Raw genomic sequence first — 111,823 nt, 5'->3', positions numbered from 1 at the left:
CCGGACGAGAAGACGATATGCGACGTTCGTGCCCTTAACGATGCCGATGTGAAGATGGTGACGACCTTCGACCTGCTCTCGGGCCTCCTCGCCATGGGTGCACGGGGCACGATGCAGGACCAGCAGACGGAATGGCTGAAGAAGCGGCAGGCTTGTGAGGCAGATGTCGCCTGCTTGAAGGCGTCCTATGAGGAGCGCCTGAAGGTGCTGAACGACACCTACAAGCAGATCAATCGGCCGCTGTAAGAGTTTGATTTGCTGTGATTTAGAGGCTTGCCCCAACAAGTCCCCTCCTGCGGGGAGAGGGGCAAGCGCAGCGACAGCCAAACTCCGCCGCTGCGATAAAGCTCGAAAAGCCCCTCATCCGTCCTCTCGCGGCCGAGCTATGCTCGACCGTTCGAGTCCACCTTCTCCCCGCTGTGCGGGGCGAAGGGGTCTAGTTACTTCCCACCCAGATCGCGAACCGCGCCACGATCCGCACTGGTCGCAAACGCAGCGTAAGCCTTGAGCGCCGTGGTGACATTACGCTTGCGCACTTCGGCCGGATGCCAACCCCTAGCATTCTGGGCGTCGCGGCGAGCGGCAAGTTCCTTGTCGTCGACGCGCAGGCTGATGATACGGTTCGGGATGTCGATATCGATCATGTCGCCTTCGCGCACGAGGCCGATCGTGCCGCCATTGGCTGCTTCCGGAGAAACGTGACCGATCGACAGGCCCGAGGTGCCGCCGGAGAAGCGGCCGTCGGTGATGAGCGCGCAGGCCTTGCCGAGACCCTTGGACTTCAGATAGCTCGTCGGATAGAGCATTTCCTGCATGCCGGGGCCGCCCTTCGGGCCTTCGTAGCGGATGACGACGACGTCGCCGGCCTTGATCTCATTGCTGAGAATGCCCTTGACGGCAGCATCCTGGCTTTCGAAGACCTTGGCCGGGCCGGAGAACTTCAGGATCGATTCATCGACGCCGGCCGTCTTCACGATGCAGCCATCGAGCGCCAGGTTGCCTTTCAAGACAGCCAGACCACCATCCTTGGAAAAGGGATGCTCGACGGAGCGGATGACGCCCTTCTCGCGGTCCGTGTCCAGCTCTTCCCAGCGGGCGTTCTGGCTGAAGGCAACCTGGGTCGGAATGCCGCCCGGAGCCGCGCGGAAGAATTCGCGCACCGTTTCGCTGTTGGTGCGGGTGATGTCCCAGCGATCGATGGCATCGCCGATGGTCTCGGAATGCACGGTCGGGCAATCGCGGTTGATGAGACCGCCCTTATCGAGCTCGCCGAGAATCGACATGATACCACCCGCGCGATGGACGTCTTCCATGTGAACGTCGCTCTTTGCCGGCGCAACCTTTGAGAGGCAGGGAACACGGCGCGACAGCGCATCGATGTCAGCCATGGTGAAATCGACTTCGCCCTCATGCGCGGCTGCCAAGATGTGCAGAACCGTGTTGGTCGAGCCACCCATGGCAATATCGAGCGCCATGGCATTCTCGAAGGCCTGCTTGGAGGCAACGGAACGCGGCAGGATCGATGCATCGTCCTGCTCGTAATAACGGCGGGCGAGATCGACGACCAGATGGCCGGCTTCGACAAAGAGGCGCTTACGGTCGGCGTGGGTGGCGAGCGTCGAGCCGTTGCCCGGCAGCGACAGGCCGAGCGCTTCGGTCAGGCAGTTCATCGAATTGGCCGTGAACATGCCCGAGCACGAGCCGCAGGTCGGACAGGCGGAGCGCTCGATGACCTGAACGTCTTCGTCGCTGATCTTGTCGTCAGCGGCGGCAACCATGGCGTCGACCAGATCGAGCGCATGCTTCTTGCCGTGCAGGACGACCTTGCCGGCCTCCATCGGGCCGCCGGACACGAAGACCGTCGGGATATTCAGGCGCAGCGAGGCCATCAGCATGCCGGGGGTGATCTTGTCGCAGTTGGAGATGCAGACCATGGCGTCGGCGCAATGCGCATTGACCATATATTCGACGCTGTCGGCGATCAGCTCGCGCGACGGCAGCGAATAGAGCATGCCGTCATGGCCCATGGCGATACCGTCGTCGACGGCGATGGTGTTGAATTCCTTGGCAACACCGCCGGCGGCCTCGATTTCGCGCGCGACCAGCTGGCCGAGATCCTTGAGGTGAACGTGGCCGGGCACGAACTGAGTGAAGGAGTTGACCACCGCAATAATGGGCTTGCCGAAATCGCTGTCCTTCATACCCGTCGCGCGCCAAAGGCCGCGCGCACCGGCCATGTTGCGGCCGTGGGTGGTTGTTCTGGAACGATAAGCTGGCATGGTGTCTTCCTCGTCATCCTGGAAATTGTGCGGCGTCGGGCATCGGCCAAGGGTTTCAGGCCAAAGAGCGCCGGCAACTCCGCTTTTTGGAATTGTCCTAATCCAATCGTGCAGTACTGTCACTATCAACTCAAGCGAATCCGGTACGCTGCCGGGCAAGGGCCACGTCCGGGCAAACAAGTCGCTCGACCAAAGTTGGGAACGAAACAGCCCGATCACAAGCGCACACAAAAAGTTGCTTTCACTTCCAAAGAAATGCCGGCCTAAGAGTGTAACAAAATCTGCATCCACTGCGTATCGCTCATATCGAAGCTGCTATCGCATAGAGGAATTGCTCCATGACCGCCTATCGCCCGCCGAAAATCGCATCCTCCGAGATCACACCCCGCTCGATCTATCTGAAGCGGCGCGAGTTCCTGACGGCGGCCGCGGCCGGTATCGGCGTGGCGGCTATCGGCGGCAAGACGGCGCTGGCCGAAGCCCTGACGGCGACCAAGAGCAATTACACGGTCGATGAGAAGCTGACGCCGCTCAAGGACGTCACCACCTACAACAATTTCTACGAATTCGGCCTCGACAAGTCCGATCCGGCCAGCCTCTCAGGCAAGTTCAAGCCGCGTCCCTGGACGGTCAAGGTCGATGGCATGGTCAACAAGCCCGGCACGTTCGATGTCGATGCGCTGCTCAAGGAGTTTCCGCCGGAAGAGCGGGTCTATCGCATGCGCTGCGTCGAAGCCTGGTCGATGGTGATCCCATGGGACGGCTTCCAGCTTTCCGCCCTGCTCGACAAGGTGGAGCCGCAGGGCAGCGCCAAATATGTGGCCTTCGAGACTGTCGTGCGGCCGGAAGAAATGCCGGGGCAATCGGGCCTCCTGCAATCTCTCAACTGGCCCTATGTCGAGGGGCTGCGCCTGGACGAGGCGCGCAATCCGCTGACGCTGCTTGCCGTCGGCCTCTATGGCGAGACCCTGCCGAACCAGAACGGCGCGCCGATCCGGCTCGTCGTGCCGTGGAAATATGGCTTCAAGGGCATCAAGTCGATCGTGCGCATCACGCTCACCGACAAGCAGCCGCTGAATACATGGCAGGCGACCAACAGCCAGGAATATGGCTTCTACGCCAACGTCAATCCGGCTGTCGATCATCCGCGCTGGAGCCAGGCGACGGAACGGCGCATCGGCGAAGGCGGCTTCTTCGGCTCCAATCGTCACCCCACCCTGCCCTTCAACGGCTATGCCGATCAGGTTGCCAGCCTCTATAGCGGCATGGATCTCAGGGTGAATTTCTGATGGCCCTCTCCTTCGCTCTCCCAAAACGCTGGCAACCCGCCTCCGTCTGGGCGCTCTACTTTGTCGGACTTTTACCGGCCGCCTGGGAGTTCTATCTCGGGGCGACGGATCAGCTCGGCGCCGACGCGGTGAAGACGTTCGAGCTCTTCCTGGGACTATGGGCGATCCGCTTTCTGCTGCTGACACTTGCTGTCACGCCGCTTCGCGATCTCTTCGGCTGGAACTATCTGCGCTATCGCCGCGCACTCGGTCTGCTCTGCTTCTACTACGCGCTGATGCACCTGACCGTCTATATGGTTCTCGATCAGGCGTTGGACGTGCAGGCCGTCATCGATGACGTATTGAAGCGGCCCTTCATCATGTTCGGCATGGCAGGGCTTGTCATGCTGCTGGCCTTGGCCGTGACGTCGAACAATTTCTCGATCAAGCGTCTCGGCAAGAAATGGATCTGGCTGCATCGCCTCGTCTATATCATCGCCGCCTGCGGTGCTCTGCACTTTGCGCTATCAACTAAGGTCCTCTCGGTGGAGCAGTTCATCTATATCGGCCTGCTGATCGCCATGATCCTATACAGATCCTACCGGCCGATCATGATGGAGAGGCGGCGGGCAGCACGTAGGCCAGCTGCGGCCTCTAGCTCCAGAGCGGCCTGAGGGAGGCCGCTCTCCCTTCAAGCGAAGTCATTCCGCAGCGCTGGCGATCTTGGCTTGGCCCTGTTCCTGCACTTCGACGGTCGCCGTGAGGCCGGCGATGAGCTTCGTGCCATCGGGTACCTTGTCGAGCGCGATGCGCACCGGCACACGCTGCGCCAGGCGTACCCAGCTGAAGGTTGGCGTGATATTGGCAAGCAGGCTGCCGGAGGTGCGCTCGCGGTCCTCGATGCCGTAAGCGATGCTCTCGACATGACCGGTCAGCTTCTCGGCCTGCCCCATCAAGTGGATATGAACTTCGTCGCCGATCTGGATGCGCGGCAGCTTGGTTTCTTCGAAATAGCCTTCGACGCGCAGGGAATCGCTGTCGATGAGCGCGACCTTTGCGGTCCCGGCGGAAACATAGTCGCCCGGACGCAGGCTGAGGTTCGAGATCGTGCCGTTGACGGTGGCGCGAACCTCGGAGCGGTCGAGATTGAGCTGGGCGAGTTCGCGATTGGCAGTCGCCTGACGAACGGCAGCCTCATCCTGCTGCACGGTGGTCAGCGCCTGCTCCTTCTGCTGCAGGGAGGCGGCATCACCAAGGCGAGCCTGCCGCGCGCTTTCGCGCTGAGCTTGCTCAAGAGCCGCCTTGCTGCTTGCAAGGGCTGCATCCGCCTGTTCAAGCGCGATGGCGAAACGATCGCGATCGACGCGGAAGAGGATATCGCCCTTCTTGACGGTCTGGTTGTCCTTGACGAGGACCTCGCTCACGAGACCGGAGACATCGGGGGCGATGCCGACGACATCGGCCCTGAGGCGTGCATCGCGCGTCCATGGTTCATCCATGTAATGGCCCCAGAGCTGGCGGCCGACATAGACGGCGGCAATAACGAAGATGAGAGTGACGGCCACACGGCCGATGAGTTTGAACGCGTTCATGTGAAATACCAACGGGAGACTGAGGAGACGGCGCCGAGCAGCAGGACGTAAAGCGCGAGATCGAAAAGACCGCGATGCCAGACCAGAGTGTAGACTCCGATCCATGCCAGCAGGCGTCGAACGACAATGACGACAAACAGCGTCAGGAGCATGAGAACGAGAAGGCGCGGGATATAAACGCCATAAAGATCGAATTCTGCGGGCATGATATTACTCGGCGGCAATGGGAAGAGGTTGAGTTGTATCGGATAGCGGTGGCCGCCAGCTCGCCGGCGGCTCGGCATGGGGGAAGAGCGCCCGGCGAAGGCCGACGAGCGCATCAAGGCTCGCCCGACCGGAATCTCGCTTTTCCTGTGCGACGGCTTCGAGGCTATGGTCGATCGACACACGCAGTTCCTCGGCCGGATCCACGGCCCGTTTTGCCTTCAGCCGCGAACGATAGAAATCCGATACGCCGATCAGGACTTCGCTGACCGATGCAGCGGCAGCCGGCTTCAGCTGGCCACGCTCTTTCTGAAGCATCAGCACGTTGAAGCCGAGACGGACATCGGCGTAACCGTCGACCTTTTTCAGTTCGCGGTCCTCGATGCCTGCAAGCCGGGGCACGAGTTGGCCCAGGCGGTCGAGGATGCGGCCGGAGAGGCGTTCATGATCGGCGCGGCGGATACCGGCGGCAGTTTCGGCCAGATCTCTCCAGCCGGCCCGCACCAGCCGCCACGCGGCAAGCTCCGAGCCGAATGGGCGGGTAAGCAAAGTCCAGACCAAGGCGAAGCCAACACCGGCCAGAGCGGCGATCGCACTGTTGGTGAAGCTGGCGAAATCGGCGGTGTAACGATCCTGCAGCGCGATGAAACTTGCGCCGTTCACCGCCAGCAGCATACCGAGCATGTTGGTCTGCGGGCGGGTAATCAGGATGCCTATCACCAGGAAGGGCGGCGCAAAGACCAGCACCAGCATCTCGAAGCCGGAAATCGACGGCAACACGCCGAAAATATAGACGCAGGCAATGACCAGGCTCACCGCAGTCCAGATGAACATGGTGGTGATGAAGGGCGCGGGACGATCGAGCGCGGCGAAAAACGAGCAGGCAACGGCCACCATGGCGATGAAGCCGGCGCCATCCGCCCAGCCGGAATAGATCCAGAAGAAGCAGGCGACGGCAATTCCGGCGATGACGCTACCGGCCGAGAAGGCAAGCAGGGCGTAATCATAATGCCTGCTGCGGCCGACGACATTGCGGTAGCGGAAGGCGGGGCGCCAGGTGCCGACCTGCTGCCCCGATACGATCTGGGCACGCAATGTCAGGCAATCCTGCCATAAATCGACAATTTCCTTGAGGCGGGCGAGAGCGCTCGACCGGACGAGGTCGTCCCAGCCGATATCGAGGTCGTTCTCCTGCAACTCCTCGATCTTCCGCGACAAGGTCTCAGCGGTCTCGTCGGCCTTGCCGCGACCACCCTGCCCCAGCCAGTCGGCCACCTCGTTCAAAACAACGACCAATTCCTGCGGCAGCGGCTTGCCACCGGCCTTCAAGGCGTGCAGGCGATCGGCAAGAGAGGAGAAGAGCGGCAGCAGCATCAGCAGACGGCCGCGCAGCTCGCGCGAATGCCTGACGATGTCGCGGCTGCCGGCATCATAGCGCAACTGGCTGATGACGAGATCTAGGCCGGAAACGTCGGCGGCAAGCTTCTGCCGCTTCAAGGGCGTTGCCGGCGAAGCGCCCTCGCCGCGCAGGATCTCGTCGGCCCAGGTGCCGGCGTCGTCCAGCCAGGAACCTATGCGCTGGCCGAGGACGGTGCCGACGCTGCTCGGAAAGACGACGGCGCTAACCACGCTCGCACAGACGATGCCGATGAGAATTTCCTCAGAGCGGGCAAGCGCGACATCGAAAATGGTTTCGGGCGAGCCGACGGTCGGCAGCGCGATCAGCGGCAACGTATAGCCGGCCAGCATGAAGACATAGCTGCGCGACGTGCGGTCGAGCATCGAGATGAACAGCAAGGTGCCGGTCCACAGCGCGACAACGATCGAAAGCAGTTCCGGCGCGTTGACGAAGAGCGGGATGAAGATCACCGATGCGGTGGCACCGATAAGCGTGCCGAGCGCGCGGTAAAGCCCCTTGGAGCTGGTCGCGCCGGCAAGAGGATTGGCGACCACATAGACGGCGGCCATCGCCCAATAGGGCCGCGGCAGATCGAGCGACAAGGCGATGAACAGCGCCATAATCGCAGCCATGAAGGCTTTGACGGAGAATAACCACTCGCGCCAGGATGGAATGCTCATGAGACCTTCTCCGGCTCCGGTTCGACGGCTTTGGATGCCTCAAACTCCTCGAAAGCCTTCAGGACGCGAACCGCGGCTTCGATATCCGCGGGGTCGACATTGGCGAGGATCTTGCCACGCAGCTCATCAAGTACGTCTTCCATGCGGGAGGCCAGCTTCTCCCCTTCCGGCGTCAGCCACAGGCCTTTCGCGCGACGATCCGTCGGATCATCCTTGCGGATGACAAGATCCATGCTTTCAAGCTGATCGATCAGCCGAACCAGAGACGGGCCTTCGATTCCGACATAAGTGGCGAGCACCACCTGCCGCACGCCGCCTCCCAGGCGACCGATCCAAAGCAGCGGCGCTGCCACCGCCTCAGATATGCCATGGGAGCTCAGCGCGAGATCGACCGCCCGCCGCCATTGGCGGCCGGTCGTCAGCAGGTTTGCAGTGAATACGCGTTGCAGGGCATTGGACGAGTTCATGAGAACCTATTAGCACTAAACTAATTAGGATTCAAATTATTATTATCGAAAGCGCTATTCCAAATGGGAAAGCAGCTATGCACTCAGCGATAACCAAGACAGTAAGGAGGCCGAGATTGCAGGCGTGGAGATAGGCCCAGCCACTCGACCCGTCTTTCATCGATCGGAGTTGCTCAGATAGGAACATATCATTCTGACGAGCTCCCGCTTCAGTTCCGGCGAGCCCAGCACATGCTTTCGAGCTGCGCTGTGGATCACTCCTTCCACCGCACCGGATAGCAGCTGCGCAAGAACATCGTCGGAGGGGCCGTTGCGGTCATTGCGATGCGTGGCAACGAAAGCTTTGTAGTGAGCGTGATATTCGGCCAGGAAGGCATCGTGCGCCACCCTCGAACCATCGTGGCCCGGCGCCTCATCCAGCAGCACCCTGTGAAGCTCCGGGTTTACATTGTGAGCATCGATCATGCCTTGCACGAGCGCCTCCGCGCGCTGCGGCAACGGCAGTGCGCCGGCCATCGCTTTGCGCATGACCATAAGGACCTCATCAAAATGACGACGCCTGACGGCTTCGACCAAGGAAAGCTTGTCAGGGAAATACTGATAAAGCGAGCCGATGCTGATACCGGCAACCGCCGCGACAGTATTGGTCGTGAAGCCGGCCCATCCGCGCTCCCCTAAAACGCGAGCACCCGATTCGACAATCGCATCGACCGTTGCCCGCGAACGCGCCTGGCTCGGCTCTTTTCGCATCGGCGAGCGCGGTTTCTTAATGCGAGTAGACATGCGGCACCCATTCCATGAAAATGTGAACAGATTACTCGCATTTCATCGAATGACGAAAGGTGTTTCATCATGAGCGAAATATCATTGCTGCAAACTCTGTTCCGCTATCAGGTCTGGGCGAACGAGGAATTGCTCGACGCTATCGGTCGCCTCGATCCCGATCGCCACGGCAGGGAACGTCATCTCTCCATACGCCTGATGAACCACTCGCTGGTCGTCGGCCGCATATTCGCGGCTCACCTCACCGGAAGGGAGCACGGCTACGCGGACGACAATACGCCGGAGACGCCATCCCTGCCCGATCTTCGCGCGGCGCTGACGGCTTCGGATCAATGGTATCTGACCTATCTCGAAACCGTCGACTCGGAGCTTCTGTCAGCTCCAGTGCCGTTCGTCTTCACGGATGGCGACAAGGGCTGCATGACGCGCTGGGAGATGCTCCTCCATGTCGTCACGCATGGAGGCTACCACAGGGGCGAAATCGGTCGGCTTCTGGCGCAGCTTTCCATTACACCGCCCTGGGACACCCTTGCCGTTCATCTTCATCGTAGCGAACCAACGCGCAGGCTGGCCACTGCGGCTGAATGAGCCCCACCCTGGCATTTTGCCTCTTCACAACAGTTTGGGCTTCGACAGCGCGTAATCGAGCGCCAACGCCAGCGCGATGCCAGCGGCATAGGCGACGATATTCCAGAGCGAGAATACCCTGCCCAGCAACAGGGCTCCGGCGGCAGTCAATCGAAAGGCGTCAAGATCAGGCGTGTGCCAAAGCCTGAAAAACTCTACGGCGATCGCGACGAGCAGCGCCGCCACGGCAATCCTGAAACGTCCCGAAGACACGAATATTGTCGCCAACAGCCAATAGACCATCGCTCCCCACAAGGTCGAGCCGCCATATTTGACGATCGCGAAAGGCAGATCGAGCGCGTAACCATAGCGCCGCAATGCAAGACCGGCGGCGATGGTCACCAAGAGCGCGAGGAACAGAAGCGGTCTCTCACGCGTCAATTTTCGCTGCATGTCCCACGACGCTCCCTGCTCTAACGCCACCTGAGCCGAATGCGACTCAGCAAGGCTGATTGCGATACTCCAAAGCAATCAGGGAGATTGAAAGGCCGCTCCCGTAGCGGAAACGGCAAAAGGCCGGATGATCGCTCATCCGGCCTTCAATTTCTGATCCGAAGCTTAGCCTTAAGCGGCTGCGGCTTCTTCTTCAGCGGCAACGCGAGCCTTGTCGGCTGCGCCCTTGGCATTGACGTCGCGATCGACGAACTCGACGACTGCGAGAGCGGCATTGTCGCCCTGGCGGAAGCCGGCCTTCATGATACGTAGGTAGCCGCCGTTGCGGGTGGCGTAGCGGGTTGCAATCGCGTCGAACAGCTTCGAAACGACGGCTGCGTCGCGGATCTGCGAGATGGCCTGACGACGAGCGTGCAGGTCGCCACGCTTGCCGAGCGTTACCAGCTTCTCGACGATCGGGCGAATTTCCTTCGCCTTTGGAAGCGTAGTGACGATCTGCTCATGGGTGATGAGCGAAGCCGCCATGTTGGCGAACATCGCCTTACGATGGCTAGCGGTTCTATTCAGCTTGCGGCCGGCTTTACCGTGGCGCATGGCTATTCTCCTTCACTTGCAGGCATCGTTCGCCCGCAGTTTGATTGGTTAGTATTGGTCTTCGTAGCGCTTGGCGAGATCTTCGATGTTCTCGGGCGGCCATGCCGGCACTTCCATGCCGAGGTGCAGGCCCATGGAAGCGAGAACTTCCTTGATTTCGTTCAGCGACTTGCGACCAAAATTCGGCGTGCGGAGCATTTCTGCTTCGGTCTTCTGAATGAGGTCGCCGATGTAGACGATGTTGTCGTTCTTCAGGCAATTTGCCGAGCGAACGGACAGTTCCAGCTCGTCCACCTTCTTGAGGAGCGCCGGGTTGAAAGCGAGTTCGGTGACTGCTTCTTCTTCGGCTTCCTTCTGCGGCTCGTCGAAGTTGACGAACACGCCAAGCTGATCCTGGAGGATGCGAGCCGCGAAAGCGACGGCATCTTCACCGCTGATCGAACCGTCGGTTTCGATCGACATGCTCAGCTTGTCGTAGTCGAGAACCTGTCCTTCGCGGGTATTTTCAACCTTGTAGGACACCTTCTTGACCGGCGAATAGAGGCTGTCGACCGGGATGAGGCCGATCGGAGCGTCTTCCGCACGATTGCGCTCGGCGGGCACGTAGCCCTTGCCGTTGTTGACGGTGAATTCCATGCGGATTTCGGCGCCCTCGTCGAGCGTGCAGATGACATGCTCGGGGTTGAGGATTTCGATATCGCCGACCGTCTGGATGTCGCCAGCCGTTACGACGCCTGGGCCCTGCTTGCGGACGACCATGCGCTTGCTGTCATCGCCGTCCATCTTGATGGCGATTTCCTTGATGTTCAGCACGATATCCGTCACGTCTTCCCGGACGCCCGGGATAGAGGAGAACTCATGCAATACGCCGTCGATCTGCACGGCCGTCACAGCGGCACCGCGCAGAGAGGACAGCAGAACGCGACGCAGCGCGTTGCCGAGGGTGAGACCAAAGCCACGTTCCAGCGGTTCCGCCACGAGCGTTGCCTTGGTGCGGCCGCTCGAGGTGAACTCGACCTTGTTGGGCTTGATCAGTTCCTGCCAGTTTTTCTGAATCATGTTTTTGCCTTCCGTTCGTTGCCACCATCCAATCGTGGCAACCGAGCTTGAGTAACACCAAGCCGGGCGCATCTACCCCGGCCGGTGTCGTGAGTGGCGATGATCAGACGCGACGCTTCTTGCGCGGGCGGCAACCATTGTGCGGGATCGGGGTCACGTCGCGGATGGACGTGATCATGAAACCAGCAGCCTGGAGCGCGCGCAGAGCGGATTCACGACCGGAGCCCGGACCGCAAACTTCAACTTCGAGCGACTTCATGCCGTGTTCCTGAGCCTTCTTGGCGCAATCTTCGGCAGCGATCTGGGCGGCGAACGGGGTCGACTTGCGCGAACCCTTGAAGCCCTTGGCACCAGCGGACGACCAGGCAATCGCGTTGCCCTGTGCGTCGGTGATGGTGATCATCGTGTTGTTGAAGGTCGAGTTGACGTGTGCGACGCCCGACGTGATATTCTTGCGCTCGCGACGACGAACGCGGACGGCTTCCTTGGCCATGTTAGTCCTTTCTTGGATCTCTGCACCGCCGTAATCCCAGCGGCTACACCGAAGCGACACCCATGGAGCACCGCTTCAAACTCAAAAGAGGCCGGCGGACCGCCAGCCTCCCAAATCCGGTTGCCCGGAAATTACTTCTTCTTACCGGCGATCGCCTTTGCCGGACCCTTGCGGGTGCGGGCATTGGTGTGCGTGCGCTGACCACGAACCGGCAGGCCGCGGCGATGACGCAGACCGCGGTAAGAACCCAAGTCCATAAGACGCTTGATGTTCATCGCGGTTTCGCGACGCAGATCACCTTCGACCTGATAGTCACGGTCGATGGTTTCGCGGATCTGCAGAACTTCAGCATCGGTCAACTGGTTGACGCGACGCTCGGCCGGAATACCGACCTTCTCGCAGATTTCCTGTGCAAACTTCGGTCCGATCCCGTGAATGTAACGAAGCGCAATAACTACGCGCTTTGCAGTCGGGATGTTGACGCCAGCGATACGAGCCACGCCTGTTCTCCTTGCATTCCTTTTGCCTTGGCAAAGGTCTTGTTATGCAGCCCGGGAGCTGCTTGTTCGATGTGTGTCCGCCACATGTCAAAACGACCGTGCTCGGACTTCCCGTTGGAAATCCGCGCCGATCGCATAGCATGTCGCGAGTTGGCGCGGTGTTTAGCGGAATCAGCGCAAAAAAGCAACCGCTCCGGCAAGTTTATTTTAGGCTATCTAAAGCTTAGCCAGGATAGCCTCTATGCTGTCGGTCACATGCTCGATATCGGCCATGCCGTCGATGCTCTGCAACTTGCCCTTGGCATAGTAGTAACCGATCAGCGGCGAGGTCTCCTTGTAGTAGACCTGAAGACGGGTCGCCATGGTTTCGGCGTTGTCATCTGGGCGGCGCTTGAAATGCGTCGAGCCGCATTTGTCGCAGACACCGGCATTTGCCGGAACTTTGTCAGTGTCGTGATAGACACTGCCGCAGTTCGAGCAGGAATAGCGGCCGGAGACGCGGCGAATCAGTTCGGCGTCGTCCACTTTGAGCTCAATCACGACGGAGAGCTCGAGGCCCTTCGCGCTAAGCATCTTCTCCGTGGCATCAGCCTGTACAAGAGTGCGCGGGAAACCATCGAGAATGAAACCCTTGGCACAATCCGGCTGATCGATGCGTTCGGAAACGATCGCGTTGACGATCTCATCCGAAACAAGCTTGCCGGCGTCCATGACAGCCTTGGCGCGCTTGCCAACTTCCGTGCCGGCCTGAACGGCCGCACGCAGCATATCGCCAGTGGAAAGCTGCGGAATGCCATGCTTTTCCACGATGCGCTGGGCCTGGGTCCCCTTACCTGCTCCCGGCGGCCCTAAAAGTATGAGTCTCATCGCCCCCTCTTTCCTCCACGCAACTTCGATTTCTTGATCAGGCCTTCATATTGCTGTGCGATCAGGTGACCCTGAATCTGCGCCACCGTATCCAGCGTTACGCTAACCACGATCAGAAGCGAAGTGCCACCCAGAGACAAGGGAATACCTGTCTGGGATACGAGAATTTCGGGCAGGATGCAGACGAAGACAAGATAGATCGCGCCGATGACCGTGATGCGGGTCAGCACGTAATCGATATATTCAGCGGTGCGCTCGCCCGGGCGGATACCCGGAATGAAGCCGCCATGCTTCTTCAGATTGTCGGCCGTGTCCTTCGGATTGAAGACGAGAGCCGTGTAGAAGAAGGCGAAGAAGGCGATCAGAGCGGCATAGAGCACCATATAGACGGGCTGTCCGTGGCCGAGCGCTGCAACGATGGACGTTACCCAGGCCGGAAGCGCGGTGTTGTTGCCGAGACCGGCGACGGTTGCCGGCAGCAGAAGCAGCGACGACGCGAAGATCGCCGGGATGACGCCCGAAGTGTTCAGCTTCAGCGGCAGGTGCGACGTATCGCCCTGGAACATCCGCGTGCCAACCTGGCGCTTCGGATACTGGATCAGAAGGCGACGCTGCGCGCGCTCGACGAAGACGATGAGCGCGATGACCAGAATAGCGACGACCAGAACGGCGAGAATAAGAGGCGTGGAAAGCGCGCCCGTGCGGCCAAGCTCAAGAGTGCCGGCGAGCGCAGTCGGAAGACCGGCAGCGATACCGGCGAAGATGATCAGCGAAATGCCGTTGCCGATACCGCGCGACGTCACCTGTTCGCCAAGCCACATCAGGAACATGGTGCCGCCAAGCAGCGTTATGACGGTGGAAATGCGGAAGAACCAGCCGGGATCGACAACGACGCCGTTGCCATGCTCCAGGCCGATCGCAATGCCATAGGCCTGCAATGCACCGAGCAGCACCGTGCCGTAGCGGGTGTACTGGTTGATGATCTTGCGGCCCTGCTCGCCTTCCTTCTTCAGGTTCTCGAGCGAGGGAACGACCGACGTCATCAGCTGAACGATGATCGAGGCAGAAATATAAGGCATGATGCCGAGCGCGAAGATCGCCATGCGCTGCACGGCGCCGCCCGAGAACATGTTGAAGAGACCGAGAATGCCGCCCGACTGATTCTGGAAAGCCTGGGCATAGGCGGCAGGATTGAGGCCAGGAAGCGGAATGTGGGTGCCGAGCCGGTAGACGAGGAGAGCGCCGAGGGTAAACCACAGGCGCTTCTTGAGATCCTCGGCTTTGGCAAAGGTCGAAAAATTGAGGTTGGACGCCAATTGTTCCGCTGCAGAAGCCATGCAAATCCCCGCATCACCAATTCCGGCATAGTCGGCCAAGTCCGGAATCGGTCTGTAAATTGTTCAAAAGCCGGGCTTCGGACGGATTGCGCTGCAATCGGGCGCCTCACCCTTGGTTCCCGTTATCGATCGGAAAGACACTTGCCGCATCGATCAGATTCGTGAGGCTCACATATGGGAGCAAAATCGCCCGAAGTGAAGTCACTTCGGGCGATTGTTGATAATATTATTCTGCGGCAGCAGCGAGCAGCTTGACGGAACCGCCAGCCTTTTCGATCTTCTCGACTGCGGACTTGGAAGCGCCTGCAACTTCAAGAGCAAGCTTCGCCTTCAGTTCGCCGTCCGAGAGAACCCGAACGCCGTCCTTGACGCGGCGAATAACGCCGGCAGCCTTGAGAGCTGCTGCATCAACAGTGCTCTTGGCATCGAGCTTGCCGGCATCGACGGCAGCCTGGATGCGTGCCAGCGATACGACAACGTAGTCGGATGCGAAGATGTTGTTGAAGCCGCGCTTCGGCAGACGACGGTAGATGGGCATCTGACCGCCTTCGAAGCCGTTGATCGCAACGCCCGAACGGGACTTCTGACCCTTCACACCACGGCCACCGGTCTTGCCGGAGCCGGAGCCGATGCCGCGGCCGAGGCGCTTGCGGCTGTGGGTCGAGCCTTCGTTATCCTTGATTTCATTCAGTTTCATAGCGAATTACCTCCGGCTCACTTCTCGTCGACAACGCGAACGAGATGCTGGACAGCACGGATCATGCCACGAACAGCCGGAGTATCTTCCAGCGTGCGGCGACGGTGCATTTTGTTCAGTCCGAGACCGATCAGCGTCTTCTGCTGAACATCCGGACGGCGGATCGGGCTGCCAATCTGCTCGACCGTAACGGTCGCCTTAGCTTCAGCCTTCTTGGTCGTCTTGGCCATAGGTCAAACTCCCTTATTCTTCGGAGGCGTTGCCCGAAGCGGCGCGGCGAGCCTGCAGGGTGGCATACTTGATGCCGCGCTGAGCTGCGATGTCCTTCGGGTGAACCTGGTGCTTCAGGGCGTCGAACGTGGCGCGAACCATGTTGTACGGGTTCGACGAACCGGTCGACTTGGCAACGACGTCATGAACGCCGAGCGTTTCGAAAACGGCGCGCATCGGGCCGCCGGCGATGATACCGGTACCGACCTTGGCCGAGCGCAGCAGAACCTTGCCGGCGCCATGACGGCCATGAACGTCGTGATGCAGCGTACGGCCGTCGCGCAGCGGTACGAAGATCATGTCGCGCTTGGCGCTTTCGGTTGCCTTGCGGATGGCTTCCGGCACTTCGCGTGCCTTGCCATGGCCGAAGCCTACGCGGCCCTTCTGGTCGCCAACGACGACGAGAGCGGCGAAGCCGAAGCGACGGCCACCCTTAACAACCTTGGCGACGCGGTTGATCGCGACCAGCTTGTCGACGAATTCGCTATCGCGCTCTTCACGGCTCTGACGGTCTTCCCGCGGAGCCCTCTTTTCCTGTGCCATTGTCCTCTTCCTTTTTCTTTTCCGGGTGCAACGGGCAAACAAAACGAAGACCGTATCAACCTCCCCACGGAGATTTGCGGTCCGGTGAATATCCGGCCGGCATCCTTGAGATCACCGGCCGGAAATCTGATTAGAAGGTCAGGCCGCCTTCGCGGGCTGCTTCAGCCAGGGCCTTGATGCGGCCGTGGTAGATGAAAGCGCCGCGATCGAACACGACTTCCTTCACGCCGGCCTTGGAGGCGCGCTCGGCAACGAGCTTGCCAACGAGGGCTGCGGCTGCGGTATCGGCACCGGTCTTCAGAGAACCGCGCAGATCCTTGTCGAGGGTAGAGGCAGCCGCGAGGGTCTTGCCAGCCACATCATCGATGATCTGAGCGTAGATGTTCTTCGACGAGCGATGAACCGACAGGCGCGGACGGCCATTGGCCACCGCCTTGATTTGACGGCGCACGCGGTTGGCGCGACGCGCAAGTGCTTCTTTCCTGCTAGCCATTTCGCGTGTTCCTTACTTCTTCTTGCCTTCTTTGCGGACGATCCGCTCTTCGGCATACTTAACGCCCTTGCCCTTGTAGGGCTCAGGACCGCGATATTCGCGGATTTCAGCGGCAACCTGACCAACCTGCTGCTTGTTGATGCCGGTGACGACGATTTCCGTCGGCTTCGGCACAGCAATGGTGATGCCCTGCGGCGGCTGATAAATCACGTCGTGGCTGAAGCCGAGCGCCAGCTGCAGGTTCTTGCCCTGCATGGAGGCACGGTAGCCGACGCCGTTGATTTCGAGCTTGCGCTCGTAGCCGTCCTTAACACCCTTGAAGATGTTCTCGATCATCGTGCGGGACATGCCCCACTTTGCGCGAGCATCCTTGGAGTCGTTGAGCGGCGTCACGACGATTGCATTGTTTTCCAGCTTGAGACCGATTTCGTCGTTAGCGACGAAAAACAGCTCGCCCTTGGGGCCCTTGGCAGTCACTTTCTGGCCATCAACCGTGGCCGTGATCCCTGCAGGTACCTGAACGGGCTTCTTACCGATACGAGACATTTTTCAAACCTGTCTGTTTCGAAGGAGATATCTCTGTCCGATCTTAGAAGACCGAGCAGAGAACCTCGCCACCAACATTCTGTTCGCGAGCCTGGTGATCGGCCATCACACCCTTCGGAGTCGAAAGGATGGTAATGCCGAGACCGTTCGCGACCTGCGGAATGGACTTGACCGAGACATAAACCCGGCGGCCCGGCTTGGACACACGGCCGATCTCGCGGATCACCGAAGCGCCTTCGTAGTACTTGAGTTCGATGTTGAGCTCAGACTTGCCGTTGCCGAAATCGACGACGGAATAGCCACGGATGTAGCCTTCAGCCTGGAGCACATCGAGAACGCGTGCACGGAGCTTGGACGCAGGCGTCGAAACCGACGACTTGCGGCGCGAAGCGCCATTGCGGATGCGGGTGAGCATATCGCCCAAAGGATCAGTCATAGACATCTAATCTGCTCCTTACCAGCTGGACTTGACGATGCCCGGCACCTTGCCGAGATTGCCGAGTTCACGCAGCGCGATACGCGACATGCGCAGTTTGCGGTAGTAGGCGCGCGGACGGCCAGACACTTCGCAACGGTTGCGAATACGGGTCTTCGATCCATCGCGCGGGAGCGATGCCAGCTTCAGAGTGGCCTTGAACCGGTCTTCGATCGAGAGAGACTGGTTCATGATGATTGCCTTGAGAGCAGCCCGCTTCGCGGCCTGGTTGGCAACCGTATTGCGGCGGCGCTTGTTCTTTTCAACTGCGCTTGTCTTCGCCATATCAGGGTTCCTTTTCTACGCTCGTCGTTACGGTTATTGACGGAACGGGAAGTTGAACTCTTTCAGAAGAGCCCGTGCTTCGTCGTCGGTCGTCGCCGTCGTGCAAACGATGATGTCCATGCCCCACATCTGATCAACCTTGTCGTAGTTGATCTCAGGGAACACAATGTGCTCCTTGATGCCCATGGCAAAATTGCCACGACCGTCAAAGCTCTTCGGGTTCAGGCCGCGGAAGTCGCGAACGCGCGGAAGCGCGATGTTGACCAGACGATCCAGGAACTCATACATGCGGGCGCCGCGCAGGGTAACCTTCGCGCCGATCGGCATATTTTCGCGGACCTTGAAGCCAGCGATGGAGTTGCGTGCGCGGGTGATGACCGGCTTCTGGCCAGCGATGGCCGCCAGGTCGGCAGCAGCAACGGTCGGCTTCTTCGAATCAGCCGTCGCTTCGCCAACACCCATGTTGATCACGATCTTGTCCAGCTTCGGGATCTGCATCTCGTTAGCGTAGGAGAACTGCTCCTGCATGGCTGCACGGATGCGAGCAACATATTCCTTCTTGAGCCGCGGCTCGTACTTTGCCTCAGCCATCGATCACTTCTCCCGAGGTCTTGGCCACACGGACCTTCTTGCCATCCACAACCTTGAAACCGACGCGGGTCGGCTTGCCGTCCTTGTCGACGATCGCAATGTTGGAGAGGTGAAGCGGGGCTTCCTTGCTGATGATGCCGGCTTCCTGGTTCTGCGTCTGGCGCTGATGGCGCTTGATGACGTTGACGCCACGAACGACCGCACGGTCTTCCTTCGGCAGCACTTGAATGACTTCGCCGGTACGGCCCTTGTCCTTACCGGTCAATACGACAACCTTGTCGCCTTTACGGATCTTCTGCATCGCTCCGCTCCTTACAGTACTTCTGGAGCCAGCGAGATGATCTTCATGTGGTTCTTGGCGCGAAGTTCGCGCGGAACCGGTCCGAAGATACGGGTGCCGATCGGCTCTTTCTTGTTGTCGATGAGGACTGCTGCGTTGGTATCGAAGCGGATGACGCTGCCATCCGGACGACGGATGTCCTTGGCGGTACGAACAACAACCGCCTTCATCACGTCACCCTTCTTCACACGGCCGCGCGGAATAGCTTCCTTGATCGAAACGACGATAACGTCGCCGATCGAGGCATACTTGCGCTTCGAGCCGCCCAGCACCTTGATGCACATGACACGACGTGCGCCGGAATTATCCGCCACGTCGAGGTTTGTTTGCATCTGAATCATGTCAGGTCGCCTTCTTGTTGTTACCGGAATGGTTGGGCCAATCGACCCCCTACCCCGGCTTATGGACTAGTGTCTTGTCTGATTATGCCTGGGCTTCGGAACCGCAACGGGTCGCCTCTGCCGGCCATCAATAAAGCAAAAGAACGCCCGTTCGCGAGCGTTCTGCTTCCAAGCTCGTGCTTCATACAGATATTTCGCCCAAGCGCAAGGGCCTGAGCGAAATTCTGTTACTTGGACTGGGCGGAAACGACCGTCCAGGTCTTATCCTTGGAGATCGGCGCGCATTCCTCGATGGAAACGACGTCGCCGGTCTTGTACTGATTGTTTTCGTCGTGAGCCTTGTACTTCTTGGAACGACGAACGGTCTTCTGGAGCAGCGGGTGAGCGAAACGACGCTCAACGCGGACAACTACCGTCTTCTCGTTCTTGTCGCTGACCACGACGCCCTGCAGAATGCGCTTCGGCATGTTATTCTTCCTTTAGGCCTTTGCTTCTGCCGCCTTCTGGCGGGCAATGGTTTTTACGCGAGCGATGTCCTTGCGGACTTCGTTGATGCGCGAGGACTTCTCGAGCTGGCCGGTCGCCTTCTGAAAGCGCAGGTTGAACTGCTCCTTCTTCAGCTTGGCAAGCTCGTCCTTGAGTTGGTCGGCGCTCAGGGCGCGAACATCTGCGGCTTTCATGAGCTTCTTCCTTACTCTGCAATGCGCTGAACGAAGCGCGTCTTGACCGAGAGCTTGGCAGCGCCGAGGCGCAGGGCCTCACGAGCGATTTCTTCGCTCACACCGTCGATCTCGAACATCATACGGCCGGGCTTGACCTTGCATGCCCAGTATTCGACAGAGCCCTTACCTTTACCCATACGGACTTCGGTCGGCTTTGCGGTTACCGGAACATCCGGGAACACGCGGATCCATACACGGCCGGCGCGCTTCATATAGCGCGTGATCGCGCGGCGGGCCGCTTCGATCTCGCGAGCGTTGACGCGGTTAGGCTCCTGCGACTTCAGGCCGAATTCGCCGAACGCCAGATCAGAACCACCCTTGGCAACGCCCTTGATGCGGCCCTTGAATTGCTTGCGGTACTTCGTACGCTTTGGCTGCAACATTTTCTTATTCTCCGAACTTATCTGCCACGTACGCTATCAAGCGTTGTCGCGGCGACGGTCTCTATCGCGATCGCGGCTAGCCGGACCCTGGGCGTCGCCTTCGAGCGCGCGGCGTTCGGAGGCCATCGGATCGTGCTCAAGGATTTCACCCTTGAAGATCCAGACCTTGATGCCGCAGATACCGAAAGCGGTTTCTGCTTCAGCCGTACCGTAGTCGATGTCGGCGCGCAGCGTATGCAGCGGCACGCGACCTTCGCGGTACCATTCCGTACGAGCGATTTCAGCACCGCCGAGACGGCCGGCGCAGGTGATCTTGATGCCTTCGGCGCCAAGACGCATCGCAGACTGAACGGCGCGCTTCATGGCGCGACGGAAAGCAACACGGCGTTCCAGCTGCTGAGCGATCGACTGGGCAACCAGCGTCGCGTCGATTTCCGGCTTGCGAACTTCAACGATGTTGAGGTGCGTTTCGGAATTCGTCATGTCCGACAGCTTCTTGCGGAGCTTGTCGATGTCAGCGCCCTTCTTGCCGATGATCAGGCCCGGACGAGCCGAGTGGATCGTGACGCGGCACTTCTTGTGCGGACGCTCGATGACCACCTTGGAGATACCAGCCTGCTTCAGTTCGTTCATGACGAACTTGCGCATCTTCAGGTCTTCGTGGAGGAGCTGGCCGTACTCGGCATTGTCCGCGAACCAGCGGCTATCCCAGGTACGGTTGATGCCAAGACGAAAGCCGATCGGATTGATTTTCTGACCCATTATGCGGCCTCCCCTTGAGCTTCCACTTCACGAACGACGATCGTCAGGTGCGCAAACGGACGCTCGATGCGAGATGCGCGGCCGCGGCCACGAGCGTGGAAACGCTTCATGACGATCGACTTGCCGACGTAAGCTTCTGCAACGACCAGCGAGTCAACGTCGAGATCGTGATTGTTTTCTGCATTGGCGATCGCAGATTCGAGCGTCTTCTTCACAGCGCCAGCGATACGCTTGCGCGAGAATTCCAGCTCTGCGAGCGCGCGGTCAACCTTCTTGCCACGGATCGAAGCCGCGACCAGGTTGAGCTTCTGCGGGCTGACGCGGAGCGTGCGCGCAACTGCCTGCGCCTCGTTGTCCTTCAGCCGGCGTTCGGTTTTTGCCTTGCCCATTGTTACTTCCTCTTCGCCTTCTTGTCCGCACCGTGACCATAATAGGTACGGGTCGGGGCGAACTCGCCGAACTTGTGTCCGACCATGTCTTCATTGACGCTGACCGGAATGTGCTTGCTGCCGTTGTAGACGCCGAAGGTGAGACCAACGAACTGCGGCATGATGGTGGAGCGACGGCTCCACATCTTGATTACTTCGTTACGTCCGCCTTCACGCACCTTCTCAGCCTTCTTGAGAAGATAGCCGTCAACAAACGGACCTTTCCATACTGAACGAGCCACTTGAGACTTCCTCTCTTACTTCTTGCGCTGATGGCGCGAGCGCATAATCATCTTGTCGGTCGACTTGTTCGACCGCGTACGCTTGCCCTTGGTCGGCTTGCCCCACGGGGTCACCGGATGGCGACCACCGGAGGTGCGGCCTTCACCACCGCCGTGCGGATGGTCGACCGGGTTCATGACAACGCCGCGGTTATGCGGCTTCTTGCCACGCCAACGCGAACGGCCGGCCTTACCGTCGTTGATGTTGCCGTGATCCGGGTTCGAAACCGCACCGATCGTGGCAAGGCAGGTGCCGTGCACGAGGCGCTGTTCACCCGAGTTCAGGCGAAGGATCGCCATGCCCTGGTCACGGCCGACGAGCTGAGCGTAGGAGCCGGCGGAGCGAGCGATCTGACCGCCCTTGCCAGGCTTCATTTCCACATTGTGGATGATAGAGCCGACCGGGATGAACTGAAGCGGCATGGTGTTGCCAGGCTTCACGTCCACTGCTTTTTCCGAAGCGATGACCTTGTCGCCCGAAGCGAGACGCTGCGGAGCGAGGATGTAGGCCAGTTCGCCGTCCGTGTACTTCACCAGAGCGATGTAAGCGGTACGGTTCGGATCGTATTCGATACGCTCGACGGTTGCTTCGACGTCGAACTTGCGACGCTTGAAGTCGACCAGACGATAGCTGCGCTTGTGACCACCGCCCTGGAAACGGACGGTGATACGACCGGTGTTGTTACGGCCACCCTTGGAGGTGAGGCCTTCGGTCAACGACTTGACCGGCTTGCCCTTATAGAGCGAGGAGCGATCGACAATGACCAGCTGACGCTGGCTCGGGGTCGTCGGATTGAATGTTTTCAATGCCATTTTCTTATTCCTCAGAGACCGGTGGAGACGTCGATCGACTGGCCTTCGGCGAGCGTCACAACAGCCTTCTTCACGTCCTTCTGCTTGCCGACGAGACCTTTGAACCGCTTGGTCTTGCCGAGGCGCAGCAGAGTGTTAACGGCCGTCACCTTGACGCCGAAGAGCGCTTCGACGGCAGCCTTGATTTCCGGCTTCGTCGCGGTCTTCGCAACGTTGAAAACAACCTGGTTATTGTCCGACAGCAGCGTGGACTTTTCGGTGATCGCCGGAGAAACGATCACATCATAATGGCGAAGATCCGTCACTTGAAACGCTCCTCTAGAGCTTCAACTGCAGCCTTGGACAGCACGAGCTTGCCGCGGCGCAGGATGTCGTAAACGTTGATGCCCTGAACCGGCAGAACATCGATGTTCGGGATGTTCTGGGCTGCGAGCTTGAAGTTGCTGTCGAGCTCAGCGCCGCCGATGAACAGAGCGTTCGTCAGGCCGAGCGTCTCGAAAGCGCCAGCGAGTGCCTTGGTCTTGGCTTCGGTAGCGACGAGATTGTCGATGACAATCACGTCTTCAGCCTTGAACTTGGCAGAGAGAGCGTGACGCAGGCCGAGGGCGCGAACCTTCTTCGGCAGATCATGCTCGTGGCTGCGAGCGACCGGGCCGTGAGCCTTACCACCGCCGCGGAACTGCGGAGCGCGAGCCGAATGGTGACGAGCGCGGCCCGTACCCTTCTGCTTGTACATCTTGGCACCGGTGCGCGCTACGTCTGCGCGGCCCTTGGCCTGATGCGTGCCCTGCTGCTTCTTGGCAAGCTGCCAGCGAACGACGCGAGCGAGAATGTCTTCACGCGGCTCGAGGCCGAAAATCGCATCAGAAAGGGAAACCTTCCCGGCGTCTTTGCCCTCAAGGGTCTTGACGTTGAATTCCATTGGTTTGGCTCCCTTACTTCGCTGCCGACTTGACGGCGTCGCGCACGATGATCCAGGCGCCCTTGGAGCCGGGAACCGCACCCTTGACCAGGATCAGACCGCGATCTTCATCGGTCGATACCACTTCAAGGTTCTGCGTCGTGACGCGGGTCTGGCCCATGTGACCAGCCATCTTCTTGTTCTTGAACACCTTGCCCGGGTCCTGGCGCGAACCGGTCGAACCGTGCGAGCGGTGCGAAACCGACACACCGTGCGTGGCGCGCAAACCGCCGAAGCCGTGGCGCTTGATGGCGCCGGCAAAGCCCTTACCGATCGTCGTGCCGGTCACGTCGACGAGCTGACCCGCCGTGAAGTGACCTGCGTTGAGCTCGGTGCCCACTGCGAGCAGATTGTCTTCCGTGACACGGAATTCTGCGAGCTTGGCCTTCGGCTCTACGCTTGCGACGGCGAAATGGCCGCGAAGAGCCTTCGTCGTGTTCTTAACTTTAGCCTGGCCGGCACCGAGCTGAACTGCGGTGTAGCCATTCTTTTCAACTGTGCGCTGGGCTACGACCTGGCAGCCTTCCATACGCAATACGGTAACCGGGACATGCTCGCCGGCGTCGTTGTAGACGCGGGTCATTCCCACCTTCTGTGCAATCACACCTGAACGCATCGGTTCAATCCTTCTCACTCAGCTCGAGGACCGGAGGCCTTAGAGCTTGATCTCAACATCGACACCGGCGGCGAGATCGAGCTTCATCAGCGCGTCTACCGTCTGCGGGGTCGGGTCAACGATGTCGAGGAGGCGCTTATGCGTGCGCATCTCGAACTGCTCGCGGCTCTTCTTGTCGATGTGCGGGGACCGGTTTACCGTAAACTTCTCGATACGAGTCGGAAGCGGAACGGGGCCCCGGACGCTTGCACCGGTGCGCTTCGCCGTCGACACGATCTCGCGCGTGGAAGCATCGAGAATCCGGTGATCGAACGCCTTCAGGCGAATGCGGATATTTTGGCCGTTCATTCGACGTTATCCTTGTGTTTGTTATCTCGCGTGCCTTTCGAAAAGGCACGGTTTGTTCTGTTTCCTAAGGCGGACCACCGGTTTCAAAGATCGAGAGGGACGCCGGCTACGGCATCCCCATCCACTCTTTAGGCCTTCCGGCCCACCTTATTGTTAATTTCATTGGCCGCTTCGTCATCCGAAGCAGCGCGCAAATCGCGCTCGCGCGCCATTTGCAACATTTCTATGTCATAAGCAAGCGGCTAGAGCCGCTTGCATCATAATATTGTCATCGAATCGGCCACTCGGATGGAGTGGCCGTCTTCGAATTACTCGACGATGGAGGCAACGATGCCTGCGCCGACGGTACGGCCGCCTTCGCGGATCGCGAAGCGCAGCTTTTCTTCCATCGCGATCGGAACGATCAGCTCGACGTCAACCGTGACGTTGTCGCCTGGCATAACCATTTCCGTGCCTTCCGGAAGCGTCACGATGCCCGTCACGTCAGTCGTACGGAAGTAGAACTGCGGACGGTAGTTCGTGAAGAACGGCGTATGACGGCCGCCTTCTTCCTTCGTCAGGATGTAGGCTTCGGCCTTGAACTTCTTGTGCGGCTTCACAGAACCCGGCTTGCACAGGATCTGACCACGCTCGACGCCGTCACGGTTCACACCGCGGATCAGCGCACCGATGTTGTCGCCAGCCTGGCCCTGGTCGAGCAGCTTGCGGAACATTTCAACGCCGGTAACCGTCGTCTTCGACGTCGGACGAATGCCGACGATCTCGACTTCTTCACCAACCTTGATCACGCCACGCTCGACGCGGCCCGTCACAACCGTACCACGGCCCGAGATCGAGAACACGTCTTCGATCGGCATCAGGAACGGCTGGTCGATCGGACGCTCAGGCGTCGGGATGTAGGCGTCAACCTGAGCCATCAGCTCGCGGATCGCGTCTTCGCCGATCTTCTTGTCCGAATCTTCAAGAGCAGCAAGCGCCGAACCCTTGACGACCGGGATGTCGTCGCCCGGGAAGTCGTAGGACGACAGAAGTTCGCGAACTTCAAGCTCGACGAGCTCGAGAAGCTCAGCGTCGTCAACCTGGTCGACCTTGTTCAGGAATACGACGATCGCCGGAACGCCAACCTGGCGGGCGAGCAGGATGTGCTCGCGCGTCTGCGGCATCGGGCCGTCGGCAGCAGAGCAAACCAGGATCGCGCCGTCCATCTGAGCGGCACCCGTGATCATGTTCTTCACGTAGTCGGCGTGGCCGGGGCAGTCAACGTGCGCATAGTGACGGTTCGGCGTCTCGTATTCAACGTGGGCCGTCGAGATCGTGATGCCACGAGCCTTCTCTTCCGGAGCCGCGTCGATTTGGTCATACGCCTTGAACTCGCCGAAGTACTTCGTGATCGCTGCCGTCAACGACGTCTTGCCGTGGTCAACGTGACCGATCGTCCCGATGTTAACGTGCGGCTTATTGCGCTCAAACTTACTCTTTGCCATTTTCGGCTCTCCGTTTTCCTGTCCCCTGAGGGATCAATTCTTGTTATCGGTCAATTGGTATTCCGGTCACTTCTGACCGGAATACTTTGCCTGGATTTCCTGTGCGACGTTCGACGGAACCGGCGCATAATGATCGAAGGTCATCGTGTACTGTGCACGGCCCTGAGACATCGAGCGCAGGTTATCGACGTACTTGAACATGTTCGCCAGCGGAACGTTCGCGCTGATGACGACGGCGATACCGCGGCTCTCCTGGCCCTGGATCTGACCACGGCGAGAGTTCAGGTCGCCGATAACGTCACCGACGTAGTCTTCCGGCGTTACGACTTCGACCTTCATCATCGGCTCGAGGAGCTGAGCACCGGCTTCGCGAGCTGCTTCACGGAAGCAAGCGCGAGCGGCAATTTCGAAGGCCAGAACCGACGAGTCGACATCGTGGAAGGCACCGTCGATGAGCGTCGCCTTAACGCCGAGCATCGGGAAGCCTGCCAACGGGCCCGAAGACAGAACGCTTTCGATACCCTTCTGAACGCCCGGGATGTATTCCTTCGGAACAGCACCGCCAACGATCTTGGATTCGAACTTGAAGTCTTCGCCTTCCGGGTTCGGCTCGAATACGAGCTTGACGCGTGCGAACTGACCGGTACCGCCGGTCTGCTTCTTGTGCGTGTAGTCCTTTTCCGTCAGGCGCGTGATGGTTTCGCGGTAGGCAACCTGCGGCGCGCCTACGTTTGCTTCAACCTTGAACTCACGACGCATGCGGTCGACGATGATGTCGAGGTGCAGTTCGCCCATGCCGGCGATGATCGTCTGACCGGATTCCTGGTCGGTCTTGACGCGGAAGGACGGGTCTTCTGCAGCCAGGCGGTTGAGCGCGAGGCCCATCTTTTCCTGGTCACCCTTGGACTTCGGCTCGATCGCGATCTGGATGACCGGCTCCGGGAATTCCATGCGCTCGAGGATAACCGGCTTCAGGGGATCGCAGAGCGTGTCACCCGTCGTGGTTTCCTTGAGGCCGGCGAGAGCAACGATGTCGCCAGCATAGGCTTCTTCGATGTCTTCACGCGAGTTGGAGTGCATCTGCAGCATGCGGCCGACGCGCTCGCGCTTGTCCTTGACCGTGTTCATGACCGAAACGCCCTTCTCCAGCTTGCCGGAGTAGATACGGGCAAAGGTGAGCGAGCCGACGAATGGGTCGTTCATGATCTTGAACGCGAGCATGGAAAGCGGCTCGTTGTCGTCAGCGTGACGCTCGATCTCGGCTTCCGTCTTGGCATCGATGCCCTTGATCGCCGGAATGTCGAGCGGCGACGGCAGGTAATCGACAACGGCGTCGAGGAGCGGCTGAACACCCTTGTTCTTGAATGCGGTGCCGCAGAACATCGGATGGAACTTGACGTCGATCGTGCCGCGACGAACGAGTTCGCGGATCTTGTCGTTGTCAGGCAGATTGCCTTCGAGGTAGGCTTCCATCGCGGCTTCGTCGATCTCGACAACGGTCTCGATCAGCTTTTCGCGATATTCTTCAGCCTTGGCCTTCATGTCTTCCGGGATTTCGACGACGTCCCACTGGGCGCCGAGCGACTCGTCGCGCCAGATCAGAGCGTTCATCTCGACCAGATCGATAACGCCCTTGAAGTCGCTTTCAGCGCCGATCGGCAGCTGCATGACAACTGCGGTCGCGCCGAGGCGCGTCTTGATCATCTCAACCGAGCGGTAGAAGTCGGCGCCGGTCTTGTCCATCTTGTTGCAGAAGATCATGCGCGGAACATGATACTTCTCAGCCTGACGCCAAACGGTTTCCGTCTGCGGCTCAACGCCGGCGTTGGCGTCGAGCAGCGCGATGGCACCATCGAGAACACGCAGCGAGCGCTCGACTTCGATGGTGAAGTCAACGTGGCCGGGGGTGTCGATGATGTTGAAGCGGCGGGTCTTGCCGTCACGGCCCTTCCAGAAGGTCGTGGTAGCAGCAGAAGTGATCGTGATGCCACGCTCCTGCTCCTGCTCCATCCAGTCCATCGTGGCAGCGCCATCGTGAACTTCGCCGATCTTGTGCGACTTACCGGTGTAGTAAAGAATACGCTCGGTCGTCGTGGTCTTGCCGGCGTCGATATGCGCCATGATACCGAAATTGCGGTAGTCTTCGATTTTATATGCGCGAGCCATTGTGGACTGCCTTTCCGAAACCGTTCGGGATTACCAGCGATAATGCGAGAACGCACGGTTGGCATCAGCCATCTTGTGCGTGTCTTCGCGCTTCTTGACGGCAGCGCCGCGGTTGTTGGAGGCATCGAGAAGTTCGCCGCACAGACGGTCGATCATCGTCGTCTCGTTACGCTTGCGAGCAGCGGTGATCAGCCAGCGGATGGCCAGAGCCTGGCGACGCTCAGGACGCACATCCACCGGAACCTGGTACGTAGCACCACCAACGCGGCGCGAGCGGACTTCAACGTGCGGAGCGATGTTATCCAAAGCCTGATGGAACACGCCGAGCGGTTCCTGCTTTGCCTTGCCCTGCACGGCGTCAAACGCGCCATATACGATGTTTTCTGCTACGGACTTCTTGCCGTCCAGCATGATGGCATTCATGAACTTGGTAACAACCAGATCGCCGAACTTCGGGTCCGGATTGATCTCGCGCTTTTCTGCTCTATGACGTCGGGACATGTAACTTCTCGTCTCTCAACTGTTGCGACGCTTAACCACGCGGAGAACCTCGCGCAGCGCCGGATTATCTAAAAATCCGAATTACTTCGGACGCTTTGCACCGTACTTCGAACGGCGCTGCTTGCGGTTCTTGACACCCTGGGTATCGAGAACGCCGCGGATGATGTGGTAGCGAACACCCGGAAGGTCCTTGACGCGGCCGCCACGGATCATGACGACAGAGTGTTCCTGAAGGTTGTGACCTTCACCGGGGATGTAACCAATGACTTCGAAGCCGTTGGTCAGGCGGATCTTTGCGACCTTACGCAGAGCCGAGTTCGGCTTCTTCGGCGTCGTGGTGTAGACGCGGGTGCAAACGCCGCGCTTCTGCGGGTTCTCCTGAAGAGCGGGAACCTTGTTACGCTTTACCTGCGCCTGGCGAGGCTTGCGGATCAGCTGGTTTACGGTAGGCATTCAACCATCCCTTGTAAATCTATCTCGACACCCTTGCGGGCATGACTTTCGCCGTCACCGGCACGACACACGTTCGTCTCAATGCGCAAAACGTGGCCCGATCCGCTCTCGCAGATGGACCACAGAAAAGCAGAGGACACCGAAGGTGGCGTCGTGCGAGCAGCATTCGTGTCTTCAACGTGCGTTTAGAACCTTGTTTGAGGTGAACTCCAGGGCGCGTCGCCCCGAATAGCCATGCCTCACATGGGTTCCGATGGCGGCGGTACTACTGGTTTCCCACCGGTTCGTCAAGGCCGGTTAAGAAATTATCTTTGTCATAAAGCCCGGAAACCCCGGCCAAACCAGCCATTTGGCGCATTGGATAGGGAAATGCCGCCCCTTCGGCAAGATGGACTTTGGTATTTCGGCAAAATCCCTATAAGGAATCACGGAAGAACATTTCCATCTGACGGACCCGCGCGGCAAAAAGGAATCGCCGGGTCGATTCGATACTCCCGAAGGAAGATCCATGATTACTGCGCCAGACAATGACAACAATTCCGACGGCCCCATGGTCTTCATCATCATCGGCAAGGGTTATGAGACCGATGGCGGCGAAGGCATCGACCTGCACGTCATGCTGAAAGCGCCCGACGATGATACCGCCGTGCGCGAGGCACTGAACGCTCTTGCCGAAGAGGGCTTCATCGAGGCCGACCTCGACCAGATCGGACTCCTGACGGATATTCCGGACGAGGAGCCGCATGCCTCCGCCTATCAAGGCGCACTCGAAGGCGAAGTCGCAATCATCCGCTTCCGCTGATCGGACAACCGTCTGAGGGAGACGGCGCCCCCTCGCCTCGCCGATTTCATTATGCACAAAAAGAAACCGCCCGGATCGCTCCGGGCGGTTTTGATTTTTGTCAATTCAGACCAGCTTATTCAGCCGGGCTGTTTTCGCTGGCGAGATCCTGCAGCATCGGTGTTGCAACGCCGGCACCCGTGCCTTTGCGGCGCTCTTCAAGGATGAGCTCGTCGCGAGCCGTAGCGATACGGCGGATCTGCGTCATGGTACCGCCGGTACCGGCCGGGATCAGGCGACCGACGATGACGTTTTCCTTCAGGCCCTGCAGACCGTCGGTCTTGCCGGCGATTGCAGCTTCGGTGAGCACCTTCGTCGTTTCCTGGAAGGATGCAGCCGAGATGAAGGACGGCGTCTGCAGCGATGCCTTGGTGATGCCGAGCAGAACCGGATCGCCATAAGCAGGCTTCTTGCCTTCTTCGATCAGGCGGTCGTTGGCGTCTTCCAGCTCGATACGGTCGACGTTGTCGCCGACGATGTACTGGCTGTCGCCCGCGTCGGTGATCTCCACCTTCTGCAGCATCTGACGGACAATCACTTCGATGTGCTTGTCGTTGATGACAACGCCCTGCAAGCGGTAGACTTCCTGGATTTCGTTGACCAGGTAAGAAGCCAGAGCCTCCACGCCCTTGATCGCCAGAATGTCGTGCGGAGCCGGGTTACCGTCGAGGATGTAATCACCCTTTTCGATATAGTCGCCTTCCTGAAGGTGGAAGGGCTTGCCCTTCGGGATCAGGTATTCGACCGGCTCGACACCGTCTTCCGCCGGCTCGATGATGACGCGACGCTTGTTCTTGTAATCGCGGCCGAGGCGGATCGTACCATCGATCTCTGCGATGATGGCGTGGTCCTTCGGACGACGAGCTTCGAACAGTTCGGCAACACGCGGCAGACCACCGGTGATGTCCTTGGTCTTGGCGCTTTCCAGCGGCGAACGGGCGAGAACGTCACCCTGAGACACCTTCTGCCCCGGCTCGACCGACAGGATCGCGTCGACCGAAAGCAGGAAGCGTGCTTCACCACCGCGCGAGAGCTTAGCGACATTGCCGCTGGCGTCCTTGATGACGATCGCCGGCTTCAGATCCGAGCCGCGCGGCGTCGAGCGCCAGTCGATAACCTGACGCTTGGTGATGCCGGTGGATTCGTCCGTCGCTTCGAGGACCGAGAGACCGTCGACGACATCTTCGAAGTGAACCGTACCGGCCACTTCCGTCATCATCGGACGGGTATAGGGGTCCCACTCTGCGAGACGCTGACCGCGCTTTACCTTGTCGCCATCGTCGACATAAAGCTTCGAGCCGTAGGCAACGCGCTGCGAGGAGCGTTCAACGCCACGTTCGTCCAGGATCTGCACCGTCATGTTGCGGCCCATGGCAACGAGGTTGCCTTCGGAGTTGCGCAGCATATTCCGGTTCTTGATCTGAACCGTGCCCTCGTAAGAGGCTTCCAGGAACGACTGGTCGACCACGGTCGCCGTGCCGCCCAGGTGGAAGGTACGCATGGTCAGCTGCGTGCCCGGCTCACCGATCGACTGTGCGGCGATGACGCCGACAGCTTCACCGATGTTGACAGGTGTACCGCGAGCAAGGTCGCGACCGTAGCAGACCGAGCATACGCCCGTCTGGATTTCGCAGGTCAGAGCCGAACGGATGCGGATGGACTGGATACCAGCCTTCTCGATCTCGATGACATCGGGCTCGAGGATCATCTTGCCGGCATCGACGATGCGCTCACCCGTGACCGGATGATCGATGTCGTCCAGGGCCGTACGGCCTAGGATGCGGGCGCCGAGCGAGGCAACGACCTGACCGGCATCGACGATGGCGGTCATGGTGAGGCCGTTTTCGGTGCCGCAATCGATCTGCGTGACGATGCAATCCTGCGCGACGTCGACCAGACGGCGGGTCAGGTAGCCCGAGTTCGCGGTCTTCAAGGCGGTGTCGGCCAGACCCTTACGGGCACCGTGCGTCGAGTTGAAGTACTCGTTAACGGTGAGGCCTTCCTTGAAGTTCGAAATGATCGGCGTCTCGATGATTTCGCCCGACGGCTTGGCCATGAGGCCGCGCATGCCGCCCAGCTGGCGCATCTGGTTCGGAGAACCACGAGCACCCGAGTGGCTCATCATGTAGATCGAGTTCATCGGCTTCTGACGACCGGTCTTTTCGTCGAATTCGACGGCCTTAATGCGGGCCATCATTTCTTCGGCGACCTTTTCGGTGGCCTTACCCCAAGCGTCGACAACCTTGTTGTACTTTTCGCCCTGGGTGATCAGACCGTCGTTATACTGCTGCTCGTATTCCTTCACGAGCGCTTCGGTATCGCCGACGATCTTGGCCTTGGTGTTCGGGATGACCATGTCGTCCTTGCCGAACGAAATGCCGGCGCGGCAGGCATGGGCAAAGCCGAGCTGCATGATGCGGTCGCAGAAAATGACCGTGTCCTTCTGGCCGCAATGACGGTAGACCGTGTCGATCATCTTGGAGATGTTCTTCTTGGTCATTTCCTGGTTGCAGATGTCGAAGGTGACCTTTGCATGCTTCGGCAGAAGTTCGCCGATCAGCAGACGACCGGGGGTCGTTTCATAGATCTTCGAATATGGCTTGCCATCTTCGCCGACCGACTTGAAGCGGCCGCGGATCTTCGAATGCAGCGTCACGACCTTGTTCTCAAGTGCGTGATGCAGCTCGCCGAGGTCGGAGAAGGCCATGCCTTCGCCCGGCTCGTTCTGGTTCAGGATCGACAGATAGTACAGGCCGAGAACCATGTCCTGCGAGGGAACGATGATCGGCGCGCCGTTTGCCGGGTGCAGAATGTTGTTGGTCGACATCATCAGCACGCGGGCTTCAAGCTGGGCTTCCAGCGAGAGCGGAACGTGAACGGCCATCTGGTCACCGTCGAAGTCGGCGTTGAAAGCCGTGCAGACGAGCGGGTGCAGCTGGATGGCCTTGCCTTCGACCAGCGTGGGTTCGAAGGCCTGGATGCCCAGGCGGTGCAGCGTCGGTGCGCGGTTCAAGAGAACCGGATGCTCGCGGATGACCTCGTCGAGGATATCCCAGACTTCCGGCTTTTCCTTTTCGACCAGCTTCTTGGCCTGCTTGACGGTCGAGGAGTAACCCTTCGCATCGAGACGGGCATAGATGAACGGCTTGAACAGCTCGAGTGCCATCTTCTTCGGCAGGCCGCACTGGTGCAGCTTCAGTTCCGGACCGGTCACGATGACCGAACGGCCGGAATAGTCGACGCGCTTGCCGAGCAGGTTCTGACGGAAGCGGCCCTGCTTGCCCTTGAGCATGTCGGACAGCGACTTCAGCGGACGCTTGTTGGCGCCGGTGATGACGCGGCCGCGACGGCCGTTATCGAACAGCGCATCGACAGATTCCTGCAGCATGCGCTTTTCGTTGCGGATGATGATGCCCGGAGCGCGCAGTTCGATGAGGCGCTTCAGACGGTTGTTACGGTTGATGACGCGACGGTACAGATCGTTCAGATCCGAGGTCGCGAAACGGCCGCCATCGAGCGGAACCAGCGGACGCAGGTCCGGCGGGATGACCGGGACGACCTTCATGATCATCCATTCCGGGCGATTGCCGGATTCCATGAAGTTTTCGACGATCTTCAGGCGCTTCATCAGCTTCTTCTGCTTGAGATCCGACGTCGTGTCGGCAAGCTCGGAGCGCAGGTCGCCGGCGATCTTTTCGAGATTCATGCTCGCCAGCATCTCGTAGATCGCTTCAGCGCCGATCATGGCGGTGAACTGGTCCTCGCCATATTCGTCGACGGCGAGCATGTACTCTTCTTCCGTCAGGAGCTGATGCTCCTTGAGCGCGGTGAGACCCGGCTCGGTGACGATGTAGTTTTCGAAGTAGAGAACGCGCTCTACATCCTTCAGCGTCATGTCGAGCAGCGTCGAAATGCGCGAAGGCAGCGACTTCAGGAACCAGATGTGGGCAACGGGAGCGGCGAGCTCGATATGGCCCATGCGCTCACGGCGAACGCGCGACAGCGTGACTTCGACGCCGCACTTTTCGCAGATGATGCCCTTGTACTTCATGCGCTTGTACTTGCCGCACAAGCATTCGTAGTCCTTGATCGGTCCGAAGATTCGCGCGCAGAAAAGACCATCGCGTTCCGGCTTGAACGTACGATAGTTGATCGTTTCCGGCTTCTTGATCTCGCCATAAGACCAGGAAAGAATCTTCTCCGGCGACGCAATCGAAATCCGGATGGAATCGAAATTCTGCGCAGGCACCTGCGGATTGAAAAGATTCATGACCTCTTGGTTCATGCCTATCTCCTTTAGGGGCGAAACGCCCTCGAATTGCGTGCAGTGCCGGCAAATCCCGGGAACCGGACTGACGCTTTAAAACCGCCTTGCGGCGCCATGCATCCAAAGGGACGCCAACGGCGCTGCAATATTCCAAGCGGTGCGCGCTGACCGACAGCGCGCACCCTGACAGGCTATTACTCGGCTGCGTCCGGAAGCTGGCTTGCCGTCTGCAGATCGTCGACCTTGGAATTTTCCAATTCGACGCTGAGGCCCAGCGAGCGCATTTCCTTGACGAGAACGTTGAAGCTTTCCGGAATGCCCGCCTCGAAGGTGTCGTCGCCACGAACGATGGCTTCGTAGACCTTGGTACGGCCGGCCACGTCGTCCGACTTGACCGTGAGCATTTCCTGCAGCGTATAAGCTGCACCGTAAGCTTCGAGCGCCCAGACTTCCATTTCGCCGAAGCGCTGACCGCCGAACTGCGCCTTACCGCCCAGCGGCTGCTGGGTGACGAGCGAGTACGGACCGATCGAACGGGCGTGGATCTTGTCGTCGACAAGGTGGTTCAGCTTCAGCATGTAGATGTAGCCAACCGTAACCTGGCGGTCGAACTGCTCGCCGGTACGTCCGTCGTACAGCGTCGACTGACCGGTTTCCTTGAGACCTGCCATTGCCAGCATCTTGTTGACGTCAGCTTCGCCAGCACCGTCGAAGACCGGGGTCGCGATGGACACGCCACGCTTCCACTGATCGGCCAGACGCAGCACCGATGCATCATCGTACTCGTGAACGTCGTCGCTCTTCGGACCGTCGCCGACGACGAGGTCGATCGTCTTGCGCAGGGGCTCGATGTTGCCGCTTGCCTTGTAGGCCTCGATCAGTTCGCCGATCTGACGACCCATGCCGGCGCAAGCCCAGCCAAGGTGCGTTTCGAGAATCTGACCGACGTTCATGCGCGAGGGAACGCCGAGCGGGTTCAGCACGATATCGACATGCGTACCGTCTTCCAGGAACGGCATGTCCTCGACCGGAACAATGCGCGAGACCACGCCCTTGTTCCCGTGACGGCCTGCCATCTTGTCACCCGGCTGGATCTTGCGCTTCACAGCGACGAAGACCTTGACCATCTTCATGACGCCCGGAGGCATTTCGTCGCCACGCTGGACCTTCTCGACCTTGTCCATGAAGCGCTGTTCGAGGCGCGACTTGGATTCGTCGTACTGGCCACGCAGGGCTTCGAGCTCGCTCTGGACCTTTTCGTCCTCGACGGCGAACATCCACCACTGCGAACGCGGATACTCGGAAACCACGGCGTTCGACAGTTCCGTGCCCTTCTTGAAGCCCTTCGGACCAGCAAGAGCAACCTGACCACGCAGCATCTCGACCAGACGGCCGTAAACGTTACGATCGAGGATCGCCTGTTCGTCGTCACGGTCCTTGGCAAGGCGTTCGATCTCTTCGCGCTCGATCGCCATGGCACGTTCGTCCTTTTCGACGCCGTGACGGTTGAAAACGCGAACTTCGACGACCGTACCGTAGGTGCCGGGCGGCATGCGCATGGAGGTGTCGCGAACGTCTGATGCCTTTTCACCGAAGATGGCGCGCAGGAGCTTTTCTTCCGGCGTCATCGGGCTTTCGCCCTTCGGCGTGATCTTGCCGACGAGGATATCGCCCGGCTGAACTTCGGCGCCGATGTAAACGATGCCGGCTTCGTCCAGGTTCTTCAGCGCTTCTTCCGAAACGTTCGGAATATCACGGGTGATTTCTTCCGGACCGAGCTTGGTGTCGCGCGCCATCACTTCGAACTCTTCGATGTGAATGGAGGTGAACACGTCGTCGGCAACGATACGCTCGGAGAGCAGGATCGAGTCTTCGTAGTTGTAACCGTTCCAAGGCATGAACGCGACGAGCACGTTGCGGCCAAGAGCCAGATCGCCGAGATCGGTCGACGGACCGTCCGCCAGGATGTCGCCCTTGTTGACCACGTCACCGACGGTGACCAGCGGACGCTGGTTGACGCAGGTGTTCTGGTTCGAGCGCTGGAACTTCATCAGGCGGTAGATATCGACGCCGGACTTCGACGGATCGAGGTCTTCGGTGGCGCGGATAACGATACGCGTTGCGTCGACCTGGTCGACCACGCCGCCGCGGCGGGCGCCGATAGCAGCACCGGAGTCACGCGCCACGACCGGCTCCATGCCGGTACCGACGAACGGGGCTTCGGCACGCAGAAGCGGCACGGCCTGACGCTGCATGTTCGAGCCCATGAGAGCGCGGTTGGCGTCGTCGTTTTCCAGGAACGGGATCAGAGCGGCGGCGACCGAAACCAGCTGCTTCGGCGAGACGTCCATCAGGTTGATGTTGTCGCGCGGAGCGAGCATGACTTCGCCGGCATGACGGCAAACGACGAATTCCTCGATGAAGGAACCGTCGGCGTCGAGCTCGGCGTTGGCCTGAGCAACGTAGTACTTCGCCTCTTCCATGGCGGAGAGGTAGAGCACGTCGTTGGTCACCTTACCGTCGATAATGCGGCGATAAGGGCTTTCGATGAAGCCGTACTTGTTGACGCGGGCAAAGGTCGCCAGCGAGTTAATGAGGCCGATGTTCGGACCTTCCGGCGTTTCGATCGGGCAAATACGACCGTAATGCGTCGGATGAACGTCGCGGACTTCGAAGCCGGCACGCTCGCGGGTCAGACCGCCTGGGCCGAGAGCCGAAAGACGGCGCTTGTGGGTGATTTCCGAAAGCGGGTTCACCTGGTCCATGAACTGCGACAGCTGGGAAGAGCCGAAGAATTCGCGGACAGCGGCGGCAGCCGGCTTTGCGTTGATCAGATCCTGCGGCATGACCGTGTCGATTTCGATCGAGGACATGCGTTCCTTGATCGCACGCTCCATACGCAGCAGACCCAGACGGTACTGGTTTTCCATCAGCTCGCCGACCGAACGGACGCGGCGGTTGCCGAGGTTGTCGATATCGTCGATCTCGCCCTTGCCGTCGCGCAGCTCGACGAGCATCTTGACCACGGCCAGGATGTCGTCCTTGCGCAGGATGCGGACGGTGTCTTCGACGTCGAGGTCGAGGCGCATGTTCATCTTGACGCGGCCGACGGCGGAGAGATCGTAGCGCTCCGCATCGAAGAACAGCGAGTTGAACATGGCTTCGGCCGATTCCATGGTCGGCGGCTCACCCGGACGCATGACGCGATAGATGTCGAACAGAGCATCCTGACGGTTCTCGTTCTTGTCGGCTGCGAGCGTGTTGCGGATGTAGGCGCCGACATTGATGTGGTCGATGCCGAGAACCGGGATCTCGTCAAAACCGGCGTTCAGGATAACAGGCAGTGTCTTCTCGTCGATTTCGTCGCCGGCTTCGAGATAAATCTCACCGGTCTGGAAGTTGACGATGTCTTCCGCCAGGAAGAGGCCATACAGCTCTTCGTCGGTCGCTTTCAGAGCCTTCAGGCCCTTGTCCTGCAGCTGACGCAGAAGGCGCGGCGTGAGCTTCTTGCCGCCTTCGACAACGACTTCGCCGGTGTCGGCGTCGATCATGTCGGCAACGGTCTTGGCGCCCTTCAGAGTTTCCGGCTTGAAGGGAATGCGCCAGCCATCGCCGTCGCGCTGATAGAGCGACTTCGTGTAGAAGGTCGACAGGATGTCTTCGCCATCCATGCCGAGCGCCATCAGCAGCGACGTCACCGGAATCTTGCGGCGGCGGTCGATACGGGCGTAGACGATGTCCTTGGCGTCGAATTCGATATCGAGCCAGGAGCCGCGATACGGGATGACGCGAGCGGCGAAGAGCAGCTTGCCGGAAGAATGGCTCTTGCCCTTGTCGTGATCGAAGAAGACGCCCGGCGAACGGTGCATCTGCGACACGATCACGCGCTCGGTGCCGTTCACGATGAACGTACCGTTGTTCGTCATGAGCGGCATGTCGCCCATGTAGACGCTCTGTTCCTTGATGTCCTTGATGGACTTCGCGCCCGTATCCTCGTCGATATCGAACACGATCAGACGGAGGGTCACCTTCAGCGGCGCGGCGTAGGTCAGGTCGCGCTGGCGGCACTCATCGACGTCGAACTTCGGCGGTTCGAACTCATAGGAAACGAACTCCAGCATGGAAGCGCCGGAGAAATCGGTGATCGGGAAAACCGACTTGAAGACAGCCTGAAGACCTTCGTCCGGGCGGCCGCCCTTCGGTTCTTCGACCATGAGAAACTGATCGTAGGATGCCTTTTGAACCTCGATGAGGTTCGGCATCTCTGCGACTTCGGGAATCTTACCAAAAAACTTGCGTACGCGCCTGCGACCGTTGAACGAAAGGGTCTGAGCCATCGTCGCTCCTTTAAAATCCTGCACCCGGGCCTGCAACGGATGGGAACCGCTGGCCAGGCGACCCCATCAATCAATGAGTAGTTCAATCTCGTCTATCTAACCGAAAACCGCTCAGCCGGATTGCGTCGCGGTTCGGTTTGAGACCATCCTCTTGAAGAACCCATTACCCAAAAGCCGTTTTGCCCGCGGCTTTTGGGTAATTCGTTCAGAAAAACGGCAAATGGGAGGTAGCAAAAAGCCACCTCCCAAAGCAGTTTCAAGCTTACTTAACGTCGACCTTAGCGCCGGCGTCTTCGAGCTTCTTCTTGATGTCAGCGGCTTCAGCCTTGGAAACGCCTTCCTTGACAGCCTTCGGAGCGGCTTCAACGAGGTCCTTGGCTTCCTTGAGGCCGAGGCCGGTGATGCCGCGGACTTCCTTGATGACGTTGATCTTGTTCGCGCCGGCATCAGCGAGGATGACGTCGAACTCAGTCTTTTCTTCTTCAGCAGCTGCAGCAGCGCCGCCAGCACCACCAGCAACGGCAGCAACAGCTACCGGAGCAGCGGCGGAAACGCCCCACTTTTCTTCGAGAAGCTTCGACAGTTCTGCGGCTTCGAGAACGGTCAGCGAGGAGAGGTCTTCAACGATCTTTGCGAGATCAGCCATTTTAGTAGTTCCTTTTGTTCGGTTCGAACTGGTTGGTTATGAACAGCGAAAAACCGCCTTACGCGGCTTCGTCCTTCTTGGCGTAGGCCGAGAACACGCGAGCAAGCTGGCTTGCCGGCGCTGCAACAACACCTGCGATGCGGGTAGCCGGAGTCTGGATCATGCCCAGCAGCTTCGCGCGCAGCTCGTCCAGCGAAGGCAGGGTCGCGAGCGACTTGACACCTTCGGCGTTGAGCGTTGTTGTTCCCATGGCGCCGCCCAGAACAACGATCTTATCGTTGGTCTTGGCGAAATCCACGACGACCTTCGGAGCGGTAATCGGGTCATTGCTGTATGCGATCAGCGTCTGACCGGTGAAGAGATTGGAAATCCCTTCCGCATCCGTGCCCTGAAGAGCAATTTTGGCCAGGCGGTTCTTCGCGACTTTGACGGTGCCGCCAGCAGCGCGCATCTTGGAACGAAAATCGTTCATCTGAGCGACTGTAGCACCAGCATAGTGGGCCACGACAACCGAGCCCGAAGCCTTGAAGACTTCGTTCAGTTCCGTGACGAATTCGCGTTTTTCCGCTCTTTCCACTGCTTTTCTCCAGTTGACAGGACCGGGTTAGCGGGCCTGCCGGGTTGCCTTTTGCCTCCTGGGATCAATGAGATCCCAAGCGACGCTTGAGGATCCTGTCCCCTCGCGCTCGAGCCTGACGGCTCCGAGGCACAAGGCATCCAAGGCTCGAACCGAGTTCATCGAAGCGAAGCTTCTTCAAAATTCGGGTCTTACCCGTCTCATGCAGGCTTGAGTGATTAAGGGATAACCACCTGCAATCTCGGACAGGAATTCCGGATTTCTCCGGAAATCCCGGCCCCGAAAGGCCGGGAATTCTTAAACGCCGAGCACAAAGCCCGGCATAATCATTAGGCGCTCGGCGCCGTAACCGTCGACGGCTCGATCTTGACGCCCGGCCCCATGGTCGAGGAGATCGCTACGCGCTTGACGTAGTTGCCCTTGGCGCCAGCCGGCTTCGCCTTGATGACGGCGTCGGCGAAAGCGCGGATGTTTTCTTCCAGAGCCTTGGCGTCGAAGGAAGCCTTGCCGATACCGGCATGGACGATACCAGCCTTCTCGACGCGGAACTCGACAGCGCCGCCCTTGGAAGCTTCAACAGCACCCTTGACGTCCATCGTAACCGTACCGACCTTCGGGTTCGGCATCATGCCGCGCGGGCCGAGAACCTTACCGAGACGGCCGACGAGCGGCATCATGTCCGGGGTGGCGATGCAGCGATCGAAATCGATCTTGCCGCCCTGAACGATTTCGACCAGGTCTTCCGCACCGACGACGTCAGCGCCGGCAGCCTTGGCTTCGTCAGCCTTGGCGCCACGAGCGAAGACGGCAACGCGAACCGTACGGCCGGTGCCGTTCGGCAGGTTGACGACGCCGCGAACCATCTGGTCGGCGTGACGCGGATCAACACCGAGGTTCATCGAGATTTCGACGGTTTCGTCGAACTTGGCGACGGCACGTTCCTTGACCATGTTGATGGCCAGATCCAGAGCATAGAGCTTGGTCGGATCAACGCCTTCACGAATCTTCTGAATACGCTTTGCTACCATGGTCTTAACCTACCACTTCCAGACCCATGGCGCGGGCAGAGCCCTCGATCATGGCCATTGCGCCTTCGATATCGGCGGCGTTCAGATCCTTCATCTTGGCTTCGGCGATCGCCTTGACCTGAGCCTTGGTCAGGGTGCCAGCCTTGGCGCCCTTGCCCGGGGTCTTCGAGCCGGACTGGATCTTCGCTTCCTTCTTCAGGAAGTAGCTGACCGGCGGCTGCTTCATGACGAAGGTGAAGGACTTGTCCTGGTAGTAGGTGATGACGACCGGGATCGGCATACCCTTTTCCATTTCCTGCGTGGCGGCATTGAACGCCTTGCAGAATTCCATGATGTTAATGCCACGCTGACCAAGCGCAGGACCGATCGGCGGCGACGGATTCGCCGAGCCGGCCTTGACCTGCAGCTTGAGCTGGCCTGCAACTTTCTTAGCCATTCTCTCTGCCTTTCTACATGACCGGTTGCCCGGCCTACTATGCCGGATCGCTCCGGCGGCTGCGGTTGCGTGGTGCGGATCGCCAGGCCCGGCTAAGACCCTACCCTTCCACGCGAATTGCGGCTTGGCCGCGAGACATAAGCAAGCATTTGCTTACATCCAAACTCGAACAAAAGGCCAGCCGCCAGGCCAACCTTTCGTAGAAATCACAATCAGACCTTCTCGACCTGGCTGTATTCCAGCTCGACCGGCGTAGCGCGGCCGAAAATCGACACTTCCACCTTCAGGCGCGAACGCTCTTCGTCCACATCCTGAACCGTGCCGTTGAACGATGCGAACGGACCGTCGGATACGCGGACCTGCTCGCCAATCTCGAAGGATACAGAAGCCTTCGGCCGCTCGACGCCTTCCTGGACCTGACCGAGAATGCGCTCGGCTTCATAATCCGGAATCGGAACGGGCTTATTGTCGGAGCCGAGGAAGCCAGTGACCTTCGGCGTATTCTTGATCAGGTGGTAAGCTTCATCCGTCAGGTTGGCGCGCACGAGCACGTAACCCGGGAAGAACTTGCGCTCGCTGTCGACCTTGCGGCCGCGACGAACCTCAACAACCTTTTCGGTCGGCACAAGGATCTTCTCGAACAGATGCTCGAGACCCTTCTGCCTGGCCTTCTCCTCGATGGATTCAGCCACTTTCTTTTCGAAATTAGAATAAGCGTGGACGATGTACCAACGTGCCGCCATGTTCATCTCCACCCGATATCAGTTGCCGGTATTCAGCACGTAGCTGAGAATCCAGCCAATGAGCTGGTCGGCAGCAAAGAAAAACAGCGAGGCGAAAACGACCATGACGAGCACCATCACCGTCGAGATCATCGTCTCGCGACGCGAGGGCCAAGTGATTTTCGACGTCTCGGAGCGCACCTGCCGCAGAAACGCTAGTGGATTCGTTTTGGATGCCATTGACTGCCCACGCAATTACGGCGCGTAAAGCTGAACATATCAGCCCCACGCACCGCGTGTCTGTTAAACCCTACATAAACACCGATTCCCGATTTAACAAGAGGCAATACGGTGTTTTCTAAAATTTGCCGACAAACCGGCATGACCCTCAACCCAAGAAGCTGCGAAACGACGCGCCAGTCAAATCAAGGAAAATGGCAGGGGCAGCAGGGCTCGAACCTACGACCTGCGGTTTTGGAGACCGCCGCTCTACCAACTGAGCTATACCCCTTCTTCCTTCGAATATTCGCTCCAGGCGGTGGACCGCCCGAGCAGTTCGAAGACATGGCGCTCCCTTTAAGGCGGGACGAAACGATTGGCAAGAGCGTTTTTTGCTTTTTCCCAATAGAGCCCGCAACTTCACATGGGACATGTCCGAGCGGACAGATCTGCCGGACGGTCAAATCGGCCGCGAATCCTGCGGAAAGGATGCCCCCTCGCCCTCATTACTCTCCGGGAGAACCTTTCGGCTTGCGCTTGAGAAATTTCGGCCTGAGGCGACGCATAAAATTGTCAGCGGAGCGAATCACATTGGTCAGGGAGATCAGCTTGTCTATTTCGGCGTCGGTATTTCCGAGCCGCTCAGACAAAACCTCGGCTGCAGCCAAGGCAATCTCGGCCGGAGGCACTTCCGTGAAGCGCTGGGCAAGGCTGATATAAGGGTTCAGTGCGATCCCACCATGGATGGTGATCTTTCCCAGCCGCATAAACAAGCGCAGAAAGGTCTGCTCGAAACTCCAATCGTGGGCGGAAACCACCCTCCACTTCTGACTGCGCCGGGCCGAGAAGCCGGCAAGTACGATCTTGCCGGGCAATTTCAGATCGCTGAGCCAAAGCGCCATGGCAAAGCCGCTCGTCGGCGTCTTGCCCTCCGTATAGAAATCGGAGCAGAAGCCGACGAGATCGAGATGGCCAGTCGGCGCCCCCTGAAAATCGGCGGCGGGATTGAGCTTCTCTTCCGGACCGAGGCGGATATTCATGATGCCAAGGAAATATTCCTTCGGAAAGAATTTGACCACCTCGCCCACTTCGCCGCGATAGACGATGTTGGCGCCCCGCGGCTGGCCACGAGAGATCAGCAGTGAATGCCCATGGAACGGGCGATCCAGAACCTTGTAGACCTTGTTGAAGAAGACGAAGAGCGCAGTCTCAGGAAACTGCGCCTGCAGGCTTGAGATATCGACCGCATCGCTATTGGCGACTAGGACGATATGGGAAAACCCCATCAATATGGTCCGCCATTCGTCGGTGCTGCTCAAACCAGCCGCGGAACCCGCGGCCGGTATGCCGACCTCAATATTTCCGGTCGTCTTATGATCCAAATCGCTCACTTCTGCTGGACGTGCAGCATGCGGTCGCGCATGGCGAACCATTCTTCGGCGTAGTCGTCGTTGCGGTATTCGTCGAAATACGGGCCGCCATCGGTGAAATGCACGAGCTTCGCATCTTCGCGATAATCGTATTCGTTGACGAGATAGTTCCAGACGACCGGCACCTCACCGATCTGATCGTCGTTCTCCAGCCACTTGAATTGATGAAGCTGAAGGCCCGTCGCCGTATTGACGAAATCCTTCGTCAACGCCGTGCACTTGGCGTTATTGAACAGGATCATGCTCGACCAGTTCTTCTTTTCATACTTCGTCTGCGTCTGGCCGAGGAACTTGGTTTCGATCTTTGGCTGGTAGTCGTGCTTGACGCACATGGCGGCATAGCGATCGTCACGCAGCGCCCAAAGCTCGGCGATATCGGCGCGGGCGAGCATGTCGCAGTCCATGAAGATGCTCCACCCCTGGTAATCGCTGAGGTAAGGCACCAGGAAGCGCGAGAAGGAAAATTCTGTCGACTGTAGCGGATTGCGCTCGCGGGTGAAGATGCCCTCGAGATTGTTGAGCACGATCGGCGAGAAGACCACCGGAATAGACGAGCGCTCGATGATGCTCTGGGTCAGGACGTGATAGGCCACGACCTCCTTGGAATCGAACCCGACGAAAATACGTGCAACATTATCCTTCATGATACCTCCGAAACGGCTAAGCGCCTGCAGGCCAGCCGGCTATTATCTTTCGTCGCGACGCAAATCGCACGCTGCTCACCCTCAAGGCCCATCAGCCGGAGGGCGCTGGTTCGAAACAGGCGCGCGGATATACCGAACCATGCGCTGCAATCTCTAGGAGATGCTTCGCGAACGCAACCCTACTTAAATAAACGGCTGTATTTGTCGAGTGTTTGGGGAAGCATTTTTGGTTTTGTTGCGTAACAAATGGAGAGGCACCCTACTCTGGATCGATGCCTTTGCCGGACGCCAACACACAGCGCCCGGCCGATCGCATGAGCTGCGCGCCCTCAAACCTTCACATATTTCCGCCAGTCGTGCTCTTCCTTGAAGCCCAGAACCTCGCGGATCTTGCGATTGGATAGCAGCCCCTCATATTCGCCGATCTCGCGGGTGAAAGGCACATTCGGAAAATGCTTGGCGGCAAGTTCGCGTGAGGGCGTATTAGCCGAAATCGTGTCGTTGGCGGCATTGAACACCTGGAATCCGAGGCCATTCTTCTCGATGCAGAGATGAACGATCTGGCCGAGATCGCGGGCGTCGATATAGCTCCACGCGATGCGCTTGCGGATTTCGCTGTTTGCGAAAAACTCGGGGAACCGCTCATATTCATGCGGCTCGATGACATTGCCGATACGCAGCGCGTAGATATCGATGCCGAAACGCTCAGCGAAAGCCCGAGCCGTCTTCTCGTTTACGACCTTGGACAGGCCATAGGAATCCATCGGATTGACGTCATAATCCTCCTCCAGCGGGAACTGATGGAAGTCGCGATGGCCTTCGGCGAAACAGACGCCATAGGTCGTCTCGCTGGAGGCGACAATGATCTTCTTCACGCCGAGCTTTGCCGCCGCTTCGATGACGTTATAAGTGCTCATCGTGTTGATGCGGAAGGTCTCATTGTCCGGCTTGATCAGAATGCGCGGAATGGCGGCGAAATGCACGACGGCATCGAAAGGCTGCACACCCTTGCCTTCATCGAGATCGGGAAAATCACGATGCATGGTCAGGACATTATAGACCTGTCCCGCATCGGTGACATCGGCCTGCAGGTTGGTGACGCCAGGGCTATTCAGCGGCACGAGATCGACATTGTGGACCTCATAGCCGGCATTGACCAGCCAAGGAACCGTGTGTCGTCCAGCCTTGCCGCTGCCGCCCGTGAACAAAATACGTTTCTTCATGAAATCTCCTCCGGATAAAATCGAGCGATAAATAGGCCCTTGTATCCGTTTCGCAAGACACGGCTTGGTGACATCCCACTTTCCCGGCAAAATAAACGGGACGACTCGGTAAAGCATATGCCGCGTGGCAAACAGGACGAAAGGAGATGAGTGGGATGCGGCCGATCACGCTTGTTGAATATGATCCGCAATGGCCCTTTCTCTTCGAGGACAGAAGCAGGGCAATTGGCCTGCTGCTTGGCCATCCCGCCACGTTTCATCATATCGGCAGCACTGCCATCGCCGGGCTATGCGCCAAACCGAAACTCGATATCGATGCGGTCCTTTTCTCGGAAGACGCAAGACTCGCCGCGACGGAGCGTTTGAGAGAAGACGGATATCGCTTTCACGGCGATCTTCACAGAGCCGGCCGATGGGCTTTCACCAAGGATGAGATGCCTTACGGCACGCGACTTTATCTTTGTCTGCCTGATAACGAGGCCCATCGGGAGCGCCTTCTATTTTGCGATTATTTGCGCACCCATCCCGAACGTACGGCGGATTATGCGACCTTGAAACGGCGTCTGGCCGAAGAGGCCAATGGCGACTGGAACCACTACACCGGCGGCAAAAGCGATTTCGTTGCCGATATCGTGCGCCGCGCGAAGGCCGAATTCGGATCAACGAAAAATATCGCCGGCGGGTGACAATATCCTCCGACTAATCGAGCAGGTGCCTCAGCACATTATCCACGCTCTGCCTGAGCGAAAGATGGCTCGTATCGAGAATCTCAAGGCCGGATGCTTGGGCTTCGCGGCGCAGATAAGCGGCCCAATTCATCATGTTCGCATCGGCAAGTTCCGGCTGGCCTCTCTCAGCGGACAAGCGATGTGTCCTCGTTGCATCATCGCAATCGATCAATATGAGGCGATAGTCATCGGCCCTGGCAGCCGCTGCAGCTTCGATAACGAAGGATGGGCGCATCTGCCCCTCGAAAAGAACGCCCCTGCCCTTCTGCGCTTGCGGCACAAGCCGTTCCAGCCATTCGATGGTCTTGTCGCGCTGCCAGGCCTCGGGCGAACCATGATCCCGGACCATAGCATCAAGCGACGGTACGCCGATGCTGTCGAAATGATAGACGGCTAACCTTCGCGCGTGGTCCCTGGCTATTGCCTGCGCGATAGCAGTCTTTCCCGAACCGGAGGCGCCGGTCAGAATGATCAGGCTCATGCACCATCTCCCAATGCAAAAAGGCCCCGCTGTTTCCAGCGGGGCCTTCTTATAAGGAATAATCCTGGGATTACTCGACGATGGAGGCGACGATGCCAGCGCCGACGGTACGGCCGCCTTCGCGGATCGCGAAGCGAAGCTTTTCTTCCATCGCGATCGGAACGATCAGCTCGACGTCAACCGTAACGTTGTCGCCTGGCATAACCATTTCCGTGCCTTCCGGAAGCGTCACGATGCCCGTCACGTCCGTCGTACGGAAGTAGAACTGCGGACGGTAGTTCGTGAAGAACGGCGTATGACGGCCGCCTTCTTCCTTCGTCAGGATGTAGGCTTCGGCCTTGAACTTCTTGTGCGGCTTGACAGAACCCGGCTTGCACAGGATCTGACCACGCTCGACGCCGTCACGGTTCACACCGCGGATCAGCGCACCGATGTTGTCGCCGGCCTGGCCCTGGTCGAGCAGCTTGCGGAACATTTCAACGCCGGTAACCGTCGTCTTCGACGTCGGACGAATGCCGACGATCTCGACTTCTTCACCAACCTTGATCACGCCACGCTCGACGCGGCCCGTCACAACCGTACCACGGCCAGAGATCGAGAACACGTCTTCGATCGGCATCAGGAACGGCTGGTCGATCGGACGCTCAGGCGTCGGGATGTAGGCGTCAACCTGAGCCATCAGCTCGCGGATAGCGTCTTCGCCGATCTTCTTGTCCGAATCTTCAAGAGCAGCAAGCGCCGAACCCTTGACGACCGGGATGTCGTCGCCCGGGAAGTCGTAGGACGACAGAAGTTCGCGAACTTCGAGCTCGACGAGCTCGAGAAGTTCGGCGTCGTCAACCTGGTCGACCTTGTTCAGGAATACGACGATCGCCGGAACGCCAACCTGGCGGGCGAGCAGGATGTGCTCGCGCGTCTGCGGCATCGGGCCGTCAGCAGCAGAGCAAACCAGGATCGCGCCGTCCATCTGGGCGGCACCCGTGATCATGTTCTTCACGTAGTCGGCGTGGCCGGGGCAGTCAACGTGCGCATAGTGACGGTTCGGCGTCTCGTATTCAACGTGGGCCGTCGAGATCGTGATGCCGCGAGCCTTCTCTTCCGGAGCCGCGTCGATTTGGTCATACGCCTTGAACTCGCCGAAGTACTTCGTGATCGCTGCCGTCAACGACGTCTTGCCGTGGTCAACGTGACCGATCGTCCCGATGTTAACGTGCGGCTTATTGCGCTCAAACTTACTCTTTGCCATTTGAATGCTTCCTGTGAACGTAATGAGTGACCCCGGCGAACCGGTTTAGTGCCGCCGTTTAAGGCTTTCATCGCATTTGCGCAAGACTTAATTGCAGGCCCTATTCCGGGCGAAGCCTGGCCGATGGCGGATGATCTCAAGCCATCAACATTCCTTCGCCGCGTAAGGTCCGCCGGCCGATCCGGAAAGACAAAAAAGCATTTGCCGGTTCAGGCGCTTAGATAGGGAGGCACGGTTAAGAATTCCAGTGCCGATAGAGGGCGAGGCATTCGTCCGCTCTCGAACGCAAAACGCCCTTCCCGACAGGAAAGGGCGCAGAATTATCAGACGATCAAGCGTCGCTTGTCACGATCCATCATTCGACGCAGCCGATCGGACACGCCGAAGCTTTGCAGCGATCAATCGAGAAGATCGGCCGGCACCTTGCCGCCATTGTCCGCGAGCTTCTTCAGAAGAGCCTTGTGAAGGAACATGTTCATCTTGGCGGAATCGCCGGCATCGCCGGTATAGCCGAGCTCCTGAGCGAGCTCCTTGCGCTCGGAAAGGCTCGCATCCATGCCGAGTGCCTTCATGAGGTCGACGATCGAATGTTTCCAGTCCAGCTTCTGACCGCTCTTCTTGACGGCGGCGTCGAGGATCGAGGCGATATCCACTGGAGCGGATGGCGCGCTGGTCGCGGGCGACGTTGCTGCCGTCGTCGCTGAAGGAGCCGGCGTCGGCGCAGGCGCCGGATTGTCAGTTGCAGCTGTCGTCGTCGGTGCAGGAGCAGCCTCTGCAGCCTTCGCCTCACCCCAGATTGCACCCTTGATCTTGTCGAAGATACCCATTTTCGCTCTCCCGTTTCGGTTGCCCGAGCAATATGTATCGCTCGCGCGAATATAAGCAACCCTTCATGTCAAATATGCAAAGACTGCACCAGAGCGAGTATGGAAATGAAAGGCGCGTTTGCACGAGGGGTAACCGGGAGGCAAACAACAGGCTCGCTCAACCTCGAGGGGAGACAATCAGCAAGCAACGATTTGAAAATCTTGGAGCGGGTAGCGGGAATCGAACCCGCGTATTCAGCTTGGAAGGCTGCTGCTCTACCATTGAGCTATACCCGCGGGATGGTCAAGATCCGGCTCGGAATGGTGGAGGGAGTTGGATTTGAACCAACGTAGGCTGAGCCAACGGATTTACAGTCCGTCCCCTTTAACCACTCGGGCATCCCTCCAGTTTTCCGACTGGATCTTGCGACCAAGCTTGCTAGATGTTGGCGTCGCCGCCGTCATCTGCGCCGCGTATATGACCGGACGATTTCCGTCTGTCAACACAAGGAATTGCCAAAAATGACGAAAAAATTTCAGCCTGTGGGAAAAGCCCGGCACTGAAAGAGGCTAGGCGCTCAGGAAGGCGCTGGTTATAAAGCCGCATGAGCAAAGACAAATCATCCGGCCGTCAGGGCCAAGACAGCACGGCCGGCGACCGCTCGGCCAAGGACACTCATTATGCAACGCTGCGCCGCGCGCATCGCGATGCCAAGCGCGAGCGTGGCGAGATACCGACGCCGACGCCGCAAAAGCGCAAGAAGGCCGGCGCTGACGATTGGAAGCCGCCGGCGCTCGCGCCCGACCAGGTCTTTCTCTATGGCCTGCATACGGTTCGCGCGGCGCTGACCAACCCACAGCGCAAGAATGTCAAGCTGTCGGCCACCCAGAATGCGCTGGTACGGCTGGAGGTTGGCCCGGCCGATCAACTCGGCATCCCGGTCGAGATCGTCTCGCCGCAGGATATCGACAAGGTGCTTGGCCCGGAAGCGATCCATCAGGGCGTCATGCTGGAAACGCGCCCCCTGCCCGTGCGCCGCCTCGAGGCATTGAAGGACAGCCCGTTGCTCCTCGTTCTCGATCAGGTGACGGACCCGCACAATGTCGGCGCCATCATGCGTTCGGCCGTCGCTTTCGATGCGGGTGCGGTCATTACCACGCAGCGCCACAGCCCGACCGAATCAGGCGTAATGGCAAAATCGGCCTCGGGCGCGCTCGAGCTCATACCTTATATACAAATCACCAATCTTGCCGATGCGCTCGAAGAACTGCATCGTCTCGGCTTCACGACCATCGGGCTCGATTCGGAAGGTCCGGCTCCGCTGGAAGGCACCTTTAGCGGCGACAAGATCGCCCTCGTGCTCGGCTCCGAGGGCAAGGGCCTGCGCCAGAAAACGCGGGAAACGGTGAATGCGCTCGCTCGGCTCGATATGCCAGGCGCCATCAAGTCGCTGAATGTCTCGAATGCAGCCGCGATCGCGCTATATGCGACGCGGTCCTATCTCAAATCATAGTGGCGCCTTTGGCGGCCGCAGCACGTTGGGAGAATTTGCTTTGATCCGTCTTCTTGGTCCTGCGGCGATTGCCGCCGCCCTTGCCTTGACAATGATCCAGCCGGCACGCGCTGCCGATGACGAAATGATCCAGGCGCAAGCCGGCGTCTGGCTGGTTGCGCCGGAAAACGGCGCCAAGGGCTGCCGCCTTACCTTCGGCACGAATACCGTGTCTGGCGGCTACGAGGTTACGGGGGCGGACGCCTGCGCGACGCCACTTCCCACGCTCGCCGCAGCCAAGATCTGGAATTTCACCGATGACGGATCGCTGGCGATCGCGGATAGTGGAGGCAAGCCTCTCATGCGCTTCCAGCAGGAGGAAGGCTCGCCATGGGAAAGCGAAGGCGGCGATCGGACCTGGCTGCTGCCGGCGCTCGGCGATGTCGATCACGTGCCGACCACCGAAAGCCTTGCCGGCGCCTGGCGCATCCAGACGCCGGACGGCAAGCCCGTCTGCGATATCACGCTCACCACCGAAAAGGATCAGGACGGCACCGCCAAGATGTCATCGAGCGGCAACTGCGCCGGCGAAGTCGGCGACCTCAAGCTTTCCCTTTGGGCGACAGAAGGGTTCGGACTTGTCATGCTGGGCAGCGATGGCTCCTCGCTCTCTTTTGATATGAAACCCGACGGCAGTTTCCAGAAGTCCGAGGAAGAGGAAGGCGAGCCGCTGCTGCTGGTCCGCAAATAAGCCGGCTGAAGCATATCTAAGCACGCTCACCGCGAGCGCTAAATCAAGCGCGTAATGCTTATCGTACGATCATCGCCGCCGGGTGCCAGGCCGATTGGCGCCAAAGCACCCTCTCGGTAACGGGGCAGCCATCCTGCAGCTTCGCCCAGGAGGTGACATTGAGGTTCATCTCGCATTGCGCGAGGTAGCTCCGCCCCCCGACGGTCATACAGGCGACCTCGCCGACCGCATGCTGCTTTCCATCCGCATTTTTACAGTAGCAGTTTTCACCAGCCAACGCTGATGCGCCTGTGAACGCCGTGATCATGACAAGCGGCAATCCCAAGACGACATGCCGCGATATCTCGCGCATGAACGTATCCTCCCCACCACAGATGGATGAAGTGTATGCCGATTTCCGACGTTGTAAATGCGTCTACAATCCCGAGCAGGCAGGCGAATGGATGCATGAAGAATCGGGGGACGATTTGATGCGCTCGCCAGGACCTATCGGTAGGTTCAGTGAACCATAGGGTCCGCTTCGTCGAAGAACGACCGGATACCGTCGCGCGCAATCGTCGCCAGGAACTCGTCGAATGCCTCGCGGTCGGTCGCGAAGGGCTCTTCCCATTCGATCAGGTCTTCCTCCGGCGTGATGACCTCCATCCGCCAGTCGGCATTGGTGCCGGCCGGGCGAAAGATATCGACCAGGACAGTCACGCCATCGTCGGTGAATTCACCCGAAAGCTCGGAGTGTTCGAGTTTAGGCTTCTTGGGCTTGCTCGGCATATGGTTCCAGGCACACGAATATGGGATTGATGACTGTGACGAGCGTTCGGAGCCCGTTAGCAAAGAGATATTATGTCGTTGCCGCCGGTTTTCCATACCGGAGATGAAACGATCGACGATATTCAGGAAAAAATGGTGCCCCCGGCAGGGTTCGAACCCGCGACCCCCTGATTACAAATCAGGTGCTCTACCAACTGAGCTACAAGGGCGTATGGGCATGCCAAATAACAGACTTTGAAATCCTGTAAAGGGAAAATCGGCCGATCCACGTTAAAGCTGGGGATCGACCGATTCACCAGTTCGAGCGAAACGTCTTGTCGCGGCAGGGGAATAACATTACGAAGAATCGCTATTCAGAGGACATTGCATGCCGCGCAATCTTCAATCCGTTTGTTTTCTCGCCTCCACCGCGCCAGAGGCCCAAGCGGCGCAGGAGGAGCTTATTCGCCTCTACGGCCAGGCACCGCAGGAAAATGCGGATATTGTCGTGGCTCTCGGCGGCGATGGCTTCATGCTGCAGACGCTGCATAAGACGATGAACACCGGCAAACGCGTCTATGGCATGAATCGCGGCTCCATCGGCTTCCTGATGAACGACTACCGCACGGATGGCTTGGCCGACCGCATCGAAGCAGCTGTCGAAAACGCATTTCACCCCCTGCAGATGACGACGCGCAATGCAGATGGCAGCTCCTGTGTCGCGCTCGCCATCAATGAAGTCTCGCTGTTTCGTCAGTCCTATCAGACAGCAAAGCTGAAGGTGGAGATCGACGGGCGGGTCCGCCTGCCGGAACTGATCTGCGACGGGCTGATGGTGACGACGCCGGCTGGCTCCACCGCTTACAATCTTTCCGCGCACGGCCCCATCTTGCCGCTGGAAGCGCCGCTGCTTGCCATGACGCCCGTCAGCGCTTTCCGTCCCCGCCGCTGGCGCGGCGCGCTGCTTCCGAACAAGGTGACGGTCGACATCACCGTGCTCGAAGCGGAGAAGCGTCCGGTCAACGCTGCCGCTGACAATACCGAAGTTAAGTCGGTCCTCGGCATTCAGATCCGCCAGAGCGAAGATACGACGGCCCGCATTCTGTCCGATCCGGACAGGTCTTGGTCGGATAGGATCCTGGCGGAACAATTCTCGGACTGAGCGAGACATCTGCGCCAAGCCCAGGAGGGCAGAGGCAGCCAGGCAGGATGTACCATGAAAAAAGCCCCGGAGACGGGGCTTTTTTCATGCGTGAACGAATGCGACCTTATTCGACGTCGTCGATGACGGCATCGGCAGCACCGCTGATGCGATGCGCAAGGGCTGCTTCCATGAACTCGTTGAGATCACCGTCCAGAACGTCGCTCGGCGCCGTGCTGGAAACGCCGGTGCGCAGATCCTTCACCAACTGGTAAGGCTGCAGGACATAGGAGCGGATCTGGTGACCCCAGCCAATGTCCGTCTTGGAGGCGGCTTCGGCATTGGCGGCCTCTTCCCGCTTCATTAATTCGGCCTCGTACATACGGGCGCGCAGCATGTCCCACGCCTTGGCGCGGTTCTTGTGCTGCGAACGCTCCTGCTGGCACTGCACGACGATCCCCGTCGGGATATGCGTGATGCGGACGGCCGAATCGGTCGTGTTGACGTGCTGGCCGCCGGCGCCTGACGAGCGATAGGTATCGATACGGCAATCGCTTTCGTTGATCTCGATCTGGATCGAATCGTCGACGACCGGGTAGACCCAGATCGACGAGAACGACGTGTGGCGGCGCGCGTTGCTGTCGTAGGGCGAAATGCGCACGAGACGATGCACGCCCGATTCGGTCTTCAGCCAGCCATAGGCATTGTGGCCCTTGACGAGCAGAGTTGCGGACTTGATGCCGGCTTCTTCGCCGTCATGGACTTCCAGCAGCTCCACCTTAAAGCGCTGGCGCTCGGCCCAGCGGGTGTACATGCGCAGAAGCATGTTCGCCCAGTCCTGGCTCTCGGTGCCGCCGGCGCCGGAGTGGACTTCGAGGTAGGTATCGTTGCCGTCGGCCTCGCCCGAAAGCATGGCTTCCACCTGCCGGCGTGCGGCCTCCGCCTTCAAGCCCTTGAGCGCTTCTTCAGCCTCGCGGACGACATCAGCGTCACCTTCTTCTTCGCCAAGCTCGATCAGCTCGACATTGTCGGCAAGCTGCTGTTCCAGCGCGCGCACGCCGCTGATGCCATCGTCAAGCTGCTGGCGCTCGCGCATCAGCTTCTGCGCCTCGGCAGCATCGTTCCAGAGGGTCGGATCCTCTGACTTATTGTTCAACCAGTCCAGTCGTCTTATCGCCTGGTCCCAGTCAAAGATGCCTCCTCAGCAGGGTGATAGCCTGCTTGGTTTCATCAACTACTTTCTCGATTTCGGCTCGCATAATCCCACTTCTTCAGTTCACCGCTCAAGACAAGCGGTCATCCAATTCAAAGAGTGCTGGTGACATAGATATACATGCCGCTGGTGTAAAGCCCCGCGGCATGTCGATCAGACAAATAGGATCGGATCAGAAGAGACCGCCGGATCCGGAGGTGACCGCCTGGTTCGCCTGCGGCGAGGTCCTGAGGATTTCCTCGGGCGCCACCTGAGCCGCCGCATCGCCGCCGCCAATGACCTGCAGGCTGGTGGCTGGGCCGGTGCCGGGCTTGAAGGCTTCCATGATGGCATTCGGCTCGCCGGGCTGCGCGGCCATGCCGGTCGCGCGGTTGACCGCAACCATCGTCATGCCGGCCGGAACCTGGAACTTCTCCGGCGCCTCATCCTTCGTGGCGGCCTGCATGAATTCGTTGAAGATCGGAGCGGCAAGCGCGCCGCCCGTGCCGCCGCGGCCGAGCGTGGCCGGCGTATCGTAGCCGATATAAAGGCCGGCGACGAGGCTCGGCGTGTAGCCGACGAACCAGGCATCCTTCTCATCGTTGGTGGTGCCGGTCTTGCCGGCGACGTCAGTGTTGAGCTTGATCTTGCCGGCCGCCGTACCACGGATGATGACGCCTTGCATCATCGACGTGACCTGATAGGCCGTCATCGGATCGAGCACCTGTTCGCGATTGTCGGCGATGACCGGCTCGTCCTGATTCTGCCAGGCGCTGACGTTGCAATTGTCGCAGACGCGCTCCTCATGCCTGAAGATGGTCTTGCCGTAGCGGTCCTGAATACGGTCGATGAGCGTCGGCTTGATCTGCTTTCCGCCGTTGGCGATGACCGAATAGGCCGAAACCATGCGCAGCACCGTCGTTTCGCCGGCGCCGAGCGACATGGCCAGTACCGGGTTCATATGATCGTAGATGCCGAAGCGCTCGGCATATTCGGCAACCAGCGGCATGCCCATGTCGGAAGCGAGACGCACCGTCATCAGGTTGCGCGAATGTTCGATCGCGAAACGAAGCGTATGGACGCCACCGCCCTCGCCTTCGTAATTCGTCGGCTTCCAGACATCGCCATTGCTGAGCGTGATCTGCAGCGGATCGTCCAGAATGACGGAGGCCGGCGTATAGCCGTTATCCATGGCGGCCGCGTAGACGAAGGGCTTGAAGGACGAACCCGGCTGGCGCTTAGCCTGCGTGGCGCGATTGAATTCCGATTGTGCATAGGAGAAGCCGCCGACCATGGCGAGCACGCGGCCGGTATGCGGGTCCATGGCAACAAGACCGCCCTGCACCTTCGGCGGCTGACGCAGGCGATAGCTGCTCGAATCGGCATTGCCGCTCTTCTGCACGTAAATCACGTCGCCGGGGCTCAAAACGCCGCTTGGCGATTTGACCGATTTGCCGCCGGCCGAGCGATAGGCCCAGCGCATGTCGGCGGGAGCGATCGTACCGCGCGTCCGCTCCGTCGATACCTTGCCGGCGGCATCGACGCGCGGCTGCAGCCCGATATCGACACCCTGATCCGATACGGAAAGAACGACGGCGACCTGCCATTCCGGCACATCGCTCAGGCTTGGAACCTTGGCGAGCTCGGCACCCCAATCCTGCGAAGTGGCAATCTGCTTGATCGGGCCGCGATAGCCGCGGCGCTCGTCATAATCGACCAGACCATCCTGCAGCGCCTTGCGGGCTTCGAGCTGCATCTGCGGGTCGAGGGATGTGCGAACGGAAAGGCCACCTTCGTATAGGGTCTTTTCGCCATATTGGTCGATGAGCTGGCGTCGAACTTCTTCGGCAAAATAGTCGGATGCAAACAGCGAAGGGCCGCTCTTTGGTGGCACGACGCCGAGCGGCTGCTTCTTCGCTTCTTCGCCGTCGCTCTGGCTGACATAGCCGTTCTCGACCATGCGGTCGATCACCCAGTTACGGCGGGTGAGCGCTGCCTCGGCACGGCGGAAGGGATTGTAATTCGACGGGCCTTTCGGAAGCGAGGCCAGATAGGCCGATTCAGCGATCGTCAGCTCGTTGACCGACTTGTCGAAATAGGTGAGCGCTGCGCCGGCGATGCCGTAGGAATTGAGGCCGAAATAGATCTCGTTCAGGTAGAGCTCGAGGATCTTGTCCTTGCTGTAGGCCTGCTCGATGCGGAAGGAGAGAATCGCTTCCTTGATCTTACGGTCAAATGTCTGGTCGGCGGACAGCAGGAAGTTCTTGGCGACCTGCTGCGTGATGGTGGACGCACCGACGAAGCGGCGGCCGGACCCAATATTCTGCAAGTTCACGGCCACGGCGCGGATAAGGCCGCCGACATCGACACCGGGATGGTTGTAGAAATTCTTGTCTTCGGCAGAAAGGAAGGCGGCCTTGACGCGATCGGGAATGGCCTGGATCGGCACGAAAAGCCGGTTCTCGCGCGAATATTCCTTCATCAGCGCGCCGTTGCCGGCGTGAATGCGGGTCGTTACCGGCGGCGCGTATTTGGCAAGCACCTCATAATCGGGCAGTTCCTTCGAGACCACGCTCAGATAGATGGCAGCCGCAGCCGCAGCACCCAGAAACAGGAGGCAGCCCAGGCCAAAGAAATATCCAATCAGTCTGATCATCTGATACTACCGGTGCTTGTTCTTCATGCTGCACGTGCGCGAGATCATCGCATAATCACGGGCGTTTTGCACGCTCGCGGCGTGAATGCAAGACGGCAATGGGACAAAGCCGTGCTTCATACGCGAGCAAATGATACTTCGCTGTAACGGCGGGAATGTGAGCAAAATAGGGCCCGACGCCAGCATTCCAATTTCATCCAGTTCTAAAGTACATCGCTGTTACATGGAAGCCACGGCGGATCGCCCCTTCGGAGCCGTCAGCCGCCATTTGCGATAATCGATACGCGATACTGCTTCACCGCTTCCGTCAGCCGGTCGGCGACCTTCTGCCGCCAGTCGGCATCGAGCAACAGCTTTTCGTCCTCCTTGTTGGAGAGAAAGCCGAGTTCAAGCAGGATCGAGGGCACGTCCGGCGCCGTCAGAACCTGGAAGCCGGCATGGCGATGCGGATTGTTGATCATGGCGATCTGACCGTTGAACGAGGACAATACGTCTTGCGCCAGTGAAATGGAGAAGGCCTGTGTCTCGCGGCGCGTCAGATCCATCAGAATGTCGTTGACGGCGGCCGGCTGCGTCTGAGCCTCGGCGCCGGCGATCTGATCGGAATTGTTTTCACGATCGGCGACTTCGCTGGCGAGCCGATCCGACGCCTTGTCCGAGATGGTATAGACGGTCGCGCCGCGAATATCCTTCTGCTTCAGCGTATCGGCATGCAGCGAGATGAAGAGCGAGGCGCGATTCTGGCGGGCGATCGTCACGCGTTCGGACAGGGATAGATACTGATCCTTGTCGCGCGTCAGGAAGGCCTTGATCCCAGGCTGCGCGTTCAGCTTGTCGGCAAACATCTTCGCAAATGCGAGCGTGATATCCTTTTCCTGCGTGACGCCATCCGTACCGGTTGCGCCTGCGTCGATACCACCATGACCGGCATCGACGGCAACGAGGAACACATTCGGATCGGCCCTCTGCGCCGGCTCGACCGGACCGACATCCTTGGCGGTATCGTCGCTCGTCCAGTTCTGCTTCTTCACCAGTTCTGCGAATTGTTCCGCCGGCAGCATCTCGGCATCCAGCACGAGGCGCTGCCCCTTGCCGCTTTCATCAGCCTGAACCTTGGCCGTGACCAGCTTTACTGGTTTCTTTGCCGTCAGCACGATGCGGGCGCTGTCCGCATCCATCGTGCCGTAGCGAATATCCTTGAAGAGGCCGGTCGGCTTGAGATTGGCGGTCGGAAAGCCGAATGCGGTCGCCGGAAGATCGACGACGATGCGGACGGGATTGTCAAGATAATGAACCGTGAAGGTGGGAGCGCGGTCCATGTCGATGACGATACGTGTGCGGGCATCATCACCGGCAATGCGGGCACCATAGGCGAGCACGGAATCATCCGCCGCCGCGGCGGGCGCAAATGTCGAAACCGAACCCAGAATCACCAGAGCGAAGGCCGCTGCCGCAAATCGCAAAGCCCTCACGCCACTCTCCGCCACATGCCGCAATCCCTTTACCAAGTGACCAACGCGCCCCATATTGGTTTCGACGTTGTTTTTGAAGTCCCAATAACGGGAACCAGGTTTGACCTGATGGCCGCATCGATGATGCGCCGGGAGACGAATCGACCAGACACCCTCCCGCGTCCTCATCATCCGACGAATCCATCAATATTATGGCATACTTGGCTTTTCCCTTGCTATTGTGACAGATAAAACATACAACGCATATTAGGGTAGAAGTGTTGACGGGATAGAGTCGTCGCAAAGGCAGCCGCCTCGAGTACCAGGCGCCAATAAGCGGCATTCATCCGCCGTCTGCAGTACTTTTGCTCGAAACAGTGGATATCTGAATTTCCGGCTTCAAACGGGAAATTCATCGGTGGAGAGCCACCAAACGCTCTTTAGAGAGCACATTCATCGGACCCTTTTGGGTCTAAGGCATAGTCGATCTCGCTTGGTTACGGATGTTACCGCAGCAGCTTTTTCAGAAAGTGAACAGACCCCAGGGAAATGATGCCCCGGCTGCCGTCTGGATGCTGTCATCGCCGAACCAATCGCGACTTTCATTATCCGGTGCAACAATTGCGGATCATATCCGGCCTGTCCCAGCGACAGGCAGGCCCCCATCCGGTTGTCTGCGCCGAGGAGCACAGCTTTCATGGCAGACAAAATGCTTATCGATGCGTCTCACGAGGAAGAGACGCGCGTCGTTGTCGTTCGCGGGAACCGCATAGAAGAGTTTGACTTCGAGTCACAGCACAAGAAGCAAATTCGCGGCAACATCTATCTTGCAAAAGTAACGCGGGTAGAACCTTCGCTTCAGGCCGCCTTCGTTGACTACGGCGGCAACCGGCACGGCTTTCTGGCCTTTGCCGAAATCCATCCCGATTACTACCAGATCCCGCTCGCCGATCGTCAGGCGCTGCTGAAGGCCGAGGCCGAGGAGCATCGCCGCGACGATGATGTCGAGCATGTCGAGACAGCGCTCGATCTTTCGCAGCAGGAACAGCCCGATATCGGCATCGTGGCGAAGGAAGGCGAAGAAGCCGAGGTGCCGGCTGCGATCGGCGAAGAGGCCCCTGCCGCAGAGGCAGCCGCGGCCGCCGAAGAAGCAGCTCCGGCCAAGAAGGCAAAGCCGCGCCGCAGCCGCAAGAAGGCAGTAGCGGACGCGCCCGCCGAAGAGACGCCAACTCCCGAAGCTACGGCTGCCGTCGATGCGCCGAGCGAGGAAGAGGAAGGACCGTCCGGCGAAATGGCTGCAATGGTCGAAACCGATTCGATCTCAGAAGACGTCACGACCTCCAAGCGCCGCCACGATGACGACGATGATGATGACGATCATGACCACGAAGAGGAAGTGATCGAATCCGTCGGCGCCGAAGACGCGATGGAAGAGGTTCCCGATCGCGCCCAGCGCAAGCCGCGCAAGCAATACCGCATCCAGGAAGTCATCAAGCGCCGCCAGATCCTGCTGGTGCAGGTGGCCAAGGAAGAACGCGGCAACAAGGGTGCGGCGCTGACCACCTATCTCTCGCTCGCAGGCCGTTATTCGGTTCTTATGCCGAACACGGCACGCGGCGGCGGTATCTCCCGCAAGATCACCAATCCGCAGGACCGCAAGCGCCTGAAGGAAATCGCCAAAATGCTCGAAGTGCCGCAGGGCATGGGCGTCATCCTGCGTACCGCCGGTGCCAACCGCACCAAGGTCGAGGTCAAGCGCGATTTCGAATATCTGATGCGCCTTTGGGAAAACGTCCGCACGCTGACGCTGGCTTCGACCGCGCCGTGCCTCGTCTACGAAGAAGGCAGCCTGATCAAGCGCTCGATCCGCGACCTCTACAACAAGGATATCGGCGAGATCATCGTTGCCGGCGAAGAAGGCTATCGTGAAGCGAAAGACTTCATGAAGATGCTGATGCCGAGCCACGCCAAGGTGGTTCAGCCCTATCGCGACATCCATCCGATCTTCTCGCGCTCCGGCATCGAGGCACAACTGGACCGCATGCTGCAGCCGCAGGTGACATTGCGTTCCGGTGGCTACCTAATCATGAACCAGACGGAGGCGCTGGTCTCGATCGACGTCAACTCCGGCCGTTCGACCAGGGAACATTCGATCGAGGACACCGCGCTCCAGACGAACCTGGAAGCGGCCGAGGAAATCGCGCGCCAGCTGCGCCTGCGCGACCTTGCGGGCCTGATCGTCATCGACTTCATCGACATGGAAGAAAAGCGCAACAACCGCGCTGTCGAGAAGAAGCTGAAGGAATGCCTGAAGAACGACCGCGCCCGCATCCAGGTCGGCCGTATCTCGCACTTCGGTCTTCTGGAAATGTCGCGCCAGCGTATCCGCGCTTCTGTTCTTGAAAGCACGACGCAGATCTGCTCGCATTGCGGCGGCACGGGTCACGTGCGCTCGCAGTCTTCCGTTGCCCTGCATGTCCTGCGCGGCATCGAGGAATATCTGCTCAAGAACACGACGCACGACATCACCGTGCGCACGACGCCGGACATTGCGCTCTATCTGCTCAACCACAAGCGGCAGACGATCATCGACTATGAAAGCCGCTTCGGCGTCGCGATCGTCATCGATGCCGACAATGCCGTCGGCACGCAGCATTTCGCGATCGACCGCGGTGAGCCGGTCGCCAATCCGGTGAAGATCGAAAGCCTGTTCAACTTCGCAGCCATCCCGGACGACGATGACGACGATATCGTCATCGAAGCGGACGAAGAGGAAGACGAAGAGCTGGAAGAAAAGGCTGCGAGCACCGAGCAGCAGCCATCGGCTCGCTCCGAAGGCAATGACGGCAACCGCAAGCGCAAGCGTCGTCGCCGGCGCCGCGGCCGTGGCAACGACACCCAAGCCGCTCCGGCTTCCGAGGCAGGCTCAGCGGCCAGTGTCGCCGAGGATGCGGACGGCGAAGAAGGTGACGACGACGAAGCTGATGTTGGTGCGGAAAATACCGCATCCCCGGGCAGTGACGATGACACACAGCAGAAGCGCAAGCGCCGTCGTCGCGGCAAGCGTGGTGGCCGACGCAATCGTGAAAACGAAGGCAACGAACAGACTGCAGCAGGCGAGGAAGTCGGTTCCGGCGAAGCTGATGAGAACGATGCAGAAGAGGGTGACGACGCAACCGTAACGGTGGCCGAGATCGCGGTTGCCGAAGACGAAGCCGCCGTCGAGGCGCAGCCCGCCATGGCAGCGGTCGAAACGGCAGCGGTCGTTACCGAAGACGTCAAGCCCGCCAAGGGCCGCGGTCGCCGCAAGGCGAAGGCTGTCGAGGCATCGCCGGTCGAGACGCCCGCTGTCGAGGAAGCGCCCACAGCGGATGTCGAAATCGAGGCTGTTGCCGAGATCGCCGAAGTTATGGACAATTCGGCAGACACGGCGGCGCCCGAAGCGTCTGAGGATGCAGCCAAACCGGCCCGCGCCAACCGCGAATCCAACGTTTCCTCCTCTGCTCCGGTGGTGAAATCCACCCGCGCTAACGAAGGTAGCGAGAGCGACGGAGAGCCGACCAAGCCGAAGAAAGCTGGCTGGTGGCAACGCCGCGGCTTCTTCTAAGAAGATCAATTCGTGATGAACTTAAAATCCGGCTGTGGCAACGCGGCCGGATTTTTCGTTTCCGTTGCGCGATTTATTCGTCATTCACGCTGCATAAGAAGCCAAAGCGCAGCGGTTCCACGCTTGCGAAAATGCTTCCGCAAGCTCGCGCAAACCATTGATTGTAGATTCTATTTCAGCCAAGCGGCCATGCGCTCGGTGGCTTCCTCGATCTCGGCATTCGAGCCGGCATAGGAGAAACGCATCGCGCGGTGTCCTTCCACAGGATCGAAATCGAGGCCGGGCGTGGCGGCGACGTTGATTTCGGCCAGCATCTTTTGCGCAAAGACCATGCTGTCGTTCGTGAAGCGGCTGACATCGACATAGGCGTAGAAAGCGCCATCCATCGGCGAGGCAATACGGAAGCCGATTTCCGGCAGCCGGCGCATGAGGAAATCGCGGTTGCGGCCGTAGCTCTCGCGATAGACATCCAGTTCCGCGCCTGCGTCGAGTGCCGCTTCGGCGGCAATCTGCGACAGTTCCGGCGCGGAAATGTAAAGGCTCTGGGCCACGCGCTCGACGGGACGAACGAGCCGTTCCGGTAAGACCATCCAGCCAATACGCCAGCCGGTCATGCAGTAATATTTCGAGAAGGAATTGATGACGATCGCCTCGTCCGTCAGCTCCAGCGCACTCGTCTCCTCACCGACGAAAGTCAGCCCGTGGTAGATCTCGTCGGAGATGAAGGCGATGGAACGATCCGCGCAATAATCAGCCAGCGCCTTCAGGGCCGCCCTGCCCGTCACCGTGCCTGTGGGATTGGCGGGGCTTGCGAGCAGCACACCCTTCAGGCGCTTACCGCTTTCAGCCTGCACTGCCTCGAGGCTCTCGGGCGTTAACGTAAACTGCGTCTCCTCTGTGACCGGCACCTCGACGACATCGAGACCGAGTGCGGCGAGGATATTGCGATAGGCCGGATAGCCCGGCCGTGCGATGGCAACGCTATCGCCGGCATCGAACAGAGTCAGAAAGGCAAGATTAAAGCCGGCCGACGATCCGGTCGTGATCGCAATGCGCTTCGGATCGATGTTGAGGCCGTGGCGTACCTGGTAATGCGCGGAAAGCGCCTGCCGCAGGGCCAGAGTGCCGAGCGCATCTGTGTAACCGATCCGGCCGTGGCCGAGAGCTGCGCGCGCCGCCTCCAACGCCGCTTGGGGCGCGGGATGGGATGGCTGCCCAACCGCCATGGAAATGACGGAATGCCCTGCCTGGCGGCGCCGTGTCGCTTCCGCCAGCACATCCATGGCATGAAAGGGTTCGACATCGCTGCGCTTGGATAGGGAAAACACGGTCAATTCTCTCTCGGATCGGATTGGCAAGCGACATTTGCCGCAATATCGGCTCGTTCACAATCCTGCGATTGCGGCTTTGTCGTGAAAATTCCTGTTTCTGGAAGTAAGGACGCACCGTAAATTGTCGATGCTTATTTGCGGATGTTAACCCGACGATGTTATTGCGCATCCGAGAATGACGTCTCCGCTCAGATCCAAACGAGGACCCCATGACCTTTTCTCTCAAAAGCCTGCTGACGGTTTCGGCGATTGCCCTGACAGCGTCCTTCGCCACGATCCAGCCGGCCGCCGCGCTGGACGACCAGCAGAAGAAGGAAATCGGGGATTTCATCAAGGAATATCTCGTCGAGCACCCGGAGGTACTGCTGGATGCACAGGCCGCGCTTGAAAAGAAACAGGATGAAGCCCGCATTGCGCAGTCGGCCCAGGTGATCACCCAGAACAAGGATGCGATCTTCAACTCCAAGGATGACGTGGCCATCGGCAATCCGAAGGGCGATATCACCGTTGTCGAGTTCTTCGACTATAACTGCACCTATTGCCGGCATGCGCTCGGCGATATGGACAAGCTTCTGCAGCAGGACAAGAGTGTTCGTTTCGTGCTGAAGGAATTCCCGATCCTCGGTCAGGATTCAGTTGCCGCTTCCCGGGTCTCCAGCGCGTTCCGCCTGCTCGCGCCGGAAAAATATGCCGAGTTCCATCACAAGCTGCTTGGCAGCGACGGCCGCGCCTCCGAAGACACCGCCATCGATGTCGCCACCTCGCTCGGTGTCAGCGAAGCGGCCATCCGCGCCGAAATGGCAAAAGCGCCGAACACTGACATGATCAAGGCGACCTATAAGCTTGCCTCCGATCTCAACGTGACGGGCACGCCGGCCTATGTCATCGGCAACGAGATGGTTTCGGGCGCGATCGGCCTCGATGCTATCAAGGAAAAGATCGCCAACGTTCGCAGCTGCGGCAAGACGAGCTGCTGAACGGCGCAAAAGCCCACTCTCAAAAGCGGGTAAGCAAGTGGCCTATTCGCTTTTTTACGAGCTTCGGAACGGCGCCGCGACACAGCATGGCGCAAAAATGCCAAAATCGCGGCGTTTCCACACCTAGAGGCACGCAACCTTCGTGCCAGGGCTTTCCTACAGAGCCTTGGGAGTCTATAGGTTGCGCTGCACTTTGACGGAACCTCTAATGGCGCAAACTATTTTCGTCCTGAACGGACCCAATTTGAATGCTCTCGGCAAGCGCGAGCCGGGCATCTATGGCGGCAAGACGCTCAAGGATATCGAAGCCGACTGCAAGGCCGCAGGTGAAAGCCTGGGCTTCATCGTCGATTTCCGCCAGAGCAATCACGAAGGCGTGCTGGTCGACTGGATGCACGAAGCCGGCGACAAGGCCGCCGGTGTCGCGATCAATCCCGGTGCCTACGGTCATACGTCCATCGCGCTGCATGACGCGATCCGCGCCATTTCCATTCCCGTCGTGGAGGTACATATCTCCAATATCCACGCACGCGAAGAATTCCGGCACAAATCGATGATTGCGCCCGCAGCAAAGGGCATGATCTGCGGTTTCGGACCTCATAGCTACATCCTGGCGCTTCAAGCGCTGAAATCCATCACCCAATAACAAAAATACAGGGCAAGAAATCCAATGGCTGAAAAGAAATCGGGTATCGACCAGGCGCTGATTCGCGATCTCGCCAATATTCTCAACGACACGGATCTCACCGAGATCGAAGTCGAGCAGGAAGATTTGCGCATCCGCGTGTCGCGCGCCGGCACGACGCAGTATGTTCAGGCGCCGATTGCCGCCCCGGCCGCTTACGCCGCTCCTGCTGCCGCCGCAGCAGCGCCGGCCGCCGCCGCTCCCGCCGGCAAGACCCGCAACCCCGACAACGTCGTCAGCGCGCCGATGGTCGGCACAGCCTATCTGGCGCCGGCTCCGGGCTCGGCTGCCTTCATCCAGGTCGGCGCATCCGTCAAGGAAGGTCAGACGCTGCTCATCATCGAAGCAATGAAGACGATGAACCAGATCCCCGCTCCGAAATCCGGCACGGTGACTGAAATTCTCGTTCAGGACGGCCGTCCGGTCGAGTACGGCGAAGCCCTGGTCGTCATCGAGTAAGGTCGGCCCGATGCCCATGATTTCGAAGATTCTCATAGCCAATCGCGGAGAGATCGCTCTGCGCGTGCTGCGCGCCTGCAAGGAGCTCGGCATTGCGAGCGTTGCGGTGCACTCCACGGCCGATGCCGATGCCATGCATGTACGGCTTGCGGATGAGAGCGTTTGCATCGGCCCGCCGCCGTCGCGCGAAAGCTATCTCAATATCCATCAGATCGTCGCCGCCTGCGAGATCACCGGCGCGGACGCCGTGCATCCCGGCTATGGGTTCCTGTCGGAAAATGCCAAGTTCGCCGATATTCTCGAGGCGCACGGCATTACCTTCATCGGTCCGACGGCGGAACATATCCGCATCATGGGCGACAAGATCACCGCCAAGACCACGGCGCAGCAGCTCGGCATTCCGGTCGTTCCCGGTTCCGATGGCGAAGTGAAGACCGAGGCGGATGCGCTGAAGACAGCGCGCGAGATCGGCTATCCGGTGCTCATCAAGGCAACTGCCGGCGGCGGCGGCCGCGGCATGAAGGTCGCCCGCACGGAAGAAGACCTGATCGAGGCCTGGTCGACGGCACGCACGGAAGCGGCAGCCGCCTTCGGCAACGAATCCGTCTATATGGAAAAGTACCTCGGCAAGCCGCGCCACATCGAAATCCAGGTTTTCGGTGACGGCGAAGGCAATGCGATCCATCTCGGCGAACGTGACTGCTCGCTGCAGCGCCGCCACCAGAAGGTCTGGGAAGAGGCCAACTCCCCAGCCCTCAACGTCGAGCAGCGCATGAAGATCGGCCAGATCTGCGCCGACGCGATGAAGAAGCTGAAGTATCGCGGCGCCGGCACCATCGAATTCCTCTATGAGAACGGCGAGTTCTACTTCATCGAAATGAACACCCGTCTGCAAGTGGAGCATCCGGTCACGGAAGCCATCACCGGCATCGACCTCGTGCACGAGCAGATTCGCGTCGCTTCCAGCGGCGGTCTTTCGGTCACGCAGGACGAGGTGCATTTCCAAGGCCATGCCATCGAATGCCGTATCAATGCCGAAGATGCCCGCACCTTCGTCCCCTCGCCCGGCACGATCACGCATTTCCATGCGCCCGGCGGCCTTGGCGTTCGGATCGATTCCGGTGCCTATCAGGGCTACAGGATCCCTCCCTACTACGACAGTCTGATCGGCAAACTCATCGTGCACGGGCGCACCCGCGTCGAATGCATGATGCGCCTGCGCCGTGCGCTTGACGAATTCGTTGTGGACGGCATCAAGACCACCCTGCCGCTCTTCCAGGATCTGGTTTCCAATCAGGATATCGCCAACGGCGATTACGATATCCATTGGCTGGAAAACTACCTGGCAAAAACATCGGCCTAGCCTGTGCCCGGAGCGCGCGGCAAACGTCCCGGCATTACCCCGGAGATTTTGCTGCGCGCCTATTCCATCGGGCTTTTTCCGATGGCTGAATCGGCAGACGATCCGGAGATCTTCTGGGTCGAGCCGGAATTGCGAGGCATCATCCCTTTGGATACGTTTCACGTCTCCAAGAGCCTCGCCAAGAAGATCCGTCAACACCCCTTCGATATTCGCTTCGACACGGATTTCGAAGCGGTCATCGCCGCCTGCGCTGAAGAGACGAGCGATCGCCCCAGCACCTGGATCAACGATACGATCCGCACGCTTTATGCCGCCCTGCATCATATCGGCCATGCTCATTCTGTCGAAGCCTGGGACGGCGACCGGCTGGTTGGCGGGCTCTATGGCGTTTCGCTAGGGTCGGCGTTCTTTGGCGAAAGCATGTTTTCCCGTCGCACGGACGCCTCCAAGATCTGTCTCGTCTATCTGGTGGAGCGCCTGCGCGAACGCGGCTTCACCCTGCTCGACACGCAATTCACCACCGAGCACCTGAAGACATTCGGCGCCATCGACGTGCCTAAGGATGCCTATGCCAAGATGCTGGAGAAAGCGATGGAATCGCCCAATCTCAGCTTCTCCGATGGTGGAAATCTGCCCGAAATGAATTGATTACGAAACGGACTGCCCTAAGTTCGGCACAACAGCCGAGGGTAGAATCGTGAAGAATCATATTGCAATTGCATTTCTCGCCGCGCTGACCATCGCGACGCAGACCAACGCCAAATCATTCCACGACATGTTCGGAGTCGAGCCGCCGGTAGGCGACGAAGGCGCCGTGCTTAAAACGCTGGATTTCCAGCAGGGCGCGATCAAGATCCCCACCGCCAATGCCACACTGACTGTCTCTGACCAGTTCTACTATCTCAATCCGCAGGATTCGAAGAAGGTGCTGGTCGAGCTCTGGGGCAATCCGGAAAGTTCGGTGGGTAATCCGCTCGGCATGATCTTCCCGGCCAAATATCCGCCGACCGACCCACATTCCTGGGGTTCCGTCATCGACTATGACGGCAGCGGCTATGTCTCCGATGAGGATGCAGCATCGACCGATTACGACGATCTTTTGAAGAAGATCCAGGACGCCATCAAGGAAGCGAATCCCGAACGCGAACAGCAGGGCTTCGACCCTATCACACTGGTCGGCTGGGCAGAACCGCCACATTACGATAAGGCGACCCATGCCCTCCACTGGGCGCGCGATCTGATTTTCGGCAAGGATCCCAATGCCGGTCACACGCTGAACTATTCCGTGCGCGTGCTGGGACGCGAGGGCGTCACCGAGCTCGATTTCGTCGCCGGACTGGATCAGCTGCAGGAAATCAACGCCGCTATCCCCAACGTCATCAACACCGTGCAATATGATAGCGGCAAGCGCTATGCCGATTTCACCAATGGCGACAAGATCGCCGCCTATAGTATGGCGGGCATGATCGCTGCCGGTGCGGGCGTAAAGGTTGCGGCAAAGCTTGGCCTGCTTGCAGTCGTTCTCGGCTTCTTCAAGAGTTTTGGCGTCGCACTTCTGGCATTGAAGAAAGGCCTCATCGTTGTGCTGGCGGGTGCCGTAGCGGCCGGCCGCAAGATCCTGAGTCTGTTCCGCCGCAAAGGAAATAGTGACGCCTGAAGCAATCCACGCCTGAAGTTTTTTACCGCTTCAAATCCTGATTGTGGTCTGCTATCCCTGCAAGCGAAGAGCGTTGGTGCATAGAGGTTCCACTTTGCCGTCGTAAATACCGGTCTCATCCAAATCACCCAGTGCATCGGGACGGTTCAATGCCGTCCGACGCATATTCATGTCCATCGGGTGATGGCCTGAGACCGGTTTGGCATTGTCAAAACGCGCCTAATGCAGCCACCGCTGTCTCAGCTCTTCAGCCGTCCCGCAATATCGCCGTACCGCGCCCTGAGGGGCTTGTCTCACCGCCAGCTTGGTGGACTTCCAGACGGAAGACCAAGACGGTATGTGCAATATTCTTCAGGTCCGTTGGACCCTTACGCCTAAAACATCGCCTCAACCATGGATCGCCTGCAGCGGCTGCGGATCTCCAAAACCCTTCAGATCGAGCGGCAAGATCAGGCTCAACGCCAATGGCAAGCGGCTCGATGCCTGGCTTGTCTATAAGTGCAGCGATTGCGACAAGACATGGAACCGAACGCTCTTCGAGCGCCGGACCGTTCACGACCTCGCCCCTTCCACGCTCGAGGCGCTGCAGCGCAGCGATCCGGACTGGGTACGCGCGCAGGAATTCGATCTCGACGCGCTGAGGCGGAAAGCCAAACGTATCGAGGAGCCGCCCGATGTCTCCATCCTGAAAGAGGCTATAGGTGTGGCAAGCGGCTGGACTTTGCTTGATATCGGGATATCAGCCCAATTCCCGATAAACCTGCGCCTTGATCGGCTGCTTGCATCGGAGTTGGCAATCTCGCGCTCGCGGCTTCAGGGCCTTCGTGATCGAGGCAAATTGAAAGCCTATCCGGACCGCAACGACTTGTTGCGGCACAAGATCAAAGACGGCGTGCGGATCGTACTCGACTTGTCGGAGGTGGCCGATCGTCTGGCGATAGGTGAAGCGGCGGCAAATACCGAGCGAGAATGAAACTATGCCCGCAGGAGAAAGGCTTCTGCGGGCTGCATAATCCTGCTGTGAATGTCTCGAAACCGACTACTTCGCGCCGGCAGTATCCGGCGCCGGAACGTCGGACTTCTGCTTGCACTCTTTCAGCCAGACGTCATAGATCGGATGCTCGACGGCGTTGAGGCCGGGGCTGTCGGCGAACATCCAGCCGGTGAAGATGCGGCGGATACGGCGATCGAGAGTGATCTCGTCCACCTCGACGAAACCGTCCACCTTCTGTTGCTCTGTATCGTCTCGCGAATAGCAGGCGCGCGGCGTCACCTGCAATGCACCGAACTGCACGGTTTCGTTGACATAAACATCGAAGGTGGTGATGCGGCCGGTGATCTTGTCGAGGCCCGAGAAGACCGCAACTGGATTCGATATGCGGGCAGCCTCGGCAGTAGGGGCTGCCATGATGCCGGCGAAGAGGGTGATTCCCGCTGCAGCCACCGCACGCAAAGAAGCGCTCCGCGTGAAAAACATCATATCCGCCAGTCTCCGCTTGGTCTCGGTCAAGGCGCCGAGCTCGCGCCGGCATATGTCGCGCCTAAAGCCCAATTGTGGCCAAAGGACGAGCCGGCTGCCGCGCTCAGTTGCCCGGGGTCCAGGCGTCGTAGTCGCCGGTCACGCGCGGACGCTCGCCGGCAACGGCGAGAGAGCCCGGCGGGCGGTAAGCCTGCGGCGAGCCTGTGGGATTAGCGCGATGCTCCTTCTGCCAGTCCTTGGCGACATAGTTTTCCTTGGTCGGCGGAACGTCGGTGCGGTGATGCATCCAGCCGTGCCAGCCCGGAGGAATGGCGGAGGCTTCGGTATAGCCCTTGTAGATCACCCAGCGCTTTGGAAGGCCGTAAGAGGACGTGCCGCCTTCGTAATAGACATTGCCGAACTCATCCTCGCCGACACGCTTGCCAAACCGCCAAGTCGCGAAGCGCGTCCCCATGGTCTGACTGTTCCACCAGGTGAAGGTCTGTACGATGAAATTCCACATGTCTTTTCCTCGATACCCGCTAAGCGGCGAGCGATACCAGAATTCGATAGTTTGCTTATGCCGCCCCTGATCCTGCTTGTCCAGTGATTCCAGCAGGCAAACGGCTTCATTTCAATGTCATCTTGAAGCCCAGATGCGTCGGCTTGAAACCGAGTCTTTCATAGAAGCGATGTGCATCCTTGCGAACCGCATTCGAGGTCAGCTGTACCATCCGCATGCCGCGGCGTTTCGCCTCCTCGATGCAGAAGTTGATCATCGCCGCCCCGATCCCCTGCCCGCGCATGTCGCCACGCGTCTGGACGGACTCGATGATCATCACGGACGATCCCCGACCGTGCAGCGAGGTGACGACAATTGTCTGAAAGGTGCCGACGACCTCGCCGGCAAACTCAGCGGCGTAAAGCATCTGGTTCGACGATGCGGCAATCACGCGAAAAGCATTGGCATAATCATCGTAGGCCGAAGGCTCGGCGGTATCGCCATGACCGCCCATGGTGTCGGCGGCGAAGAGCGCGATCAGGGCATGAAGGTCGGACTCTTTCGCTTCGCGGATTAGCAGGCGGCCGGCTTCCATGAATGATCTCGCCTATTCTTTCAGTGGCCCGCCAGCGGCTTCTCGAATATCAGCGCCGGAATGCCCGACTGCCCGTTGCCGCAGTTTTCCGTGCGGCCAACCTCGACAAAGCCGTGGGCCTGGTAAAAGGCGATCGCAGGCGCGTTCTGCGGATCGACCTCGAGGCGCATGATCTCCGCATCTGGGAAGCAGGTCTCCAGCTCAGCGAAAATATCGCGGCCGATACCCTCGCGCTGATGCCTGGGGCTGACATAAAGCATGTGGAGCATGACGGTTTTCGTCATCTCCTTGGACATGGCCGCATAGCCCATGCCGCCGATCGTCCTGCCGTCGTCGGCCACCAGGAATTCGGAATTCTTGTTCGCCAGCCGCGCCTTCAGCGAGGCAAGCGAATGCCAGGAGGCGTGCAGCTCGCTGACCTTCTCCGGCCCGTAGATCCGGTCATAGGTCGCATGCCAGGTTTCGCCGAGCAGAGCGCGGACCTTTTCCAGGTCCTGCTCGCTGGCGGTGCGGACGAAGAACACCGCTTATTCCTCTTCGATGCCGAGCTTGGCCTTGACCAGCGCCTGCACCGCCTGCGGGTTGGCCTTGCCGCCAGTCGACTTCATCACCTGGCCGACGAACCAGCCTGCAAGCGTCGGCTTGGCCTTGACCTTGGCGACCTGATCCGGATTGGCGGCGATGATCTCGTCGACGGCCTTTTCGATCGCGCCGGTGTCGGTGACCTGCTTCATGCCGCGCGCCTCGACAATCTCCGCGGGATCGCCGCCCTCATTGAGCACGATTTCGAACAGATCCTTGGCGATCTTGCCGGAGATGGTTTCGGCCTTGATGAGGTCGATGATCGCGCCGAGCTGGGCGGGCGAAACCGGAGTCTCTTCAATATCTTTGCCGGTTCTGTTCAGAGCGCCCAGCAAGTCGTTGATAACCCAGTTTGCCGCCATCTTGCCGTCGCGGCCGGCGGCAACTGCTTCGAAATAATCGGCAATCGCCTTTTCCGAGACGAGCACGGAGGCGTCGTAGACCGAGAGGCCGAGTTCGCGGACGAAACGCTCCTTCTTATCGTCGGGCAGCTCAGGCAGATGCTCGGCAAGCTCCGCGACGAAGGCATCGTCGAACTCAAGCGGCAGCAGATCCGGATCGGGGAAATAGCGGTAATCATGCGCATCTTCCTTCGTGCGCAGAGACCGCGTCTCGCCCTTGTTCGGATCGAACAGGCGGGTTTCCTGATCGATCGTACCGCCGTCTTCCAAAATGCCGATCTGGCGGCGTGCTTCATATTCGATCGCCTGACCAATGAAGCGGATGGAGTTGACGTTCTTGATTTCGCAGCGCGTGCCGAATTCGCCGCCGGGACGGCGAACGGAAACGTTGACGTCGGCGCGCATGGAGCCTTCGTCCATATTGCCGTCGCAGGTGCCGAGATAGCGCACGATCGAGCGCAGCTTCGTCATATAGGCCTTCGCCTCGTCGGCGGAGCGGATATCCGGCTTGGAGACGATTTCCATCAGCGCGACGCCGGAGCGGTTCAGATCGACATAGGACATGGTGGCGTGCTGGTCGTGCATCGACTTGCCGGCATCCTGTTCCAGATGCAGGCGCTCGATGCCGATCTCGATATCCTCGAACTGGCCCTGACGGTCCGGACCGAGCGAGATGACGATCTTGCCCTCGCCGACGATCGGATCCTTGAACTGCGAGATCTGATAGCCCTGCGGCAGGTCGGGATAGAAATAGTTCTTGCGGTCGAAGATCGAGCGCTTATTGATCTTGGCCTTCAGGCCGAGACCGGTGCGCACGGCTTGTTTCACGCATTCTTCGTTGATGACAGGCAGCATGCCGGGCATGGCTGCATCGACGAGCGACACGTTGGAATTCTGAGGATTGCCGAACGCCGTCGAGGCGCCGGAGAAGAGCTTGGACTTGCTCAGTACCTGGGCGTGGACTTCCATCCCGATAACGACTTCCCAATCACCCGTGGCACCGGGAATGAGGCGTTTCGGATCTGGCGTACGGACGTCGACAATGGTCATGGGAAGCTCTTGTATAATGCTGTTTTCTGCTTTGGTGAGGTAGAGCAATTGGCGAGGCGGCGCAAGGCTTTCGGCATCGGCTGCGTGCTATATGCCCGGGGCATAGGCGCCATCGCTTTCATCGACCAGCGATTTCGAAAGCCCGACTGTGGGAACATCGCTGTCGAGCTTGGGGGAATAGACGATCGACAGCCAGCGGATCTCATAGCCGCGCGCCCTGAAGAAGGCGATGGCATCGGTATTGCCCGCATGGCTCTGCAGCGAAACCTTCTCCAGCCCCTGCCCGCGCACATCCGCTTCGATCCGCGCCAAAAGTGCCGAGCCGAGGCCGCGTCTGACGAAATCCGGATCGATCCAGAAATCGGAAATCGCTTCGTCCAGCGCCTCGCGCGCCGCCCATCCCACAGCCTCGCCGTTCAGCTCGATGACCGTGATCGTCAGCCAGAGATTGCGGGTGAAATTGGTAAAGGCTTCGCTTGCACTTTCCAGCAGCTCGCCCGTGCCACCGATCGCGCCCATCGCCCTTTGCCAGGAGCGCAAGCCAATGCTCGCCAATACCGCAGTTTCACCTTCATGGGCATTGCGAATGTGGATCATCGGGCCCCCGCCATTTGGAGACAGTAAAGCACCCGCGAAAGGCTTTTGCCAGCGGAGAGACTCAATCATTTTAGCTAGTGGTAAAAGGCAAAGACGGGTTGAAGCTTGACTGCGGAGCGCAACCTGTTTTAGAGAGGCGCATCAATGGAGTTTTGATGTCCACCTTTTGTCAGTGCCGGTAAAGGCCTCGCTCGCAGGTTCTCTTGCGTGCCGGGCCTGAAAAACGAAGCCCCGACTTCCCTTGAGGGAAGCTTCGGATCGTTTTGTCGCGCCCTATGGCGCATTACGGATTCTGACTCCAATGGATATTTCACGCGCGGAACAGCGCATTCTCCACCTGCTCGCTCAGGGCGGGCGCATTGAACTCGAACGCACCGAAAAGAAGAAGATCGATACCGTTTACTGCTTCACGCGGGACGGCTGGGTCTATCCCGATTTCGGTATTGAGCTCTTTCGCAGGCTCAGGCGTCTGAAGGCCATCCGGTCTACGGACGGCCAACCCTACCGGATTACGGAAAAGGGACTGAAGCTGGTAAGGGCACAGCTGGATAACAGATAGCGAAAGCATGAGAGCCGCCCGGTGGGTGGCTCTCATCTGCCGATGCGGCTCGGGCAAGACGCTCCGATAGCGATCAAAATGTCCTGATGATGTCAGTCACATGGTCGCCGCGGCGATCGCTTTCCTGCTGCACCGTATCGCGCCTTTCGTTCATGGCGGCGATTTGATCCTCGCTATCCGCTAAGGCCTTCAAATAGCGCTTCTTCAGATCGCTGTTGTCGGGCACGGCGCTGAGATTGCGCCTTATCCGCTCCTGCTCGTTGACGGTTTTTTCGATTTCGCTATCGAGGCTCGCCAGTTCGTTCTGGATCGCGACCTGCCTTTTACGGGCGTCGGCGAGATTTGTAAGCTTGTCCGTCAGTTCCTTGTCATGGGTCGAGGCCGACCAGCCGAGCAGCATGTCCGGATCGGTATCGACCAAGGCGTAGCTGTTGCTCTGAAGCTGCTCGTCGACTGCCGTCAGTACTTTTTCCGCCCCAGCTGGTACCACCGCCTTGAGCCGCTGGTGCGTTGCCGTCTTGCCGAAGCTTTCGGTCGAAGAAAATGACCAGCCGTCCCGGATGGGGTGCTCGATGACAACAGTCCGTTCGCCGTCCAGCGCGCCTGATACGGTGTATGTCGTCGTCTGGCGATATTTGACGGTAGCGTTCATCACGCCGTCGGCAACCTTCAGCGAGGCGATCTCCTCCGTCGGCGTTTGCTGCTCGCTGATCGTTACCTTGCGATCGGTCGCGAAACTGGCGAGGCGCGTGTCGTCCTTGGGTAATGCCGATAGCTGAGAATCGCCGATATAGCCGGTTTTGCCGTTGTAAAGCGTCAGGATTCCCGCCGGCAGGCTGACGCCGGTGGCATTCTTCAGCATTACCGCGGCGATGGGATTGCGCAGGCTGCTGCCGGCTCGATACATATCCACCATGTCGGCCTCCACTTCTGCATCCATGATCGGCACCGACAAGGTATCGCCATTGGCCAGATCGTAGGTCCCCGGAAGCTCGAAAGTGGCCGAGATATCGCTCTCGGTCGCGCTGGCGGGATTGGACGCGGCAATCTGCATCGGCGCGACCGAACCTTCCAGCTCGTCAGCCGCGTATGCCTTTCTGCTGACGCCACCCATCATCGCCTTGGCAGGTGCGGGCGCGGCTCGTTCCTCGGCATTCGAAGCGAGACGCTGCCTGTTGGACAGATCGCCGCTATCGGGATCAGGGCCACTGTTGGACGCAGTGTTGACAGGCACTTCCTGCCGCTCTTTCCAGTAGAGCTGGTGCAGACCCTGTTTCAGCGTCACCGGCTCCGCAGAGGTCAGCGTCAGCTTGATGCCCTTCCAGTCCTCGCCGCTGGCATTTTCCAGCACCGTCCATGCCTGCAGGCGCGCCTTGTTCTTTTCGTCGATCACGACCTTATAAGCCGTTTTCCAGATCGGCGACGGGACGACATAGGTGAGGCCGATATCGCCGCTGTCCTTTACACCATTCACCTTGATATCGATGGTGCGGGTGCGGTCGTTCTTGCCGCGGGCGATGGCTGCGGCCGCCTGGGCGAGCTTTGCTCTTACGTCGGGGTCATCAAACCCGACGGAGGCATCTTCACCAAGCGCCAGCGTCTCCACCGCGCCATCCCTATCGATGACAGTCAGCAGATAAACCGTCGTCTTCTCCTCCGCCTTCCTCTGCTCGATTCCCAGAATGCTTCCCTCGACGGTCTTTCCGCCGCTGGTGACCGAAACTTTGGCGCCCTGCATCGATGTCAGAAGCGACGGCACCGAGGAGAGCGCTTCCAGACTGAACGGCAGGCCCTTGAACGTCTCCTGCAATGGCTGCGGCCCCGCCAGCGTCATGCCTGCCACTGAACCTGCGGACCCGTTGACCACAAGGCTCTTCAGGATGTCATCGATCTGATCAAGGGGAACCTCGATCCGGATCACGCCGTTGCTGCTGATATCGGCCGATCGAGACACCTGGGCCAGGCCGCCCGACGACAGGGTGATGGATCGAATGGCCCCATTATCGGCCGCCAGCAGGATCGCTGGGCATGACACGCTGAGGAGCAGGATCGCCGTGACTTGCTTGAGCATGAAGAGACCTTCCGATTCGGTTGCAGAGGACGAGACCACGCGGCCTGCTGCAATTTATGATCGTATTTCGGTCCAAAGTGTGATGGAGCGCGGGCGGAATATTGGCATGTGCAAAAAGGGCCGCCCGGATTTCCGGACGGCCCTTCCGATAAGCGGCGTCAGATGTCGCGAAGCTTGACGAGATTGGTCATCAAGCCGTTCGTCTCCTTGTGGTGCTTACCACCACTTCGCCGGCGTGAACTTGCCGGCGGCCTGTTCGATGACGTGGGCGGTCTTGAAGAGGGTTTCTTCTTCGAATGGCTTGCCGATGAGCTGCAGGCCGAGCGGCAGGCCCTTCGGGTCGAGGCCGGCAGGGACGGCGATGCCCGGGAGACCGGCCATGTTGACCGTCACCGTAAAGATGTCGTTCAGGTACATCTTTACCGGATCGGAAGCGAGGTCTTCGTCGGCAATACCGAAGGCCGAGGATGGGGTGGCGGGCGTCAGGATCGCATCGACGCCGGCGTTGAAGGCCAGTTCGAAATCGCGCTTGATCAGCGTGCGCACCTTCTGGGCGCGCAGGTAATAGGCGTCGTAGTAGCCGGCCGAGAGAACATAGGTGCCGATCATGATGCGGCGTTTCACTTCCTGGCCGAAGCCGGCAGCGCGCGTCTTCTCGTACATGTCGATGATATCCTTGCCGTCGACGCGCAGGCCGTAGCGAACGCCGTCGTAGCGGGCAAGGTTCGAAGAGGCCTCGGCGGGCGCGACGATGTAATAGGCCGGCAGCGCGTATTTGGTGTGCGGCAGCGAGATGTTGACGATCTCGGCGCCAGCATCCTTCAGCCAGGCGATACCCTGCTGCCAGAGCGTCTCGATCTCTTCCGGCATGCCATCGACACGGTATTCATTTGGGATGCCGATCTTCATACCCTTCAGCGACTGGCCGAGCGAGGCTTCGTAGTCCGGCACCGGCAGGTCGACCGAGGTCGTGTCCTTGGCATCGACGCTTGCCATCGACTTCAGCAGGATGGCGGCATCGCGCACGTCGCGGGCGATCGGGCCGGCCTGGTCGAGCGACGAGGCGAAGGCGACGATGCCCCAGCGCGAGCAGCGGCCATAGGTCGGCTTGATGCCGACGGTACCAGTGAAGGCCGCGGGCTGGCGAATGGAGCCACCCGTATCCGTGGCCGTTGCGCCGGCGCAGAGATGGGCGGCGACGGCAGCGGCTGAACCGCCCGACGAGCCGCCAGGAACGAGCTGCTGGTTCGAACCCTTGGCGCGCCAGGGGTTGATCACCGGGCCGTAGTAGGAGCTCTCGTTGGAGGAGCCCATGGCGAACTCGTCCATGTTGAGCTTGCCCAGCATGACGGCGCCGTCGTTCCAGAGATTCTGCGTGACGGTCGATTCATAGTGCGGCTCGAAACCGTCCAGGATGTGGCTGCAGGCCTGCGTATGAATGCCTTCTGTGCCGAACAGGTCCTTGATGCCAAGCGGAATGCCTTCGAGCGGGCCGGCTTTGCCTTCCGCAAGGCGAGCGTCCGACACCTTGGCCATTGTCAGCGCCTTTTGAGGCGTCACCTTCACATAGGCATTGAGCTGAGCATTGGCAGCCTCGATCGCCGAGATATAGGCCTCGGTCAGTTCGGTGGCGGTAATCTCCTTGGCGCGCAGCTTGTCGCGGGCTTCGGCAATGGTCAGGCTGGTCAGTTCGCTCATTTTGTTTCGCTTCAGATCTGGAATTGGGCAACGGGTCGGAAAGGCTCGAAGGAACCGTTATTCGACGACTTTGGGCACCAGGAAGAAATTCTGATCGGTATTCGGCGCATTGGCGACGATGTCGGCAGCCTTGTTGCCGTCCGTTACTTCGTCGGCGCGCTTCTTCATCGCCATCGGGGTTACCGAGGTCATGGCTTCGACGCCATCGACATTCACTTCGGAGAGCTGCTCGACGAAGCCAAGAATGCCGTTAAGCTCACCCATCATCCGCTGCGCTTCGTCTTCATTGACGGCGATGCGGGCAAGATGGGCGACGCGTTTGACAGTGGCGAGATCGACGGACATGGCATTCTCCGGATAGGTGACTTATCCACTAAAGTGAATTTGCTTCACGCTATAAAGGCCATGCCCGCCATACGCAACGGGTATCGTCAGGCAGAAACGCTCTCGCCCACCTTCGGCGCGGCAACCGCCGTCTTCGAGCCTTCCATGCCGGCGATGAACTTTTCCGGCGTCTGGTCGATGATGGGGAACGTGCCGTAGTGGCAGGGAATGGCGGTCTTGAAGTTGAAGAAGCGCTGGCAGGCGAGTGCCGCCACCGCACCGCCCATGGTGAAGCGGTCGCCGATCGGCAGGATGCCGATATCGGGCTGATGCAGTTCATTGATCAGCGCCATATCCGAGAAGATATCCGTATCACCCATATGGAACAGCGTCGGCTCGTCATCGAAATGCAGCATCAGGCCATTCGGATTGCCGAGCGCATGGGAAACGCCGTCCTCGGTGATCTGGGCGGAGGAATGCAGCGCATTGGTAAAGGTGGCCGAGAAGCCGCCGAGGCCGACGGTGCCGCCAGTATTGCCCATTTCCAGCTTCTCGACGCCCTTGGTGCCGAGCCAGGAGGCGAGATCGGCATTGGCGAGAACGACGGCGCCAGTATCTTTGGCGATCTGAACCGTGTCACCGACATGGTCGCCATGGCCGTGTGTCAGCAGGATATGAGTCACGCCCTGAGCAACCTCCTTGATGTTGAGACCGGCGGCCGCAAAGGAAGAATTGTAAGACAGAAATGGATCGATCAGTATTTTTGCCGTCGCCGTTTCAATGCGAAAAGCGGAGTGGCCGAGCCAGGTGATCTTCATTGGATTTCTCCTTATGACTTGATTTGAAATGTCAGGCTGGTGTCTAGGAGATATCTCAAACCGCAACAAAGAAAAGCGGTTAGGACTTCAATTTGTTTTGACAGGAGCAGTACCCTGATGACGACGCTGACCATCGAAGATCTAGCCGTGATGCTCCTGCCCGGTCAGCCGATTGCCGGTCTCGATCTCGGCACAAAGACGATTGGATTGGCCATGTCGGATCTCGGGCGGCGTTTCGCCACGCCCCGCCCCGTCATCAAGCGCGTGAAATTCACCCAGGATGCCGAAACATTGCTCGCCTTCGCCGAGAAGGAAAAGGTCGCAGCTTTCGTCATAGGGCTCCCGATGAACATGGATGGCTCTGCCGGACCGCGCGTGCAGGCAACGCGCGCCTTCGTGCGCAGCATGTCGGAAAAGACCGCCCTTCCCTTCGTCTTCTGGGACGAGCGGCTTTCGACCGTGGCGGCCGAGCGGGCGCTGCTGGAAATGGACGTCTCGCGGGCCAAGCGCGCCGAGCGCATCGACTCGGCGGCGGCAAGCTTCATTCTTCAGGGAGCCTTGGACAGGCTATCGGCGCTCGGCAGGGCCGCCTTGCCCGATTCGGACGCCTCCTGACGGTGCTTCCACCATCCGATGATGGCTGCCCGTCGGCGAAAGCCGTAGATCGCGAAGACCAGAAAGCTGTCGAAAGCGATGGCGCGCGCCACCAGCGGCGGAATGGTCTCGGGTGGAATGCCGAGGATCTTGCCGTAGATATCGAAGACCAGGTCATGCATCTGCCGCGTCAGCATGAAGATGCCGAAGCTCATGTCGTAGTACGACAGATAATACCATGCCCCGAGAAACGAGACCGGTCCGGCCCAGCAAATCAACAACCACTTCATGCGGTACCCCTTCGACGCTGAAATTGCGTCGTGCCAGCCGAAAGGACGAGCCAGTTCGACAGCGCCATGGCGCTCAACACCATCGCGGGCAGCGTTATATCTAGTGCAAGCACGGCAAAGAACATCACCGCCGTAACAAGAAACACTAATTTAGCGGGTTTCAACCCCATGGCTGCACGCTTGATGGTTAATTAATCGTTCTCCGACAGTGACGAGTTAACCGCTGCGGCGCAATGTAAACCATTTGTTAAGGTTAATGGCGAAGCGAGCCTGTGGATATCCCTGCCCGACGGCTGGCATCAGCCGTAAACGCCGCGCACGATCCGCTTCAAGGCCGTTGCCGCCTTCTCCCAATCCTTGCCGTTCTTCAAGACGAGGCCGGCGCATTGGTCGCTAACGGCCGCAGCTAGGACGATATGCTGGATGGCCGCAAAGATCATGGCATTGACGGCCTGAGCATCGACGCCCTTGGGAGGCACGAGAGAGCCGCGCATGCGCTCGATCCAGCCGGCGAGCGCCTTGGATCGAGCCTCGGACAGGCGGCGCACCTGCTCGCTATTCTCGGAGACTTCCCAGGCGACGATGCGGCGCATGAGGGGATCGGCGCGCAAAGCATCGAGGAACAGCATCGAAAGCCGCTCCATCAGATCGCCATAGGTCAAAAGGAACATGCCGCCGGTATCGTCGGGGATGCGATCGGTGACCCAGCTGCCGAGATCGGTGCCGATGGCCTCCACAAGGCCATTCAAGCCGCCGTAATAGCGGTAAATCAGCTGCTTGTCGCAGCCGGCACCGCGGGCCACCGCATTGATACCGAAATTCTGGAATCCCTCCTCCGCCAGCAGCCGCTTGGCGGCATCGAGGATTGCCTGCTCCGTCGCGGCGCGATTGCGCACGCGCTTTTCAGGCATGGGCGCTTCCAGGGGGATTTTAGCGGCAGCGTTTGCAGGGGACATCGACTCGACTCCAATCTGTCACCGAGCGGTGAATAGCAAGCCAAGTCGCCTCGAACAATGACGTCAGCGGGGCTCTTGTCCGTCAAACCGCGCGAATCCACAGATTAGAGATATTGACCAAACCATACTGTCGTTTCGGACGCCAGACTTGGAGGCAGTTCTACGGGAACAAAACCGCGCGACGACCAGAAGCGGATGCCGTTGTGATTGCTGCTATTGGCACCGAGATGAACGCCTTTAACGCCGCTCGCCCGAGCATTCGCCATCCAGCGATCCAGCAATGCTGTTCCGATGCCTCTGCCCTGGGCGCGTGGGAGCAGGTTCATATGAATATGTGCGGGGAACCGTTCGACAAGGATCGCCGGCGCCTGTTTTGGATGATGGATCGCCGATATCCGTTTCTGATCCTCATTCCAAAGGGCTGGATCACCCTCTGGATCAGCATAAAGCCGCCGCAGATGCGGCCACCATTCGCGCTCCAGCCGCTGCCCAAAGGCGATCGTATCGAAGACGCCAGCGATATAGCCGAAAACACCCTCGCCATCCTCCGCAACGAAAACCAGTTCGGGATGAAGCTTGGCATAGGGCGCGGAATAGATGTGTCCGATCAGCCGGCCGTCGCGGTAGAGCGACGTCGCATCCTTGCCGGCATCGCCGGTCAGGAGCGAGATGGCGTAGAGCTGATCAATATCCTCGGGCCGAACGGTTCGAACGGAGACCATCGCTTATGTCGCCGGCGGATACAGCAGATCGACGATGTAGCTGGCATCGAAGCGTGAATCGAGCATTCCATAGGTGGCGCGCCAGCCGCCGGCGAGACGGGTTTCTATGAAGGCGTCAGCAATCTTGCCGGCTCCGAGGCGATAGAGCTCGGCGGCACCGGCGGCGAGCGCCATTTGCTCGACCAGCAGGCGGGCAGCGCCCTCATCCTGCTCGCATAGCGCCATGGCGGCGCGCAGGACATCGATGGTCTTCTTGCCGGCCGGGCCGAGATCGCGGGCAAGGCCGGCAAAGACAGTCTCGAACAGGTCCCTGCCCCGGTTGAGTACGCGCAGTACGTCGAGCGCCATGACATTGCCGGAGCCTTCCCAGATCGCGTTAACAGGGGCTTCGCGGTAATGGCGGGCGATCGGGCGCTCCTCGATGTAGCCGCTACCGCCGATGCACTCCATGGCTTCGTAGATCAGCGCCGGCGCGATCTTGCAGCACCAGTATTTGGCAACCGGCGTCATGACGCGCGCATAGGCGGCATCTTCGCTGCTGCCGCTGGCTTTGTCGAAGGCCTCGGCCAGGCGGAAGGCGAGCGCGGTTGCGGCGGCGACATCGAGCGCCATATCGGCAAGCACGCGCGTCATGATCGGCTGGTTGACCAGCATCTTACCGAAGACGCTGCGGCCGCGCGCATGATGCACAGCTTCGGCGAGCGAGGCGCGCATGATACCGGCGGAGGCCAGCGCGCAGTCGAGCCGCGTCAGCGTCACCATATCAAGGATCGTGCGGATGCCAGCATCGGGTGCGCCGAGCAGGAAGCCGAACGTGTCGGTGAACTCGACTTCGGAGGAGGCATTTGAGCGATTGCCGAGCTTGTCCTTCAGGCGCTGGAAGTGCAGGCCGTTGGCCGAGCCATCCTCAAGCAGCCGCGGTACCAGGAAGCAGCCCATGCCGTCCTTGGTCTGGGCAAGCATGATAAAGGCATCGCTCATCGGTGCCGACATGAACCACTTATGGCCCGAGAGCCTATAGATGCCTTCGCTGACCTTGTCGGCACTCGTCTTGTTGGCGCGCACATCCGTGCCGCCCTGCTTTTCCGTCATGCCCATGCCGATGGTGACGGCACTCTTCTGCATGGCGGGCTTGTTGGACGAATCGTACTTGCGCGACAGAATCTTCGGCGCCCAATCCTTCTGCACCGCCGGGGAAGCCATCATGGCGGCAACCGAGGCGCTGGTCATCGTCAGGGGGCAGAGGTGGCCGCATTCGAGCTGAGCCGTCAGATAGAAGCGAGCGGCGCGCACCTTGTGCGAGTGACCCTTCGCCTCCGGATCGGCCTGCGCATCCCAGATCGAGGAATGCAGGCCCATCGCCATGGAGCGGCGCATCAGCGCGTGCCAGGCCGGATGGAATTCCACGACATCCAGACGCTCGCCGCGCGGCCCATGGGTGCGCAGCTGCGGCGTGCCCTGGTTCGCCATGCGCGCCAGTTCCTGCGCCTCGTGCGAGGTGACGAAACGACCATGCTGCTCCAGCTCTTCCCGGATCGAACGAGGCAGGCCGGAGGTGAGATCGACGATCAGCGGATCGGAACGATAGGCATTGATGCCAGTCCAGAGGCTCGGCTGGTTCAGGTCGGCAAAGGGGTCGTCAGTCCGGGTCGGTTGGGTCATGAATCGCTTGTAGAGCAAGTAGGTTGCAAAGGGAAACTGGAAGTTACGTCTCCCACCGGCATAGCTCCTGTAGCGGGATTCGAGCGAAATTGCATGGGGAACACGCAGCCTCGGCGCACGCCGCCGCTTGCCCCATCGGCGCTCCCTCTTTATAGACCGCCTGACGAAATCCAGAGGGCAGGTTCATGGTCTTCTTTCCCCACCGCCACCTCATCGGCATCAAGGGCCTCACCGAGCAGGATATTACCTATCTTCTCGACAAGGCTGACGAGGCGGTCAAGATCAGCCGCCAGCGCGAGAAAAAGACGTCGACGCTTCGCGGGTTGACGCAGATCAATCTCTTCTTCGAAGCATCGACGCGCACGCAATCCTCTTTTGAACTTGCCGGCAAACGGCTCGGCGCCGACGTGATGAATATGTCGGTCGGCAATTCCTCGGTCAAAAAAGGCGAGACGCTGATCGATACGGCGATGACGCTGAATGCGATGCGGCCTGATGTGCTTGTCATCCGTCATTCGAGCGCGGGTGCCGCAGCACTTCTGGCGCAGAAAGTCTCCTGCTCGGTCGTCAATGCCGGCGACGGCCAGCACGAGCATCCGACCCAGGCGCTTCTCGACGCGCTGACGATCCGCCGCGCCAAAGGCAAGCTTTCGCGCATCATCGTGGCGATCTGCGGCGACGTGCTGCATTCGCGCGTGGCCCGCTCCAATATCCTGCTTCTCAACGCCATGGGGGCGCGCGTCCGCGTCGTTGCCCCCGCCACGTTGCTGCCGGCAGGCATCGCCGACATGGGCGTGGAAGTCTTCCACTCGATGAAAGAGGGGCTGAAGGATGCTGACGTCGTCATGATGCTGCGGCTGCAGCGCGAGCGCATGTCGGGCGCCTTCGTGCCTTCGGTGCGCGAATATTATCACTTCTACGGCCTCGACGCCGAGACGCTCAAGGCCGCCAAGGAGGATGCGCTCGTGATGCATCCAGGCCCGATGAACCGCGGGGTGGAAATCGCCTCCGAAGTGGCCGATGGCCCGCAAAGCGTCATTGCCGAACAGGTGGAGATGGGCGTCGCCGTCCGCATGGCCGTGATGGAGACCCTGCTCGTTTCACAGAACCAGGGACCTCGCACCGAGGGAGTGGGCGCATGAGCAACTCGATCGTCCTCCAGAACGTCCGGATCATCGACCCCTCGCGCGATCTCGATGAGGTCGGTACGATCGTCGTCGAAGACGGCGTGATCGTTGCCTCCGGCAAGGATGCGAAGAGCCACGGCATTCCCAAAGGCGCGACGGTTCGCGATTGCAATGGCCTCGTCGCCATTCCTGGCCTCGTCGACGCGCGTGTGCATGTCGGCGAACCCGGCGGCGAGCATCGTGAAACCATCGCGTCTGCCAGCCGTGCGGCAGCAGCGGGCGGGGTCACCTCCTTCATCATGATGCCGGACACGGATCCGGTCATCGACGACATCGCGCTTGTCGAATTCGTCCGAAAGACGGCGCGCGACACGGCCGTCGTCAACGTCTATCCGGCCGCCGCCCTCACCAAGGGGCTGGCCGGCGAGGAGATGACGGAGATCGGCCTGCTGCGGGAAGCCGGTGCCGTCGTCTTCACCGATGCCCATTCCAGTGTCCACGACAGTCAGGTCCTGCGTCGCATCATGACCTATGCGCGCGAATTCGGCGCCGTGATTTCCTGCGAAACACGCGACAAATATCTCGGCGCCAATGGCGTCATGCATGAAGGCCTTCTGGCAAGCTGGTTGGGCCTTTCGGGCATTCCGAAAGAAGCCGAACTGATCCCGCTGGAGCGCGACCTCCGAATCGCGACGCTGACGCGCAGTCATTATCATGCGGCGATGATTTCCGTGCCGGAATCGGCCGAGGCCATCCGCCTCGCCCGCTCGCGCGGCGCCAAAGTCACTTGCGGCATCTCTATCAACAATCTCGCGCTCAATGAGAACGACATCGGCGAGTACCGCACCTTCTTCAAGCTCTATCCGCCGCTGCGCTCCGAGGATGACCGTATGGGCATGATCGAGGCGCTGGCCGACGGCACGATCGACATCATCGTCTCCTCGCATGATCCGCAGGATGTCGATACGAAACGTCTGCCGTTCGGCGAGGCTGAAGACGGTGCCGTTGGACTCGAAACCCTACTTCCGGCGGCGCTCCGGCTCTATCACAGCGGTCAGGTCAGCCTGATGCGGCTCGTCGATGCGCTCTCCACGCGGCCAGCGCAGATCTTCGGGCTCCCCGCTGGTACGCTGAAGCCCGGCGCTAAAGCGGATATCGCTCTCGTCGATCTCGACGAGCCTTGGCTTGTCGCAAAAGACATGCTTTTGTCGCGCTCGAAGAATACGCCCTTCGAGGATGCGAGAATGAGCGGCCGGGCGGTTGCAACCTATGTCGCCGGTAAGCTGGTTCACAGTCTCTGAGGCAAGCGCCAGGGTTTACGGAGAATAAGACGCGATGGCTGATTTCTGGACTTGGCAGCTTACCCTGCAGACCGCGCTTGCCGCCCTCATCATCGGCTATCTGCTCGGCTCCATCCCCTTCGGCCTGTTGCTGACCCGCATGGCCGGTCTTGGCGATGTGCGCAATATCGGTTCGGGCAATATCGGCGCAACCAATGTGCTGCGCACTGGCAATAAGGGGCTTGCAGCCGCGACCCTACTGCTCGATGCCTTCAAGGGTACCGCAGCAGTCCTGATCGCGGCGCATTTCTTCGGGGAGGATGCCGGCGTGCTGGCCGGCTTCGCCGCCTTCATCGGCCACATCTTCCCGGTCTGGATCGGCTTCAAGGGCGGCAAGGGTGTCGCCACCTATCTCGGCATCTTGCTCGGCCTCGCGCCGCTGATGGCTTTGATTTTCGCCATCGTCTGGCTGGCGATCGCCTTTACCACGCGCTATTCCTCACTTTCCGCACTGGTTGCAACTCTTGTCATCCCGGTTGTATTGTGGATATTGGGCGTCGACAAGATCGCCGCTGTCATGGCGCTGATGACCGTCATCTCCTGGTATAAGCATAGGGCAAATATTGCCCGGCTGACTGCGGGAACGGAAGGCAAGATCGGAGCAAAGGGATAATGGACACAGGCAGCGCAAGACGGACGGGAGTTGCGCTGACCGAAAAACAGAGGATCGCCTGGCTCAGGCTCATCCGCTCCGACAATGTCGGTCCCTCCACCTTTCGCGATCTCATCAATCACTACGGCTCCGCCGAAGCTGCGCTCGCCATGCTGCCGGAGCTCTCGCAACGCGGTGGCTCGACGCGCAGCGTCCGTATCGCCGACGAGCGGGATGCATTGCGAGAACTGGAAGCGGCGCATCGTTTCGGAGCGCGCTTCGTTGGCATCGGTGAACCGGACTATCCCCCTGCCCTTCGCGAGATCGATGGCGCTCCACCGCTGCTGGCCGTCAAAGGCAATGTGCCGACAGCGACGCGCCCGGCCATCGGCATGGTCGGCTCGCGAAATGCATCGATCAGCGGTGTCAAATTCACGGCCATGATCGCACGCATCTGTGGCGAGGCCGGCTATGCCGTGGTCTCGGGCCTGGCGCGCGGCATCGATACGGCAGCCCATCGCGCAAGCCTCCCAACCGGCACGATCGCCGCTATGGCAGGCGGGCTGGACCAGCCTTATCCACCCGAGAATATCGGCCTGCTCAACGATATCTGGGATGGTAACGGGCTTGCCGTGAGCGAGATGCCGTTCGGCTGGGAACCTCGGGCGCGCGATTTCCCGCGCCGCAACCGCCTGATATCAGGCATATCGCTCGGTGTCGTAGTCGTCGAGGCGGCAACGCGATCCGGCTCGCTGATAACCGCACGCCTGGCCGGAGAATTCGGCAGGCTTGTCTTTGCCGTTCCCGGCTCGCCGCTCGATCCACGCTGCGAAGGGACGAACGGCCTGCTGAAAGACGGCGCGATGATCGTCACGTCACCGGACGATATCGTTGAGGCGTTGCGACCGCTCGCCGAGCCGGACCTCTTTCGCCCGCGCCCCGCCGCGCCGCCCGTTGAAAGAAGCGGACCGCTCTCCGCGCCGCCCGATGACGCCGAGCGCGACCATATCGTCGAAGCACTCGGGCCGACGCCGGTCGAAATCGACGATATCGTCCGCCACACCGGCTTATCGATATCTGCCGTTCACTCCGTTCTTCTCGAACTCGACATGGCTGGTCGGCTGCATCGGCACCCCGGCGGACTGGTATCGATCTCCATGCTGGATTGAAAACTGTGACACGCGTACCGATTCTAAGCATCGCATCGTCGCCCCAAGCGCAAAAATCGCATTACAGTGCCACGCGTCACATATGACGAGCAAAGGTCGCTGTAACACATTAAAGGTGCTGCACAATTTTATCCTTCAATCGATTCCGATTTAAGGAATTATGCAGTAGCCTCTTGACCGCGACGATTTCCCTGTCCATGTCGGAAGGCCGGGAAGACGGAAAAACCCGGTATCTCCCGCGTCTTATACCGGCGCGACCTCGTATTCAGAGACTTGATGATGAACGTTGTAGTGGTGGAATCGCCTGCCAAGGCCAAGACAATCAATAAATATCTGGGACCCGGATATAAGGTTCTTGCATCCTTCGGCCATGTGCGTGACCTGCCCGCCAAAGACGGTTCGGTGCTGCCGGACCAGGATTTCGAAATGCTATGGGAAGTCGATGGTGCCTCGCAAAAGCGCATCAAGGACATCGCCGATGCGCTGAAAACCTCCGACGGCCTGATTCTCGCGACCGACCCGGATCGCGAGGGCGAAGCCATTTCCTGGCATGTGCTCGACGTGCTGAACAAGAAGCGCGTCATCAACGGCAAGCCGGTGAAGCGCGTCGTCTTCAATGCCATCACCAAGAAGGCCGTTCTCGACGCCATGGCCGAGCCACGCGACATCGACGTGCCGCTGGTAGATGCCTATCTCGCCCGTCGTGCCCTCGACTATCTCGTCGGCTTTAACCTGTCGCCGGTTCTCTGGCGCAAGCTGCCTGGCGCCCGTTCGGCTGGTCGCGTACAGTCCGTTGCCCTTCGTCTCGTCTGCGATCGCGAGTCGGAGATCGAACGCTTCATCTCGGAAGAATACTGGAACCTCTCAGCGATCCTGAAGACGCCGCGCGGCGACGAGTTCGAAGCGCGTCTGGTCTCCGCTGACGGCAAGCGCCTGCAGCCGCGCGCGATCGGCAACGGCGAAGAGGCCGGCAAGCTAAAGGCCCTGCTCGAAGGCGCCTCCTATATCGTCGACACCGTCGAAGCGAAGCCGGTCAAGCGCAACCCCAGCCCGCCATTCACCACTTCGACGCTGCAGCAGGCCGCCTCCTCGAAGCTCGGCTTCTCGGCCTCGCGCACCATGCAGGTGGCGCAAAAGCTCTATGAGGGCGTCGATATCGGCGGAGAGACCGTCGGTCTCATCACCTATATGCGTACCGACGGCGTGCAGATGGCGCCGGAAGCGATCGATGCGGCACGCCGCGCCATCGCCAACCAGTTCGGTGACCGTTACCTGCCGGAAAAGGCGCGTTTCTATTCCACCAAAGCAAAGAATGCCCAGGAAGCGCATGAAGCGATCCGCCCGACCGATTTCGACCGCGTGCCGGATCGCATCCGCAAATTCCTCGATGACGACCAGCTGAAGCTCTACGACCTGATCTGGAAGCGCGGCATCGCCAGCCAGATGGCTTCGGCCGAAATCGAGCGCACGACCGTCGAGATCCTGGCCGATAACGCCGGCAAGAAGGCCGGCCTGCGCGCCGTCGGCTCCGTCATTCGTTTCGACGGCTTCATCGCCGCCTATACCGATCAGAAGGAAGATGGCGAGCAGAGCGACGACAGCGAAGAAGGCGGTCGCCTGCCCGAAATCAATGCTCGCGAAAACCTCGCCAAGCAGAAGATCAACTCGACCCAGCATTTCACCGAACCGCCGCCGCGCTATTCGGAAGCATCGCTGATCAAGAAGATGGAAGAGCTCGGTATCGGCCGCCCCTCCACCTATGCGGCGACGCTCGCAACCCTACGCGATCGCGATTATGTGACCATCGACAAGCGCAAGCTGGTGCCGCAGGCCAAGGGACGGCTGGTGACGGCTTTCCTCGAAAGCTTCTTCACCAAGTATGTGGAGTATGATTTCACGGCCGATCTCGAAGAGAAGCTCGACCGCATCTCCGCTGGCGAGCTGAACTGGAAGGACGTGCTGCGCGACTTCTGGCGTGATTTCTTTGCCCAGATCGAGGACACCAAGGAACTACGCGTCACCAACGTCCTCGACGCCTTGAACGACGCGCTGGCGCCGCTTGTCTTCCCGAAGCGCGAGGATGGCAGCGATCCGCGCATCTGCCAGGTGTGCGGCACGGGCAACCTGTCGCTGAAGCTCGGCAAATACGGCGCCTTCGTCGGCTGCTCGAACTATCCGGAATGCAATTATACCCGCCAGCTTTCGTCGGAAGGCGGCGCGGAAGCCGAATCCAACGGACTAAACGAGCCGAAGGCGCTCGGCGCCGATCCGGTGACGGGCGAAGAGCTGACGCTGCGTTCGGGCCGCTTCGGTCCTTATATCCAGCGCGGCGACGGCAAGGATGCCAAGCGCGCTTCGCTGCCGCGCGGCTGGAAGCCTGAGGACATCGATTATGAAAAGGCGATGGCGCTGATCTCGCTGCCGCGCGATATCGGCAAGCATCCGGAAACCGGCAAGATGATCTCTTCCGGCATCGGCCGCTACGGGCCTTTCCTTCTGCATGACGGCAGCTATGCCAACCTCGAAAGCGTCGAGGACGTCTTCACCGTCGGTCTCAACCGCGCGGTGACGCTGATTGCCGAAAAGCAGAGCAAGGCAGCTGGCGGCAAGGCACGCGGCGGCACACCGGCAGCACTGAAGGAACTGGGCGAGCATCCGGATGGCGGCGGCGCGATCACCGTTCGCGACGGCAAGTACGGCCCCTATGTCAACTGGGGCAAGGTCAATGCGACGCTGCCGAAAGGCACGGATCCGCAGGCGATCACGGTCGAGGAAGCTCTGGCTCTGATTGCTGCCAAGGCGGGCAAGAGCGGCGGCACCACCAAGAAGGCGCCCGCCAAGGCAAAGACCGCGGCAGCCGGCGCAAAAGCGACGAAAACGACCGCCAAGCCGAAGGCTGCTGCAAAGAAGCCTGCGGCCAAGACGGCAGCGAAAAAGAAGAGTGCAGAGTGAGCAGAGAACCGCGCGGCAAGATTTCATCGTCGGAGCGACGCCCCGGCAAGTCTGGTCGCGCGATCAAGCGGGGCGAGAGTGCAGAGCCGATGATGGCCATCATGCACGGCGTTCTGCCGCCGCGCGAGGTCATCCTGCGCTTTATCGCTGATCATCCGCAGCAGGCGTCCAAGCGCGAGCTTGCCAAAGCCTTTGGCCTGAAGGGTGAGAGCCGCGTCGCGCTGAAGGACCTTTTGCGCGAGCTCGAAGAAGAAGGCATGGTGCAGAAGAGCCGCAAGTCGCTCATCCGACCCGGCGCGCTGCCGCCGATCGCCGTGCTCGACATCACAACGCGCGACAAGGATGGCATGCTGATCGGCCGTCCCGCCGAATGGGCTGAGGAAAATGGCGTCGCGCCTGCCGTGTTGATCAAGCAGTCTTCCTCGCCGGCTGGCCGCAACGGCAGGGGCAAGGCGCCGGTCGCCGGCATGGGTGACCGCATCCTCGCGAAGATCTTCTCGGCCGTCGATCGCGGCGGCCCGGCCTACACCGCCCGCATCATCAAGGTCATCGACAGGCGACAGGGCGCCTCCATGGGCGTCTTCCGCGAGACACCCGGTGGCGGCGGACGGCTGATGCCGATCGAACGGCGCGGCGAGGAGATGGTGATCGACCCGGATTATACCGGCGGCGCCAAAGACGGCGACCTGGTCGAAGTCGAAGTGGCGCGTCTCGGCCGCTTCGGCCTGCAGCGCGCCAAGGTTCTGTCGGTCATCGGCTCCGTCGCCTCGGAAAAGGCGATCTCAATGATCGCCATCCATGCGCATGGAATTCCTCACGTTTTCCCTCCCGCCGTGATCGCGGAGGCCGATGCCGCAAAGCCGGCCACCATGTCCCATCGCGAGGATTGGCGCAGCCTGCCGCTGATAACAATCGACCCGGCCGACGCCAAGGACCATGACGACGCTGTCTATGCCGAAATGGACCCAGCGCCCGACAATCCGGACGGCGTGATCGTCACCGTCGCCATCGCCGACGTCTCCTGGTATGTGCGTCCGAACTCGCCGCTCGACCGCGAGGCGCTGAAACGGGGCAATTCGGTCTACTTTCCCGATCGCGTCGTGCCGATGCTGCCCGAGCGCATCTCCAATGATCTTTGCTCGCTTAAGGAAGGCGTCGACCGCCCTGCCCTCGCGGTTCGAATGATCTTCTCCAAGGAAGGCCGCAAGGCCGGGCATACGTTCCATCGCATCATGATGAAGAGCGCGGCCAAGCTTTCCTATCAGCAGGCGCAGGCGGCGATCGATGGCAAGCCCGACGACAAGACCGGTCCGATGCTGGACCCGATCCTGAAGCCGCTCTGGCACGCCTACAACATTCTTAAAAAGGGCCGTGACCGGCGCCAGCCGCTCGAGCTCGACATGCCCGAGCGCAAGATCCTGTTGAAGCCGGACGGCACCGTCGATCGCGTCTTCGTGCCGCCGCGCCTCGATGCGCACAAGCTCATCGAAGAAATGATGATCCAGGCGAATGTCGCCGCGGCAGAAACGCTGGAAAAGCGGAAGCAGGTACTGATCTATCGTATCCACGATGGCCCGACGCTCGCCAAGCAGGAGGTGTTGCGCGAATTCCTCGCCACCCTCGGCATATCGCTTGCCAAGGGCGGCAACGTGCGCGCCAACAGTTTCAACGGCATCTTGGCGAAAGCCGAGGGTACGGCGCATCAGACCATGGTCAACGAGATGGTGCTGCGCTCGCAGAGCCAGGCGATCTACAGCCCCGACAATATCGGGCATTTCGGCCTGAACCTGATGAAATACGCCCACTTCACCTCACCCATCCGTCGCTATGCCGACTTGATCGTGCATCGCGCGCTCGTCGGCTCGCTCGGCCTCGGCGAAGGTGCGATCACGCCGGACGAAGAGGCGTCGCTCGACGATATCGCAGCTGAGATCTCTACCTTCGAGCGCCGTGCCATGGCCGCCGAACGCGAGACCGTGGACCGGCTGATTGCTCATCATCTCGCCGGCCGTGTCGGTGCGGAATTTGAGGCCCGGGTCGGCGGCGTCACCAAGTCGGGACTTTTTGTCACCCTGCCGGACTATGGCGCCGACGGTTTCATCCCTATATCTACGCTCGGCACCGATTACTTCATTTATGACGAGGCGCATCAGGCGCTGACGGGTGAAAGGACGGGGCTCGGCTATCGTCTCGGCGACGATGTCACGGTGAGACTGGCGGAAGCCGTACCGCTTGCCGGAGCCCTGCGCTTCGAAATGCTGAGCGACGGCAAGCCTATGCCGACGGCGGTGCGCTCCTTCCACAAGGCGACCCGCCGCAACAAGAACCCGGCCCGCAAGGCGCCAGGCACGAGACCGCCGCGCGGCCGTAGATAAAAGACGGCTGCCGGCACGGAGGAAGCGTATTCATGACGGGCAGCCCATCCGACTCTCCCATCCGCTTCGGCGGTTCAGACGAGAGCGAACGTCCGCTCGGACGGTCGATTTCCCGCGGCATGCTGAACCGCTGCCCGCGCTGCGGCACCGGCAAGCTCTTTCGCGCTTTCCTGAAGCCTGTCGACCGTTGCGCGGTCTGCGACGAAGATATTTCCCATCAGCGCGCCGACGACCTGCCGCCCTATCTGGTGATCCTCGTTCTCGGCCACCTCATCGTCGGCGGCTACATGCTGACTGATATGACCTTCAAGCTGCCGCTCTGGGCGCATCTCGCCATCTGGGCACCGATCACCATTATCGCGGCGCTTGCCATCATCCAGCCGATTAAGGGTGGCGTCATCGGCCTGCAATGGGCGCTGCGCATGCATGGCTTCGGCGGCCATGATGACAGCCCGGAGGAATGGGATCAGGGGAACGATCGTTCGTGACGATAGGTGCCCGCCCCCGCAGCCGGCCAGCGCCCATGGCCGAAGTTGTCTTGCCACATCGCACTCTTCTATCGGGAATCGTCGTCGATTCGACCAATATTCGCCATTCGCGCGAGCTCGTTAATCAGCAACGGCTTGACATCGGCAACATTTCTTGTCTGAACATGCCCCGCGTCAAGGGGACCATTCCGGAGGGTTTGACCGATCTCATGAAAGCCGACCCGTCACCTGAATTTGGCCGAGCCGTGCCTTTCTATGTTCCGCGTCCGGATCGATTCGACCGTCTCATGCTCCAGGAATCAGTTTATGCTTGAACCGACGAACGACAAGGCCGGCCATGTCGAAGAAATTCACTGGCCTTCGCTCGTCGCAGCCATAGCGTCCGTATCCGCCGTCGGCATTGCCATCGGCCTTGGCCTGCCGCTTCTGAGTATTATTCTTGAAAAACGCGGCGTTCCCTCAAGCCTGATCGGGCTCAATACTGCGATGATGGGCGTCGCTTCGATGCTGGCAGCGGTCGTCACGACCAAGCTCGCGCACCGCTTCGGTGTCGTGCAAACGATGATCTGGGCCGTCTTCCTGTCGGCACTGAGCTCGCTCGGCTTCTATTATGCGGAAAATCTGCTGCTGTGGTTTCCGCTGCGCATCGTCTTTCATGGGGCGACGACGACGCTGTTCATCCTGTCGGAATTCTGGATCAATGCTGCATCGCCGCCTTCGAAGCGCGGCTTTGTGCTCGGGCTTTACTCCACCGTGTTCTCGCTCGGTTTTGCGGCCGGCCCCCTGCTCTTTTCCGTTGTCGGCAGCGAAGGCTTGATGCCCTTTATCATCGGCGCCTGCATCATTCTGGCTGCTGCCATCCCGATCTTCATCGCCCGCAATGAGAGCCCGATCGTCGACGAGAAGCCGGAGCTGCACTTCGTCCGCTATATCTTCCTGGTGCCAACGGCGACAGCCGCAGTCTTCGTGTTCGGCGCGGTCACCGTCGGCGGCGGCTCGCTCTTCACCAGCTATGCGACACGTCTCGGCTTCAACGAATCACAGGCCGCACTGCTGCTGACCGTCATGGGCGTCGGCAATTTCGTCTTTCAGATTCCACTCGGCCTGCTTGCCGACCGCATGCGCGACAAGCGGCCGTTGCTGTCGATCATGGCCACGATCGGGCTTGTCGGAGCGCTTCTGCTGCCCTCCCTCGCATCGAACTGGATCATTCTCGCGATCATCCTGCTCTTCTGGGGAGGCTGCGTTTCCGGCATGTATACGGTCGGGCTCAGCCATCTGGGCACGCGGCTGACCGGCGTCGATCTGGTGGCGGCCAACGCGGCCTTCGTCTTCTGTTACGCCGTCGGCATGGTTCTGGGGCCGCCGACGATCGGTACCGCCATGGATCTCGCCAATCCGAGCGGCTTTGCCTGGGCTGTGGCCTTTTTCTTCGGCCTTTATGTCCTGCTTTCGGGGATACGCCTGCTTTTCATGGGCAACAGAGGTTGACTTTTCGGGCGCGATTTGTATTTTCGCGCCAGAATTCGCCGTGGACCTCCGCACTGGCCGTCCACGGCGTTCATTTTTATTAAAGGCAGGACGACCATGGCCAAGGCTACCACCATCAAGATCAAGCTGCTGTCGACGGCCGACACCGGTTTCTTCTACGTCACGACGAAGAACAGCCGTACGATGACGGACAAGATGACGAAGACGAAGTACGACCCGATTGCTAAGAAGCATGTCGAGTTCAAGGAAACGAAGATCAAGTAAGTTTCCTAAACTTTAGGTTACAAAAAGGTGCTAAACCCTCGGGTTAGCGCCTTTTTTGTTTTGGCGGCATCGTCTCGATCGTTGTCCGATTTTGCGACGTCAGTTAGAAAACTCCCGCGTGGAGCAATGGCCTGCCGTGTCGGCAGAAAAGAAAAACGCCGCCTTCGATGAACGAAGAGCGGCGTTTTAAAATTGGGGGCCGGCTAGCCTGCAAAACGGCACGAGGAACCGTTATCTTTCTGCCTGCCAGCCGACCGACCCCACGACCCAGGAGATGCGGCGGACCTGAGCATCATGGGGTATCTCGGAACCCTTGCGGGTTGTCCAGGTACGAGACTAAATTCGCGCGAAACCGAAAGAAAATCAACAAATTCTTAATGATAAAAAATGCCTGTCTGCTCGGATGGTTAAAATTCATGACTTTGGTGGAAAGGAATGTCCGATAGTCTTAGTGAAATTAACTCAAGAAACTATCAAGAATAAAGTGATAATGCCTCCTTTGTTAGAAAAGATCGAATACAGATATTCAAGAGCATTTGAATATACAAATTACATTCAGTTAATCGGTCAACTTTCAACGGACATCTCATCAACACTCCGCCAACAAAACAAAACTATATGCCGATAAGACAAGAATATTCCGAAAGTACCCGAAAAGTGAAGGTATCTGGCGAATTCAAAAGTATAAGTATGCAGCGTTTCTTCAAAACAGGGCTATGTGACGATGCCCGCAGGATAAAGGACAAAAAATTTTGAACTGTTGTTCAAAACCTGAAAAATACCCTCAATATTCATGGGCGGCCGTATTTCTCCGCCATTCATCCCTAGGCCGCTGAAGCTACAACCCTATTGCGTCCTGCTCTTTTGGCTTCGTAAAGCGCAAGGTCCGCCTGCTTCATCAACTGCTCCGGCGTCTCGATCGTCTCCAAACGGCACGAAATTCCGAAGGAAGCGGTGATGTTAAGCGCAACACCGTTTTCGCGTAATTTCACCGGCATATTTTCTACCGCAGCGCGTAGTCGTTCCGCGACCGCGGCGGCCGTATCGGCAGGCGTATCCGGCATAACCACAACGAACTCCTCGCCCCCATAACGGCATGCGAGATCTGCGCCGCGTACCGTGGAACGGATTCTTGCGGCGAATTCCTTGAGAACTTCATCGCCGGCATCGTGGCCATGGGTGTCGTTGACGGTCTTGAAGCGATCGATATCGGTAATCAATATCGAGAGCGGCCGGCCCCGCGCCAGGGAGCGGTCGAAAAGCACCTTGAGGTGATTGTCGAGATAGCGCCTGTTATGCAGGCCGGTGAGCGCATCGGTGACGGCAAGCTCGATCGTCTGCTGTACGCTGGCGCGCAGGCGATCATTATAGCGTTTGCGGCGTATCTGCGTGAGGCAGCGCGCGACGAGTTCGTTCGGATCGATCGGCCGGACGATATAGTCGTTGACGCCGAGATCCAGCGCGCGGACAATCATGTCGTCCGCGCCCTGCTCCGTCACCAGCAGCACGGGCAGAAAACGCGTGCGCTCCAGCGAACGAAGTTGCGAGCAGAGCCGCAACGGGTCGTAGTCGTCGAAATTCGAATTGACGATGACCAGTTCGAACGCCCGTTCAGCAGCCTCAAACAGAGCGGCCTGCGGATCGGACATTGCGACGACCTGGGCGATCGGCTTGAGCGTGCGGATGATACGCTCCTGCGAATTGGCGCGGCCATCGACCAGCAGTACCTGGCCAGCTTCCTCGGTGCGGCCGTCGCCAGCCCGCATCAGATCGTCAATACCGAAATTGCGCGCAGTCTCGTTGCGCATATGCAGCTCGTCGCTCAATGTCTTCAAGCGAAGCAGGCTCTTGACGCGCGAAATGAGCTGCAGGTCGTTGACGGGCTTGGTCAGGAAATCGTCGGCACCGGCCTTCAGGCCGCGCACACGGTCGGCAGGCTGATCGAGCGCCGTGACCATGACGACGGGTATATGGGCGGTGCGGGGATCGGATTTCAGGCGTTCGCACACCTCAAAACCATCCATGCCGGGCATCATAATATCGAGGAGGATGAGATCGACCTGCGTGCCCGCGCAAATGGCGAGCGCCTTCAAGCCGTCTTCGGCTGTCAGCACTTCGAAATATTCGGCAAGCAGCCGCGCTTCCAGAAGCTTCACATTGGCCGGAATATCGTCGACTACCAGGATGCGTGCGGTCATCAGCTCTTCCCCATCATCAGGCGTCGCCCAGATAGGTCTTTATGGTCTCAATGAATTTCGGCACCGAAATCGGCTTCGAGACATAGGCCTCGCAACCGCCCTGGCGAATGCGCTCCTCATCGCCCTTCATGGCGAAGGCCGTGACCGCGATCACAGGGATCACGTGAAGATCGTCGTCTTCCTTCAGCCATTTGGTGACCTCCAGACCGGAAACTTCCGGCAGCTGGATATCCATGAGGATCAGATCGGGACGGTGCTTGCGCGCGAGATCGAGCGCTTCCATGCCGTTGCGGGTCTGGATCGTCGTGTAGCCGGACGCTTCGATCAGATCGCGAAAGAGCTTCATATTCAGCTCATTGTCTTCTACAATCATTACCTGCTTAGGCATGGAAAGCTGTCCCTGCATCCGGTATTGCATCCATTCTCTCGAAATATAGGGTCGCGAGGAACCGATTCCAGAAATACTTGAATCGCAAACTACCGGCATTTGGTTGAAAAATAGGTAACTCACCCGTCAAAATGCAAAGTAACTTCAAGAACCCGAAGAAGAGCGCGGCCGACCCGCAAGAGACTGCCATTGCCGTACTCGGCTGGCTGGCCAATGAACCGGATATGTTCGGCCGCTTCTTGGCGCTGACCGGCATAGAGCCGGCACAGGTGCGCAACGCCATCAACGAGCCGGCCTTTCTTGCCGGTATGCTCGATTTCCTCATGAACCACGAACCGACATTGCTGGCCTTCTGCGAGGCCAGCGGCATTGCGCCGGAGGCCGTCGCCGCTGCATCGGCGCATTTTTCGCCGCCAGGCCTTGCCTCTGGAGAATACTGATCATGGATGCCCCGATCGAATTCGACGTATCGCATATCCGGCTGCAGGAGCGGCCGTTGATCGTTTGCGATGTCGACGACGTCGTCTTGCACTTCTTTGCGCCCTTCCTGACCTTCATCGAGGCAGAAGGCCATGAATTCCTGCCGCGTTCCTTCCGGCTGACGGGCAACATCGTCTCCAAGGCCAACGGCTCTGCGCTGGAAGAAAAGGATGTTCATCGGCTGATCGGAGCCTTCTTCGAGGCACAGGAAAAATGGCAGACACCACTCGATCGCGTGGTCGATACGCTCGGCGAATTCTCGAAAGACGCTGACATCGTTTTCCTCACCGCCATGCCGCCGCAGTTCTGGGAACAGAGGCGGCGACTGCTGGACAGACTCGAGCTTACCTATCCACTGCTCGCGTCGCTGCAGCCCAAGGGGCCGATCGTGCGCTCGCTGCATCGGCGGCGCGAGATGCCCCTCGCCTTCGTCGATGATATGGCCCACAATCTGCATTCGGTCAGCGAGCATGTTCCGGAGTGCCTCCTCATCAATCTGAAACCGGATTCCATCGTCCACCGCATGGCACCGGCAGCGGCCGCGGGTATTCCAGAAGCCAATGAATGGAGCCAGGCAGCGCCGCTGATCCAGGCCCATATCGCGCGCTGACGCCGCCCAAGCTGCCCTCAGAGCACGAGGCGCATCAGAGGCCTGCCATCCTTGCGCTTTGCAACTTCCAAAAATCCGGCGGCCTCGAAGATGCGCTGCGAACCGACATAGAGACCGACGGATTTCGACTGCTTGGTACGCTCGATCGGACAGCCTTCGAGCAACCGCGCGCCTGACGCACGGGCAAAATTCACGGCCTCCGACAACATGCGGTGGCTGTGTCCCTTGCCGCGATCCTTCGAATTCATGAAGAAGCAGCTCACCGCCCAGACGGAGCTGTCTTCCGCATCGGCGGGATCGAGCGGACGCGACACCGTTTTCGGCGAGTTCCATTGCGGCAGCTCTGCACGCGGGCCGACCTGCACCCAGGCGATGGGTTGTCCATCATTATAGCCTAGAAGGCCGGGCGGCGGCCCAGCCGAGATTCGCTCGCGGATCAACTGCTTCTTTGCTGCTGCATCCATCGTCTTGCGCTGCGATGTCGGGACGCGGAAATAGGTGCACCAACAGCCATAACAGGCGCCGCTTGGTCCAAATAACGTCTCGAAATCGTCCCATCGGTCCGGCGTCAACGGCTGCACGATTAAATTCTGCACTCCCACCTCCCCGGCAGTTTTCCAGCTTGAGACTCGCAAGCTTAGAACATAAAGTGGCGATGTTCAATTTTTGTTCTCGTTCCATGACCCATGCGCCCGACAAGATCTCCGGCTTCTGTCGCGATTGCTTGAGCGAGCAATCGGCCATGCGCACGCGCTGTCGGAGCTGCGGCAGCCCCCGCCTCGTTTACCACCGGGAGCTCTACGCACTGACGCTGGCGCATATCGATTGCGATGCCTTCTATGCCTCCATCGAAAAACGCGACAATCCGGAGCTCGCCGATAAGCCTGTCATCATCGGCGGCGGCAAGCGCGGCGTCGTCTCCACCGCCTGCTATATCGCCCGCATCCATGGGGTGCGCTCCGCCATGCCGATGTTCAAGGCGCTGGAAGCTTGCCCACAGGCTATCGTCATCCGTCCAAACATGGAGAAATACGTCCGCGTCGGCCGCGAGGTTCGAGGCATGATGCAGGACCTGACGCCGCTGGTTCAGCCGCTTTCGATCGACGAAGCGTTTCTTGAACTCGACGGCACGCAGCGGCTCCATCACGATCCGCCGGCTCGCATTCTCGCCAAGTTCGCCAAGCGGGTGGAGCAGGAAATCGGCATTACCATCTCCGTTGGGCTGTCGTACTGCAAGTTCCTCGCCAAGGTGGCCTCCGACCTGCAGAAGCCGCGAGGCTTCTCCGTCATCGGCAAGGAAGAGGCCCTCTCCTTTCTGGAGCCACGGCCAGTCACGACGATATGGGGTGTCGGCAAGGCCTTTGCCGCGACGCTCGAAAGCGATGGCATCCGCACGATCGGCCAATTGCAGGCCATGGAGGAAGGCGATCTCATGCGCCGTTACGGCGTTATCGGGCAGCGGCTTTTCCGTCTCTCACGAGGGATCGACGACCGAACCGTGCATCCCAACGAAGCGGCGAAAAGCGTGTCTTCCGAAACCACCTTCTTCGAAGATATCGGGCGCCATGAGGATCTCGTGCCGATCCTGCGCGATCTCTCCGAGAAGGTTTCACGGCGTCTGAAACGCAGCGGCATTGCCGGCCAGACCGTCGTGCTGAAGCTCAAAACCTCGGATTTCAAGATCCGCACGCGTAACCGCCGTCTGGAGGACCCGACCCAATTGGCGGACCGGATTTTTCGCACCGGCTTGCGGCTGCTCGAGCCCGAGACGGACGGCACGAAGTTTCGCCTCATCGGCATCGGCGTCACCGATCTTGGCGATGCCGGACGCGCAGATCCACCCGATCTTATCGACGTGCAGGCTGCGCGACGGGCTGCGGCGGAAGCAGCCATGGACAAGCTGCGAGAAAAATTCGGCAATAAGACAGTCGAAACCGGCTACACGTTTGGCGACAAAAACCACAAATAACAATTATTTAGCACAAGTCACCACATGGTGATTTTTGGCTGTGTCGCAAATAATCGCACCACGCGCGCGATTCTTTCGCGCGAAAAAGCTCGGATTCAAACTTTTTTGGTAAATTTCCATTAGGACTTGGATTCTGTAACTTTCCGGCGGCGTGAACTAGTCGCCGAGTGTGTTTTGCGTACGGGTTCCTATGCGTCTATCGGCTGTATCGACCATTTTTCTCGCCTGCCTGACGATTTCAGGCTGCGCCGCCCGAGGTGAGCGCGAAGCCGCGCAAGCCGCCCCGCCTTCGAAAGAAGTGACGAGTTCCATCGCGAAAACCAGCAGGCCGGTGCCATCCGTCGAAATCGGCGAAACCGTTTCGCGCGTCGAGCGGCAGCAGGCTCTCGCAGTTGCGATGCCGACGAACCTCCGTCCGGAGGGGATCATGCCTTCCGACCAGAGCGGCGACGGTGACGCGCCAGTCCCGCTGCAACGGCCGCTTGCCATGCTCTCGCCATCGAACCCGGTGCCCCGCGCCCTGAGGCAGCAGCCGATGCAGATCTACAGCCATCGCTTCCGCGATGCCAAGCCGATCAACTTCGGTACGTCTACCTCGCCCCGGAAGCTCGCCGTCCATGGCGTCGACGTCTCGCGCTGGCAGGGCGAGATCGACTGGGATACGCTGCGCACACAGGGTGCGAACTTCGTCTACATCAAGGCAACGGATGGCGGCGATCATCTCGATCCCATGTTCAAGAAGAACTGGCGTGCCGCCCAGCAGGCCGGCCTGAAGCACGGCGCCTATCACTTCTTCTATTGGTGCCGGACTGCGGGAGAGCAGGCCGACTGGTTCATCCGCAACGTGCCCAAGGAGGCCGGAGCGCTGCCGCCTGTCATCGACGTCGAATGGAATGGCGAGTCGAGCTGCAAGCGGCGTCCTTCGCGCGAGCAGGTTCTCGCCAAGATGCAGGTCTTCATGGACAAGCTGGAAAAGCATTACGGCCAGCGTCCGATCGTCTACACCGCTCCGGATTTCTATCGCGATAATCTGAGCGGCGAACTGCTCGACTATCCCTTCTGGCTGCGCGCCGTGGCTCAACATCCGTCCAAGGTCTATCCGGGCCGGAAATGGCTGTTCTGGCAATATTCCGGCTCCGGCGTATCCCACGGCGTCGAAGGCAGGATCGACCTCAACGCCTTCCACGGCAGCGAGCAGGACTGGCACAACTGGGTGGCCTCCAACGTCCACTGATCGCACATAAGCTCGAGATTTCAATCATCGCCGAAGCAGAGTTTGATCGCTCCGCTTCGGCGATGCCGTATTGGGGTGGCGTTCGGCGAACTCACGTTTTCATGGACGCGGAAAGGCATGAGTTTTCGGCAAGTCTTCCTTAAACTTCGAAGTCTAACCTTGGGCGCAACGAGTATTGCGTTCTGGTTGTGTCTATGAAGCCATTTTTGTTGCTTGGGCTGGCGCTTTTGTCGGCCACCACCCTTTCTCATCCCGTCTTTGCTGCGCCGGATGCCCGCACCCTGCAGATCGTGGTGTCGAAGGACAGGCAGTCGCTTGCGGTCTATGACGGCGACAAAGTGATCGCGACTTCGAAGGTTTCCACCGGCAAGCGCGGGCACACGACCCCGAGCGGCATCTTCTCCATTCTGGAAAAGAAGGTCTATCACGAATCCAATCTCTATTCGGCCTCGCCCATGCCTTTCATGCAAAGGCTGACCTGGTCAGGGATCGCGCTACACGAATCCAATTCCGTCCCGAATTATCCGGCATCCCATGGCTGCGTGCGCATGCCGAAGGCCTTTGCCAAGATGCTTTATCAGATGACCGAGCGCGGCGTGCATGTCGTCATCGCCGATCAGCCGCTGGTGCCGCAGCTCTTCGAAAATTCGATGCTGTTCAAGCCGCTGCCGGCTCCGCCGCCGGCACTGTTTTCGGGCATCGAACTCCGTCCGATGACCGCAAGCTTCCTGCCGCAGGCACAATCGCTGCAGGTCGCGACGAATGACGTGAGCTCGATCAAGATACCGAAGACGCAGGAGACTCTAGCGCCATCGGCCGATCCAGCGCCGCTCAGCATCCTCATCACCCGGCGCGGGCTGCGCGAAAACGTGCGCGACCTACAGGGCATCCTGAACGGAATGGGCTTTATCACCGGAACACCCGACGGGATGCTCGGGCCGGCGACGGTACAGGCGATCGAAGACTTCAAGAAGGCACATGATATCAAGACGACGGGCGGCCTTGTCAGTCCCGCGCTGATGAAGGCAGTCTATGCCGCCGCCGGCAAGGGCGAACCGCCGAACGGTGCGATCATGGTCCGCCAGAACTTCAAGCCGCTCTTCGAAGGCCCCGCAATTATCGCCGAGCCGCAAGAAGCGCTCGGCGTGCATTTCTTCACCGCCAACGCGATCGACCGGATCAGCGGAAAGGCCGACTGGTTCGGCATGACGCTCGAAGAAGATTTGAGCAAGCAGACGAAGAAGCGCTACGGCATCACCAGCGAGGAGCAATCGCAATCGTTCGACGCGGCCGGACAGGCGCTCAATCGCATCACCATTCCCGACGATATCCGTCACCGCATCGAGGATTTGCTGACAGCCGGATCGTCATTGACGATTTCCGATACCGGTGTCGGACCGGAAACCGGCAACGAGACCGATTTCATCACCATTACCAACAATGGCGCGCTGGGTAAGAAGGGCTAGAGCCATTTTGTTTTTACGCAATTCCGGACGGAAAACCGCTATCCACTTTTCCTGGAATTGCTTCAGACCAGCTCCACGTCGATCACGCCGGGTGCCGTGCGCAAGGCAGCAGCGATTTCGGGCGTGATGCGATATTTCTCCGGCAGTGCCACCTCGACCTCGCGCATTCCTTCCTCCTTGATGACGATGAAGGAAACCAGGCCATCGCCCTTGGCGTTCAGATGCGCGGCGACGGCTTTCAGCGGGCCGGAATCGCGGACATAGACGCGCAGTGCCTTCTGCATCTGCAACGACTTCTCCTCCAGCGACTGCGCCGTCTGCAGGCGCAGGCTGATGCCTTCCGGGCGCTCATCTGCCTGGGCGGTAATGACGAAGGATTTGCCGACTTCGAGAACGTCGCGATATTGGTTGAGCGTTTCCGAGAAAAGCACGGCTTCGAACTGGCCCGAGGCATCAGAGAAGACGAAGATGCCCATCTTGTTGCCGGTGCGCGTCTTGCGCTCCTGCTTGGAGATCACCGTGCCGGCGAGACGGCCGTTGCTGGCGCCCTGCTTTACGGCGGCGGAGAACTCGGCAAACGGCTGCACCCGCATCTTGTCGAGCACGCTCTTATAAGTATCGAGCGGATGTGCCGTCAGATAGAAGCCGAGCACCTGGAATTCGCGCAGCAAACGCTCCGAGGCGAGCCATGGCGTATAGGGGGGAAACACAATCTTTTCCGGACCGGAGGCTGCACTTCCGAACATGTCGTGCTGGCCGCTGCGCTTGTTTTCTTGCGCCACCTGGGCATAGCCCATGATGCGGTCGAGGCCGGCGATCAGCTGGGCGCGATCGATTTCGAAGCAATCGAAAGCGCCGGCGCAGATCAGGCTTTCCAGAACGCGGCGGTTGATCTGCTTGGGATCGATGCGCAGGCAGAAATCTTCGATGCCGGCAAAGGGTTTGTCACCGCGCACCTCGACGATATGGTCGACGGCGGATTCACCGACGCCCTTGATGGCCGCCAGAGCATAGTAGATGCGGTTATCACCCGTCTCGAAATGGCGGAACGAGGTCTGCACGGAAGGTGCGATGACCTCGATGCCAAGCCGCTTGGCATCCTGACGGAAGTCGTTGACCTTTTCGGTGTTGGACATATCAAGCGTCATCGACGCTGCCAGGAACTCTACCGGATAGTGCGCCTTCATATAGGCGGTCTGGTAGGAGACGATGGCGTAGGCAGCGGCATGCGACTTGTTGAAGCCGTAATTGGCGAATTTCGCGAGCAGATCGAAGATGACGTCGGCCTGGCCCTTCGAAACGCCGTTCTTGATGGCTCCGTCGACGAAGCGCTCGCGCTGCTGGTCCATCTCCGCCTTGATCTTCTTACCCATGGCGCGGCGCAGAAGATCCGCTTCGCCGAGCGAATAGCCGGAAAGCACCTGGGCGACCTGCATCACCTGTTCCTGGTAGACGATAACGCCCTGGGTTTCCTTAAGAAGATAGTCGATCTTCGGATGGATCGATTCGATCTCTTCCTCGCCATGCTTGCGGGCATTATAGACCGGGATGTTCTCCATCGGGCCGGGACGATAGAGCGCTACGAGCGCGATGATATCCTCGATGCAGTCGGGACGCATGCCGATCAGGGCCTTGCGCATGCCCGCACTTTCCACCTGGAACACGCCGACCGTCTCGCCGCGCGAGAGCATCTCATAGCTCGGTTTGTCGTCGAGCGGTATGCTGGCAAGATCGATCGAGATGCCGCGCTTGGCAACGAAATCGACGGCCGTCTTGAGGACAGTCAGCGTCTTCAAGCCGAGGAAGTCGAACTTCACCAGACCGGCCTGCTCCACCCATTTCATGTTGAACTGGGTGACCGGCATGTCGGAGCGCGGATCGCGATACATCGGCACGAGCTTCGACAGCGGACGATCGCCGATCACGATACCGGCGGCGTGCGTCGAGGCGTGGCGATAGAGGCCTTCGATCTTCTGGGCGATGTCGAGAAGTCGGGCGACGACCGGCTCCTTGTCCGCCTCTTCCTGCAGACGCGGCTCCTCCTCGATCGCCTTGCTCAGCGGCGTCGGATTGGCGGGATTGTTCGGCACCAGCTTGCAGATCTTGTCGACCTGGCCATAGGGCATTTCGAGCACGCGACCGACGTCGCGCAAGGCTGCGCGCGCCTGCAGCGAACCGAAGGTGATGATCTGCGCCACCTGCTCGCGGCCGTATTTGGCCTGCACGTAACGGATCACCTCTTCGCGCCGGTCCTGGCAGAAGTCGATATCGAAGTCCGGCATGGAGACGCGTTCCGGATTGAGAAAGCGCTCGAACAGCAGCGAGAAGCGCAGCGGATCGACGTCGGTGATGGTCAGAGCGTAGGCGACCAGCGAGCCCGCACCGGAACCGCGGCCCGGGCCGACGGGGATATCGTGGCGCTTGGCCCACTTGATGAAGTCCGCGACGATCAGGAAGTAGCCGGGAAACTTCATGCGCTCGATAACGCTGAGTTCGAATTCCAGCCGCTCGCGATAATCCTTTTCCGCATAGCCGGGTGCCATGCCGAGCGAGGCGAGACGCTGGTCGAGACCCTCAATCGCCTGAGCGCGCAGCTCGGCGGCCTCGGCGCGTTCCGCCTCCTCCGCATCATCCGTGGCGCCGGTGAAGCGCGGCAGGATCGGCTTGCGGGTCTTCAGGATGAAGGAGCAGCGGCGAGCGATCTCGACCGTGTTCTCCAGCGCTTCGGGCAGATTGGCGAAGAGTTTCGCCATGTCGGCACGGCTCTTGAGATAATGATCCGGCGTCAGGCGGAACCGCGTATCGTCCGAGACAATGGCATTGTGGGCCACCGCCATCAAAGCGTCATGCGCATCATAATCATCCCGCGTCGGGAAAAATGCTTCGTTGGTGGCAACGAGCGGGATGTCATGCTCATAAGCAAGCTTGATCATCTTCTGCTCGTGACGACGATCATAGGTGCCATGGCGCTGCAATTCGACATAAAGCCTGTCGCCGAACAGCTGCTTCAGCCTCAACAACCGAGAGAGCGCCTGGGCGGCGTGCCCTTCTTTCAACGCCATATCGACGGGACCGGTGAGCGAACCGGTGAGTGCAATCATTCCTTCCGTGCCGATTTCATCCAGCCATGATGCTGCAATGTGAACGGCGCTGTTGCCCTCGCCGCCGAGATAAGCGCGGCTGACGAGATCAACGAGGCGCTCATATCCCCGCTCGGTTGCGGCAAGCAGAACGATGGATGGCAGCTTCGCCAGAGCCTGCTGCGGCCCGCGCTTCTCGCCCTCGCCGCCATCCTCCATATCGATCGACAGCTGACAGCCGATGATCGGCTGCAGCCCCTCATCCATCGCCTTTTGCGAGAATTCCAGGGCAACGAACAGATTGTTGGTATCGGTGATGGCAATAGCCGGCTGACTGTCCCCGGCAGCCTTGGCCAATATCTTCTTGAGCGGCAATGCGCCCTCTAGCAGAGAATAGGCGGAATGAACCCTGAGGTGCACGAATTCCGGCATTTCGCCGACCGGCGCTGCCGCGCCGTTGCCACCTGCATCCGCCATTTCATACCCTTCCGCACACCTGAATGAATCAGCGGCATTTTCGGCATTGCGGACCGTAAAGTCCAGAAGTTGCTCCCATCAAATATGGGAACAGCATGTGCAAATGGGGGACAAAACTTACATCGCCATCATGATGAGGGAAAAGCTGGCAACGAACATGACGATGGAAGTGAATGCTGCAACGTCTCGAATAATGTCGGTCATTTAGGCGCTCCTTACTCGTTATGTTTCTTTTTTGTTCCATTTTTGTTCGAGAGTCAATAGACGCATCAGGAAATTTCATTGGACGGTTTTCTGCCCTCAGATGGACGCCGGCACAACCGAGCGTTATGCAAGGGCAAACATGGAGATCACGATGAAATCACTTGCCTGCGCTCTCGCCATTCTTTTGACCGCAACTGCGGCTCAAGCAGAAAATACATCTGCACCCGAGCGCATCGTCGACGCCGCGATCGGCGACTGGAACAAGGACGGGAAACCGGACCTTGCCATTCTGGTAGCTCCCCCGGCGGACAAGCAGGCCGAAACCTCCATCGGCATCTACATCTATCTGCGTGACAACGAGCATTCCCTATTGCAATTGGCAGCAAGCGCTCCTGACAAGATCTGGGGTAGAGCCAGCGGTGTTTACGGCCAGGAACCTTCGATCGCCGCGCTGCCGAACGGTTCGATCGCAATCACCTCGCAGAACGATGCAATCGGCCGCGATCGTTGGCATCAAACGCTAACACTTGCCTATCGCAACAACGGTTTCGTGGTGGCCGGCTACACTTACGATGCCCGCGATACGCTCGAACCGGATAATAGCCAGACCTGCGACTACAATGTATTGACCGGTAAGGTGACGAAAGACAGCAAGACGCTGAAGACCGATGCCAAGACCATCAACATTCAGGATTGGCAGGATGAGATCGGGGAGAAGGCCTGCGGGCTCGGCCATTAACAACGCATGTTCACTTTTTGTTCTTTACACTTCTTCGGATCCATGGCATTGTGCCTGCTCACCAAAATTGGAGAGGGTCATGCCGGATCTTGCCGAGCTGAACGATTTTATTGTCGCCGCCAAAGCCGAGACCTATGTTGGTGACGGCGAGCGGCTGCCGTCCTGCCGAAGCGGCTCGCATGACATCGGTTATGCGAGCGGCCGCTGGCGCTATCTCGACAGCTATTTCGGCGGCACGGATTTCGCGGGGCAGGAACTCGTCTGGCACGACGACAAGCCGGTCTGGGCCATGAACTATTTCGGCCATATCGTCGAGCCCGATCTGATCGACGGAACGCGAGCCGGCATGGTTATCAAGGCTGCACTCCTGCGCCTCTATCAGGATGAAAAACGTTTTCTAGGCGGCTTCGAATTCGAACATGTCTATGGCCGCTATATCGACCGCAGCACCGGATCGTGCGACCACTTTATCGGGCACGAAGCCATTATGGTGAATGAGCACAAGGCCTATGAGCTGGATTATCGCGGTGGCCTGATCGTTCCGTGACGGGAGCGATCAAACCTCGACCACCTTGCCTTCACTCAGCGTGACACGGCGATCCATGCGGGCTGCGAGCTCGTGATTGTGGGTGGCAATCAACGCCGCGAGACCCGACTGACGCACCAGTGCTTCCAGCGCATCGAAGACATAATGCGCCGTTGCCGGGTCGAGGTTGCCGGTGGGCTCATCCGCCAGCAGCACCAGCGGCGCATTGGCGACAGCACGGGCGATCGCGACGCGCTGCTGCTCGCCGCCGGAGAGCTCGGCGGGGCGGTGATCGCCACGATGGCCAATGCGCATGTAATCGAGAAGCTGAGAAGCGCGCTCGCTCGCATCTTTACGCGAAAGCCCGGAAATAAGCTGCGGCATCATGATATTCTCAAGAGCCGAGAACTCGGGCAGCAGGTGATGGAACTGATAGACGAAGCCGATTTCGCTGCGACGCACGGCTGTACGCCTATCGTCAGACAAGCCTTCGCAGGCCTGACCATTGACGAGCACTTCGCCGCCATCCGGATGCTCAAGCAGCCCGGCCACATGCAGAAGCGTCGATTTACCCGTGCCTGACGGCGCAACAAGCGCGACGATCTCGCCGCTGCGCAAAGTGAAATCGGCGCCTTTCAGGATCGACAGCCGCGTCTCGCCCTGCCCGTAGTGACGCTCCACGCCAGAGAGCTGGAGAACGACGTTGCGTTTCATCAAATGGAATATCCTTATTCGTAGCGTAGCGCTTGCACCGGATCGAGCCGCGATGCGCGCCAAGCCGGAAAGATGGTGGCAAGGAAGGACAGAGTGAGCGCCATCACGATGACGGAGATGGTCTCGCCGAGGTTCATCTCGGCCGGCAATTTGCTGAGGAAATAGACCTCCGGGTTGAAGATCACCGTGCCGGAAATCCAGGAGAAGAACTGGCGGATGGATTCGATATTGAGGCAGACCAGGACCCCGAGTATGACGCCGGCGAACGTTCCGACGACGCCGATCGCCGCACCCGTCATGAAGAAGATGCGCATGATCGCGCCCGATGTCGCCCCCATGGTGCGCAGGATGGCGATGTCGCTGCCCTTGTCCTTCACCAGCATGATCAAGCCGGAGATGATATTCAGCGCGGCGACCAGAACGATCAGCGTCAGGATCATGAACATCGTGTTGCGCTCGACCTGCAGGGCCGAGAAGAAGGTAGCGTTGACCTGCCGCCAGTCCGTCAGGAAGATCTGCCGCCCGGCCGCCTCTTCGATTTTCGGCCGCAGCTGATCGACGTCATCGGGATTGGTGATGAAGAGCTCTATCTTCTCGACAATGCCCTCGGCATTGAAGAAGACCTGCGCTTCTTCGAGCGGCATGAAGACGACGGAGGAGTCATACTCCGACATGCCGACCTCGAAGATGCCGGAGATCGTATAGGCTTTGACGCGCGGGTTAACACCAAAAGGCGTCACATCGCCATCCGGTGCCGTAAGGGTGATCTGATCGCCGACCGTCAGGCCCAATTGCCGGGCCAATCGGCTGCCGACCAGAACGCCCTGTCCGGAGGCGAAACCAACCATGTCGCCGGACACGATGTGATCGGAGACTGATTTGAGCTTGGTCAGATCTTCCGGGCGGATGCCGCGCACCAGCGCGCCAGTGCCGGAGCCGCCGCGGCCGGAGGCGAGCGTTTCGCCCTCGACCAGCGGCAGCGCCATGGTGACGCCCGGAACGGCAGAAAGCTTCTTCGCCAGATCGGCATAGTCGTTTAGCGGCGAATCAATCGGCTGAACGACGACATGACCGTTGAAGCCAAGAATCTGTTTGAATAGCTCGGCACGGAAACCGTTCATTACGGCCATGACGATGATCAGCGCCGCGACGCCGAGCATGATGCCGACCAAAGAGAAGCCGGCGATGACCGAAATCGAGGCTTCCTTGCGCCGGGAGCGCAGATAGCGCCAGGCCACAAGCCGTTCGAAACCGGAAAACGGGCGAGACGATGGGCCGGCCTTGAACGAATTTTCCTGCTGTTCCACTGCCGCGCTCACCGCCATTCGCCTTTCATCCCTTGTATCGTCAATCAGCCTGCCAGCCGATTGATCGCTGCCTCGACCGTCATCGTTTCGCGAGCGCCGGTCTTGCGGTCCTTCACTTCCACTTCGCCGTTCGCAATCGAACGCGGTCCGACGATGATCTGCACGGGTACGCCGATCAGATCGGCCGTTGCGAACTTCGTTCCGGCGCGATCGTCGCGATCGTCGTACAGCACGTCCTTGCCGGCCTTCGACAGCGCGGCATAGACAGTTTCGCAAGCTTCGTCGCACGCCTGATCGCCGGCCTTCATGTTGATCACTACGACGTCAAAAGGCGCGACCGAAGCCGGCCAGATGATTCCGTTCTCGTCATGCGATGCTTCGATGATGGCGGGAACAAGGCGTGTCGGGCCGATACCGTAAGATCCCATGTGGACAGCATGTTCCTTGCCGTCAGGACCCTGCACCTTCGCGCCCATCGGCTCGGAATATTTCGTGCCGAAATAGAAGATGTGGCCGACCTCGATGCCGCGCGCCGACAGGCGATCGCCTTCGGGAATGGCATTGAAGGCGGCTTCGTCATGCATTTCCGAGGTGGCGGCATAGACCGAAGTCCACTTGTCGAAAATCCCCTTCAGGCCAGCAACATCATCAAAATTGGTGTCTTCGCCGGGAATGTCGAAATTGACGAAATCCTTGTGGCAGAAAACTTCCGACTCGCCGGTGTCGGCGAGAATGATGAATTCGTGGCTGAGATTGCCGCCGATCGGGCCGGTATCTGCCCGCATCGGGATGGCTCTCAGGCCGAGACGATTGAAGGTGCGCAGATAGGCGGCGAACATCTTGTTATAAGAATGCACTGCTCCTTCCTGCGTCAGATCGAAGGAATAGGCATCCTTCATCATGAATTCGCGCGAGCGCATCGTGCCGAAACGCGGACGGATTTCGTCACGGAATTTCAGCTGGATATGATAGAGGTTCAGCGGCAAGTCCTTGTAAGACTTGATGTAGGACCGGAAGATATCGGTGACCATTTCCTCATTGGTCGGGCCATAGAGCATAGGCCGATCCTGCCGGTCCTTGATGCGCAACATCTCCTTGCCGTAGGCGTCATAACGGCCGCTTTCCTGCCAGAGCTCAGCCGACTGCAGCGTCGGCATCGACAGCTCGATGGCGCCGGAGCGGTTCTGCTCCTCGCGGATGATCTTGTTGACCTTGTCCAGCACGCGTTTGCCCAATGGCAGCCACGAATAGATACCCTGCGACTGCTGCCGGATCATGCCGGTGCGCAGCATGAGCCGATGGGAAACGATTTCAGCCTCCTTGGGATTTTCCTTCAGGATGGGCATGAAGTAACGAGACAGACGCATGACGCTTGTTCCAGATGGTTTGACGTTCCGCTGGCGGCGGAATCGTTAGCAAATTATGTACTGGAGGCAGTTCATAACTGCTTCGGCGCAGGAAGGAAACCCGCATTCTTCAATAGAAGAATTTGACAAAAGCCTGAGAATACAGGGGATAGAGCCCATTTTCGATGTTTCGAAAAAGCGCACGTTTATAAGGATTTACGACGG

General features: G+C 59.5%; 115 protein-coding genes and 4 tRNA genes (1 of these 119 cut by a window edge). 36 read left to right on the top strand and 83 right to left on the bottom strand.

Annotated elements, in window-relative coordinates:
* Positions 1-246, top strand: the 3' portion of a protein-coding gene (locus FBZ97_RS15655; protein ID WP_113389572.1) for a hypothetical protein. It extends 102 nt beyond the left edge of the window; the window shows 246 of its 348 coding nt (coding positions 103-348); its start codon lies beyond the left edge, outside the window; the stop codon is at positions 244-246.
* A 194-nt stretch (positions 247-440) separates the two neighbouring features.
* Here FBZ97_RS15655 and ilvD read toward each other — a convergent pair whose 3' ends face one another.
* Positions 441-2,279: a dihydroxy-acid dehydratase gene (gene ilvD / locus FBZ97_RS15650; protein ID WP_113389571.1), complete on the bottom strand. Its 1,839-nt coding sequence runs from the start codon at positions 2,277-2,279 to the stop codon at positions 441-443.
* A 338-nt stretch (positions 2,280-2,617) separates the two neighbouring features.
* On the opposite strand from ilvD, the gene msrP reads away from it, so the two are divergent.
* Both msrP and msrQ read left to right on the top strand, forming a co-directional pair.
* On the top strand, positions 2,618-3,568 hold the full coding sequence (msrP, locus tag FBZ97_RS15645; protein WP_145320306.1) for a protein-methionine-sulfoxide reductase catalytic subunit MsrP: 951 nt from the start codon (positions 2,618-2,620) through the stop codon (positions 3,566-3,568).
* The gene (msrQ, locus tag FBZ97_RS15640; protein WP_113333536.1) at positions 3,565-4,221 is read left to right on the top strand and encodes a protein-methionine-sulfoxide reductase heme-binding subunit MsrQ; all 657 of its coding nucleotides are present in this window, start codon (positions 3,565-3,567) and stop codon (positions 4,219-4,221) included. Before msrP ends, msrQ begins: the two co-directional genes overlap by 4 nt.
* Before the next feature lie 27 nt (positions 4,222-4,248).
* Here msrQ and FBZ97_RS15635 read toward each other — a convergent pair whose 3' ends face one another.
* The 5 genes from FBZ97_RS15635 to FBZ97_RS15615 form a co-directional block, all read right to left on the bottom strand.
* Positions 4,249-5,139, bottom strand: coding sequence for an HlyD family secretion protein (locus tag FBZ97_RS15635; RefSeq protein WP_113333537.1), 891 nt, complete (start codon positions 5,137-5,139; stop codon positions 4,249-4,251).
* Positions 5,136-5,345 carry a DUF1656 domain-containing protein gene (locus FBZ97_RS15630; RefSeq protein WP_092715835.1) on the bottom strand — a complete coding sequence of 70 codons (210 nt, stop codon included), beginning with the start codon at positions 5,343-5,345 and terminating at the stop codon, positions 5,136-5,138. The genes FBZ97_RS15635 and FBZ97_RS15630 overlap by 4 nt, the downstream gene beginning before the upstream one ends.
* A gap of 4 nt (positions 5,346-5,349) precedes the next feature.
* The gene (locus FBZ97_RS15625) at positions 5,350-7,422 is read right to left on the bottom strand and encodes an FUSC family protein (RefSeq protein WP_145320308.1); all 2,073 of its coding nucleotides are present in this window, start codon (positions 7,420-7,422) and stop codon (positions 5,350-5,352) included.
* On the bottom strand, positions 7,419-7,889 hold the full coding sequence (locus FBZ97_RS15620; protein WP_113352670.1) for a MarR family transcriptional regulator: 471 nt from the start codon (positions 7,887-7,889) through the stop codon (positions 7,419-7,421). Before FBZ97_RS15620 ends, FBZ97_RS15625 begins: the two co-directional genes overlap by 4 nt.
* A gap of 156 nt (positions 7,890-8,045) precedes the next feature.
* The gene (locus FBZ97_RS15615) at positions 8,046-8,672 is read right to left on the bottom strand and encodes a TetR/AcrR family transcriptional regulator (RefSeq protein WP_145320310.1); all 627 of its coding nucleotides are present in this window, start codon (positions 8,670-8,672) and stop codon (positions 8,046-8,048) included.
* A gap of 69 nt (positions 8,673-8,741) precedes the next feature.
* On the opposite strand from FBZ97_RS15615, the gene FBZ97_RS15610 reads away from it, so the two are divergent.
* Positions 8,742-9,260, top strand: coding sequence for a DinB family protein (locus tag FBZ97_RS15610; protein WP_145320312.1), 519 nt, complete (start codon positions 8,742-8,744; stop codon positions 9,258-9,260).
* A gap of 24 nt (positions 9,261-9,284) precedes the next feature.
* Here the strand turns inward: FBZ97_RS15610 and FBZ97_RS15605 are convergent, their stop codons facing one another.
* From FBZ97_RS15605 to rpsL, 32 genes are all read right to left on the bottom strand, one after another.
* Entirely contained in the window at positions 9,285-9,692 is a 408-nt protein-coding gene (locus FBZ97_RS15605; RefSeq protein ID WP_145320314.1) for a DUF2809 domain-containing protein, read from the bottom strand.
* Between the two features lie 171 nt (positions 9,693-9,863).
* Positions 9,864-10,286 (bottom strand): 50S ribosomal protein L17, encoded by a 423-nt coding sequence (gene rplQ, locus FBZ97_RS15600; protein ID WP_015339614.1) that lies wholly within the window; start codon positions 10,284-10,286, stop codon positions 9,864-9,866.
* 48 nt (positions 10,287-10,334) lie between these two features.
* Positions 10,335-11,345, bottom strand: coding sequence for a DNA-directed RNA polymerase subunit alpha (locus tag FBZ97_RS15595; RefSeq protein ID WP_047634789.1), 1,011 nt, complete (start codon positions 11,343-11,345; stop codon positions 10,335-10,337).
* 103 nt (positions 11,346-11,448) lie between these two features.
* Positions 11,449-11,838 (bottom strand): 30S ribosomal protein S11, encoded by a 390-nt coding sequence (gene rpsK, locus FBZ97_RS15590; RefSeq protein ID WP_004118426.1) that lies wholly within the window; start codon positions 11,836-11,838, stop codon positions 11,449-11,451.
* Positions 11,839-11,969: 131 nt separating this feature from the next.
* Complete coding sequence (gene rpsM, locus FBZ97_RS15585; protein WP_004118424.1) at positions 11,970-12,338, bottom strand: 30S ribosomal protein S13; 369 nt, start codon at positions 12,336-12,338, stop codon at positions 11,970-11,972.
* A gap of 216 nt (positions 12,339-12,554) precedes the next feature.
* Positions 12,555-13,205 carry an adenylate kinase gene (locus FBZ97_RS15580; RefSeq protein WP_145320316.1) on the bottom strand — a complete coding sequence of 217 codons (651 nt, stop codon included), beginning with the start codon at positions 13,203-13,205 and terminating at the stop codon, positions 12,555-12,557.
* Positions 13,202-14,542, bottom strand: coding sequence for a preprotein translocase subunit SecY (gene secY / locus FBZ97_RS15575; protein WP_069611905.1), 1,341 nt, complete (start codon positions 14,540-14,542; stop codon positions 13,202-13,204). Before secY ends, FBZ97_RS15580 begins: the two co-directional genes overlap by 4 nt.
* A 226-nt stretch (positions 14,543-14,768) precedes the next feature.
* Positions 14,769-15,239 carry a 50S ribosomal protein L15 gene (gene rplO, locus FBZ97_RS15570; protein ID WP_069611904.1) on the bottom strand — a complete coding sequence of 157 codons (471 nt, stop codon included), beginning with the start codon at positions 15,237-15,239 and terminating at the stop codon, positions 14,769-14,771.
* Between the two features lie 17 nt (positions 15,240-15,256).
* Entirely contained in the window at positions 15,257-15,469 is a 213-nt protein-coding gene (rpmD, locus tag FBZ97_RS15565; protein WP_007690786.1) for a 50S ribosomal protein L30, read from the bottom strand.
* A 13-nt stretch (positions 15,470-15,482) separates the two neighbouring features.
* Positions 15,483-16,052 carry a 30S ribosomal protein S5 gene (rpsE, locus tag FBZ97_RS15560; RefSeq protein WP_004118414.1) on the bottom strand — a complete coding sequence of 190 codons (570 nt, stop codon included), beginning with the start codon at positions 16,050-16,052 and terminating at the stop codon, positions 15,483-15,485.
* A 130-nt stretch (positions 16,053-16,182) separates the two neighbouring features.
* Positions 16,183-16,545 (bottom strand): 50S ribosomal protein L18, encoded by a 363-nt coding sequence (gene rplR / locus FBZ97_RS15555; RefSeq protein WP_113333543.1) that lies wholly within the window; start codon positions 16,543-16,545, stop codon positions 16,183-16,185.
* 12 nt (positions 16,546-16,557) lie between these two features.
* A complete protein-coding gene (gene rplF / locus FBZ97_RS15550) occupies positions 16,558-17,091 on the bottom strand; it encodes a 50S ribosomal protein L6 (protein ID WP_069611902.1) in 534 nt (177 codons plus the stop codon).
* A 43-nt stretch (positions 17,092-17,134) separates the two neighbouring features.
* Positions 17,135-17,533: a 30S ribosomal protein S8 gene (gene rpsH, locus FBZ97_RS15545; protein ID WP_015339607.1), complete on the bottom strand. Its 399-nt coding sequence runs from the start codon at positions 17,531-17,533 to the stop codon at positions 17,135-17,137.
* Between the two features lie 12 nt (positions 17,534-17,545).
* Positions 17,546-17,851, bottom strand: coding sequence for a 30S ribosomal protein S14 (gene rpsN, locus FBZ97_RS15540; RefSeq protein ID WP_004118406.1), 306 nt, complete (start codon positions 17,849-17,851; stop codon positions 17,546-17,548).
* 33 nt (positions 17,852-17,884) lie between these two features.
* Positions 17,885-18,442, bottom strand: a complete 558-nt coding sequence (rplE, locus tag FBZ97_RS15535) for a 50S ribosomal protein L5 (protein ID WP_069611901.1) — start codon at positions 18,440-18,442, stop codon at positions 17,885-17,887.
* Positions 18,435-18,743 carry a 50S ribosomal protein L24 gene (gene rplX / locus FBZ97_RS15530; RefSeq protein WP_069611900.1) on the bottom strand — a complete coding sequence of 103 codons (309 nt, stop codon included), beginning with the start codon at positions 18,741-18,743 and terminating at the stop codon, positions 18,435-18,437. Before rplX ends, rplE begins: the two co-directional genes overlap by 8 nt.
* A gap of 11 nt (positions 18,744-18,754) precedes the next feature.
* The gene (gene rplN / locus FBZ97_RS15525) at positions 18,755-19,123 is read right to left on the bottom strand and encodes a 50S ribosomal protein L14 (protein WP_003573790.1); all 369 of its coding nucleotides are present in this window, start codon (positions 19,121-19,123) and stop codon (positions 18,755-18,757) included.
* Between the two features lie 227 nt (positions 19,124-19,350).
* Positions 19,351-19,590, bottom strand: coding sequence for a 30S ribosomal protein S17 (gene rpsQ / locus FBZ97_RS15520; protein WP_069611899.1), 240 nt, complete (start codon positions 19,588-19,590; stop codon positions 19,351-19,353).
* 12 nt (positions 19,591-19,602) lie between these two features.
* Positions 19,603-19,803 (bottom strand): 50S ribosomal protein L29, encoded by a 201-nt coding sequence (gene rpmC, locus FBZ97_RS15515; protein WP_007690763.1) that lies wholly within the window; start codon positions 19,801-19,803, stop codon positions 19,603-19,605.
* A gap of 11 nt (positions 19,804-19,814) precedes the next feature.
* Positions 19,815-20,228: a 50S ribosomal protein L16 gene (rplP, locus tag FBZ97_RS15510; protein WP_004118395.1), complete on the bottom strand. Its 414-nt coding sequence runs from the start codon at positions 20,226-20,228 to the stop codon at positions 19,815-19,817.
* Positions 20,229-20,264: 36 nt separating this feature from the next.
* Positions 20,265-20,990 carry a 30S ribosomal protein S3 gene (gene rpsC / locus FBZ97_RS15505; protein ID WP_004118393.1) on the bottom strand — a complete coding sequence of 242 codons (726 nt, stop codon included), beginning with the start codon at positions 20,988-20,990 and terminating at the stop codon, positions 20,265-20,267.
* Positions 20,990-21,379, bottom strand: a complete 390-nt coding sequence (rplV, locus tag FBZ97_RS15500) for a 50S ribosomal protein L22 (protein WP_004118391.1) — start codon at positions 21,377-21,379, stop codon at positions 20,990-20,992. The genes rpsC and rplV overlap by 1 nt, the downstream gene beginning before the upstream one ends.
* 2 nt (positions 21,380-21,381) lie before the next feature.
* Complete coding sequence (gene rpsS / locus FBZ97_RS15495) at positions 21,382-21,660, bottom strand: 30S ribosomal protein S19 (RefSeq protein ID WP_037199970.1); 279 nt, start codon at positions 21,658-21,660, stop codon at positions 21,382-21,384.
* 15 nt (positions 21,661-21,675) lie between these two features.
* Positions 21,676-22,512: a 50S ribosomal protein L2 gene (gene rplB / locus FBZ97_RS15490; RefSeq protein WP_069611898.1), complete on the bottom strand. Its 837-nt coding sequence runs from the start codon at positions 22,510-22,512 to the stop codon at positions 21,676-21,678.
* 11 nt (positions 22,513-22,523) lie between these two features.
* Positions 22,524-22,817, bottom strand: a complete 294-nt coding sequence (locus tag FBZ97_RS15485; protein ID WP_015339600.1) for a 50S ribosomal protein L23 — start codon at positions 22,815-22,817, stop codon at positions 22,524-22,526.
* A complete protein-coding gene (gene rplD, locus FBZ97_RS15480) occupies positions 22,814-23,434 on the bottom strand; it encodes a 50S ribosomal protein L4 (RefSeq protein ID WP_015339599.1) in 621 nt (206 codons plus the stop codon). Before rplD ends, FBZ97_RS15485 begins: the two co-directional genes overlap by 4 nt.
* A gap of 13 nt (positions 23,435-23,447) precedes the next feature.
* Positions 23,448-24,089 carry a 50S ribosomal protein L3 gene (gene rplC, locus FBZ97_RS15475; RefSeq protein ID WP_075852342.1) on the bottom strand — a complete coding sequence of 214 codons (642 nt, stop codon included), beginning with the start codon at positions 24,087-24,089 and terminating at the stop codon, positions 23,448-23,450.
* Positions 24,090-24,128: 39 nt separating this feature from the next.
* Positions 24,129-24,437, bottom strand: a complete 309-nt coding sequence (gene rpsJ, locus FBZ97_RS15470; protein ID WP_003547547.1) for a 30S ribosomal protein S10 — start codon at positions 24,435-24,437, stop codon at positions 24,129-24,131.
* 308 nt (positions 24,438-24,745) lie between these two features.
* Positions 24,746-25,921, bottom strand: a complete 1,176-nt coding sequence (tuf, locus tag FBZ97_RS15465) for an elongation factor Tu (RefSeq protein WP_095434658.1) — start codon at positions 25,919-25,921, stop codon at positions 24,746-24,748.
* Positions 25,922-25,987: 66 nt separating this feature from the next.
* The gene (fusA, locus tag FBZ97_RS15460; RefSeq protein ID WP_106997622.1) at positions 25,988-28,087 is read right to left on the bottom strand and encodes an elongation factor G; all 2,100 of its coding nucleotides are present in this window, start codon (positions 28,085-28,087) and stop codon (positions 25,988-25,990) included.
* Positions 28,088-28,117: 30 nt separating this feature from the next.
* A complete protein-coding gene (gene rpsG, locus FBZ97_RS15455; protein ID WP_069614847.1) occupies positions 28,118-28,588 on the bottom strand; it encodes a 30S ribosomal protein S7 in 471 nt (156 codons plus the stop codon).
* A gap of 81 nt (positions 28,589-28,669) precedes the next feature.
* Positions 28,670-29,041, bottom strand: coding sequence for a 30S ribosomal protein S12 (gene rpsL / locus FBZ97_RS15450; protein ID WP_003507760.1), 372 nt, complete (start codon positions 29,039-29,041; stop codon positions 28,670-28,672).
* Between the two features lie 508 nt (positions 29,042-29,549).
* Here rpsL and FBZ97_RS15445 point away from each other — a divergent pair.
* A complete protein-coding gene (locus tag FBZ97_RS15445; RefSeq protein WP_004123433.1) occupies positions 29,550-29,843 on the top strand; it encodes a hypothetical protein in 294 nt (97 codons plus the stop codon).
* A 115-nt stretch (positions 29,844-29,958) separates the two neighbouring features.
* Here the strand turns inward: FBZ97_RS15445 and rpoC are convergent, their stop codons facing one another.
* The 12 genes from rpoC to FBZ97_RS15385 all read right to left on the bottom strand — a co-directional run bounded on the left by rpoC (position 29,959) and on the right by FBZ97_RS15385 (position 45,411).
* The gene (rpoC, locus tag FBZ97_RS15440; protein ID WP_113353738.1) at positions 29,959-34,167 is read right to left on the bottom strand and encodes a DNA-directed RNA polymerase subunit beta'; all 4,209 of its coding nucleotides are present in this window, start codon (positions 34,165-34,167) and stop codon (positions 29,959-29,961) included.
* 176 nt (positions 34,168-34,343) lie between these two features.
* A complete protein-coding gene (rpoB, locus tag FBZ97_RS15435; protein ID WP_112435150.1) occupies positions 34,344-38,486 on the bottom strand; it encodes a DNA-directed RNA polymerase subunit beta in 4,143 nt (1,380 codons plus the stop codon).
* 262 nt (positions 38,487-38,748) lie between these two features.
* Positions 38,749-39,132, bottom strand: a complete 384-nt coding sequence (gene rplL, locus FBZ97_RS15430; RefSeq protein WP_069614844.1) for a 50S ribosomal protein L7/L12 — start codon at positions 39,130-39,132, stop codon at positions 38,749-38,751.
* 58 nt (positions 39,133-39,190) lie between these two features.
* Positions 39,191-39,709 carry a 50S ribosomal protein L10 gene (gene rplJ, locus FBZ97_RS15425; RefSeq protein ID WP_047637052.1) on the bottom strand — a complete coding sequence of 173 codons (519 nt, stop codon included), beginning with the start codon at positions 39,707-39,709 and terminating at the stop codon, positions 39,191-39,193.
* A 329-nt stretch (positions 39,710-40,038) separates the two neighbouring features.
* Positions 40,039-40,737, bottom strand: coding sequence for a 50S ribosomal protein L1 (rplA, locus tag FBZ97_RS15420; RefSeq protein WP_069614843.1), 699 nt, complete (start codon positions 40,735-40,737; stop codon positions 40,039-40,041).
* Positions 40,738-40,741: 4 nt separating this feature from the next.
* Positions 40,742-41,173 carry a 50S ribosomal protein L11 gene (rplK, locus tag FBZ97_RS15415; protein WP_069614842.1) on the bottom strand — a complete coding sequence of 144 codons (432 nt, stop codon included), beginning with the start codon at positions 41,171-41,173 and terminating at the stop codon, positions 40,742-40,744.
* Positions 41,174-41,385: 212 nt separating this feature from the next.
* Positions 41,386-41,916: a transcription termination/antitermination protein NusG gene (nusG, locus tag FBZ97_RS15410; protein ID WP_004123460.1), complete on the bottom strand. Its 531-nt coding sequence runs from the start codon at positions 41,914-41,916 to the stop codon at positions 41,386-41,388.
* Between the two features lie 18 nt (positions 41,917-41,934).
* Entirely contained in the window at positions 41,935-42,135 is a 201-nt protein-coding gene (gene secE, locus FBZ97_RS15405; RefSeq protein WP_069614841.1) for a preprotein translocase subunit SecE, read from the bottom strand.
* A gap of 195 nt (positions 42,136-42,330) precedes the next feature.
* Positions 42,331-42,406, bottom strand: a tRNA-Trp gene (locus FBZ97_RS15400).
* Between the two features lie 214 nt (positions 42,407-42,620).
* Positions 42,621-43,496, bottom strand: coding sequence for a 3-deoxy-manno-octulosonate cytidylyltransferase (locus FBZ97_RS15395; RefSeq protein WP_186449502.1), 876 nt, complete (start codon positions 43,494-43,496; stop codon positions 42,621-42,623).
* A 5-nt stretch (positions 43,497-43,501) separates the two neighbouring features.
* A complete protein-coding gene (locus FBZ97_RS15390; protein WP_069614840.1) occupies positions 43,502-44,188 on the bottom strand; it encodes a glycosyltransferase in 687 nt (228 codons plus the stop codon).
* Between the two features lie 329 nt (positions 44,189-44,517).
* Positions 44,518-45,411: an NAD(P)-dependent oxidoreductase gene (locus FBZ97_RS15385; protein WP_145320319.1), complete on the bottom strand. Its 894-nt coding sequence runs from the start codon at positions 45,409-45,411 to the stop codon at positions 44,518-44,520.
* A 155-nt stretch (positions 45,412-45,566) separates the two neighbouring features.
* Here FBZ97_RS15385 and FBZ97_RS15380 point away from each other — a divergent pair, with 155 nt between their 5' ends.
* Positions 45,567-46,097, top strand: coding sequence for a GrpB family protein (locus FBZ97_RS15380; RefSeq protein WP_145320321.1), 531 nt, complete (start codon positions 45,567-45,569; stop codon positions 46,095-46,097).
* 13 nt (positions 46,098-46,110) lie between these two features.
* On the opposite strand, the gene FBZ97_RS15375 is transcribed toward FBZ97_RS15380, so the two are convergent.
* The 5 genes from FBZ97_RS15375 to FBZ97_RS15355 form a co-directional block, all read right to left on the bottom strand.
* Positions 46,111-46,620 (bottom strand): AAA family ATPase, encoded by a 510-nt coding sequence (locus tag FBZ97_RS15375; RefSeq protein WP_113353740.1) that lies wholly within the window; start codon positions 46,618-46,620, stop codon positions 46,111-46,113.
* A gap of 70 nt (positions 46,621-46,690) precedes the next feature.
* Complete coding sequence (gene tuf, locus FBZ97_RS15370; protein ID WP_095434658.1) at positions 46,691-47,866, bottom strand: elongation factor Tu; 1,176 nt, start codon at positions 47,864-47,866, stop codon at positions 46,691-46,693.
* 398 nt (positions 47,867-48,264) lie between these two features.
* Positions 48,265-48,693 (bottom strand): DUF3597 domain-containing protein, encoded by a 429-nt coding sequence (locus FBZ97_RS15365; protein ID WP_113328929.1) that lies wholly within the window; start codon positions 48,691-48,693, stop codon positions 48,265-48,267.
* Positions 48,694-48,895: 202 nt separating this feature from the next.
* Positions 48,896-48,969: transfer RNA gene (locus FBZ97_RS15360), tRNA-Gly, on the bottom strand.
* A gap of 25 nt (positions 48,970-48,994) precedes the next feature.
* Positions 48,995-49,079: transfer RNA gene (locus FBZ97_RS15355), tRNA-Tyr, on the bottom strand.
* 198 nt (positions 49,080-49,277) lie between these two features.
* Between FBZ97_RS15355 and rlmB the strand changes: the two genes are divergently transcribed.
* Together rlmB and FBZ97_RS15345 are read left to right on the top strand one after the other, a co-directional pair.
* Positions 49,278-50,186 carry a 23S rRNA (guanosine(2251)-2'-O)-methyltransferase RlmB gene (gene rlmB / locus FBZ97_RS15350; RefSeq protein ID WP_113351537.1) on the top strand — a complete coding sequence of 303 codons (909 nt, stop codon included), beginning with the start codon at positions 49,278-49,280 and terminating at the stop codon, positions 50,184-50,186.
* Positions 50,187-50,226: 40 nt separating this feature from the next.
* Positions 50,227-50,916, top strand: coding sequence for an AprI/Inh family metalloprotease inhibitor (locus tag FBZ97_RS15345; protein ID WP_145320323.1), 690 nt, complete (start codon positions 50,227-50,229; stop codon positions 50,914-50,916).
* A gap of 58 nt (positions 50,917-50,974) precedes the next feature.
* On the opposite strand, the gene FBZ97_RS15340 is transcribed toward FBZ97_RS15345, so the two are convergent.
* The 3 genes from FBZ97_RS15340 to FBZ97_RS15330 all read right to left on the bottom strand — a co-directional run bounded on the left by FBZ97_RS15340 (position 50,975) and on the right by FBZ97_RS15330 (position 51,893).
* A complete protein-coding gene (locus tag FBZ97_RS15340) occupies positions 50,975-51,268 on the bottom strand; it encodes a hypothetical protein (protein ID WP_145320325.1) in 294 nt (97 codons plus the stop codon).
* A 146-nt stretch (positions 51,269-51,414) separates the two neighbouring features.
* Complete coding sequence (locus FBZ97_RS15335) at positions 51,415-51,684, bottom strand: hypothetical protein (protein ID WP_069614918.1); 270 nt, start codon at positions 51,682-51,684, stop codon at positions 51,415-51,417.
* Between the two features lie 133 nt (positions 51,685-51,817).
* Positions 51,818-51,893 (bottom strand) — tRNA-Thr (locus FBZ97_RS15330).
* 158 nt (positions 51,894-52,051) lie between these two features.
* Here FBZ97_RS15330 and FBZ97_RS15325 point away from each other — a divergent pair.
* A complete protein-coding gene (locus FBZ97_RS15325) occupies positions 52,052-52,825 on the top strand; it encodes an NAD kinase (protein WP_145320327.1) in 774 nt (257 codons plus the stop codon).
* A gap of 106 nt (positions 52,826-52,931) precedes the next feature.
* Here the strand turns inward: FBZ97_RS15325 and prfB are convergent.
* The 3 genes from prfB to FBZ97_RS15310 form a co-directional block, all read right to left on the bottom strand.
* Positions 52,932-54,063, bottom strand: a protein-coding gene (prfB, locus tag FBZ97_RS15320) for a peptide chain release factor 2 (RefSeq protein ID WP_112723143.1) whose coding sequence is annotated in 2 segments (ribosomal slippage) — positions 52,932-53,993 and positions 53,995-54,063 — 1,131 coding nt in all. Because the reading frame shifts where the segments join, the coding sequence is not laid out codon by codon here.
* 126 nt (positions 54,064-54,189) lie between these two features.
* Entirely contained in the window at positions 54,190-56,652 is a 2,463-nt protein-coding gene (locus FBZ97_RS15315) for a penicillin-binding protein 1A (protein ID WP_113328935.1), read from the bottom strand.
* Positions 56,653-56,909: 257 nt separating this feature from the next.
* A complete protein-coding gene (locus FBZ97_RS15310) occupies positions 56,910-58,124 on the bottom strand; it encodes an N-acetylmuramoyl-L-alanine amidase (protein WP_145320329.1) in 1,215 nt (404 codons plus the stop codon).
* A gap of 676 nt (positions 58,125-58,800) precedes the next feature.
* On the opposite strand from FBZ97_RS15310, the gene FBZ97_RS15305 reads away from it, so the two are divergent.
* The gene (locus FBZ97_RS15305; RefSeq protein ID WP_145320331.1) at positions 58,801-61,710 is read left to right on the top strand and encodes a ribonuclease E/G; all 2,910 of its coding nucleotides are present in this window, start codon (positions 58,801-58,803) and stop codon (positions 61,708-61,710) included.
* A gap of 170 nt (positions 61,711-61,880) precedes the next feature.
* On the opposite strand, the gene FBZ97_RS15300 is transcribed toward FBZ97_RS15305, so the two are convergent.
* Positions 61,881-63,038 (bottom strand): aminotransferase class I/II-fold pyridoxal phosphate-dependent enzyme, encoded by a 1,158-nt coding sequence (locus FBZ97_RS15300; protein ID WP_145320946.1) that lies wholly within the window; start codon positions 63,036-63,038, stop codon positions 61,881-61,883.
* 212 nt (positions 63,039-63,250) lie between these two features.
* Between FBZ97_RS15300 and FBZ97_RS15295 the strand changes: the two genes are divergently transcribed.
* The 7 genes from FBZ97_RS15295 (at position 63,251) to FBZ97_RS15265 (ending at position 69,155) form a co-directional block, all read left to right on the top strand.
* Positions 63,251-64,018 carry a DsbA family protein gene (locus FBZ97_RS15295; RefSeq protein WP_145320333.1) on the top strand — a complete coding sequence of 256 codons (768 nt, stop codon included), beginning with the start codon at positions 63,251-63,253 and terminating at the stop codon, positions 64,016-64,018.
* A 208-nt stretch (positions 64,019-64,226) separates the two neighbouring features.
* Positions 64,227-64,664, top strand: coding sequence for a type II 3-dehydroquinate dehydratase (aroQ, locus tag FBZ97_RS15290; RefSeq protein ID WP_069614924.1), 438 nt, complete (start codon positions 64,227-64,229; stop codon positions 64,662-64,664).
* 24 nt (positions 64,665-64,688) lie between these two features.
* Positions 64,689-65,162: an acetyl-CoA carboxylase biotin carboxyl carrier protein gene (gene accB / locus FBZ97_RS15285; protein WP_069614925.1), complete on the top strand. Its 474-nt coding sequence runs from the start codon at positions 64,689-64,691 to the stop codon at positions 65,160-65,162.
* A gap of 10 nt (positions 65,163-65,172) precedes the next feature.
* Positions 65,173-66,525, top strand: a complete 1,353-nt coding sequence (accC, locus tag FBZ97_RS15280) for an acetyl-CoA carboxylase biotin carboxylase subunit (RefSeq protein WP_186449501.1) — start codon at positions 65,173-65,175, stop codon at positions 66,523-66,525.
* Between the two features lie 3 nt (positions 66,526-66,528).
* Positions 66,529-67,173 (top strand): leucyl/phenylalanyl-tRNA--protein transferase, encoded by a 645-nt coding sequence (aat, locus tag FBZ97_RS15275; RefSeq protein ID WP_145320337.1) that lies wholly within the window; start codon positions 66,529-66,531, stop codon positions 67,171-67,173.
* A gap of 49 nt (positions 67,174-67,222) precedes the next feature.
* The gene (locus tag FBZ97_RS15270; protein WP_145320339.1) at positions 67,223-68,182 is read left to right on the top strand and encodes a DUF2167 domain-containing protein; all 960 of its coding nucleotides are present in this window, start codon (positions 67,223-67,225) and stop codon (positions 68,180-68,182) included.
* A 337-nt stretch (positions 68,183-68,519) separates the two neighbouring features.
* Complete coding sequence (locus FBZ97_RS15265) at positions 68,520-69,155, top strand: DUF1062 domain-containing protein (protein WP_145320341.1); 636 nt, start codon at positions 68,520-68,522, stop codon at positions 69,153-69,155.
* Positions 69,156-69,221: 66 nt separating this feature from the next.
* Here FBZ97_RS15265 and FBZ97_RS15260 read toward each other — a convergent pair whose 3' ends face one another.
* From FBZ97_RS15260 to FBZ97_RS15235, 6 genes are all read right to left on the bottom strand, one after another.
* Positions 69,222-69,662 (bottom strand): DUF2155 domain-containing protein, encoded by a 441-nt coding sequence (locus FBZ97_RS15260; RefSeq protein ID WP_069614929.1) that lies wholly within the window; start codon positions 69,660-69,662, stop codon positions 69,222-69,224.
* A 103-nt stretch (positions 69,663-69,765) separates the two neighbouring features.
* Positions 69,766-70,164, bottom strand: a complete 399-nt coding sequence (locus FBZ97_RS15255; RefSeq protein WP_145320343.1) for an NADH:ubiquinone oxidoreductase subunit NDUFA12 — start codon at positions 70,162-70,164, stop codon at positions 69,766-69,768.
* Positions 70,165-70,270: 106 nt separating this feature from the next.
* On the bottom strand, positions 70,271-70,738 hold the full coding sequence (locus FBZ97_RS15250) for a GNAT family N-acetyltransferase (protein ID WP_145320345.1): 468 nt from the start codon (positions 70,736-70,738) through the stop codon (positions 70,271-70,273).
* Positions 70,739-70,758: 20 nt separating this feature from the next.
* A complete protein-coding gene (locus tag FBZ97_RS15245; RefSeq protein WP_145320347.1) occupies positions 70,759-71,262 on the bottom strand; it encodes a GNAT family N-acetyltransferase in 504 nt (167 codons plus the stop codon).
* 3 nt (positions 71,263-71,265) lie between these two features.
* Positions 71,266-72,771, bottom strand: coding sequence for an Asp-tRNA(Asn)/Glu-tRNA(Gln) amidotransferase subunit GatB (gene gatB, locus FBZ97_RS15240; RefSeq protein WP_145320349.1), 1,506 nt, complete (start codon positions 72,769-72,771; stop codon positions 71,266-71,268).
* An 87-nt stretch (positions 72,772-72,858) separates the two neighbouring features.
* The gene (locus FBZ97_RS15235) at positions 72,859-73,368 is read right to left on the bottom strand and encodes a GNAT family N-acetyltransferase (protein ID WP_113351550.1); all 510 of its coding nucleotides are present in this window, start codon (positions 73,366-73,368) and stop codon (positions 72,859-72,861) included.
* Between the two features lie 301 nt (positions 73,369-73,669).
* Here FBZ97_RS15235 and FBZ97_RS15230 point away from each other — a divergent pair, with 301 nt between their 5' ends.
* On the top strand, positions 73,670-73,927 hold the full coding sequence (locus tag FBZ97_RS15230; RefSeq protein ID WP_069614935.1) for a YjhX family toxin: 258 nt from the start codon (positions 73,670-73,672) through the stop codon (positions 73,925-73,927).
* 73 nt (positions 73,928-74,000) lie between these two features.
* On the opposite strand, the gene FBZ97_RS15225 is transcribed toward FBZ97_RS15230, so the two are convergent.
* The 4 genes from FBZ97_RS15225 to FBZ97_RS15210 form a co-directional block, all read right to left on the bottom strand.
* On the bottom strand, positions 74,001-75,998 hold the full coding sequence (locus tag FBZ97_RS15225) for a DUF4139 domain-containing protein (RefSeq protein WP_145320351.1): 1,998 nt from the start codon (positions 75,996-75,998) through the stop codon (positions 74,001-74,003).
* A gap of 216 nt (positions 75,999-76,214) precedes the next feature.
* Positions 76,215-77,696: an Asp-tRNA(Asn)/Glu-tRNA(Gln) amidotransferase subunit GatA gene (gene gatA / locus FBZ97_RS15220; protein ID WP_145320353.1), complete on the bottom strand. Its 1,482-nt coding sequence runs from the start codon at positions 77,694-77,696 to the stop codon at positions 76,215-76,217.
* A gap of 57 nt (positions 77,697-77,753) precedes the next feature.
* The gene (gene gatC / locus FBZ97_RS15215; RefSeq protein ID WP_037194314.1) at positions 77,754-78,041 is read right to left on the bottom strand and encodes an Asp-tRNA(Asn)/Glu-tRNA(Gln) amidotransferase subunit GatC; all 288 of its coding nucleotides are present in this window, start codon (positions 78,039-78,041) and stop codon (positions 77,754-77,756) included.
* An 86-nt stretch (positions 78,042-78,127) separates the two neighbouring features.
* The gene (locus FBZ97_RS15210; RefSeq protein WP_145320355.1) at positions 78,128-78,838 is read right to left on the bottom strand and encodes a metal-dependent hydrolase; all 711 of its coding nucleotides are present in this window, start codon (positions 78,836-78,838) and stop codon (positions 78,128-78,130) included.
* A 117-nt stretch (positions 78,839-78,955) separates the two neighbouring features.
* Between FBZ97_RS15210 and ruvX the strand changes: the two genes are divergently transcribed.
* Entirely contained in the window at positions 78,956-79,453 is a 498-nt protein-coding gene (gene ruvX / locus FBZ97_RS15205) for a Holliday junction resolvase RuvX (RefSeq protein ID WP_095434546.1), read from the top strand.
* Here the strand turns inward: ruvX and FBZ97_RS15200 are convergent.
* From FBZ97_RS15200 to FBZ97_RS15185, 4 genes are all read right to left on the bottom strand, one after another.
* Positions 79,387-79,722 carry a DUF6105 family protein gene (locus FBZ97_RS15200; protein ID WP_145320358.1) on the bottom strand — a complete coding sequence of 112 codons (336 nt, stop codon included), beginning with the start codon at positions 79,720-79,722 and terminating at the stop codon, positions 79,387-79,389. The genes ruvX and FBZ97_RS15200 overlap by 67 nt on opposite strands.
* Before the next feature lie 299 nt (positions 79,723-80,021).
* Positions 80,022-80,678 (bottom strand): TetR/AcrR family transcriptional regulator, encoded by a 657-nt coding sequence (locus FBZ97_RS15195; RefSeq protein WP_145320359.1) that lies wholly within the window; start codon positions 80,676-80,678, stop codon positions 80,022-80,024.
* 104 nt (positions 80,679-80,782) lie between these two features.
* Positions 80,783-81,400, bottom strand: a complete 618-nt coding sequence (locus tag FBZ97_RS15190; RefSeq protein ID WP_145320361.1) for a GNAT family N-acetyltransferase — start codon at positions 81,398-81,400, stop codon at positions 80,783-80,785.
* A gap of 3 nt (positions 81,401-81,403) precedes the next feature.
* Positions 81,404-83,062 (bottom strand): acyl-CoA dehydrogenase family protein, encoded by a 1,659-nt coding sequence (locus FBZ97_RS15185; RefSeq protein WP_145320363.1) that lies wholly within the window; start codon positions 83,060-83,062, stop codon positions 81,404-81,406.
* A gap of 185 nt (positions 83,063-83,247) precedes the next feature.
* Here FBZ97_RS15185 and FBZ97_RS15180 point away from each other — a divergent pair, with 185 nt between their 5' ends.
* From FBZ97_RS15180 to rpmG, 10 genes are all read left to right on the top strand, one after another.
* A complete protein-coding gene (locus tag FBZ97_RS15180; RefSeq protein WP_069614943.1) occupies positions 83,248-84,204 on the top strand; it encodes an aspartate carbamoyltransferase catalytic subunit in 957 nt (318 codons plus the stop codon).
* Entirely contained in the window at positions 84,201-85,490 is a 1,290-nt protein-coding gene (locus tag FBZ97_RS15175) for a dihydroorotase (RefSeq protein ID WP_145320365.1), read from the top strand. Before FBZ97_RS15180 ends, FBZ97_RS15175 begins: the two co-directional genes overlap by 4 nt.
* A gap of 34 nt (positions 85,491-85,524) precedes the next feature.
* A complete protein-coding gene (plsY, locus tag FBZ97_RS15170) occupies positions 85,525-86,142 on the top strand; it encodes a glycerol-3-phosphate 1-O-acyltransferase PlsY (RefSeq protein WP_113328955.1) in 618 nt (205 codons plus the stop codon).
* Positions 86,142-87,290 (top strand): DNA-processing protein DprA, encoded by a 1,149-nt coding sequence (gene dprA / locus FBZ97_RS15165; protein WP_145320366.1) that lies wholly within the window; start codon positions 86,142-86,144, stop codon positions 87,288-87,290. Before plsY ends, dprA begins: the two co-directional genes overlap by 1 nt.
* A 279-nt stretch (positions 87,291-87,569) precedes the next feature.
* Positions 87,570-90,242 (top strand): type I DNA topoisomerase, encoded by a 2,673-nt coding sequence (topA, locus tag FBZ97_RS15160; protein WP_145320948.1) that lies wholly within the window; start codon positions 87,570-87,572, stop codon positions 90,240-90,242.
* Positions 90,239-92,617: a ribonuclease R gene (gene rnr / locus FBZ97_RS15155; protein ID WP_145320368.1), complete on the top strand. Its 2,379-nt coding sequence runs from the start codon at positions 90,239-90,241 to the stop codon at positions 92,615-92,617. The genes topA and rnr overlap by 4 nt, the downstream gene beginning before the upstream one ends.
* 32 nt (positions 92,618-92,649) lie before the next feature.
* Complete coding sequence (locus tag FBZ97_RS15150; RefSeq protein ID WP_113233023.1) at positions 92,650-93,105, top strand: DUF983 domain-containing protein; 456 nt, start codon at positions 92,650-92,652, stop codon at positions 93,103-93,105.
* A 35-nt stretch (positions 93,106-93,140) separates the two neighbouring features.
* A complete protein-coding gene (locus FBZ97_RS15145) occupies positions 93,141-93,419 on the top strand; it encodes a hypothetical protein (protein ID WP_113328959.1) in 279 nt (92 codons plus the stop codon).
* Positions 93,412-94,596 carry an MFS transporter gene (locus FBZ97_RS15140; protein WP_069614950.1) on the top strand — a complete coding sequence of 395 codons (1,185 nt, stop codon included), beginning with the start codon at positions 93,412-93,414 and terminating at the stop codon, positions 94,594-94,596. The genes FBZ97_RS15145 and FBZ97_RS15140 overlap by 8 nt, the downstream gene beginning before the upstream one ends.
* A gap of 96 nt (positions 94,597-94,692) precedes the next feature.
* The gene (gene rpmG, locus FBZ97_RS15135; protein ID WP_003587245.1) at positions 94,693-94,860 is read left to right on the top strand and encodes a 50S ribosomal protein L33; all 168 of its coding nucleotides are present in this window, start codon (positions 94,693-94,695) and stop codon (positions 94,858-94,860) included.
* Positions 94,861-95,684: 824 nt separating this feature from the next.
* Here the strand turns inward: rpmG and FBZ97_RS15130 are convergent.
* Together FBZ97_RS15130 and FBZ97_RS15125 are read right to left on the bottom strand one after the other, a co-directional pair.
* Positions 95,685-97,058 (bottom strand): PleD family two-component system response regulator, encoded by a 1,374-nt coding sequence (locus FBZ97_RS15130; protein ID WP_113328961.1) that lies wholly within the window; start codon positions 97,056-97,058, stop codon positions 95,685-95,687.
* 16 nt (positions 97,059-97,074) lie between these two features.
* Positions 97,075-97,446 (bottom strand): response regulator, encoded by a 372-nt coding sequence (locus FBZ97_RS15125; protein ID WP_028754034.1) that lies wholly within the window; start codon positions 97,444-97,446, stop codon positions 97,075-97,077.
* A gap of 131 nt (positions 97,447-97,577) precedes the next feature.
* On the opposite strand from FBZ97_RS15125, the gene FBZ97_RS15120 reads away from it, so the two are divergent.
* Both FBZ97_RS15120 and FBZ97_RS15115 read left to right on the top strand, forming a co-directional pair.
* Complete coding sequence (locus FBZ97_RS15120; RefSeq protein ID WP_069614952.1) at positions 97,578-97,886, top strand: DUF3572 domain-containing protein; 309 nt, start codon at positions 97,578-97,580, stop codon at positions 97,884-97,886.
* A 2-nt stretch (positions 97,887-97,888) separates the two neighbouring features.
* Positions 97,889-98,536, top strand: coding sequence for a hypothetical protein (locus FBZ97_RS15115; protein ID WP_145320370.1), 648 nt, complete (start codon positions 97,889-97,891; stop codon positions 98,534-98,536).
* Between the two features lie 17 nt (positions 98,537-98,553).
* Here FBZ97_RS15115 and FBZ97_RS15110 read toward each other — a convergent pair whose 3' ends face one another.
* Entirely contained in the window at positions 98,554-99,132 is a 579-nt protein-coding gene (locus FBZ97_RS15110) for a GNAT family N-acetyltransferase (RefSeq protein WP_069614954.1), read from the bottom strand.
* 83 nt (positions 99,133-99,215) lie between these two features.
* On the opposite strand from FBZ97_RS15110, the gene FBZ97_RS15105 reads away from it, so the two are divergent.
* From FBZ97_RS15105 to FBZ97_RS15095, 3 genes are all read left to right on the top strand, one after another.
* The gene (locus FBZ97_RS15105; RefSeq protein ID WP_145320372.1) at positions 99,216-100,505 is read left to right on the top strand and encodes a DNA polymerase IV; all 1,290 of its coding nucleotides are present in this window, start codon (positions 99,216-99,218) and stop codon (positions 100,503-100,505) included.
* Between the two features lie 190 nt (positions 100,506-100,695).
* Positions 100,696-101,739 carry a GH25 family lysozyme gene (locus FBZ97_RS15100; RefSeq protein ID WP_145320374.1) on the top strand — a complete coding sequence of 348 codons (1,044 nt, stop codon included), beginning with the start codon at positions 100,696-100,698 and terminating at the stop codon, positions 101,737-101,739.
* 194 nt (positions 101,740-101,933) lie between these two features.
* A complete protein-coding gene (locus FBZ97_RS15095; RefSeq protein ID WP_145320376.1) occupies positions 101,934-103,205 on the top strand; it encodes a L,D-transpeptidase family protein in 1,272 nt (423 codons plus the stop codon).
* A 62-nt stretch (positions 103,206-103,267) separates the two neighbouring features.
* Here the strand turns inward: FBZ97_RS15095 and dnaE are convergent, their stop codons facing one another.
* On the bottom strand, positions 103,268-106,762 hold the full coding sequence (gene dnaE, locus FBZ97_RS15090) for a DNA polymerase III subunit alpha (protein WP_145320378.1): 3,495 nt from the start codon (positions 106,760-106,762) through the stop codon (positions 103,268-103,270).
* A gap of 355 nt (positions 106,763-107,117) precedes the next feature.
* On the opposite strand from dnaE, the gene FBZ97_RS15085 reads away from it, so the two are divergent.
* Positions 107,118-107,705 carry a hypothetical protein gene (locus tag FBZ97_RS15085; protein WP_145320380.1) on the top strand — a complete coding sequence of 196 codons (588 nt, stop codon included), beginning with the start codon at positions 107,118-107,120 and terminating at the stop codon, positions 107,703-107,705.
* A 79-nt stretch (positions 107,706-107,784) separates the two neighbouring features.
* The gene (locus FBZ97_RS15080; protein WP_145320382.1) at positions 107,785-108,252 is read left to right on the top strand and encodes a DUF5680 domain-containing protein; all 468 of its coding nucleotides are present in this window, start codon (positions 107,785-107,787) and stop codon (positions 108,250-108,252) included.
* Positions 108,253-108,261: 9 nt separating this feature from the next.
* Here the strand turns inward: FBZ97_RS15080 and FBZ97_RS15075 are convergent, their stop codons facing one another.
* The 3 genes from FBZ97_RS15075 to proS are packed head-to-tail and all read right to left on the bottom strand — an operon-like array spanning position 108,262 to position 111,619.
* Positions 108,262-108,945 (bottom strand): ABC transporter ATP-binding protein, encoded by a 684-nt coding sequence (locus FBZ97_RS15075; protein WP_113328967.1) that lies wholly within the window; start codon positions 108,943-108,945, stop codon positions 108,262-108,264.
* Positions 108,946-108,959: 14 nt separating this feature from the next.
* Positions 108,960-110,270, bottom strand: coding sequence for a lipoprotein-releasing ABC transporter permease subunit (locus tag FBZ97_RS15070; RefSeq protein ID WP_145320384.1), 1,311 nt, complete (start codon positions 110,268-110,270; stop codon positions 108,960-108,962).
* A gap of 26 nt (positions 110,271-110,296) precedes the next feature.
* The gene (proS, locus tag FBZ97_RS15065) at positions 110,297-111,619 is read right to left on the bottom strand and encodes a proline--tRNA ligase (RefSeq protein WP_113328969.1); all 1,323 of its coding nucleotides are present in this window, start codon (positions 111,617-111,619) and stop codon (positions 110,297-110,299) included.
* Between the last annotated feature and the right edge of the window lie 204 nt (positions 111,620-111,823).

Source organism: Rhizobium sp. ERR 942 (assembly GCF_007828395.1).
In the GTDB taxonomy this organism is placed as follows: Bacteria; Pseudomonadota; Alphaproteobacteria; order Rhizobiales; family Rhizobiaceae; genus Rhizobium; species Rhizobium dioscoreae.
The sequence above is the reverse complement of the archived record's forward strand: the minus strand, read 5'-3'. Positions and strand labels throughout refer to the sequence as shown.

Excerpts from the sequence above, each read along its gene's own strand:
- FBZ97_RS15120 (WP_069614952.1), top strand. The coding sequence starts at position 97,578 with ATGCAAAGTAACTTCAAGAACCCGAAGAAGAGCGCGGCCGACCCGCAA.
- accC (WP_186449501.1), top strand. The coding sequence starts at position 65,173 with ATGCCCATGATTTCGAAGATTCTCATAGCCAATCGCGGAGAGATCGCT.
- dprA (WP_145320366.1), top strand. The coding sequence starts at position 86,142 with ATGGACACAGGCAGCGCAAGACGGACGGGAGTTGCGCTGACCGAAAAA.
- rpsL (WP_003507760.1), bottom strand. The coding sequence starts at position 29,041 with ATGCCTACCGTAAACCAGCTGATCCGCAAGCCTCGCCAGGCGCAGGTA.
- FBZ97_RS15190 (WP_145320361.1), bottom strand. The coding sequence starts at position 81,400 with ATGGTCTCCGTTCGAACCGTTCGGCCCGAGGATATTGATCAGCTCTAC.
- gatC (WP_037194314.1), bottom strand. The coding sequence starts at position 78,041 with ATGTCCGTCGATCTCGCCACTGTCAAACGCGTCGCCCATCTTGCCCGC.
- FBZ97_RS15145 (WP_113328959.1), top strand. The coding sequence starts at position 93,141 with ATGGCCGAAGTTGTCTTGCCACATCGCACTCTTCTATCGGGAATCGTC.
- rpsK (WP_004118426.1), bottom strand. The coding sequence starts at position 11,838 with ATGGCCAAGGAAGCCGTCCGCGTTCGTCGTCGCGAGCGCAAGAATATC.
- rplP (WP_004118395.1), bottom strand. The coding sequence starts at position 20,228 with ATGTTGCAGCCAAAGCGTACGAAGTACCGCAAGCAATTCAAGGGCCGC.
- ruvX (WP_095434546.1), top strand. The coding sequence starts at position 78,956 with ATGACGACGCTGACCATCGAAGATCTAGCCGTGATGCTCCTGCCCGGT.
- secY (WP_069611905.1), bottom strand. The coding sequence starts at position 14,542 with ATGGCTTCTGCAGCGGAACAATTGGCGTCCAACCTCAATTTTTCGACC.
- FBZ97_RS15580 (WP_145320316.1), bottom strand. The coding sequence starts at position 13,205 with ATGAGACTCATACTTTTAGGGCCGCCGGGAGCAGGTAAGGGGACCCAG.
- rplC (WP_075852342.1), bottom strand. The coding sequence starts at position 24,089 with ATGCGTTCAGGTGTGATTGCACAGAAGGTGGGAATGACCCGCGTCTAC.
- FBZ97_RS15140 (WP_069614950.1), top strand. The coding sequence starts at position 93,412 with ATGCTTGAACCGACGAACGACAAGGCCGGCCATGTCGAAGAAATTCAC.
- nusG (WP_004123460.1), bottom strand. The coding sequence starts at position 41,916 with ATGGCGGCACGTTGGTACATCGTCCACGCTTATTCTAATTTCGAAAAG.
- FBZ97_RS15380 (WP_145320321.1), top strand. The coding sequence starts at position 45,567 with ATGCGGCCGATCACGCTTGTTGAATATGATCCGCAATGGCCCTTTCTC.
- FBZ97_RS15265 (WP_145320341.1), top strand. The coding sequence starts at position 68,520 with ATGTGCAATATTCTTCAGGTCCGTTGGACCCTTACGCCTAAAACATCG.
- FBZ97_RS15250 (WP_145320345.1), bottom strand. The coding sequence starts at position 70,738 with ATGGAAGCCGGCCGCCTGCTAATCCGCGAAGCGAAAGAGTCCGACCTT.
- FBZ97_RS15255 (WP_145320343.1), bottom strand. The coding sequence starts at position 70,164 with ATGTGGAATTTCATCGTACAGACCTTCACCTGGTGGAACAGTCAGACC.
- rpoC (WP_113353738.1), bottom strand. The coding sequence starts at position 34,167 with ATGAACCAAGAGGTCATGAATCTTTTCAATCCGCAGGTGCCTGCGCAG.
- FBZ97_RS15635 (WP_113333537.1), bottom strand. The coding sequence starts at position 5,139 with ATGAACGCGTTCAAACTCATCGGCCGTGTGGCCGTCACTCTCATCTTC.
- rpoB (WP_112435150.1), bottom strand. The coding sequence starts at position 38,486 with ATGGCTCAGACCCTTTCGTTCAACGGTCGCAGGCGCGTACGCAAGTTT.
- FBZ97_RS15610 (WP_145320312.1), top strand. The coding sequence starts at position 8,742 with ATGAGCGAAATATCATTGCTGCAAACTCTGTTCCGCTATCAGGTCTGG.
- FBZ97_RS15180 (WP_069614943.1), top strand. The coding sequence starts at position 83,248 with ATGGTCTTCTTTCCCCACCGCCACCTCATCGGCATCAAGGGCCTCACC.
- rpmC (WP_007690763.1), bottom strand. The coding sequence starts at position 19,803 with ATGAAAGCCGCAGATGTTCGCGCCCTGAGCGCCGACCAACTCAAGGAC.
- rlmB (WP_113351537.1), top strand. The coding sequence starts at position 49,278 with ATGAGCAAAGACAAATCATCCGGCCGTCAGGGCCAAGACAGCACGGCC.
- FBZ97_RS15385 (WP_145320319.1), bottom strand. The coding sequence starts at position 45,411 with ATGAAGAAACGTATTTTGTTCACGGGCGGCAGCGGCAAGGCTGGACGA.
- rpmG (WP_003587245.1), top strand. The coding sequence starts at position 94,693 with ATGGCCAAGGCTACCACCATCAAGATCAAGCTGCTGTCGACGGCCGAC.
- rpsE (WP_004118414.1), bottom strand. The coding sequence starts at position 16,052 with ATGGCACAGGAAAAGAGGGCTCCGCGGGAAGACCGTCAGAGCCGTGAA.
- FBZ97_RS15225 (WP_145320351.1), bottom strand. The coding sequence starts at position 75,998 with ATGCTCAAGCAAGTCACGGCGATCCTGCTCCTCAGCGTGTCATGCCCA.
- rplR (WP_113333543.1), bottom strand. The coding sequence starts at position 16,545 with ATGGCTAGCAGGAAAGAAGCACTTGCGCGTCGCGCCAACCGCGTGCGC.
- FBZ97_RS15075 (WP_113328967.1), bottom strand. The coding sequence starts at position 108,945 with ATGAAACGCAACGTCGTTCTCCAGCTCTCTGGCGTGGAGCGTCACTAC.
- rpmD (WP_007690786.1), bottom strand. The coding sequence starts at position 15,469 with ATGGCCAAGACGACCAAGAAGGCTGAAGCTAAGGCGACCGTTACGGTC.
- fusA (WP_106997622.1), bottom strand. The coding sequence starts at position 28,087 with ATGGCTCGCGCATATAAAATCGAAGACTACCGCAATTTCGGTATCATG.
- FBZ97_RS15340 (WP_145320325.1), bottom strand. The coding sequence starts at position 51,268 with ATGCGCGAGATATCGCGGCATGTCGTCTTGGGATTGCCGCTTGTCATG.
- FBZ97_RS15125 (WP_028754034.1), bottom strand. The coding sequence starts at position 97,446 with ATGCCTAAGCAGGTAATGATTGTAGAAGACAATGAGCTGAATATGAAG.
- FBZ97_RS15625 (WP_145320308.1), bottom strand. The coding sequence starts at position 7,422 with ATGAGCATTCCATCCTGGCGCGAGTGGTTATTCTCCGTCAAAGCCTTC.
- FBZ97_RS15335 (WP_069614918.1), bottom strand. The coding sequence starts at position 51,684 with ATGCCGAGCAAGCCCAAGAAGCCTAAACTCGAACACTCCGAGCTTTCG.
- FBZ97_RS15230 (WP_069614935.1), top strand. The coding sequence starts at position 73,670 with ATGGATATTTCACGCGCGGAACAGCGCATTCTCCACCTGCTCGCTCAG.
- FBZ97_RS15185 (WP_145320363.1), bottom strand. The coding sequence starts at position 83,062 with ATGACCCAACCGACCCGGACTGACGACCCCTTTGCCGACCTGAACCAG.
- FBZ97_RS15325 (WP_145320327.1), top strand. The coding sequence starts at position 52,052 with ATGCCGCGCAATCTTCAATCCGTTTGTTTTCTCGCCTCCACCGCGCCA.
- FBZ97_RS15630 (WP_092715835.1), bottom strand. The coding sequence starts at position 5,345 with ATGCCCGCAGAATTCGATCTTTATGGCGTTTATATCCCGCGCCTTCTC.
- FBZ97_RS15305 (WP_145320331.1), top strand. The coding sequence starts at position 58,801 with ATGGCAGACAAAATGCTTATCGATGCGTCTCACGAGGAAGAGACGCGC.
- rpsJ (WP_003547547.1), bottom strand. The coding sequence starts at position 24,437 with ATGAACGGCCAAAATATCCGCATTCGCCTGAAGGCGTTCGATCACCGG.
- FBZ97_RS15260 (WP_069614929.1), bottom strand. The coding sequence starts at position 69,662 with ATGATGTTTTTCACGCGGAGCGCTTCTTTGCGTGCGGTGGCTGCAGCG.
- rplF (WP_069611902.1), bottom strand. The coding sequence starts at position 17,091 with ATGTCTCGTATCGGTAAGAAGCCCGTTCAGGTACCTGCAGGGATCACG.
- FBZ97_RS15100 (WP_145320374.1), top strand. The coding sequence starts at position 100,696 with ATGCGTCTATCGGCTGTATCGACCATTTTTCTCGCCTGCCTGACGATT.
- rplA (WP_069614843.1), bottom strand. The coding sequence starts at position 40,737 with ATGGTAGCAAAGCGTATTCAGAAGATTCGTGAAGGCGTTGATCCGACC.
- rplO (WP_069611904.1), bottom strand. The coding sequence starts at position 15,239 with ATGAAACTGAATGAAATCAAGGATAACGAAGGCTCGACCCACAGCCGC.
- FBZ97_RS15175 (WP_145320365.1), top strand. The coding sequence starts at position 84,201 with ATGAGCAACTCGATCGTCCTCCAGAACGTCCGGATCATCGACCCCTCG.
- rplE (WP_069611901.1), bottom strand. The coding sequence starts at position 18,442 with ATGGCTGAGGCAAAGTACGAGCCGCGGCTCAAGAAGGAATATGTTGCT.
- aroQ (WP_069614924.1), top strand. The coding sequence starts at position 64,227 with ATGGCGCAAACTATTTTCGTCCTGAACGGACCCAATTTGAATGCTCTC.
- FBZ97_RS15200 (WP_145320358.1), bottom strand. The coding sequence starts at position 79,722 with ATGAAGTGGTTGTTGATTTGCTGGGCCGGACCGGTCTCGTTTCTCGGG.
- rplV (WP_004118391.1), bottom strand. The coding sequence starts at position 21,379 with ATGGGCAAGGCAAAAACCGAACGCCGGCTGAAGGACAACGAGGCGCAG.
- proS (WP_113328969.1), bottom strand. The coding sequence starts at position 111,619 with ATGCGTCTGTCTCGTTACTTCATGCCCATCCTGAAGGAAAATCCCAAG.
- FBZ97_RS15195 (WP_145320359.1), bottom strand. The coding sequence starts at position 80,678 with ATGTCCCCTGCAAACGCTGCCGCTAAAATCCCCCTGGAAGCGCCCATG.
- tuf (WP_095434658.1), bottom strand. The coding sequence starts at position 25,921 with ATGGCAAAGAGTAAGTTTGAGCGCAATAAGCCGCACGTTAACATCGGG.
- FBZ97_RS15390 (WP_069614840.1), bottom strand. The coding sequence starts at position 44,188 with ATGAAGGATAATGTTGCACGTATTTTCGTCGGGTTCGATTCCAAGGAG.
- rplK (WP_069614842.1), bottom strand. The coding sequence starts at position 41,173 with ATGGCTAAGAAAGTTGCAGGCCAGCTCAAGCTGCAGGTCAAGGCCGGC.
- gatB (WP_145320349.1), bottom strand. The coding sequence starts at position 72,771 with ATGACCATTGTCGACGTCCGTACGCCAGATCCGAAACGCCTCATTCCC.
- FBZ97_RS15115 (WP_145320370.1), top strand. The coding sequence starts at position 97,889 with ATGGATGCCCCGATCGAATTCGACGTATCGCATATCCGGCTGCAGGAG.
- FBZ97_RS15445 (WP_004123433.1), top strand. The coding sequence starts at position 29,550 with ATGATTACTGCGCCAGACAATGACAACAATTCCGACGGCCCCATGGTC.
- FBZ97_RS15130 (WP_113328961.1), bottom strand. The coding sequence starts at position 97,058 with ATGACCGCACGCATCCTGGTAGTCGACGATATTCCGGCCAATGTGAAG.
- FBZ97_RS15295 (WP_145320333.1), top strand. The coding sequence starts at position 63,251 with ATGACCTTTTCTCTCAAAAGCCTGCTGACGGTTTCGGCGATTGCCCTG.
- rpsH (WP_015339607.1), bottom strand. The coding sequence starts at position 17,533 with ATGTCTATGACTGATCCTTTGGGCGATATGCTCACCCGCATCCGCAAT.
- FBZ97_RS15615 (WP_145320310.1), bottom strand. The coding sequence starts at position 8,672 with ATGTCTACTCGCATTAAGAAACCGCGCTCGCCGATGCGAAAAGAGCCG.
- FBZ97_RS15080 (WP_145320382.1), top strand. The coding sequence starts at position 107,785 with ATGCCGGATCTTGCCGAGCTGAACGATTTTATTGTCGCCGCCAAAGCC.
- FBZ97_RS15620 (WP_113352670.1), bottom strand. The coding sequence starts at position 7,889 with ATGAACTCGTCCAATGCCCTGCAACGCGTATTCACTGCAAACCTGCTG.
- FBZ97_RS15595 (WP_047634789.1), bottom strand. The coding sequence starts at position 11,345 with ATGATTCAGAAAAACTGGCAGGAACTGATCAAGCCCAACAAGGTCGAG.
- accB (WP_069614925.1), top strand. The coding sequence starts at position 64,689 with ATGGCTGAAAAGAAATCGGGTATCGACCAGGCGCTGATTCGCGATCTC.
- FBZ97_RS15095 (WP_145320376.1), top strand. The coding sequence starts at position 101,934 with ATGAAGCCATTTTTGTTGCTTGGGCTGGCGCTTTTGTCGGCCACCACC.
- rpsQ (WP_069611899.1), bottom strand. The coding sequence starts at position 19,590 with ATGCCGAAGCGCATTCTGCAGGGCGTCGTGGTCAGCGACAAGAACGAG.
- plsY (WP_113328955.1), top strand. The coding sequence starts at position 85,525 with ATGGCTGATTTCTGGACTTGGCAGCTTACCCTGCAGACCGCGCTTGCC.
- FBZ97_RS15210 (WP_145320355.1), bottom strand. The coding sequence starts at position 78,838 with ATGAAGATCACCTGGCTCGGCCACTCCGCTTTTCGCATTGAAACGGCG.
- FBZ97_RS15105 (WP_145320372.1), top strand. The coding sequence starts at position 99,216 with ATGACCCATGCGCCCGACAAGATCTCCGGCTTCTGTCGCGATTGCTTG.
- secE (WP_069614841.1), bottom strand. The coding sequence starts at position 42,135 with ATGGCATCCAAAACGAATCCACTAGCGTTTCTGCGGCAGGTGCGCTCC.
- rplL (WP_069614844.1), bottom strand. The coding sequence starts at position 39,132 with ATGGCTGATCTCGCAAAGATCGTTGAAGACCTCTCCTCGCTGACCGTT.
- FBZ97_RS15070 (WP_145320384.1), bottom strand. The coding sequence starts at position 110,270 with ATGGCGGTGAGCGCGGCAGTGGAACAGCAGGAAAATTCGTTCAAGGCC.
- FBZ97_RS15365 (WP_113328929.1), bottom strand. The coding sequence starts at position 48,693 with ATGGGTATCTTCGACAAGATCAAGGGTGCAATCTGGGGTGAGGCGAAG.
- dnaE (WP_145320378.1), bottom strand. The coding sequence starts at position 106,762 with ATGGCGGATGCAGGTGGCAACGGCGCGGCAGCGCCGGTCGGCGAAATG.
- rpsC (WP_004118393.1), bottom strand. The coding sequence starts at position 20,990 with ATGGGTCAGAAAATCAATCCGATCGGCTTTCGTCTTGGCATCAACCGT.
- FBZ97_RS15375 (WP_113353740.1), bottom strand. The coding sequence starts at position 46,620 with ATGAGCCTGATCATTCTGACCGGCGCCTCCGGTTCGGGAAAGACTGCT.
- rplN (WP_003573790.1), bottom strand. The coding sequence starts at position 19,123 with ATGATTCAGATGCAAACAAACCTCGACGTGGCGGATAATTCCGGCGCA.
- FBZ97_RS15315 (WP_113328935.1), bottom strand. The coding sequence starts at position 56,652 with ATGATCAGACTGATTGGATATTTCTTTGGCCTGGGCTGCCTCCTGTTT.
- rplX (WP_069611900.1), bottom strand. The coding sequence starts at position 18,743 with ATGCAGAAGATCCGTAAAGGCGACAAGGTTGTCGTATTGACCGGTAAG.
- gatA (WP_145320353.1), bottom strand. The coding sequence starts at position 77,696 with ATGAGCGAACTGACCAGCCTGACCATTGCCGAAGCCCGCGACAAGCTG.
- topA (WP_145320948.1), top strand. The coding sequence starts at position 87,570 with ATGAACGTTGTAGTGGTGGAATCGCCTGCCAAGGCCAAGACAATCAAT.
- msrP (WP_145320306.1), top strand. The coding sequence starts at position 2,618 with ATGACCGCCTATCGCCCGCCGAAAATCGCATCCTCCGAGATCACACCC.
- rplQ (WP_015339614.1), bottom strand. The coding sequence starts at position 10,286 with ATGCGCCACGGTAAAGCCGGCCGCAAGCTGAATAGAACCGCTAGCCAT.
- FBZ97_RS15085 (WP_145320380.1), top strand. The coding sequence starts at position 107,118 with ATGAAATCACTTGCCTGCGCTCTCGCCATTCTTTTGACCGCAACTGCG.
- rpsN (WP_004118406.1), bottom strand. The coding sequence starts at position 17,851 with ATGGCGAAGACAAGCGCAGTTGAAAAGAACAAGCGCCGCCGCAATACG.
- rpsG (WP_069614847.1), bottom strand. The coding sequence starts at position 28,588 with ATGTCCCGACGTCATAGAGCAGAAAAGCGCGAGATCAATCCGGACCCG.
- ilvD (WP_113389571.1), bottom strand. The coding sequence starts at position 2,279 with ATGCCAGCTTATCGTTCCAGAACAACCACCCACGGCCGCAACATGGCC.
- FBZ97_RS15235 (WP_113351550.1), bottom strand. The coding sequence starts at position 73,368 with ATGATCCACATTCGCAATGCCCATGAAGGTGAAACTGCGGTATTGGCG.
- FBZ97_RS15605 (WP_145320314.1), bottom strand. The coding sequence starts at position 9,692 with ATGCAGCGAAAATTGACGCGTGAGAGACCGCTTCTGTTCCTCGCGCTC.
- tuf (WP_095434658.1), bottom strand. The coding sequence starts at position 47,866 with ATGGCAAAGAGTAAGTTTGAGCGCAATAAGCCGCACGTTAACATCGGG.
- FBZ97_RS15150 (WP_113233023.1), top strand. The coding sequence starts at position 92,650 with ATGACGGGCAGCCCATCCGACTCTCCCATCCGCTTCGGCGGTTCAGAC.
- rplB (WP_069611898.1), bottom strand. The coding sequence starts at position 22,512 with ATGGCATTGAAAACATTCAATCCGACGACCCCGAGCCAGCGTCAGCTG.
- rplD (WP_015339599.1), bottom strand. The coding sequence starts at position 23,434 with ATGGAATTCAACGTCAAGACCCTTGAGGGCAAAGACGCCGGGAAGGTT.